This window comes from Kitasatospora sp. NPDC101176 (assembly GCF_044768035.1).
Lineage (GTDB): Bacteria > Actinomycetota > Actinomycetes > Streptomycetales > Streptomycetaceae > Kitasatospora.
In genome coordinates this window covers 137,628-233,100 of sequence record NZ_JBIWPA010000011.1, presented here as the reverse complement: position 1 = coordinate 233,100, position 95,473 = coordinate 137,628, and the positions used below count along the sequence as shown (strand labels likewise).

76 protein-coding genes, 1 tRNA gene, 1 rRNA gene, 1 other RNA gene and 1 riboswitch are annotated in these 95,473 nt (G+C 74.1%); of the genes, 56 read left to right on the top strand and 23 right to left on the bottom strand.

Translation table 11 applies throughout. The features are described from left to right. Both rrf and ACIRS1_RS18445 read left to right on the top strand, forming a co-directional pair. Nucleotides 1-92, top strand: a 5S ribosomal RNA gene (gene rrf, locus ACIRS1_RS18450); the annotation flags it as partial. 197 nt (nucleotides 93-289) lie between these two features. Beyond that, entirely contained in the window at nucleotides 290-601 is a 312-nt protein-coding gene (locus ACIRS1_RS18445; protein ID WP_402840786.1) for a hypothetical protein, read from the top strand. 63 nt (nucleotides 602-664) lie between these two features. On the opposite strand, the gene ACIRS1_RS18440 is transcribed toward ACIRS1_RS18445, so the two are convergent. From ACIRS1_RS18440 to ACIRS1_RS18420, 5 genes are all read right to left on the bottom strand, one after another. After that, complete coding sequence (locus ACIRS1_RS18440) at nucleotides 665-1,975, bottom strand: DUF58 domain-containing protein (protein WP_402840784.1); 1,311 nt, start codon at nucleotides 1,973-1,975, stop codon at nucleotides 665-667. 28 nt (nucleotides 1,976-2,003) lie between these two features. Further along, nucleotides 2,004-2,933, bottom strand: coding sequence for an AAA family ATPase (locus ACIRS1_RS18435; RefSeq protein ID WP_402840798.1), 930 nt, complete (start codon nucleotides 2,931-2,933; stop codon nucleotides 2,004-2,006). A 92-nt stretch (nucleotides 2,934-3,025) separates the two neighbouring features. Beyond that, a complete protein-coding gene (locus tag ACIRS1_RS18430; protein WP_402840781.1) occupies nucleotides 3,026-4,258 on the bottom strand; it encodes a DUF4350 domain-containing protein in 1,233 nt (410 codons plus the stop codon). Beyond that, a complete protein-coding gene (locus tag ACIRS1_RS18425; protein ID WP_402840778.1) occupies nucleotides 4,255-4,926 on the bottom strand; it encodes a DUF4129 domain-containing protein in 672 nt (223 codons plus the stop codon). Before ACIRS1_RS18425 ends, ACIRS1_RS18430 begins: the two co-directional genes overlap by 4 nt. Nucleotides 4,927-4,931: 5 nt before the next feature. Continuing rightward, complete coding sequence (locus ACIRS1_RS18420) at nucleotides 4,932-6,104, bottom strand: hypothetical protein (RefSeq protein WP_387901576.1); 1,173 nt, start codon at nucleotides 6,102-6,104, stop codon at nucleotides 4,932-4,934. A 286-nt stretch (nucleotides 6,105-6,390) separates the two neighbouring features. On the opposite strand from ACIRS1_RS18420, the gene mtrA reads away from it, so the two are divergent. The 3 genes from mtrA (at nucleotide 6,391) to ACIRS1_RS18405 (ending at nucleotide 11,012) form a co-directional block, all read left to right on the top strand. Then, nucleotides 6,391-7,068, top strand: a complete 678-nt coding sequence (gene mtrA, locus ACIRS1_RS18415) for an MtrAB system response regulator MtrA (RefSeq protein WP_030061806.1) — start codon at nucleotides 6,391-6,393, stop codon at nucleotides 7,066-7,068. A gap of 70 nt (nucleotides 7,069-7,138) precedes the next feature. Continuing rightward, nucleotides 7,139-9,166: an MtrAB system histidine kinase MtrB gene (gene mtrB / locus ACIRS1_RS18410; protein WP_396317443.1), complete on the top strand. Its 2,028-nt coding sequence runs from the start codon at nucleotides 7,139-7,141 to the stop codon at nucleotides 9,164-9,166. Next, nucleotides 9,141-11,012 carry an LpqB family beta-propeller domain-containing protein gene (locus ACIRS1_RS18405; RefSeq protein WP_402840774.1) on the top strand — a complete coding sequence of 624 codons (1,872 nt, stop codon included), beginning with the start codon at nucleotides 9,141-9,143 and terminating at the stop codon, nucleotides 11,010-11,012. The genes mtrB and ACIRS1_RS18405 overlap by 26 nt, the downstream gene beginning before the upstream one ends. A 97-nt stretch (nucleotides 11,013-11,109) precedes the next feature. Here the strand turns inward: ACIRS1_RS18405 and ACIRS1_RS18400 are convergent, their stop codons facing one another. Further along, nucleotides 11,110-11,877 (bottom strand): ComF family protein, encoded by a 768-nt coding sequence (locus ACIRS1_RS18400; protein ID WP_402840771.1) that lies wholly within the window; start codon nucleotides 11,875-11,877, stop codon nucleotides 11,110-11,112. A 370-nt stretch (nucleotides 11,878-12,247) separates the two neighbouring features. Here ACIRS1_RS18400 and hpf point away from each other — a divergent pair, with 370 nt between their 5' ends. Continuing rightward, a complete protein-coding gene (gene hpf, locus ACIRS1_RS18395; RefSeq protein ID WP_360218110.1) occupies nucleotides 12,248-12,940 on the top strand; it encodes a ribosome hibernation-promoting factor, HPF/YfiA family in 693 nt (230 codons plus the stop codon). A 204-nt stretch (nucleotides 12,941-13,144) separates the two neighbouring features. Continuing rightward, nucleotides 13,145-13,903, top strand: coding sequence for a response regulator (locus ACIRS1_RS18390; protein ID WP_402840767.1), 759 nt, complete (start codon nucleotides 13,145-13,147; stop codon nucleotides 13,901-13,903). Between the two features lie 19 nt (nucleotides 13,904-13,922). Here ACIRS1_RS18390 and ACIRS1_RS18385 read toward each other — a convergent pair whose 3' ends face one another. Both ACIRS1_RS18385 and ACIRS1_RS18380 read right to left on the bottom strand, forming a co-directional pair. After that, complete coding sequence (locus tag ACIRS1_RS18385) at nucleotides 13,923-15,128, bottom strand: winged helix-turn-helix domain-containing protein (RefSeq protein WP_402840765.1); 1,206 nt, start codon at nucleotides 15,126-15,128, stop codon at nucleotides 13,923-13,925. Between the two features lie 118 nt (nucleotides 15,129-15,246). Continuing rightward, nucleotides 15,247-15,864, bottom strand: a complete 618-nt coding sequence (locus ACIRS1_RS18380) for a GNAT family N-acetyltransferase (RefSeq protein ID WP_402840763.1) — start codon at nucleotides 15,862-15,864, stop codon at nucleotides 15,247-15,249. A gap of 242 nt (nucleotides 15,865-16,106) precedes the next feature. Here ACIRS1_RS18380 and secA point away from each other — a divergent pair, with 242 nt between their 5' ends. Then, on the top strand, nucleotides 16,107-18,869 hold the full coding sequence (gene secA, locus ACIRS1_RS18375) for a preprotein translocase subunit SecA (RefSeq protein ID WP_402840760.1): 2,763 nt from the start codon (nucleotides 16,107-16,109) through the stop codon (nucleotides 18,867-18,869). Nucleotides 18,870-19,003: 134 nt separating this feature from the next. Here secA and ACIRS1_RS18370 read toward each other — a convergent pair whose 3' ends face one another. Then, on the bottom strand, nucleotides 19,004-19,549 hold the full coding sequence (locus ACIRS1_RS18370; protein ID WP_402840757.1) for an Rv3235 family protein: 546 nt from the start codon (nucleotides 19,547-19,549) through the stop codon (nucleotides 19,004-19,006). Between the two features lie 340 nt (nucleotides 19,550-19,889). Between ACIRS1_RS18370 and ACIRS1_RS18365 the strand changes: the two genes are divergently transcribed. The 6 genes from ACIRS1_RS18365 (at nucleotide 19,890) to ACIRS1_RS18340 (ending at nucleotide 30,378) form a co-directional block, all read left to right on the top strand. Further along, the gene (locus tag ACIRS1_RS18365) at nucleotides 19,890-21,017 is read left to right on the top strand and encodes a patatin-like phospholipase family protein (protein ID WP_402840755.1); all 1,128 of its coding nucleotides are present in this window, start codon (nucleotides 19,890-19,892) and stop codon (nucleotides 21,015-21,017) included. 149 nt (nucleotides 21,018-21,166) lie between these two features. Beyond that, a complete protein-coding gene (locus ACIRS1_RS18360) occupies nucleotides 21,167-21,676 on the top strand; it encodes a DUF6912 family protein (protein WP_360218089.1) in 510 nt (169 codons plus the stop codon). Nucleotides 21,677-21,727: 51 nt separating this feature from the next. After that, nucleotides 21,728-22,387 (top strand): HAD family hydrolase, encoded by a 660-nt coding sequence (locus tag ACIRS1_RS18355; protein WP_360218086.1) that lies wholly within the window; start codon nucleotides 21,728-21,730, stop codon nucleotides 22,385-22,387. Nucleotides 22,388-22,554: 167 nt separating this feature from the next. Continuing rightward, nucleotides 22,555-24,180 carry an L-glutamate gamma-semialdehyde dehydrogenase gene (gene pruA, locus ACIRS1_RS18350; protein ID WP_402840795.1) on the top strand — a complete coding sequence of 542 codons (1,626 nt, stop codon included), beginning with the start codon at nucleotides 22,555-22,557 and terminating at the stop codon, nucleotides 24,178-24,180. 283 nt (nucleotides 24,181-24,463) lie between these two features. Further along, nucleotides 24,464-29,410: an NAD-glutamate dehydrogenase gene (locus tag ACIRS1_RS18345; RefSeq protein WP_402840752.1), complete on the top strand. Its 4,947-nt coding sequence runs from the start codon at nucleotides 24,464-24,466 to the stop codon at nucleotides 29,408-29,410. Between the two features lie 146 nt (nucleotides 29,411-29,556). After that, entirely contained in the window at nucleotides 29,557-30,378 is an 822-nt protein-coding gene (locus tag ACIRS1_RS18340) for a hypothetical protein (RefSeq protein ID WP_402840749.1), read from the top strand. A gap of 64 nt (nucleotides 30,379-30,442) precedes the next feature. Here the strand turns inward: ACIRS1_RS18340 and ACIRS1_RS18335 are convergent, their stop codons facing one another. Then, nucleotides 30,443-33,292 carry an FtsK/SpoIIIE domain-containing protein gene (locus ACIRS1_RS18335; RefSeq protein ID WP_402840746.1) on the bottom strand — a complete coding sequence of 950 codons (2,850 nt, stop codon included), beginning with the start codon at nucleotides 33,290-33,292 and terminating at the stop codon, nucleotides 30,443-30,445. 407 nt (nucleotides 33,293-33,699) lie between these two features. On the opposite strand from ACIRS1_RS18335, the gene ACIRS1_RS18330 reads away from it, so the two are divergent. The 3 genes from ACIRS1_RS18330 to prfB all read left to right on the top strand — a co-directional run bounded on the left by ACIRS1_RS18330 (nucleotide 33,700) and on the right by prfB (nucleotide 38,272). Then, nucleotides 33,700-35,592 (top strand): serine/threonine-protein kinase, encoded by a 1,893-nt coding sequence (locus ACIRS1_RS18330; protein ID WP_402840743.1) that lies wholly within the window; start codon nucleotides 33,700-33,702, stop codon nucleotides 35,590-35,592. A 228-nt stretch (nucleotides 35,593-35,820) separates the two neighbouring features. Then, the gene (locus ACIRS1_RS18325) at nucleotides 35,821-37,080 is read left to right on the top strand and encodes a serine/threonine-protein kinase (RefSeq protein ID WP_360218071.1); all 1,260 of its coding nucleotides are present in this window, start codon (nucleotides 35,821-35,823) and stop codon (nucleotides 37,078-37,080) included. Between the two features lie 79 nt (nucleotides 37,081-37,159). Beyond that, a complete protein-coding gene (gene prfB / locus ACIRS1_RS18320) occupies nucleotides 37,160-38,272 on the top strand; it encodes a peptide chain release factor 2 (protein ID WP_360218068.1) in 1,113 nt (370 codons plus the stop codon). Nucleotides 38,273-38,350: 78 nt separating this feature from the next. Here prfB and ACIRS1_RS18315 read toward each other — a convergent pair whose 3' ends face one another. Further along, a complete protein-coding gene (locus tag ACIRS1_RS18315) occupies nucleotides 38,351-38,545 on the bottom strand; it encodes a hypothetical protein (protein WP_030059729.1) in 195 nt (64 codons plus the stop codon). Nucleotides 38,546-38,894: 349 nt separating this feature from the next. Between ACIRS1_RS18315 and ftsE the strand changes: the two genes are divergently transcribed. From ftsE to ACIRS1_RS18275, 8 genes are all read left to right on the top strand, one after another. Then, nucleotides 38,895-39,584: a cell division ATP-binding protein FtsE gene (gene ftsE / locus ACIRS1_RS18310; protein ID WP_063349173.1), complete on the top strand. Its 690-nt coding sequence runs from the start codon at nucleotides 38,895-38,897 to the stop codon at nucleotides 39,582-39,584. A gap of 76 nt (nucleotides 39,585-39,660) precedes the next feature. Further along, complete coding sequence (gene ftsX / locus ACIRS1_RS18305) at nucleotides 39,661-40,572, top strand: permease-like cell division protein FtsX (protein ID WP_360218064.1); 912 nt, start codon at nucleotides 39,661-39,663, stop codon at nucleotides 40,570-40,572. A 112-nt stretch (nucleotides 40,573-40,684) separates the two neighbouring features. Next, nucleotides 40,685-41,830: a S41 family peptidase gene (locus ACIRS1_RS18300; protein ID WP_360218061.1), complete on the top strand. Its 1,146-nt coding sequence runs from the start codon at nucleotides 40,685-40,687 to the stop codon at nucleotides 41,828-41,830. A gap of 63 nt (nucleotides 41,831-41,893) precedes the next feature. Beyond that, nucleotides 41,894-42,370 carry an SsrA-binding protein SmpB gene (gene smpB / locus ACIRS1_RS18295; protein ID WP_045695776.1) on the top strand — a complete coding sequence of 159 codons (477 nt, stop codon included), beginning with the start codon at nucleotides 41,894-41,896 and terminating at the stop codon, nucleotides 42,368-42,370. An 85-nt stretch (nucleotides 42,371-42,455) separates the two neighbouring features. Further along, nucleotides 42,456-42,838: a transfer-messenger RNA gene (gene ssrA, locus ACIRS1_RS18290) on the top strand. 192 nt (nucleotides 42,839-43,030) lie between these two features. Continuing rightward, nucleotides 43,031-45,334: a UvrD-helicase domain-containing protein gene (locus ACIRS1_RS18285; protein WP_360218058.1), complete on the top strand. Its 2,304-nt coding sequence runs from the start codon at nucleotides 43,031-43,033 to the stop codon at nucleotides 45,332-45,334. 348 nt (nucleotides 45,335-45,682) lie between these two features. Next, nucleotides 45,683-47,155: an NAD-dependent malic enzyme gene (locus ACIRS1_RS18280; RefSeq protein ID WP_360218055.1), complete on the top strand. Its 1,473-nt coding sequence runs from the start codon at nucleotides 45,683-45,685 to the stop codon at nucleotides 47,153-47,155. A 509-nt stretch (nucleotides 47,156-47,664) separates the two neighbouring features. After that, nucleotides 47,665-47,946: an HU family DNA-binding protein gene (locus ACIRS1_RS18275; protein ID WP_030059737.1), complete on the top strand. Its 282-nt coding sequence runs from the start codon at nucleotides 47,665-47,667 to the stop codon at nucleotides 47,944-47,946. Between the two features lie 72 nt (nucleotides 47,947-48,018). Here ACIRS1_RS18275 and murA read toward each other — a convergent pair whose 3' ends face one another. Next, complete coding sequence (gene murA, locus ACIRS1_RS18270) at nucleotides 48,019-49,359, bottom strand: UDP-N-acetylglucosamine 1-carboxyvinyltransferase (protein ID WP_360218250.1); 1,341 nt, start codon at nucleotides 49,357-49,359, stop codon at nucleotides 48,019-48,021. A gap of 291 nt (nucleotides 49,360-49,650) precedes the next feature. Here murA and ACIRS1_RS18265 point away from each other — a divergent pair, with 291 nt between their 5' ends. From ACIRS1_RS18265 to ACIRS1_RS18240, 6 genes are all read left to right on the top strand, one after another. Then, the gene (locus ACIRS1_RS18265) at nucleotides 49,651-50,244 is read left to right on the top strand and encodes a YqgE/AlgH family protein (RefSeq protein ID WP_387901541.1); all 594 of its coding nucleotides are present in this window, start codon (nucleotides 49,651-49,653) and stop codon (nucleotides 50,242-50,244) included. A 63-nt stretch (nucleotides 50,245-50,307) separates the two neighbouring features. Continuing rightward, the gene (locus ACIRS1_RS18260) at nucleotides 50,308-50,583 is read left to right on the top strand and encodes a DUF3039 domain-containing protein (protein WP_329929182.1); all 276 of its coding nucleotides are present in this window, start codon (nucleotides 50,308-50,310) and stop codon (nucleotides 50,581-50,583) included. Between the two features lie 201 nt (nucleotides 50,584-50,784). Beyond that, on the top strand, nucleotides 50,785-52,395 hold the full coding sequence (locus ACIRS1_RS18255) for a beta-N-acetylhexosaminidase (protein WP_402840735.1): 1,611 nt from the start codon (nucleotides 50,785-50,787) through the stop codon (nucleotides 52,393-52,395). A 332-nt stretch (nucleotides 52,396-52,727) separates the two neighbouring features. Then, nucleotides 52,728-53,594 (top strand): FAD binding domain-containing protein, encoded by an 867-nt coding sequence (locus ACIRS1_RS18250; RefSeq protein WP_360218259.1) that lies wholly within the window; start codon nucleotides 52,728-52,730, stop codon nucleotides 53,592-53,594. Further along, nucleotides 53,591-54,757 (top strand): 2Fe-2S iron-sulfur cluster-binding protein, encoded by a 1,167-nt coding sequence (locus ACIRS1_RS18245; protein WP_402840734.1) that lies wholly within the window; start codon nucleotides 53,591-53,593, stop codon nucleotides 54,755-54,757. Before ACIRS1_RS18250 ends, ACIRS1_RS18245 begins: the two co-directional genes overlap by 4 nt. Beyond that, nucleotides 54,754-57,081 (top strand): xanthine dehydrogenase family protein molybdopterin-binding subunit, encoded by a 2,328-nt coding sequence (locus ACIRS1_RS18240; RefSeq protein ID WP_360218241.1) that lies wholly within the window; start codon nucleotides 54,754-54,756, stop codon nucleotides 57,079-57,081. Before ACIRS1_RS18245 ends, ACIRS1_RS18240 begins: the two co-directional genes overlap by 4 nt. Before the next feature lie 63 nt (nucleotides 57,082-57,144). Here the strand turns inward: ACIRS1_RS18240 and ACIRS1_RS18235 are convergent. Further along, nucleotides 57,145-57,216: transfer RNA gene (locus tag ACIRS1_RS18235), tRNA-Cys, on the bottom strand. Between the two features lie 97 nt (nucleotides 57,217-57,313). Beyond that, a riboswitch (guanidine-III (ykkC-III) riboswitch) is annotated at nucleotides 57,314-57,379 on the top strand. Between the two features lie 44 nt (nucleotides 57,380-57,423). Here ACIRS1_RS18235 and ACIRS1_RS18230 point away from each other — a divergent pair. Together ACIRS1_RS18230 and ACIRS1_RS18225 are read left to right on the top strand one after the other, a co-directional pair. After that, on the top strand, nucleotides 57,424-57,738 hold the full coding sequence (locus tag ACIRS1_RS18230; protein WP_360218238.1) for an SMR family transporter: 315 nt from the start codon (nucleotides 57,424-57,426) through the stop codon (nucleotides 57,736-57,738). Between the two features lie 109 nt (nucleotides 57,739-57,847). Further along, the gene (locus ACIRS1_RS18225) at nucleotides 57,848-59,284 is read left to right on the top strand and encodes an MFS transporter (RefSeq protein WP_402840730.1); all 1,437 of its coding nucleotides are present in this window, start codon (nucleotides 57,848-57,850) and stop codon (nucleotides 59,282-59,284) included. A gap of 3 nt (nucleotides 59,285-59,287) precedes the next feature. On the opposite strand, the gene ACIRS1_RS18220 is transcribed toward ACIRS1_RS18225, so the two are convergent. Then, nucleotides 59,288-60,622 carry a hypothetical protein gene (locus ACIRS1_RS18220; RefSeq protein WP_402840728.1) on the bottom strand — a complete coding sequence of 445 codons (1,335 nt, stop codon included), beginning with the start codon at nucleotides 60,620-60,622 and terminating at the stop codon, nucleotides 59,288-59,290. Nucleotides 60,623-61,036: 414 nt separating this feature from the next. On the opposite strand from ACIRS1_RS18220, the gene ACIRS1_RS18215 reads away from it, so the two are divergent. From ACIRS1_RS18215 to ACIRS1_RS18205, 3 genes are read left to right on the top strand one after another with little or no spacing between them, the layout of a single operon-like run. Beyond that, on the top strand, nucleotides 61,037-61,681 hold the full coding sequence (locus ACIRS1_RS18215; protein ID WP_402840725.1) for a class F sortase: 645 nt from the start codon (nucleotides 61,037-61,039) through the stop codon (nucleotides 61,679-61,681). Beyond that, nucleotides 61,678-62,994 carry an alpha/beta hydrolase gene (locus ACIRS1_RS18210; RefSeq protein WP_402840722.1) on the top strand — a complete coding sequence of 439 codons (1,317 nt, stop codon included), beginning with the start codon at nucleotides 61,678-61,680 and terminating at the stop codon, nucleotides 62,992-62,994. Before ACIRS1_RS18215 ends, ACIRS1_RS18210 begins: the two co-directional genes overlap by 4 nt. Further along, the gene (locus ACIRS1_RS18205) at nucleotides 62,994-65,531 is read left to right on the top strand and encodes a rhomboid family intramembrane serine protease (RefSeq protein WP_402840719.1); all 2,538 of its coding nucleotides are present in this window, start codon (nucleotides 62,994-62,996) and stop codon (nucleotides 65,529-65,531) included. Before ACIRS1_RS18210 ends, ACIRS1_RS18205 begins: the two co-directional genes overlap by 1 nt. A 56-nt stretch (nucleotides 65,532-65,587) precedes the next feature. Here the strand turns inward: ACIRS1_RS18205 and ACIRS1_RS18200 are convergent, their stop codons facing one another. Continuing rightward, nucleotides 65,588-66,034 carry an SsgA family sporulation/cell division regulator gene (locus ACIRS1_RS18200; RefSeq protein WP_360218220.1) on the bottom strand — a complete coding sequence of 149 codons (447 nt, stop codon included), beginning with the start codon at nucleotides 66,032-66,034 and terminating at the stop codon, nucleotides 65,588-65,590. A 308-nt stretch (nucleotides 66,035-66,342) separates the two neighbouring features. Here ACIRS1_RS18200 and ACIRS1_RS18195 point away from each other — a divergent pair, with 308 nt between their 5' ends. The 3 genes from ACIRS1_RS18195 to ACIRS1_RS18185 all read left to right on the top strand — a co-directional run bounded on the left by ACIRS1_RS18195 (nucleotide 66,343) and on the right by ACIRS1_RS18185 (nucleotide 70,066). Beyond that, on the top strand, nucleotides 66,343-68,175 hold the full coding sequence (locus ACIRS1_RS18195; protein ID WP_360218256.1) for a DEAD/DEAH box helicase: 1,833 nt from the start codon (nucleotides 66,343-66,345) through the stop codon (nucleotides 68,173-68,175). A 406-nt stretch (nucleotides 68,176-68,581) separates the two neighbouring features. Continuing rightward, nucleotides 68,582-69,232 carry a helix-turn-helix domain-containing protein gene (locus tag ACIRS1_RS18190; RefSeq protein WP_360218217.1) on the top strand — a complete coding sequence of 217 codons (651 nt, stop codon included), beginning with the start codon at nucleotides 68,582-68,584 and terminating at the stop codon, nucleotides 69,230-69,232. Between the two features lie 27 nt (nucleotides 69,233-69,259). Continuing rightward, complete coding sequence (locus tag ACIRS1_RS18185) at nucleotides 69,260-70,066, top strand: S16 family serine protease (RefSeq protein ID WP_360218214.1); 807 nt, start codon at nucleotides 69,260-69,262, stop codon at nucleotides 70,064-70,066. A 33-nt stretch (nucleotides 70,067-70,099) separates the two neighbouring features. Here the strand turns inward: ACIRS1_RS18185 and ACIRS1_RS18180 are convergent, their stop codons facing one another. Next, nucleotides 70,100-70,672 (bottom strand): Lrp/AsnC family transcriptional regulator, encoded by a 573-nt coding sequence (locus ACIRS1_RS18180; RefSeq protein ID WP_360218211.1) that lies wholly within the window; start codon nucleotides 70,670-70,672, stop codon nucleotides 70,100-70,102. A 209-nt stretch (nucleotides 70,673-70,881) separates the two neighbouring features. On the opposite strand from ACIRS1_RS18180, the gene ACIRS1_RS18175 reads away from it, so the two are divergent. Next, nucleotides 70,882-71,412, top strand: coding sequence for a VOC family protein (locus ACIRS1_RS18175; RefSeq protein WP_360218208.1), 531 nt, complete (start codon nucleotides 70,882-70,884; stop codon nucleotides 71,410-71,412). A gap of 57 nt (nucleotides 71,413-71,469) precedes the next feature. On the opposite strand, the gene ACIRS1_RS18170 is transcribed toward ACIRS1_RS18175, so the two are convergent. Beyond that, nucleotides 71,470-72,036, bottom strand: a complete 567-nt coding sequence (locus tag ACIRS1_RS18170; RefSeq protein ID WP_402840713.1) for a hypothetical protein — start codon at nucleotides 72,034-72,036, stop codon at nucleotides 71,470-71,472. Between the two features lie 132 nt (nucleotides 72,037-72,168). Between ACIRS1_RS18170 and ACIRS1_RS18165 the strand changes: the two genes are divergently transcribed. From ACIRS1_RS18165 to ACIRS1_RS18150, 4 genes are all read left to right on the top strand, one after another. Then, on the top strand, nucleotides 72,169-72,873 hold the full coding sequence (locus tag ACIRS1_RS18165) for a response regulator transcription factor (protein WP_360218202.1): 705 nt from the start codon (nucleotides 72,169-72,171) through the stop codon (nucleotides 72,871-72,873). A gap of 17 nt (nucleotides 72,874-72,890) precedes the next feature. After that, nucleotides 72,891-74,309: a sensor histidine kinase gene (locus ACIRS1_RS18160; protein ID WP_387901602.1), complete on the top strand. Its 1,419-nt coding sequence runs from the start codon at nucleotides 72,891-72,893 to the stop codon at nucleotides 74,307-74,309. 276 nt (nucleotides 74,310-74,585) lie between these two features. Then, on the top strand, nucleotides 74,586-76,187 hold the full coding sequence (locus ACIRS1_RS18155; RefSeq protein WP_402840710.1) for a cellulose binding domain-containing protein: 1,602 nt from the start codon (nucleotides 74,586-74,588) through the stop codon (nucleotides 76,185-76,187). Nucleotides 76,188-76,397: 210 nt separating this feature from the next. After that, entirely contained in the window at nucleotides 76,398-77,798 is a 1,401-nt protein-coding gene (locus ACIRS1_RS18150; RefSeq protein ID WP_387901519.1) for a glycosyltransferase 87 family protein, read from the top strand. Nucleotides 77,799-77,992: 194 nt separating this feature from the next. On the opposite strand, the gene ACIRS1_RS18145 is transcribed toward ACIRS1_RS18150, so the two are convergent. Then, the gene (locus ACIRS1_RS18145; protein WP_402840706.1) at nucleotides 77,993-78,436 is read right to left on the bottom strand and encodes an SsgA family sporulation/cell division regulator; all 444 of its coding nucleotides are present in this window, start codon (nucleotides 78,434-78,436) and stop codon (nucleotides 77,993-77,995) included. A gap of 563 nt (nucleotides 78,437-78,999) precedes the next feature. Between ACIRS1_RS18145 and ACIRS1_RS18140 the strand changes: the two genes are divergently transcribed. Then, a complete protein-coding gene (locus ACIRS1_RS18140; protein WP_402840703.1) occupies nucleotides 79,000-80,631 on the top strand; it encodes an RDD family protein in 1,632 nt (543 codons plus the stop codon). Nucleotides 80,632-80,730: 99 nt separating this feature from the next. Then, complete coding sequence (locus tag ACIRS1_RS18135; protein WP_396317432.1) at nucleotides 80,731-81,477, top strand: RDD family protein; 747 nt, start codon at nucleotides 80,731-80,733, stop codon at nucleotides 81,475-81,477. A gap of 83 nt (nucleotides 81,478-81,560) precedes the next feature. On the opposite strand, the gene ACIRS1_RS18130 is transcribed toward ACIRS1_RS18135, so the two are convergent. After that, the gene (locus ACIRS1_RS18130; protein ID WP_360218184.1) at nucleotides 81,561-81,812 is read right to left on the bottom strand and encodes a hypothetical protein; all 252 of its coding nucleotides are present in this window, start codon (nucleotides 81,810-81,812) and stop codon (nucleotides 81,561-81,563) included. Nucleotides 81,813-82,016: 204 nt separating this feature from the next. Between ACIRS1_RS18130 and ACIRS1_RS18125 the strand changes: the two genes are divergently transcribed. The 5 genes from ACIRS1_RS18125 (at nucleotide 82,017) to ACIRS1_RS18105 (ending at nucleotide 86,766) form a co-directional block, all read left to right on the top strand. Beyond that, entirely contained in the window at nucleotides 82,017-82,814 is a 798-nt protein-coding gene (locus ACIRS1_RS18125) for an endonuclease V (RefSeq protein WP_402840700.1), read from the top strand. Nucleotides 82,815-82,910: 96 nt separating this feature from the next. After that, the gene (locus tag ACIRS1_RS18120) at nucleotides 82,911-83,357 is read left to right on the top strand and encodes a DUF2563 family protein (protein ID WP_402840698.1); all 447 of its coding nucleotides are present in this window, start codon (nucleotides 82,911-82,913) and stop codon (nucleotides 83,355-83,357) included. Nucleotides 83,358-83,384: 27 nt separating this feature from the next. Then, nucleotides 83,385-84,749 carry a WXG100 family type VII secretion target gene (locus ACIRS1_RS18115; RefSeq protein WP_402840695.1) on the top strand — a complete coding sequence of 455 codons (1,365 nt, stop codon included), beginning with the start codon at nucleotides 83,385-83,387 and terminating at the stop codon, nucleotides 84,747-84,749. A 119-nt stretch (nucleotides 84,750-84,868) separates the two neighbouring features. Next, nucleotides 84,869-86,065, top strand: a complete 1,197-nt coding sequence (gene mycP, locus ACIRS1_RS18110; RefSeq protein ID WP_402840692.1) for a type VII secretion-associated serine protease mycosin — start codon at nucleotides 84,869-84,871, stop codon at nucleotides 86,063-86,065. A gap of 104 nt (nucleotides 86,066-86,169) precedes the next feature. Next, complete coding sequence (locus ACIRS1_RS18105) at nucleotides 86,170-86,766, top strand: DinB family protein (protein ID WP_402840690.1); 597 nt, start codon at nucleotides 86,170-86,172, stop codon at nucleotides 86,764-86,766. Nucleotides 86,767-86,817: 51 nt separating this feature from the next. Here the strand turns inward: ACIRS1_RS18105 and ACIRS1_RS18100 are convergent, their stop codons facing one another. Next, nucleotides 86,818-87,258, bottom strand: a complete 441-nt coding sequence (locus ACIRS1_RS18100) for a hypothetical protein (protein ID WP_360218167.1) — start codon at nucleotides 87,256-87,258, stop codon at nucleotides 86,818-86,820. A 674-nt stretch (nucleotides 87,259-87,932) separates the two neighbouring features. Beyond that, the gene (locus tag ACIRS1_RS18095) at nucleotides 87,933-88,580 is read right to left on the bottom strand and encodes a hypothetical protein (protein WP_402840687.1); all 648 of its coding nucleotides are present in this window, start codon (nucleotides 88,578-88,580) and stop codon (nucleotides 87,933-87,935) included. A 256-nt stretch (nucleotides 88,581-88,836) separates the two neighbouring features. On the opposite strand from ACIRS1_RS18095, the gene ACIRS1_RS18090 reads away from it, so the two are divergent. Continuing rightward, on the top strand, nucleotides 88,837-89,874 hold the full coding sequence (locus tag ACIRS1_RS18090; protein ID WP_402840684.1) for a hypothetical protein: 1,038 nt from the start codon (nucleotides 88,837-88,839) through the stop codon (nucleotides 89,872-89,874). Between the two features lie 117 nt (nucleotides 89,875-89,991). Here the strand turns inward: ACIRS1_RS18090 and ACIRS1_RS18085 are convergent, their stop codons facing one another. Both ACIRS1_RS18085 and ACIRS1_RS18080 read right to left on the bottom strand, forming a co-directional pair. Further along, nucleotides 89,992-90,582 (bottom strand): isochorismatase family protein, encoded by a 591-nt coding sequence (locus ACIRS1_RS18085; protein ID WP_360218158.1) that lies wholly within the window; start codon nucleotides 90,580-90,582, stop codon nucleotides 89,992-89,994. Between the two features lie 189 nt (nucleotides 90,583-90,771). Continuing rightward, complete coding sequence (locus ACIRS1_RS18080; RefSeq protein ID WP_360218155.1) at nucleotides 90,772-92,088, bottom strand: nicotinate phosphoribosyltransferase; 1,317 nt, start codon at nucleotides 92,086-92,088, stop codon at nucleotides 90,772-90,774. 141 nt (nucleotides 92,089-92,229) lie between these two features. On the opposite strand from ACIRS1_RS18080, the gene clpS reads away from it, so the two are divergent. The 4 genes from clpS to ACIRS1_RS18060 all read left to right on the top strand — a co-directional run bounded on the left by clpS (nucleotide 92,230) and on the right by ACIRS1_RS18060 (nucleotide 95,348). Continuing rightward, nucleotides 92,230-92,523 carry an ATP-dependent Clp protease adapter ClpS gene (gene clpS / locus ACIRS1_RS18075; protein WP_360218152.1) on the top strand — a complete coding sequence of 98 codons (294 nt, stop codon included), beginning with the start codon at nucleotides 92,230-92,232 and terminating at the stop codon, nucleotides 92,521-92,523. A gap of 59 nt (nucleotides 92,524-92,582) precedes the next feature. Further along, on the top strand, nucleotides 92,583-93,152 hold the full coding sequence (locus tag ACIRS1_RS18070) for a DUF2017 domain-containing protein (protein ID WP_360218149.1): 570 nt from the start codon (nucleotides 92,583-92,585) through the stop codon (nucleotides 93,150-93,152). Nucleotides 93,153-93,339: 187 nt separating this feature from the next. Beyond that, nucleotides 93,340-94,782 carry an amino acid permease gene (locus ACIRS1_RS18065; protein ID WP_360218146.1) on the top strand — a complete coding sequence of 481 codons (1,443 nt, stop codon included), beginning with the start codon at nucleotides 93,340-93,342 and terminating at the stop codon, nucleotides 94,780-94,782. Between the two features lie 134 nt (nucleotides 94,783-94,916). Beyond that, nucleotides 94,917-95,348 carry a M67 family metallopeptidase gene (locus ACIRS1_RS18060; RefSeq protein ID WP_360218143.1) on the top strand — a complete coding sequence of 144 codons (432 nt, stop codon included), beginning with the start codon at nucleotides 94,917-94,919 and terminating at the stop codon, nucleotides 95,346-95,348. Nucleotides 95,349-95,473: the final 125 nt, after the last annotated feature.

The window sequence follows — 95,473 nt, the reverse complement described above, 5'->3', positions numbered from 1 at the left end:
CGCCCGGTTACATTCCGAACCCGGAAGCTAAGCCTCACAGCGCCGATGGTACTGCAGGGGGGACCCTGTGGGAGAGTAGGACGCCGCCGAACAATCATTCACGAAGAACCCCCGCCGGGATATCCGGCGGGGGTTCTTCGCGTTGGGGGCGGAGCGGCGGAGTCCGTCGGAGCGCCGTACGACCGCGCCGGCCCTCCGGGGCAATTCCGGTGACACCGCGGGCGCCGTACCGGGAGACTGCTGACCGACGGACCTGTACGGGCAGCCGGCGGGCGAAGAGGGGCGAAGAGTGGCACTGGTGAAGAAGGGCTCCCGGCGCATCGTCGTCGACGGCGTCGAGTACCGCTGGCGGGTGAGCCGGAGGCACTGGTGCTGCGACTACGAGGGCAGCACCCTGGGCTACGTCGTGGAGGACACGGCGCGTCCCGGTACGACGCTCGTCGTGGAGACCGGTCGGCCTTCCGCCTCGGTACCGGACACGGCGCGGGGGGAGGTCGTCCTGCCGGGTGAGGTCGCCGCGGGCATCCGGGCGGCGCGGTCGAACGGCTGGACGCCCGGCTCGAGCGGTTCGCCGTTCAAGCTGCACCTCTCCGCCGCCTGACCCCGGGTGTCCGCCCCCGGGGCACTGCCGGAGGCGGGCGCGGGCAGGCGGTCAGACGGGCGGTCAGAGCCGTCCGGCCGCCTTAAGGGCGAGGTAGGTGTCGGCGAGGGCCGGGGCGAGCTGGGCGGGAGGGGCGTCGAGGACGGTCACGCCGAGGCGGGTGAGGCGCTCGGCGGTGGCGCGGCGGTCGGCGCGGGTCTGTTCCGCGGCGGCGGCGCCGTAGACGGCCTCCAGGGTGCCGCGGCCCGCGGCGAGGACTTCCAGCCGGGGGTCGGCGACGGAGGCCAGGACGACCTCGTGGCGCTTGGTGAGCAGCGGCAGCAGCGGGCGAAGGCCGTCCTCGACGGGGGCCGCGTCGAGGCCGGTGAGGAGGACGACGAGCGAGCGGTGGGGGGCCATCCGCAGGGCGGTGGAGACCAGCGCGCGCATGTCGGTGTCGTGGAGGTCTGGTTCCAGGGCGGCCATCGTGTTGGTGAACGCCTGGAGGACCTCGCTGGGCGGGGCGCCGGCCACCGCGGCGCGCTTGCGGGCGTCGTGGGCGAGCAGGTCGACCCGGTCGCCGGCGCGGGTGGCGAGGGCGGTGAGGAGCAGCGCGGCGTCGAGCGCGGCGTCCAGGCGGGGGGCGTCGCCGACGCGGCCGGCGGAGGTGCGGCCGGTGTCGAGGACGACGAGGATGTGCCGGTCGCGTTCGGGGCGCCAGGTGCGGACGGCGACGGTGTTGCGCCGGGCACTGGCCCGCCAGTCGATGGAGCGGACGTCGTCGCCGGGCAGGTACTCGCGCAGGGAGTCGAACTCGGTGCCCTGGCCGCGGGTCAGGACGGAGGTGCGGCCGTCGAGTTCGCGCAGCCTGGCGAGCCGGGAGGGCAGGTGCTTGCGGCTGGCGAACGGGGGCAGGGCGCGGACCGTCCAGGGCAGGTCGTGCGAGCCCTGGCGCCCCGCCAGGCCGAGCGGACCGAGGGAACGGACCGTCACCCGGTGCGCGTGGTGGTCGCCGCGGCGGGTCGGGGCGAGGACGGTGACGGCCCGGCGCCGTTCGCCGCCGGGAACGAGCAGGGTGTGCCGGGACGCCGCCACGGCGGTGCCGGGCTGCCAGGCGGAGGGGCCCCAGGCGTCGCGGATCCGGGCCCTGAGGGGGCGTCCGGACGGGTTGGTGACGGTCAGTTCGACGCGGGCGGACTCGCCGAGCCGGACGGTGGTGTCGCCGCCCCGGCCGAGCCGGAGGCTGCGGACGGGGGCGGCGAGCACCAGGTCGACGAGGGCGGCGAGCAGGACCGTGCCGCTGGCCAGGCCGATCCCGGCCCAGGAGGGCAGCACCAGGCCCACGAGGACCGCGCCGAGGGCGGCGAGCAGGGCGGTTCGCCCGGTGAGGGCCATGCGGTGCGCTCCTTCCGGAACGGGCGGTTCAGCGGGGGACGGGCGTCTGGGCGAGGACGGCCTGGATGACGGAGTCGGCGGTGACGCCCTCCATCTCGGCCTCGGCGCGCAGTGCGACGCGGTGGCGCAGGGTGGGCAGGGCGAGCGCCTTGACGTCGTCCGGGGTGACGTAGTCGCGTCCGGCGAGCCAGGCCCAGGCGCGCGAGGCGCGGAGCAGGGCGGTGGCGCCGCGCGGCGAGACGCCCATGGACAGCGAGGGCGACTGCCGGGTGGCCCGGCAGAGGTCGACGATGTAGGCGAGGACCTCGGGGGAGACGGTCAGTTCGGCGATCTGCCAGCGGGCGGCGGCCAGGTGCTCGGGCCCGGCGACGGCGCGGACGCCGGCCGCGGCGAGGTCGCGGGGGTCGAATCCGGCGGCGTGCCGGGAGAGCACCTGGAACTCCTGGTCGCGGTCGGGCAGCGGCAGGACCAGCTTGAGCAGGAAACGGTCGAGCTGGGCCTCGGGCAGGGGGTAGGTGCCCTCGTACTCGACCGGGTTCTGGGTGGCGGCGACCAGGAACGGGACGGGCAGCGCGCGGGGCTCGCCGTCGACGGTGACCTGGTGCTCCTCCATGGCCTCCAGCAGGGCGGCCTGGGTCTTGGGCGGGGTGCGGTTGATCTCGTCGGCGAGCAGCAGGTTGGTGAAGACCGGGCCGGGCTGGAAGGAGAACTCGGCGGTGCGGGCGTCGTAGACGAGGGAGCCGGTGACGTCGCCGGGCATCAGGTCGGGGGTGAACTGGATGCGCTTGGTGTCCAGGCTGAGCGCGGTGGACAGGGCGCGCACCAGCAGGGTCTTGGCGACGCCGGGGACGCCCTCCAGCAGCACGTGGCCGCCGCACAGCAGGGCGACGACGAGACCGGTGACGGCGGCGTCCTGGCCGACCACGGCCTTGCCGATCTCGGCGCGCAGGGCGGTCAGCGCCTGGCGGGGGTCGGTGGCGGTGCCGGGGGTGCCCGGGGTGGCAGCCGCCGCGCCGGGGGTGCTGGTGGGGGTGGCGGTGGCCTGTTCGGTCACGGGTTCCGTACCTGCCTTTCGAGGGCGTCGAGGTCGTCGGCGAGCCGCAGCAGTGCGGCGTCGTCGGTCGGGGGCGGGCCGTAGAGGAGGGCCCGGACGTCCCCGGCGGGTCGTTCGGGGAGGCGGTCGGCCACCGCGGCGCAGAGCGCCTCGGGGTCGGGTGCGCCGGCCCGCGGCGGCACGCCGAGGGCCGGGGCGATGCGGTGGGCGGCGGCCCGGCGCAGGGCCTCGGCGGCGCGGCCGTGGGCCCTGGCCCGGCGGTAGAGCCGGGCGCGGCCCTCGGTGGTCTCGGCGGCGCGGACCACCACGGGCAGGTTCTCGCTGATCACCGGGCCGAGGCGGCGGCCGCGCCAGAGGGCGGCCAGGACGGCGGCCACGGCGAGCTGGTAGCCGGCCCAGCGCCAGCCGTCCGGGATGTAGTCGCCGAAGGTCCGGTTCCGGGTGCCCTCGGCGAGCGGCGCGGTGTAGTCGGGCAGGTGCCAGGTCAGGTGGGGCCGGGAGCCGAGCAGCCCGAGGGCGAGGGCGGCGTTGCCGTCCTCGGCGAGCTCGCCGTTCTGCAGGAAGTCGCCGGTGCCGAGCACGATGACCTCGCCGCCCGGGGCGGGGGCGCTGACCAGCGGGTAGCCGTGGCCGCGCGGGTAGCAGCCCTGACCGCGGCTGCCGCTGGTGTAGAGCATGCCGCCGATCCCGGCGCTGCCGGCCCGGACGGCCTCGGTGAGCGGGCACCGGGCGGGGGTGCTGCGGACGGTGGCGTAGGGCGGGCCGCCGTCCTCCTCGGAGGGGCGGATGCCGGGGGCCAGGGCGCTGAGGGCGGCCGGTCCGGGGGCGACGAGCACCAGCCGCTCGTGCCGGGCGCCGGCGACGGCCCGCAGTTCGGCCGGGGTGAGCAGGTCGGGTTCGGGCAGGACGAGGGTGTCGGGCCCGGTGGGGCGCAGGGTCGGGTCGGTGCTGATCGTGGTCCGTAGGCCCTGCTGCTCGAGCAGGGCGAGGACGGCGTGGGTGCCGTCGCTGTCGTAGGAGCGCGGGTCGAGCGGCGGGTAGCGGCGGTCCTGGCCGAGCGCGGCCACCGCAGTGGCGCCGATCAGCAGGACGGCGAGGGCGGCCAGGTACCAGCGGGCCCGGCGCCACAGGCCCCGCCCGGTGGGGGCGAGGCTGCTCGGGGCAGTCCCGCCGGGGGCGCGGCGGGCGGTCCCGGCCTCGGCGGGAGGCGCGGGGGCGGTGCTGGTCATGCCGCTCCTTCCGGGGCCGTGTCGAGATCCGGCCGGGCACGTTCCAGGGCCCGGTCGAGGTCGCTCAGCAGCTGGTAGGCGGCCTGGTCGGCGGTGCGCTCGCCGTAGGCGATGTCGTCGAAGGTGCGGGCGGCGCCGGCCAGCGCGGCGGCGTGCCGGGGCAGTGCCCGGCCGGCCTCGGCGGCGGCCTCGTCGGCGGTGCGGCCGGGGCGGGCGTCGAGCAGGGTGCGCTCCTCCAGGCCCCGGACGAGGGCGCGCATCCGGGCGCGGACGGCCTCGGCCCACTGCCCGGCGGCGGCGTGCCGTTCGGCGTCGGCCCGGTACTGGGCGGCGCGGCGCGGGCCCTCGTCGCCGTAGACGTCCAGGACGGTGCGGGCCGCGCGGCGGGGTGCGCCCAGGCGCCACCAGAGTGCGGCGCCGATCAGGACGGCGACGACCAGGAAGAGCACCAGGCCGGTGGTGCCGCTGGTGCCGGTGCCGGAGATGCCGTCCAGCGCTCCGGTGATGTGGTCGTTGAGCCAGCTCATGACCCGTTCCAGGACGCTCGGGTCGTGCTTGTGGTACTCCGCGTCGAGCAGTTCGTCGCGGGCGGCGTCGCGCGCCGGGTCCCGCGGCACGGTGACCGGGGCGCCGCCCGCGACGAGGAGCCCGTCCCCCCAGGTAGGCATCCGCGTCAGCGCCTCGCCGGGCCGGGGCCGGCCCGGTCGCCCCGGCCGGCGCCGTCGGGCTCGGCGAGGCCGGCGGCGCGGGCCAGTTCGATGTCGAGGGCCTCGCGGCGGATCCGCTGGTCGACGTAGATCAGCACGTTCAGGGCGGCCAGGAAGGGGATGGTGAGGGTGGCCGCGATGATGCCGGCGACGGCGGTGGTGACCAGCATGGCGGCCGGCTGGTGGGCGATGCTGTTGAGGTCGACCTGGCGGTCGACGTCGTCGAAGCCGAGGACGAGCCCGAGGAAGCGGAACGGGACGGCGATGACCATCGCCACGATGAAGGACAGCACCTCGCCGAGCAGCGTGACGCCGAAGATCCGCCACCAGGAGCCGCGGACCAGGCGCCGGGAGCGGGACAGCGCGGTGACCACGCCCTGCTTCTCCAGCATCAGGGCGGGGGCGGCCAGGCTGAACCGGATCCACAGCCAGGCGGCGACCGGGAGGGTCAGGAAGCCGACGAGGAACAGCAGTGCCTCGGTGGCGGGCTCGCCGGAGCCGCCGGATCGGTAGAAGTACCAGGGACTGAACCCGAGCAGCACCACGCCGCCGGACATCAGGCCGGTGAGCACGGTCAGTCCGAGCAGCTGCAGCACCCGGGGACGGGCGTCGCGCCAGGCGTCCCCGGCGGTCGCGGACCGGCCGAGGACGGCGCGGCTGACGACCACGGTGAGCAGGGAGACGGCGATCACGCTGCCCAGCACCCGAAGCGGCAGGGTGGCCAGCAGGATCACCACCTGGGTGGCCGGTCCGGTCCTGCCCGTGACCAGCTGGCCGGCGGCGACGACCCCGGCCTGCTGGATCACGGCGATGCCGAGCGCGAGCGGGAGCGCCGTCCGCCAGTGCCTGCGGATGGTGGCGACGGAGCCGTCGAGGAGTTCGCCGACGCCGAGCGGGCGCAGCGGGATGACGCCGGGCTTGGGGCTCTGCGGGGCTCCCCAGCCGTACGGGTGGGGGCCGCCGCCCCCGGCGGGCCGGCCGCCGGTCAGGGCGGGCGGGGCGTTCCACCGGGGTGCGGGGTGGCCCTGCGGGGGTGCCGACGGCCCGGGCACGGCGGCGGGCGCGTCGGCCGGCGGCCGGGCGTCGCCGCGGGGCGGCTCGGACGAGCCGGGCGAGGCCCAGCCCGGAGTGTCGGTCATCACTGCTCCTCGGAGGGCGTCACGGGCGCGGTTCCGGGCGGATCTTTCGCCCGCGCGCAGCGCCCATCGTGCCATGGGGCCAGGACGGGCCCCAGGGGCAGCCGCTCGATGATCGGCAAGCCGGGCCCCGTGGTGGGCGGGTGGTGGGCCGCGGAGGGTGCGGAGGTACTCCGGTGCGGGTCATTCGTCCGGTATGGCCGGAAATGGACGCCCGGCGAGTTGGCCGTTGTGGAGCATTGGCACTGCTGTGCGGCAGGTCACAATCCGGTAATGAGAGGATGGACGCATGAAGGGACGCGTCCTCGTCGTTGATGACGACTCCGCACTGGCCGAGATGCTCGGCATCGTGCTGCGTGGTGAGGGTTTTGAGCCGTTTTTCGTCGCGGATGGGGACAAGGCGCTAGCCGCGTTCCGGGAGACCAAGCCCGACCTGGTCCTGCTGGACCTCATGCTGCCCGGCCGGGACGGCATCGACGTCTGCCGGCAGATCCGGGCGGAGTCCGGGATCCCGATCGTCATGCTGACCGCGAAGACCGACACGGTCGACGTCGTGGTGGGCCTGGAGTCGGGTGCCGACGACTACGTCACCAAGCCGTTCAAGCCCAAGGAGCTGGTGGCCCGGGTGCGCGCCCGGTTGCGCCGCGCCGAGGAGCCCACCCCCGAGCAGCTGACCATCGGCGACCTCGTGATCGACGTGGCCGGCCACTCGGTCAAGCGGGACGGCCGGGGCATCCCGCTGACCCCGCTGGAGTTCGACCTGCTGGTCGCGCTCGCCCGCAAGCCCTGGCAGGTGTTCACCCGCGAGGTGCTGCTGGAGCAGGTCTGGGGCTACCGCCACGCGGCGGACACCCGCCTGGTCAACGTCCACGTGCAGCGCCTGCGGTCGAAGATCGAGAAGGACCCGGAGCGCCCCGAGATCGTGGTGACCGTCCGCGGCGTCGGCTACAAGGCCGGACCCAGCTGACGTGACGCACCAGGCTGACGAAGCCCCGTCGGGTACCGCGACCGACGGGGCCGACTCCGTTCGCGGGTCCGTGCTGAGCTCGACCACCCGCAAGCGCCGCCGCGCGGCCGCGTACGCGTTGCTGACCCGGCAGCTGCGCCGCCCCACGCGCCGGGTGACCGCCCTCTACCGGCGGTCGATCCAGTTGCGCGTGGTCGCGGTCTCCCTGCTGGCCTCCATCGCGGTCGTCCTGGTGCTCGGCGTGGTCGTGGTGGCGCAGGTGCGCACCGGGCTGCTCGACACCAAGATGGCGGCCGCCCGCGAGCAGGCCAGGATCGGCTTCCAGGCCGAGCAGAAGAAGATCGACGAGGCGAAGGACCAGCGGGTGCGGGTCGGCGCCACCGCCGACCCCACCACCGAGGAGACCGGCACCTGGCTGCTGCGCCAGGTCAACGACCTGGCCGCGAGCGGGCAGACCGTCTACTCGGTGATCGCGATGGCCCCCGGCACCGACGCGATCGTCCCGGAGACCGGCTTCGCGCCCCGCTACTCGGGCGACATCCTGCCCAGCAGCGTCCCGGACACCCTGCGCGACAAGGTGTACACCGAGGCCGGCCAGATGTACGACCAGCCGACCCGGATCCAGCGGGCCGACGACCGGACCGAGCCCGGGCTGGCCCTCGGCATGCAGTTCAGCGGCCCGGCCGGCAACAGCTACCAGATGTTCTACGTGTTCTCCTTCGGCCAGGAGACGGACACCCTGAACCTGATCACCGGCACCCTGGCGACCGCCGGCGTGTTCGTGGTGATCCTCATGGGCGGCATCGCCTGGGTCGTGGTGCGCCAGGTGGTCACCCCGGTGCGGATGGCCGCCGGCATCTCCGAGCGGCTCGCCGACGGGCACCTCGAGGAGCGGATGAAGGTCACCGGCACGGACGACATCGCCCGCCTCGGGGAGTCGTTCAACCGGATGGCCAACGCCCTGCAGGCGCAGATCCGCCAGCTGGAGGAGCTGTCCCGGGTGCAGCGGCGCTTCGTCTCCGACGTCTCGCACGAGCTGCGCACCCCGCTGACCACCGTCCGGATGGCCGCCGACCTCATCTACGACAGCCGCGAGGACCTGGACCCGATGGCGGCCCGCTCGGCGGAGCTGCTGCAGGGCCAGCTGGACCGCTTCGAGTCGCTGCTGGCCGACCTGCTGGAGATCAGCCGGTTCGACGCCGGCGCCGCGATCCTGGACGCCGAACCGGTCGACCTGCGCGAGATCGTCGGCCGGGTGGTCGAGGCCGCCGAACCGCTCGCCGAGGCGAAGGGCAGCGCCGTGGTGATCCGCGGCGACGGCGAGCCCGTGCTCGCGGAGGTCGACTCCCGCCGGATCGAGCGCATCCTGCGCAACCTGGTGGTCAACGCGCTGGAGCACGGCGAGGGCCGCGACGTGGTGGTCCGGCTGGGCTCGGCCGACGGCGCGGTCGCGGTCGGCGTGCGCGACTACGGCATCGGCCTCAAGCCCGGCGAGGCGTCCCGGGTGTTCCACCGCTTCTGGCGGGCCGACCCGTCCCGGGTGCGGACCACCGGCGGCACCGGCCTCGGCCTGTCCATCGCGGTCGAGGACGCGCACCTGCACGGCGGCTGGCTGCAGGCCTGGGGCGAGCCCGGCGGCGGATCGCACTTCCGGCTCACCCTGCCCCGCACCCGCGGCGGCGAGATCAGCCGGGCGCCGTTCCGGCTGGAGCCGGAGGACTCCCGCAACAACCGCGGACTGGGCGCCTACGGCACGCCGTACCGGCGGGCGATCAGCCCGTCCGGTGCGACCGCGCTGACCGTCGCCGAGGAGCAGGCGGAGACGCCGGAGGGGCCGGTCAACGGCTTCGGCAGCGGGCTCGGCGGGGTGCTGAACATCGGCCCCGGCCTGGGCCAGAGCCGGCTGCCCGTGGGCCCGCGCGCGGACCCCTCGGACGTGCGGACGGCGGGGGCCGGGTACGGTGCCACCGGCGCCCAGGTGATGGTGGACCCGACGCCGGGACGGCCGTCGGTGGCACAGCGGACGGCGGAGCCGGACGTGACGGGCGGGACGGACCTGGAGGGGTCGCAGCGTGCGAAGGACGAGCAGCGGGACTGAGCCGCGCTTCACGGCGGTGGCCGGCATGGTGCTCGGCGCCCTGCTGGCGAGCGGCTGCGCGGCGATGCCGGACTCCGGCGGCATCTCCAAGGTGGAGCTGTCCCAGGGGGCGGCGGACCGGAACCTGCAGGCCAGGGTCTACCCGGTGGCGCCCGCCAAGGGCGCCAAACCGCGCGCCCTGCTGACCGGCTTCCTGGACGCGGTGACCGCCGACGAGGGCTACGAGACCGCGCGCAAGTACCTCACCGAGGAGGCCGCGGCGACCTGGAACCCGGACGCCGGGATCCAGGTGCTCGCCGCCGCCACCCCGAACCTGCCGTCCGGGCAGGACGTCACCGACACGGACACCATGGTCTCCGCCTCGGTGACCGGCCAGGTGATCGCCAGGATCGACGAGAAGCAGTCCTACGTCCTGGTGGACGGTCAGCGCGACATCTCGTCCGACTTCACCTTCGTCCGGCAGAAGGACGGCGAGTGGCGGATCGACAAGCTGCCGGCCGGCGTGATCATGAACGAGACCAACTTCCGGAACAGCTACCGCCAGGTCGACCGGTTCTTCTACACCTCCCCGGACCCGTCCGCGGTGTCCGCCGGCAAGGCCGACCAGGAGGTGCTGATCGCCGACCCGATCTACCTGCGGCGCCGAATAGACCCGCTGACCATGGCCGCGAAGGCCCTGGTCGCCGGGCCCTCGAACTGGCTCGCGCCGGTCGCCCGGACCGCCTTCCCGAGCGGCGCCCGCGTCGACCGGGTGACCGTCGACGACAGCCGGGTCGCCCACGTCCAGCTCGGCGGGGCCGACACCACCGACGGGGTGGCCTGCCGCCGGATGGCGACCCAGCTCTTCTACACCCTGGCCGACCAGGGCAAGGGGCAGGTCGAGCGGCTGGAGCTGAAGGGGCAGCGCGGCAGCTGCGCCGTCTCCCGCAGCGACGTGCAGGGCACCGGGCCCGGCGCCCTGGCCGGGCCGCCGCCCGCGCAGCAGTACTACCAGCGCGCCGACAACGGCGTCCTGATGGTCACCGAGGAACAGCGCAACGGGGACCCGGTGCGCGGCGTCCTCGGCAAGCCGCAGCCGGCCGGCAAGCCCGCGCTCGGCACCGTCGCGGTCAACCGGGACGGCTCCTGGGCCGCCGCGATCAGCGGCGACGGCCACCAGCTCTACTCGGTGCCGCTCTCCGACAACGCGGTGGCGCTGCCCGAACCGGTGCTCGGTACGCCGGTGCGGACCGCCGACAAGGAGGACGGGCTGGCCTCGCCCAGCTGGGACGGCCGCGGCGACCTCTGGGTGGTGGACCGCAACCCGCAGGCGCCGCGGGTGGTGATGGTCCGCGGCAACAAGGCCTACCCCGTGCCGGTCGAGAAGCTGGACGGGCAGACCGTGCAGGCGATGAAGATCTCCTCGGACGGCGCCCGGGTGGCGCTGGTGGTCAAGACCGCCGGTGTGCCCAGCCGTTCGCTGATGTTCGGCCTGGTGGTGCACGGCGGGACCCCGGAGGCCCCCACCGCGAAGATCGTCGGGCTGCGCCGCGCCGCGCCCTCGCTCACCGACGTCGTCTCGGTCTCCTGGGCGGAGGCGGACCAGCTGCTCGTACTCGGCAAGGAGGCCGACCGGATCCAGCAGCTGCACTACATCAGCACCGACGGCTCGCAGAGCACCGACGGCCCGCTCCCGGGCGCCGACAGCATGCTCACCGTCTCGGCCTCCGAGTCCCGCTGGAGCGCGCTGGCGCAGGCGCCGCCGGTGCTCGCGGTGGCGGTGGGGAAGATCTACCGTCTGATCGGCAATCAGTGGCGGGAGGTCCCGCTCACCGACAAGGCGGGGTCCTTCTTCTACCCGGGCTGACCCGGGCTGACCCGGGCTCACCCGGGTCGATCCCCTCGGCAGTCTCGATCCGCTCCGCCCGGCCCCCGTGGCCGGGCGGCGGCGGTTCCGGGGCCGCTCAGCCGGCCCGGCGCGGGCCGGCCGTTCCCGCTGCTCCTGCCGTTCCCGCCGTTCCCGTTGCTCCCGCCGCGGCGACCGCGGCGCCGGCCCGGGCCGGCAGCCCGGCGTCGGCCAGCGCCCGGGCCGCCTCGGCCAGGCTGGCACCGGTGGTCACCAGGTCGTCCACCAGGACGGGTTGACGGCCCGCCATGGCCCGGCCGGCGCGCGGCAGCACCGTCAGCGCACCGTGCAGGTTGCGGCGGCGCTCGGCCGCGCCCAGCCCCGCCTGGTCGGCGACCGGGCGCGCGTGCCGCAGCAGCGGCTCGGCCCGGACGTCCAGGCCGGCCCGGCGCAGCGAGCGGGCGGCGGCCCCGGCCAGCCGCAGCGTCGGGTCGTGGCCGCGGGCGCGGACGGCGGCCCGGGTCGAGGGCATCGGGACCAGCAGCAGCGGCGCGGCGCCGGCCCGCGGACCCAGCGAGGAGCGCACGGCCCGGCCGAGCGCCTCGCCGAGCGGCCCGGCCAGCCGCAGCGCGCCGCGCTCCTTGTGCGCGAGCAGCAGCTGTCGGACCGGGTCGGCGTACGGGGCGGCGGCGTGCACCCAGGGCAGCGGGGTGGGGCCGGGGAGGGCGGTGGCCAGCGCGAGCCGGCAGACCGGGCAGAGCTGGCTCCGTTCGGCGCCGCAGCCCGCGCAGCGGGCCGGCAGCAGGACGTCCAGCAGCCCGGCCAGTGCGTGGCCGAACGGCCCTTGGGCGGGGCGCGGACGGGTGGGTGCGGGGGTGGTCGGCACGGCTGCTCCTGGCGGCGGCAGGCACGAAGAGTGAGCAAAGGATGCGCCGTACGGGGGGTGTTGTCCAGGTATTCACCCATGCTTCACTCGCAGGAGGGTAGAGAGGGTGGAACAGCTTGACCGCCCTGCCCGCAGTACGGGGTGATACCCGTGTCCTCACCTGGGGAGGCGAAAACCCCGTGTGAGGTGTTCGATAAGCCCACAGGGGGTTTCAACCGTCCCTGGTGGGGAGGAAGTGAGGTGAGGGCCAGTCGTTTCCGTCGCTGGCGGCGGGGGCGGGGGGCCGGCAGTGGATGGGCTGGTCCAGCTGGGTCTCAGCCCGGTCCGGTAGCACCCGGATCGGCGTCAGCACGAGGGATCGGAGTTCTGCGTGGACATCGTCGTCAAGGGCCGCAAGACCGAGGTGCCCAAGAGGTTCCGCGAGCACGTGGCCGAGAAGCTGGAGAAGGTCCAGAAGTTCGACGGCAAGGTGATCAGCCTCGACGTCGAGGTGTCCAAGGAGCACAACCCGCGGCAGGCCGACCGGTCCGAGCGGGTGGAGATCACTCTCCGTACCCGTGGGCCGGTGATCCGGGCCGAAGCCGCCGCCGGGGACCCGTACGCGGCGCTCGACCTGGCCTCGGCGAAGCTCGACGCACAGCTGCGCAAGTCGGCTGACCGGCGTCGGGTGCACAAGGGCGGCAACGGCCGCACCCCCATCAGCGTCGCCGAGGCGACCGCGCCGCTGGCCGCGCTGCCGCTGACGGCCACGCCGGAGAGCGAGACCAACGGCGCCGTCCGCAAGACCATGATGGGATCCCTGGAGGTCGAGGGCGAAGGCCCGCTGGTGGTCCGGGAGAAGACCCACCCGGCCGCCCCCATGGCGCTGGACCAGGCGCTCTACGAGATGGAGCTGGTCGGCCACGACTTCTACCTCTTCGTGGAGAAGGACAGCGGCCTGCCGAGCGTCGTCTACCGCCGCCACGGCTACCACTACGGTGTCATCCACCTGCAGACCGACTCGTCGGCCGGCTCGGGTAGTGGAGCGGGCGGGGCGATCGGGGCGAACGGCGACGAGGACTGACCGTCCGAGCAGTGATGGAGAGGTGACCCCGGTGGCTCCGGCCGCCGGGGTCACCGGCGTTCCGGGCCAGGTCGGCTCGAACCGCGCTCGAGGAGCGGCCCGGGGGGTCACCCGATGCGGAGCGATCGGCGCCGGAGGGTGACCGCGGCGGCTGCGGGGCGTGGAATGATTGGCGCACGACGACCCGCGAAGGGGGAGGAGCGGATGGGGGATCACTTCGGGCTGGGGCCCGCCAGGGGGCCTGCCGCCGGACTGTCACCGGGGCCGGAGGAGGAACCCGCGTACGCGCCGCGCCGGGGTGAGCCGATCCGCGTGCTGGTGGTGGACGACCACGCGCTGTTCCGGCGGGGGCTGGAGATCGTGCTCGCGGAGGAGCCGGACATCAAGGTCGTCGGCGAGGCGGGGGACGGCGCCGAGGCCGTGCTGAAGGCCGCCGATCTGCTGCCCGACATCATCCTGATGGACGTGCGGATGCCGCGGCGCAGCGGGATCGAGGCCTGCACTGCGATCAAGGACGTGGCGCCCAGCACCAAGATCATCATGCTGACGATAAGCGACGAGGAGGCCGACCTCTACGAGGCGATCAAGGCCGGAGCCACCGGCTACCTGCTGAAGGAGATCTCCACCGACGAGGTCGCCACCGCGATCCGGGCGGTCGCCGACGGGCAGTCCCAGATCAGCCCCTCGATGGCCTCCAAGCTGCTCACCGAGTTCAAGTCGATGATCCAGCGCCGCTCCGACGACCGGGACCTGGTGCCCGCACCCCGGCTCACCGACCGGGAGTTGGAGGTGCTGAAGCTGGTGGCGACCGGGATGAACAACCGGGAGATCGCCAAGGAGCTGTTCATCAGCGAGAACACCGTGAAGAACCACGTGCGCAACATCCTGGAGAAGCTCCAACTGCACTCCAGGATGGAGGCCGTGGTGTACGCGATGCGCGAGAAGATCCTCGAAATAGGGTGACCGGGGCGGCGCCCGGGCCTCAGGCCGCCAGGAGCTTCTCCAGGGCCGGGCGCAGCCGCTCGTCGTTCAGGGCCTCGACCCGGACGGCGTCGCATCCCACCCAGGCCGCCGCCTCGCGCAGGGCGGTGGCCAGGGCGTCCAGGTGCCGGGCGGAGTCCAGCGAGAGCTGACGGGCCACCAGGGTCCGGCCCTCGCGGGCCGGGTCCACCCGGCCGACCAGCCGGCCCCCGGCCAGCAGCGGCATGGCGAAGTAGCCGTGCACCCGCTTGTGCTTGGGGGTGTAGGCCTCCAGCCGGTGCGTCATGCCGAAGATCCGCTCGGTGCGCGCGCGGTCCCAGACCAGCGAGTCGAACGGCGAGAGCAGCGTGGTGCGGTGGCGGCCGCGCGGGGCGCCGGCCAGCGCGGCCGGATCGGCCCAGGCCGCCGCCGGCGCACCCCCGGGGCCCCAGCCGGCCACCTCGACCGGGACCAGCCCGCAGTCGCCGAGCACGCCGTCCAACTCCTCGGCGCGCAGTCGGTGGTAGTCCAGCAGGTCGGCCCGGGTGGCCACGCCGAGTGCGGCCCCGGCCTGGGCGACCAGGGTCCGCACGCACTCCGCGTCGTCGGGCTCCTGGCCGAACAGCGCGTCGGGGACGGCCTGTTCGGCCAGCGCGTAGACGCGCTTCCAGCTCCGGCGCTCGGTGCAGGCCACGTCGCCGAAGGCCAGGGCGCGCTCGACCGCGATCTTGGTGTCGGACCAGTCCCACCACTCGGCCGTCCGCTTGGCGCCGCCCAGCTCGGTGGAGGTCAACGGCCCCTCGGCGCGCAGCTTGTCGAGCACGTGCCGGTACGTCTCGGGGGTGACTTGGTGGCCCCAGAGGTGGCCGCGCTCGCGGTAGCGGCGGCGCCGGAAGGCGAACAGCGGCCACTCCTCGACCGGCAGGATGCAGGCGGCGTGCGACCAGTACTCGAAACTCGTGCCGGCACCCCAGTAGGCCGCCTCGACGGCCGGGCGGCCGACCGCGCCGAGCCGGGCGTACGGCACCAGCTCGTGCGAGCGGGCCAGCACCGAGATGGTGTCCAGCTGGACAGCGCCCAGGTGCCGGAGCACGCCGCGCACCCCGCCCCGGCGGTCCGGTGCGCCGAGCAGGCCCTGGGCCCGCAGGGCGATCCGGCGGGCGTCGTCGGCGCTGAGGACGGTGACGGGCGGGCCGGCGGGGGCGCCGGCGGCAGGCAGGGCGGTCATGTCCGCGAGGGTAGTCGCGGGCACCGACAACCGGGTGCCGGCCGGGGGCGGGGTGCGGGGTCCGGGTGCGGCCCGGGGCCCGGGTGGGCGGCCGGCGCCGGGTGCGGTGGTACCGGGCTCAGACCCGGCGGTCGGCCGGCCCCGCGGCGTCGAGGAGGCCCGGGACGTCCGGGAGGTCGGAGGCGAGCAGCGAGGCGACCCAGGCGTCTCGGAAGGTGCCGCGCTGCTCGGCGTACGAGCGCAGGGTGCCCTCGAAGCGGTAGCCGACCCGCTCGGCGACCGCGCGGGACGCCTCGTTGCCGACGTAGGCCTGCCACTCGAGGCGGCGCAGGCCGAGCTCGAGCAGCCCGTGCCGGGCGACGGCGCGGGCGGCCTCGACGGTGTAGCCGCGCCCGCGGAACTCCTTCACCGCCCACCAGCCGACCTCGGCGGAGCCCCGGTCGCCGGGGCGCAGGACCAGCCCCTGGGTGCCGACCAGGGCGCCGGACGCGCGCTCGAACACGCACCAGATCAGGTTCCCGCCGGTGCGCCGGCCCTCGGCGGCGAGGTCGTGGACGAAGTACTCCGCGTCCTCCCGGCGGTACGGGCTGGGCACCACCGTCCAGCGCTGGATCTCCTCGTCCTGGCAGGCGGCGTGGACCGCGTTCACGTCCGAGGCCTGCGGGGGCCGCAGCAGGAGGCGGTCGGTGGTGAGGGAGGCGGGGTCGCCGCCGGGGCCTTCGACGTCTTCTTCCATGCCGGGATTATTCCGACGGAAGGGGAATTCGGTCATCCGAATATGCGGCCAACTCCCGGGTGGGCTGACCGGTTTGCCCCGGTGGGCGGTGCTATCGGTCCAACTGCTCGGGCGGGTGACACGGGAATAGCGTGCTGACGCACCTCCCGGGGCATTGGACTCCTCGCATACGATGGCCCGTGCGGTGGGGTGGACCCGCCGTGCAGTCGTCCAGTGCCAATACAGGCAAGGAGCCCGCTCAAGTGTCCGTCTTCGACAAGATCCTGCGCGCCGGCGAAGGCAAGATCCTTCGCAAGCTGCAGCGGATTGCTGCCCAGGTCAACTCCATCGAAGAGGACTTCGTCAACCTCACCGACGCCGAGCTCCGCGCGCTGACCGACGAGTACAAGCAGCGGCTCGCCGACGGCGAGACCCTGGACGACATCCTCCCCGAGGCCTTCGCCACCGTCCGCGAGGCGGCCAAGCGCGTCCTGGGCCAGCGGCACTACGACGTCCAGCTGATGGGCGGCGCCGCCCTGCACCACGGCTACGTCGCCGAGATGCGCACCGGCGAGGGCAAGACCCTCGTCGGCACCCTGCCCGCGTACCTGAACGCGCTCACGGGCAAGGGCGTCCACCTGATCACGGTCAACGACTACCTCGCCGAGCGCGACTCGGAGTGGATGGGCCGGGTGCACCGCTTCCTGGGCCTCGAAGTCGGCGTGATCCTGGCGAACATGACGCCCGCCGAGCGCAAGCAGCAGTACGCGATGGACATCACGTACGGCACCAACAACGAGTTCGGCTTCGACTACCTGCGCGACAACATGGCCTGGTCGAAGGACGAACTCGTCCAGCGCGGCCACAACTTCGCCGTCGTCGACGAGGTCGACTCGATCCTCATCGACGAGGCCCGCACCCCGCTGATCATCTCCGGCCCGGCGGACCAGGCGACCAAGTGGTACGCCGACTTCGCCAAGCTGGTGCTGCGCCTGAAGGTCGACCGCGACTACGAGGTCGACGAGAAGAAGCGCACCGTCGGCATCCTGGAGGAGGGCGTCAGCCGGGTCGAGGACTACCTGGGCATCGACAACCTCTACGAGTCGGTGAACACCCCGCTGGTCGGCTTCCTGAACAACGCCATCAAGGCGAAGGAGCTGTACAAGGCGGACAAGGACTACGTCGTGATGAACGGCGAAGTCATGATCGTCGACGAGCACACCGGCCGCATCCTGGCCGGCCGCCGCTACAACGAGGGCATGCACCAGGCGATCGAGGCCAAGGAGGGGGTGGAGGTCCAGAACGAGAACCAGACGCTGGCCACCATCACCCTGCAGAACTTCTTCCGCCTGTACGACAAGCTCGCGGGCATGACCGGTACCGGCACCACCGAGGCCGCCGAGTTCCACCAGATCTACAAGCTCGGCGTCGTCCCGATCCCGACCAACAAGAACCCGCTGCGCATCGACCAGCCCGACCTGATCTACAAGTCGGAGCCGGCCAAGTTCGCCGCCGTGGTCGAGGACATCGCCGAGAAGCACGAGAAGGGCCAGCCGGTGCTGGTCGGCACCGTGTCGGTCGAGAAGTCCGAGTACCTGTCGCAGGAGCTGCGCAAGCGCGGCATCCCGCACGAGGTGCTGAACGCCAAGCACCACGAGCGCGAGGCGCAGATCGTCGCCCAGGCCGGTCGCAAGGGCGCCGTCACCGTCGCCACCAACATGGCCGGCCGCGGTACCGACATCATGCTCGGCGGCAACGCCGACCACCTCGCCGCCGCCGAGCTGGCGCAGCGCGGGCTGACCCCGACGGACACCCCGGAGGAGTACGAGGCCGCCTTCCCGGCCGCGCTGGAGAAGGCCAAGGCCTCGGTCAAGGCCGAGCAGGACGAGGTCAAGGAGGCCGGTGGCCTCTACGTCCTCGGCACCGAGCGGCACGAGTCCCGCCGGATCGACAACCAGCTGCGCGGCCGCTCCGGCCGTCAGGGCGACCCGGGCGAGTCCCGCTTCTACCTGTCGCTGGGCGACGACCTGATGCGCCTGTTCAAGGCCGGCATGGTCGAGCGCGTGCTGTCGATGGCCAACGTCCCCGAGGACGTGCCGATCGAGTCGAAGATGGTCACCCGGGCGATCGCCTCCGCGCAGACCCAGGTCGAGCAGCAGAACTTCGAGATCCGCAAGAACGTCCTCAAGTACGACGAGGTGCTGAACCGCCAGCGCGAGGTCATCTACGGCGAGCGCCGCCGCGTGCTGGAGGGCGAGGACCTGCAGGAGCAGGTCGGCCACTTCATGGACGACACCGTCGCGGCCTACGTCAAGGCGGCCACCGGCGAGGGCTTCGAGGACGACTGGGACCTGGAGAAGCTCTGGTCCGCGCTCAAGCAGCTCTACCCCGTCACCCTGGACCTGGAGGAGCTCGAGGAGGAGGCCGGCGGCACCGCCGGGCTGACCCCGGAGTTCCTGACCAGGGCCATCCAGGAGGACGTCCAGGCGCAGTACGGCGCCCGCGAGGACCAGCTCGGCGAGGAGATCATGCGCGAGCTGGAGCGCCGGGTCGTGCTGTCCGTGCTGGACCGCCGCTGGCGCGAGCACCTCTACGAGATGGACTACCTCCAGGAGGGCATCGGCCTGCGGGCCATGGCGCAGCGCGACCCGCTGATCGAGTACCAGCGCGAGGGCTTCGACATGTTCACCGCGATGATGGAGGGCATCAAGGAGGAGTCCGTCGGCTACCTGTTCAACCTGGAGGTCCAGGTCGAGCAGCAGGTCGAGGAGGTCCCGGTCGAGGACGCCGCGGTGATGCTCGACAAGCTGGAGAAGGACGCCGCCCGCCCGGAGATCAAGGCCAAGGGCCTGGAGGCCCCGAAGCCGCAGCGGCTGCACTACACGGCCCCCTCGGACGAGGTCGGCGGCGGGGTCATCGAGGGCGACTTCGAGGACCTGGCGCCGGAGGACGAGGGCGACGGGCTGACCCGCGCCGAGCGCCGCAAGGCCGCCAAGTCGGCCAAGGGCCGCCGCCGCAAGGCCTGATCGACCCGCAGGACGCCGCACAGGGCGCCGCTCCCGGACGGGGGCGGCGCCCTGCGCCGTCCGCCGCCGGGCCGCGCCGGTGTCCGGGCCGGGGCCCGTGTTCTCGCGCGCGGCCGGGGCCACGGAGGCCCGGCTCACCGGGCCTCCACGGCGGTGCACTGCCACTGCCCGGCCTGCCCGCGCTGCTCCAGCCGGAAGGCCACCATGTGGTGCCGCCGGCCGAGGTCGACCCGAACGCAGGCCTCCACGGCGTCCGGCGCGGGGGACCGGTCGTGCACCGGGCCGAGCCGGGGCCGGTCGGCGGCGCCGCCGCGGCGCAGCGCGCCGATCCGGACCAGGGACGCGAGCTGCCCGTAGCCGTCCAGGCTGGTGTGCCGCATCAGCTGGCCGGCGGGCCGGGCGCCGGTGAGCACCTCGACGAGCTGGTGGGCGAACCGGGAGGCGAGCGCGCGGGGGTCGTGGCCGCCGGGGCCGGGGCAGTCCGTGCGGGGGTGGCGGGGCCGGCGTCCGGCGGGGTGGTGGTCGTGGGCGGCCGGGTGGCTCCCGCGCGGGGCTGCGTGCCGGGCCCGGGTGGCGGGGTGCTGGGCGGCGGGGTGCTGCGTGGCCGGGTGCTGGGCGAGCGGGTGGGCGGCGGCGCCGTGCGGTCGGCGGTGCGGGCGGGGGCTCAGCGGTGCGGTCACGGTCGGCTCCTCGGTCGGGTGGTGCGGGTACGGAGGGTTCTAGTGGCCCCGTGCGTGGGGCGGCAAGGGCTTTCGCGGCCATCCGGGGACCAGTCGGAAAGTTCACCTATCCGGGTGAATCGGGCAGTGCGGTGACGGGCCCGCGACCAGGCCCCGGGGCGCCCGGTTGACGTGCGGGAACGGTGCCTGCGGTCCGAAAGGGGACGCTCCGCCGCGCCGGACCGGGTGATGCCGCGCCGCCGCCCCCGTTGCGCCGCCCGGCCGCCCGCGCGCACCATCGGAGCCTGACCGGGAACCGCGGGGAGCGGGCGAGCCGCCCCCACGACGACGGGCGGACGCGATGACGACACGGGTGGCGGTGCCGTCCCCGGCGGCCGCGGGCACCTCCCCGCCTGCCGGGGACGCCCCCCGGCGCGGCCTGGTGCTGGGCGGCGGCGGGATGCTCGGCGCGGCCTGGACGATCGGTGCGCTGTGCGCCGTCGAGGAGGCCACCGGTCGGCGCCCGGGCGACGCCGACCTGCTGCTCGGCACCTCCGCGGGCGCGATCCTCGGCGCGCTGCTGGCCGGCGGGGTCGGCCCCGAGCAGCTGCGCGACCACCAGCGCGGCCTGCCGGTCACCGAGGGCCCGCTGGCCGGGGTGGCCTTCGACTACGAGACCTCCGTCGGCGGTGCGCTGCCGCCGCGACCGCGGCCCGGCATCGGCTCGCCCGGCCTGCTGCGGGACGCCGTCCGGCACCCGCGCGAGTACCCGCTGCTGACCATGGTGTCCGCGATGGCGCCGCACGGCCGCGGTTCGCTGACCCCGGTCGGCGAGCTGGTGCGCGGTCTGCTCGGCCCCGGCGGCTGGCCGCCGCCCGGCGAGGGCGGCGGCGCCAGGGTCCCGGCGCTGAGGGTGGCCGCGGTGGACTACCGCAGCGGCCACCGGGTGGTCTTCGGCGACCCGGACGCCCCGGCGGTCGCGGTCGCCGACGCGGTGATGGCCTCCTGCGCGATCCCCGGCTGGTTCGCGCCGGTGCGGCTGAACGGCTCGGCGTACGTGGACGGCGGCTGCTGGTCCGCCACCAACGCCGACCTGCTGCTCGGCCGGGGCCTGGACGAGGTCTACGTGCTCGCCCCGATGGCCCTGCGGCTGGGCCCGCCCGACGGCGGTCCGGCCGGCGCCGACCCCGCGCACCCGGTCGACGGGGCCGGGCGCGGCACCCTCGCCGCACTGCGCGAGTGGCGCGCCCGGGACCGTCCGCGCGGCGTCCTGGCCCAGCTGGTCAGCCGCTACCGCCGCGCCGTCACCCGGCAGCTGCTGCGCGAGGCCGCGCTGCTGCGGGCCGAGGGCGTGCGGGTGCGACTGCTCGCGCCGACCCTGGCCGACCTCGCCGTGATGGGCCCGAACATGATGGACCCGGCCCGCCGCGACCCCGTCCTGGAGAGCGCCCTGAGGACCAGCCGGGAGGCCCTGCGGGCCACCCGCTGAGCCGGGCCGGGGTGATCACGGGGGGCCGTGCGGCGCTTATTCTTGGGGCGCTGCACGTAGTGCCGCTGGACGAACCCCCGCCGGACGGACCCGGCAGGACGAACCCAGGCAGGACGAACCCCCGCAGGACGAACCGGAGAGTGCCACCGATGCGCGTGTACGTGCCCACCACCCTGACCGGCCTGGCGGCGGCGCACCCCGGTGGTGCCCTGGAGCCGTCCGCGGCCTACGCCGTGACGCCCGCGCTGCGCGAGTGGTACGTCAGCGACGACCTGGAGGAGCTGGAGTACGCGGCGCTGAACCGGGCCGCCCAGTCCTCCCTGCGCCTGCTGGCCGCCGACCCGGACGCCCCGCGCCGCCGGGTCGTGGTGGCGCTGGACGTCGCGGACTCGGCGGTCCGGCCCTTCCCGGGCGACGAGTACCAGGACCAGGCCTCGCTCGGCCGGGTGGTGCTGGCCGGCCCGCTGCCGCTGGCGAAGGCGGCGGCGGTGCACGCGGACGTCGCCGACGACGAGGTGGTCGAGGACGTCGCGGCGGCGGTGGCGGCGGTGTCCGCGGCCGACGCGGGCGACCAGGACGCCCAGTTCACCGTGGACGGCGCGGAGGACCACGACCTGCTCTGGTTCGCGACCCAGGAGATCCCGTCCCTGCTGGCCTGAGGTGAGCCGGGCCCTACCGGTCCGCCGGTGATCGGAGTTACCGTTCCCGGCGTGCGCACACACATCGTTTGGGACTGGAACGGCACGCTCTTCCACGACATGGAGGCGGTGCTCGGCGCGAGCAACGCCGCGTTCGCGACCATCGGCGTGGGGCCGATGACCCTGCAGGAGTACCGCGAGCAGTACGAGATCCCGATCCCCCGCTTCTACCAGCGGCTGCTCGGCCGGCTGCCCTCGGCGGAGGAGTGGCTGCTGCTCGACGACGCCTTCCACGCCCGCTACCACGAGCTGCGCCAGGAGTGCGGGCTGACCGAGGGCGCCCGCGAGCTGCTGGACGGCTGGGGGGAGGCCGGGCACAGCCAGTCGCTGCTGTCCATGTACGAGCACGAGAAGCTGCTGCCGCTGGTCGACACCTTCGGCCTCACCACCCGCTTCCTGCGGGTGGACGGCCGCAGCGGCCCGTCCGGCGGCCAGAAGGCCGAGCAGCTGGCCCGGCACCTGGCCGCGCTGGGCGAGCAGGTGGACCCGGCCCGGACGGTGCTGATCGGCGACGCCGCGGACGACGCCCTGGCGGCGCTGAGCGCTGGCGCGCACGCGGTGCTCTACACCGGCGGCTCGCACACCCGGGAGAAGCTGGAGCCGGTCGGCGTGCCGGTGGTGGACACCCTGGCCGAGGCGGTCGAGCTGGCCGGGCGGCTGGGGCAGGGCTGACGGGCGCGCCCCGGCCCCGCTCGACGGGCGGGGGCCGGCGCCCGTCGCGACGGCGGACGTGGCGGGCGCCACGTCCGCCGTCCGCGTGTCTGAACGGGCGGATCGCGCGGCGGCTGGTCAGGCTGGACTGACACCGGAGCAGTCAGCAGGACGGAGCCGCCATGCCCATCGACGCAGTCACCCAGGTACCGGACCCGGTCAACGAGCCCGTGCTGGGGTACGCGCCGGGCAGCCCGGAGCGGGACCGGCTGGTCCGCCGGCTGGACGAGCTGGCGGCCGAGCCCGTCCCGCTGCCGATGACCATCGGCGGCGAGCAGCGCTTCGGCTCCGGCGAGCGGATCGACGTCGTCCAGCCGCACCACCACGCGGCCCGGCTGGGGGTGCTCGGCAACGCCACCCGGGAGGACGCGCGGGCGGCGGTGGACGCGGCGCTCGCGGCCGGCTGGCAGTGGCGCTCGCTCTCCTTCGACGACCGGGCCGCGGTCTTCCTGCGGGCCGCCGAGCTGCTGGCGGGCCCCTGGCGGGAGACCCTCAACGCGGCCACCATGCTCGGCCAGTCCAAGACCGTGCAGCAGGCCGAGATCGACTCGGCCTGCGAGCTGATCGACTTCTGGCGGTTCAACGTGCACTTCGCGCGGCAGGTCCTGGCCGATCAGCCGGTCTCCTCGCCGGGCGTCTGGAACCGGGTCGACCACCGCCCGCTGGAGGGCTTCGTCTACGCCGTCACCCCGTTCAACTTCACCGCGATCGCAGGCAATCTGCCGACCGCGCCCGCGCTGATGGGCAACACCGTGGTCTGGAAGCCCGCGCCGACCCAGACCCTGGCCGCGCACCACCTGATGCGGCTGCTGGAGGCGGCCGGCCTGCCGCCCGGCGTGATCAACCTGGTCACCGGGGACGGCCTCCAGGTCTCCCCGGTCGCGCTCGCCGACCCGGCGCTCGCCGGGCTGCACTTCACCGGCTCCACGGCGACCTTCCAGTCGCTCTGGCAGACCATCGGCGCCAACATCGGCGGCTACCGGACGTACCCGCGGATCGTCGGCGAGACCGGCGGCAAGGACTTCCTGCTGGCGCACCGCTCGGCCGACCCGGAGATCCTGCGGACCGCGCTGATCCGCGGCGCCTTCGAGTACCAGGGCCAGAAGTGCTCGGCGCTCTCCCGCGCGTACCTGCCGCGCAGCCTCTGGCAGCGGATCAAGGACGAGCTGCTCGCCGAGGTGGACGCGCTCACGGTGGGCGACGTCACCGACCTCTCGAACTTCATGGGCGCCCTGATCGACCGGCGGGCCTTCGAGCGGAACCGGGAGGCCATCGAGCGGGCCAAGGCCGACCCGACGGTCGAGCTGGCGGCCGGCGGCCAGTACGACGACGCGATCGGCTGGTTCGTCCGGCCGACCGTGCTGGTCTCCTCCGACCACCGCAACGAGATGTTCCGGACGGAGTACTTCGGTCCGATCCTGGCCGTCCACGTGTACGAGGACTCCCGCTGGGACGACGTGCTGGGCCGGGTGGACGCCGGGGCCCCGTACGGGCTGACCGGTTCGGTGATCGCCCAGGACCGCTACGCGGTGGCCCAGGCGGTGGAGGCCCTGCGGTTCGCCGCCGGGAACTTCTACATCAACGACAAGCCGACCGGCGCGGTGGTCGGCCAGCAGCCCTTCGGAGGGGGCCGGGCCTCCGGGACGAACGACAAGGCGGGCGCCGTCCAGAACCTCCAGCGGTGGACCTCGGCCCGGGCGATCAAGGAGACCTTCGTCCCGCCCGTCCGGTACGGATACCCCCACATGGGCTGAGAGTGAACAAGGGGTTCCGGTTTGGACATGGTGTCCAGGACGGACCGATCATCCTGCAGGTTTGCGCCTCCCTGTCCCTGTGCACCTTCGATTGATCCGGTTAGGCTGGCTGGCGTCGTCGGGTGGCTTCGCAAGACGAATCGTCCTACCCACTGCGAAGGTGTTTCATGCGCGCCATGGGGCCTTTTCAGTCGGATGGTGCGGCAGGATTGCGGGAGACCCGTCGGTGAACATCCACACCCGACCGAGTCACGCAACGGCGCGCGACAGGAGCCAAGAAGTCATGCAGACCAAGCTGGACGCAGCCAAGGCCGAACTGCTCAAGAAGGCAGCCGCAGCCGCTGAGAACAGCCAGGTGGGGGGAGCGGCGCCGGGGGAGGGTCTGAGCAACGGCGCTCTGACCGCGTACCTGCACCACTACTACCTCCACACCGCGCCCGAGGACCTGGTCGACTCCGACCCGGTCGACGTCTACGGCGCGGCGGCCTCCCACTACCGGCTGGGCCTCAAGCGCCCGCAGGGCACCGCCGAGGTGCGGGTCCACACCCCCTCGGTGGAGGAGAACGGCTGGTCCTGCGGCCACACCGTGGTCGAGGTCGTCACCGACGACATGCCCTTCCTGGTCGACTCCGTCACCAACGAGCTGTCCCGCCAGGACCGCGCGATCCACCTCGTCATCCACCCCCAGCTGGTCGTCCGCCGTGACATCACCGGCAAGCTGCTGGAGATCCTGGACGTCGACGCCTGCTCCCGCAGCCAGGCCGCCGGCGCCGAGTGGCCCGCCGACGCGACCGTCGAGTCGTGGATGCACATCGAGATCGACCGCGAGACGGACCGCGAGGACCTGCGCTCCATCGAGACCAACCTGCGCCGGGTGCTCGGCGACGTCCGCGAGGTCGTCGAGGACTGGAGCAAGATGCGCGAGAGCGCGCTGCGCCTGGCCGACGAGCTCGCCGAGGAGCCCCCGGGCGGCCTGCCCGAGCAGGAGGTCGGCGAGGCCTGGGAGCTGATGCGCTGGCTCGCCGACGACCACTTCACCTTCCTCGGCTACCGCGAGTACGACCTCGTCGAGCACGAGGGCGAGGAGGTCCTGAAGGCCGTCGCCGGCACCGGTCTGGGCATCCTGCGCGCCGACCCGCACAGCCACGACGACCGGCACCACTCGGTCAGCGAGGCCTTCGGCCGGCTGTCCGCGCCGGTCCGCGCCAAGGCCCACGAGAAGAAGCTGCTCGTCCTCACCAAGGCCAACAGCCGCTCCACCGTGCACCGCCCGGCCTACCTGGACTACGTCGGCGTGAAGAAGTTCAACGCCGCCGGCGAGCCGATCGGCGAGCGCCGCTTCCTCGGCCTCTTCTCCTCCGCCGCGTACACCGAGTCCGTCACCCGGATCCCGGTCGTGCGCCGCAAGGTCCAGGAGGTGCTGGACGCCTCCGGCTTCTCCAGCGAGAGCCACGACGGCCGCGACCTGCTGCAGATCATGGAGACCTTCCCGCGGGACGAGATGTTCCAGACCGCGGCCTCCGAACTGCTCTCCATCGCGACCAGCGTGCTCTACCTGCAGGAACGCCGTAAGCTGCGCCTCTTCCTGCGCCAGGACGAGTACGGGCGCTACTTCTCCGCGTTCATCTACCTGCCGCGCGACCGCTACACCACCCGGATCCGGCTGCTGCTCACCGACATCCTCAAGGAGGAGCTGAACGGCGCCACCATCGACTACACGGTGTACGCCACCGAGTCGGTGCTGACCCGCCTGCACTTCGTGGTCCGGGTCGCCCCGGGCACCGAGCTGCCGCAGCTCACCGACACCGACATCGAGCGGATCGAGAACCGCCTGGCCGAGGCGGCCCGGTTCTGGATGGACGGCTTCCACGACCAGCTGCACCTCGAGCTGGGCGAGGAGCGGGCCGCCGAGCTCGGCCACAAGTACGCCAACGCCTTCCCCGACGGCTACCGCGCCGACTTCCCGCCGCGCACCGCCGTCTCCGACATCAAGCAGATCGAGGCGCTGCACGGCGACGGCGACTTCCGCCTCAACCTGTACCAGCCCGTGGGCGCCGGCGACGACGAGCGCCGCTTCAAGATCTACCGGGTCGGCGGCCCGATCTCGCTCACCGAGGTCCTGCCGGTGCTCCAGCGACTGGGCGTCGAGGTGCTTGACGAGCACCCGTACGCGCTGCGCCGCTCCGACGGCACCACCGCGTGGGTGTACGACTTCGGCCTGAAGCTGCGCGAGGCCACCGGGCTCACCGACGAGGCCCGCGAGCGCTTCCAGGAGACCTTCGCGGCCACCTGGACCGGCAAGGCCGAGAACGACGGCTTCAACGAGCTGGTCCTCACCGCCGGGCTGACCTGGCGGCAGGCGATGATGCTGCGCGCGTACGCCAAGTACCTGCGTCAGGCGGGCTCCACGTTCTCCCAGGACTACATGGAGGACGCGCTCCGCAACAACACCCACACCACCCGCCTGCTGGTCAACCTGTTCGAGGCCCGGCTGAGCCCGAGCCACCGTTCGGGCGCCCTGGAGCTGACCGAGGGCATCCTGGAGGAGCTGGCCGGCGCGCTCGACGAGGTCGTGTCGCTGGACGAGGACCGCATCCTGCGCTCCTTCCTGCACCTCATCACGGCCACCCTGCGGACCAACTTCTTCCAGCACGCCGCCTCCGGCGAGTGGCACTCCTACGTGTCGATGAAGTTCGACCCGAAGGCCATCCCGGACCTGCCGGCCCCGCGTCCGGCGTTCGAGATCTGGGTCTACTCGCCGCAGGTCGAGGGCGTGCACCTGCGCTTCGGCAAGGTCGCCCGCGGCGGTCTGCGCTGGTCCGACCGGCGCGAGGACTTCCGCACCGAGATCCTGGGCCTGGTCAAGGCGCAGATGGTCAAGAACACCGTCATCGTGCCGGTCGGCGCCAAGGGCGGCTTCGTCGCCAAGCAGCTGCCGGACCCGTCGGTGGACCGGGACGCCTGGCTGGCCGAGGGCATCTCCTCGTACAAGACGTTCATCTCCGCGCTGCTGGACATCACCGACAACCTGGTCGGCGGCGAGGTCGTCCACCCGGCCGACGTGGTCCGCCACGACGAGGACGACACCTACCTGGTCGTCGCCGCCGACAAGGGCACCGCGACCTTCTCCGACATCGCCAACGGCGTCGCCGAGTCCTACGGCTTCTGGCTGGGCGACGCGTTCGCCTCGGGCGGCTCGGCCGGCTACGACCACAAGGGCATGGGCATCACCGCCCGCGGCGCCTGGGAGTCGGTGAAGCGCAACTTCCGCGAGCTCGGCGTCGACACCCAGACCGAGGACTTCACCGTCATCGGCATCGGCGACATGTCCGGCGACGTCTTCGGCAACGGCATGCTGCTCAGCGAGCACATCCGGCTGGTCGCCGCCTTCGACCACCGCCACATCTTCATCGACCCGAACCCGGACGCGGCCGCCTCCTACGCCGAGCGCCGCCGCCTCTTCGAGCTGCCCCGCAGCTCCTGGGACGACTACGAGAAGTCGCTGATCTCGGCCGGTGGCGGGGTCTTCCCGCGCAGCGCCAAGTCGATCCAGCTCAGCGCGCAGGCCAGGGCCGCCCTCGGCGTCGACGTCACCCGGCTCACCCCGGCCGAGCTGATGAAGGCGATCCTGCAGGCGCCGGTCGACCTGTTCTGGAACGGCGGCATCGGCACCTACGTCAAGGCCTCCACCGAGACCAACGCCGAGGTCGGCGACAAGGCCAACGACGCCATCCGCGTCAACGGCGACCAGGTCCGGGCCCGGGTCATCGGCGAGGGCGGCAACCTCGGCTGCACCCAGCTCGGCCGCATCGAGTACGCCGCGGTGGGCGGCCCGGAGAGCACCGGCGGCTGGATCAACACCGACGCCATCGACAACTCGGCCGGCGTGGACACCTCGGACCACGAGGTCAACATCAAGATCCTGCTCAACCAGGTCGTCGCCGAGGGCGACATGACGGTCAAGCAGCGCAACACCCTCCTCGCCGAGATGACCGACGAGGTCGGCCACCTGGTGCTGCGCAACAACTACGCGCAGAACGTGGTGCTGGCCAACGCCGTCGCCCAGGCGCACAGCATGGTCAACGTCCACTCCCGGATGATCAACCGCCTGGAGTCGGCCGGCCAGCTCGACCGGGGCCTGGAGTTCCTGCCCACCGAGCGCCAGATCAAGGAGCGGCAGCAGAACGGCCGCGGGCTCTCCCAGCCCGAGATGTCCGTCCTGCTCGCGTACACCAAGATCACGCTGGCCGACGAGCTGCTCGCCACCGACCTGCCCGACGACCCGTACTTCCGCACCGCGCTGCACGACTACTTCCCGAGCGCGCTGCGGGCCCGGTTCCCCGAGGCGATCGACAACCACGCGCTGCGCCGCGAGATCATCACCACCCTGATCGTCAACGACACGATCAACCGCGGTGGCTGCACCTTCGCCTTCCGGCTGAAGGAGGAGACCGGCGCGACCTACGAGGAGATCGCCCGCACCCACACCGCCGCCCGGGCCGTCTTCGGCCTGGAGGAGATCTGGGGCGAGATCGAGGGCCTGGACAACAAGGTCCCGGCCCGCGGCCAGACCAAGATGCGGCTGCACTCGCGGCGCCTGGTCGAGCGCGCCACCCGGTGGATGCTCAACAACCGCCGCCAGCCGCTCGACATCGCCGGCACCATCGAGTTCTTCCACGACCGGGTCAACCAGGTCTGGGGCTCGCTGCCCAAGCCGCTGCGCGGCGAGGACCTGGCCTGGTTCGAGTCCGTCTACGAGGAGCTCGCCGCGGCCGGCGTGCCGGAGGAGCTGGCGACCCGGGTCGCCGGGCTGTCCTCGACCTTCCCGACCCTGGACATCACCGAGGTCGCGGACCGTTCCGGCAAGGACGTCGCGGACGTCGCCGAGCTCTACTACGACCTCGCCGACCGCCTGCAGATCACCCACCTGCTGGACCGCATCATCGAGCTGCCCCGGACCGACCGCTGGTCGTCGATGGCCCGGGCCGCGATCCGCGAGGACCTCTTCGCGGCGCACGCGGCGCTGACCGCCGACATCCTGGCCTGCGGCCCGGAGGGCGCCACCCCGGAGGAGCGCTACACCGCCTGGGCGGAACTCAACAGCACGCTGCTGAACCGCGCCAAGAGCACCCTCGACGACATAAGGGGTTCGGACAACTACGAGCTGTCCAGCCTCTCGGTCGCGATGCGCGTCATCCGCACCCTGCTGCGCACCGGTTCGATGCGCTGACGGACGGCTGAACCGGCGGGGCCCGCGTCTTCGGACGCGGGCCCCGCCGGCTTTGTGGCACCGGGCCCCGCAGCTCCCCGCGCCCCGCCCCCCGCCGGTTCGTTCGTACCCGGCTTCGGCTACGGTGGCCCGCGGGAACGAGGGGGATGATCACTGTGGGGAAGTCGCGCACCGCACGCACGGCCGGGGCGGTCCTGGCGGCGGCACTGGTGGCCGGCGGGGCGGCCGCCTGCGAGGACGGCGCCCGGAGCGCCGGCTCCGCGCCCGCCACCGCCGCGAGCACCCCGCCGGAGGCCTTCGGCACCGGCGGCTACCGGGGCCTCAGGCTGGAGATGAGCAAGGACGAGGCGCTGGCCACCGGCGCGCTGGAGCAGGCCCCGGTCTCGCTGCTCAACGGGTGCACCGACTTCGCGTACAAGGGCGGACCGGCCCCGGACCCGGAGCGGATGGCGGCCGAGACGGACGCCCGCGCCAAGTCCGACGCCTACGTCGCCAAGCTGGACGAGGTCCTGGCGAAGCTGAAGACCCACGAGACGCTGCCGCCCGGCTCCTCGCCGCAGCAGATGATGGAGTACTACAAGCGGGAGAAGGTGCGGCTGGACCAGAACGCCGCCGACCAGGCGGAGCTGGACCGGCTCTCCAAGGACGCCAAGGCGCTCGAGACGGCCATCAGGACCCACGACCAGGCCTTCCTCACCACCGGCCGGGTCGGCTTCGGGACGAAGGGCCTGCGCGAACTCGTCGCCCCGGCCGGCGCCCGGACCGCCGACGGCGTCGGCGCGGGCTCGACGGAGGAGGAGCTCAAGCGGGCCTACGACGGCAAGGGCCTCAAGCCGGGCAAGGACGGCAAGTACGAGCTGCCGGCCGAGGGCGTGCGCAGCGGCGAGGGCTGGGTGTACGAGTTCACCATGGACGGCGCCAAGGTCACCGGCCTCGCCCTGGTCAAGCGCGGCACCTACTGCTCCTGACAACCGCACCGGGCCGCACCCGCCCCTGCCGGGCCGCACCCGACCGGGTGCGGCCCGGAACCTCCTAGCGGGCGGCGGCGCGCTGGAGGGCGCTGGCCAGCAGCGCGAGGTCGGTGGGGCCGTTGCCGAGCTCGCGGACCGGGCGGCGGGCCGGCGGGGCACCGAGCTGCAGCGGGTCGATGGCGACGACGGTGGGCCGCAGCGTGGCGGTGCGCGGGATGCGGCCGCTGATCCGGGCGGTCTGGAAGGCGGTGACGCCGCCGTCCGGGAGGCGCAGGTAGCCGCGGCCCGGGGTGTCCTCGGGGAGGCCGGCGGCGTCCCCGAGGTGGATCAGCAGGTCGGAGTCGGCCGGGTCCTCGGTGCGCAGGGCGATCCGGAGCAGGGCCGCCTCGTCGACCTCGGTGCCGGCGCTCTCCTCCGGCCGGCCGGTGGCCACCGCGAGGTGGACGCCGAGCGGGCCGCCGCGGCGGGCGACGGCGGCGAGGGCCCGGGCCAGCGGGCGGCCCGCCGGCGAGGTGGGGGAGAGCAGGGCCTCGTAGTCGTCGACGACGACGACCAGCCGGGCGGGGACGGCACCCGAGGGGGCGGTCGCGGGCCGCGGGCCGTCGGGGCTGCGCGGCTGGACGATGCGCGGCGGGGCCGGGGCGGGGGCGCCCACGGTGGCGGGCACCGGGACGGCGTTCACGCCCGCGGCGAGGTCCGGCCGGCCGTCCAGGATCCGGGCGGCGTGCCAGGAGGCGAAGTCGAGGCCGTCGAACAGCCGCTCGCGCAGGGCGAGTTCGTCCTCCAGGGCCTCCGCGGCGAGCAGCGCGGCCCGCGGGTCGGTGGCGGCGTTGACCCGGCCGGTGACGTGCGGCAGCTCGGTGCAGCCGTCCAGGCCGTCCTCGGTGGCCCGGCCCTCGATGAGGGTGACGGCGAGGCGCTCCGGGCGTTCGGAGACGGCGAGCGAGGCGACCAGGGTGCGCAGCAGCTCGGTCTTGCCGGAGCCGCGGGCGCCGCCGATCAGCAGGTGCGGGCCGCCCGGGTCGGGGGAGGGCAGGGCGAGCTCCGGGTCGGCCAGGTCGAGGGTGCAGAGCTCGTCCCGGGTGGTGCCGAGCAGCGCGGTGGCTGCGCCGATGCCGCCGGCGTGCGCGGCCCAGCGGGCGGAGAGCTTGGCCGGGGTGACGGTGTCGAGCTGGAGCAGGTCGAGCAGTCGCAGCGCGTCGGGCAGCGGGCCGCGGGCGGCCGGGGCGGCCTCCCTCAGCGGGGCGAGCAGGCGGGCGAGCCGCTCGGCCCAGGCGTCGGAGACGGCGTCCAGCGAGACCTCGTGCAGGGTCTCCCGGCCGCGGGCGACCGGACGGTCCAGCGAGAGGTGGGTGCCGACCTCGCCGGTGACGAGGGCGGTGGCGCCGAGGCCGCGGGGGAGCAGTTCGGGCTGTTCCGCGAGGCAGACCGGGAAGATGCCGACGGCCGGGCCCTGGCGCAGCAGCAGGTCGAGCGCCTGCCGGGCGTGCTCGGTGGCCGGGCGGCCGTCGACCACGACGACGGTGGCGGGGTGGCCGCCGAGGCCGATCGGGCCGTTGAGCCGGGCGGTGAGTTCGTCGAGCCGGGCCGTCGCCTGCTCGTCGTCGAGGCCGAGCAGCAGGCGGCAGTCCTGGCCGTCCGCCGGCCGCAGGTGCGGCAGCCACAGGGCCCAGGCCCAGGTGTCGGCGCGTTCCTCGGGGGTGCGCGCCGGGTCGGCGTCGACGACGACGAGGCTGAGGCCGGTGGGCGGGTGCAGGGCGACGAGCTGGGCGACGACGGCGCGGGTGAGCGCGTCGAGGCGCGCGCGAGGGCCGCTGAGCCCGAGGCTGCCGGCGGTCTGCAGGTCGAGGGTGACCGGGACGGCGGGCAGTGTCGCGCCGGGCGCGGTGCCGGGGCCGCCGGTGGGGCCGCCCCCGGCCGGGGGGAGGGGGCGGTCGGCGGTGCCCAGGCGCAGGGTGAGCGCGTCGGGGTGGCCGGGGCCGCGCTCCCAGAGCCGCGGGCCGGGGCCGACGGCGTTGAGCAGCAGGGTGGCGAGGTCCGGCCAGCGCTCGCGCTGGGCGGCGGCCTGGCGGAGCCGGACGGCGGTGTGGTGGCGTTCGGCGCTCTCCTGGCCGGGCGGTTCGGCGGTGCGGCCGAGCCGCAGCGAGAGCAGGCCGCGGCCGCGGCCCGGGGCGGGTTCGGGGGCGGCGGGCGGCTCGGCCGGGGGCGGCGCGGGCCGGGCCGGGCCGGGGGCGGCGAGCTGGAGGTGGCCGTGGCCGTCGGGTACGGCGGCGCGGCCGCTGCCGGGGGCGTCGGTGCGGTCGGGGGTGGTCACCTGCAGGGTCGACTCGCCGATCCGCAGCAGGCCGCCGGGCTCCAGGGGGACGGCCTCCTCGGTGCCGCCGGGCGGCACGATCCGGCCGTCCAGGGTGGTGCCGTTGGTGGAGCCGAGGTCCCGGACGGTGATCCGGCCGTCGTCGGCGAGGTGCAGGGCCAGGTGCAGCCGGGAGACGTCGGGGTCGTCGAGCGGGACGTCGGCCTCGCCGGAGCGGCCGATCCGGATCTCGCGGCCGTGCAGCCGGTGCACGCCGCCGGCGTCCGGGCCGCCGACGACGCGCAGTTCGGCGACGGCGGGGGTGTCGTCGGGCTCGTCGGCGGTGGGGTCGGGCTCGTTGAGGCTGAGGACGGCGCCGTCGAGCAGCGGGGGGTGGCCGAGCAGGGTGTGCTCGTCCACCCGGTGCGCCCCGGCGTACAGGTGCACATGGGTGGCGGCCCGGGGCCCGCGCACGCCGACGGCGCCCGCGAGCGCGCCCGCGAGGGCGCCGAGCGCGGTGCCGACGGGCGCGGTGACCAGCACGTCCACGTAGGGGATGGCGGAGCCGGCGGCGGTCGGGCCGCTGCGCGGTCGGAGGACGGTCAGCCGGATCTGCATCTCGCCCGCGGGTCCCTTCTGCTGGTGTGGAGCCCGTCCGGTGGCGTCGCGGACGCGCGGGGCGGTCGCGGCGACCCTTTGGGCCACACGAGTGGCGAGTGTCCATCCTGCCATCCGTCACGGACAGTCCGCGCACGGTACCGGATTTGACGATCTTGCGATCACCGCCATGGTGGAGGCGACGGAGGGTCAGGTCAACCGGTGCCGGGACGACCCCGTCGACGGGCCCGCCGACCGGCTCCGGACGGTCCCCTAGGGGATGTCCCCCACCACCTCCTGGATGGCCTGCCGGTTGCCTCTGAAACCCGAACGGACACGGTTAGAGTGGCCGCAGACACGGGCCCGGCAGGCTCACCGCACCGGCGGAGGAGCGCCCCGCGCGGGCGGCACGGCGAGGAGTGCGACAGGTGCGGCCAGTCGGCAGCAAGTATCTGCTTGAGGAGACCCTCGGACGGGGTGCCACCGGCACGGTCTGGCGCGGCCGGGTGCGCCCCGACGTCCAGGTGCCGGGCAGCGAGCCGGGGCAGCTGGTGGCCATCAAGGTACTGCGCGAGGAGCTGGCGGCCGACCCGGACGTCGTGATGCGCTTCCTGCGCGAGCGCTCGCTGCTGCTGCGGCTGACCCACCCCAACATCGTCCGGGTCCGCGACCTGGTCGTCGAGGGCGAGCTGCTGGCCCTGGTGATGGACCTCGTCGACGGCCCCGACCTGGCCCGTTACCTGCGCGCCAACGGCCCGTTCAGCCCGATCGCCGGCGCCCTGCTGATGGCCCAGGTCGCGGACGCGCTGGCGGCCAGCCACGCGGACGGGATCGTCCACCGCGACCTCAAGCCGGCCAACGTCCTGCTCTCCTCGCTGCTGGTCGAGGGCACCGAGCAGATGCACCCGATGCTCACCGACTTCGGCATCGCCCGGCTCGCCGACTCCCCGGGCATCACCCGCACCCACGAGTTCGTCGGCACCCCCGCCTACGTCGCCCCGGAGTCCGCCGAGGGCCGGCCGCAGACCTCGGCGGTGGACGTCTACGGCGCCGGGATCATGCTGTACGAGCTGGTCACCGGCCGGCAGCCGTTCCAGGGCGACGGCGCGCTCGCCGTCCTGCAGGCCCACCTGGCGCAGGAGCCGCAGCGGCCCAGCACCATGCCCGAGCCGCTGTGGACGGTCATCGAGCGCTGCCTGCGCAAGGACCCGGCGCAGCGCCCGGGCGCCACCTCGCTGGCCCGCGCGCTGCGCGTGGTGGCGGCCGGGGTCGGGGTGCACGCCTCGCCGGCCGCGGTGGACGAGGCGCTCGCGGTCGGCGCGCTGCTGGTGCCCGACCCGCGGCCGGCCGCCGTCCCCGGCAGCGCCCCGGTCGTCCCGGACCTGGCGCCGCCCTTCCCGGAGGCGCCGCCGGCGGGCCAGGGCGGTTCGCACTACGACCCGGCCGCGGCGACCCGGGTGATGAGCACCCAGCCGCCGGCCGCGCCGCCGTACGGGGCGGCCGACCGCACCCAGGTGATGCCGCCCACGGCCGTGCCGCCGCCCCCGCCCGGCGCGCCGAAGGAGGAGGCGCCGCACCCCTGGCAGACCCAGCTGCAGGCGGCCCGGGACCGCAACCAGCAGACCCAGGTCGGCTACTTCGGCCCCGAGGACTTCGAGGACCCGCAGGTCGCCCCGCCGCCGTTCCAGGCCGGACAGGGCGGCCGGCCGGGCCAGGGCTACCAGCCGCAGCCGCCGGCCGGCTACCGGCAGGACCCGCGGCACCAGGCCCCGCCGCCCGGGTACGCCCAGCGCCCGCCGGTGGCCCCGCCGCCGTACCAGGCCGGCCAGGGGGGCTACGGCGGTCAGGGCGGCCAGGGCGGTTACGGCGGCCAGGCCGGTCCGGGCGGTTACGGAGGCCCGTCGCAGCAGGGCGGCCGCCCGCAGCCTCCCGGCGGCTACCGGCAGGCCCCGGCCGGGTACGGCCAGTCGCAGCCGCAGGGCGGCTACCCGCCGCCGCCCCCGCCGGCCCCGGTGCCGCGCCGGGCCGAGCCGCCGGCGCCGCAGCACCGGGAGCCCCCGCAGCGCCGCGAGGAGCCGCGCGAGCAGCCCCGCCGCGAGCCCGCCCCGCCGCGCGAGCGGCGCCCGCGCAGCCGCAACCGGATGTACATCCCGGGGCTCGGCTGCCTCAAGGGCTGCCTGGTGGTGCTGCTGGTGCTGTTCGTGGCCGGGCTGGCGCTGTGGAACTTCACGCCGCTGCCGCACTACTGGGACAACGTCCAGAACTGGTTCACCACGGTGCGGGACTGGGCGGACGCGCTGTTCGGCAGCTCGAAGAACTGACGCCGGGACGGTTCCGTCCCGCGGGGCCGTCCGGACGCGACACCGTGCCCGGACGGCAGGATTGACGCTTTGTCGACAATTTTCGAGATTTCTCGCCCGGGACTGCCCGTCCGGGGCCCTCAGGCGGCCCGCACGGGGGGTCGGGGCGCGTAGGTTGGTCGCTGTTGTCCCGCCCCACCGAGCGCACCGGGCCCCCCGGAGCGCTCCCGCGCCGCCCACGGAGCAGCATTGGCACGCAAGATCGGCAGCCGGTACACCGTCCACCAGGTCATCGGCCGGGGTTCGGCCGGGACGGTCTGGCTCGGTGAGGGGCCCGACGGCCCGGTCGCGGTCAAGCTGCTGCGCGAGGACCTGGCCGCCGACCAGGTGCTGGTCGGCCGCTTCGTCCAGGAGCGCGCCGCGCTGACCAGCCTCGACCACCCCCGGGTGGTCGGCGTGCGCGACATGGTCGTGGACGGCAGCGACCTCGCCCTGGTGATGGAGCTGGTCCAGGGCACCGACCTGCGCTCCCGGCTCGAGCGAGACGGCGCCCTGCCCCCGCAGACCGCCGCCTCGATCATCGCGGACGTCGCCGACGGCCTGGCCGCCGCGCACGCGGCCGGCATCGTCCACCGCGACGTCAAGCCCGAGAACGTCCTGCTCGACCTCGCCGCCGCCCCCGGTCCGGGCGCCGCCCCGCGCGCCAAGCTCACCGACTTCGGCGTCGCCCGCCTGGTCGACGCCCCCCGCCGCACCCGGGCCACCCGGATCATCGGCACCCCCGACTACCTGGCGCCCGAGATCATCGAGGGCCTGGAACCGCGCGCCGCCGTCGACATCTACGCCCTCGCCACCGTGCTCTACGAGCTGCTGGCCGGATCCACCCCCTTCGGCGGCGGGCACACCGGCGCGGTGCTGCGCCGGCACGTCACCGAACAGGTGCCGCCGATCCCCGGCCTGCCGGACGGCCTGTGGCGGATCATCTCCGAGTGCCTGGCCAAGGCCCCGGCCTCGCGGCTGCGCGCCGCCGAGCTGGCCGCCCGGCTGCGCGAGCAGCTGCCCTCGCTGGCCGGCCTGCCGGTGCTGGCGGTGCCCTCCCAGGGCCGGGCCCCGGCCGAGGAGGCGCTCACGCCGGGCGAGGCCGTCTACGCCGAGGTGGACGCCGGCCCGGGCACCCACAAGCGCCGCCGCGGCCCGGCCGTCCCGCTGGTGCCCGGCACCGCCCCCGACTCGACCCGGGACACCCACACCAGCCTGCGCCGCCCGTCCGCGGACGAACTGGCCGCGTACGCCGCCGAGTCCCGCGCCCAGCGCACCGCCCCGGGCGCCGGGCAGCGCCGGGACCGGCAGGCGCTGCTGCGCCGCCGCCGGATGCTGGCCGTGCTGCTGGCCACCGTGCTGCTGCTGGCGGGCGCCGCGGCGGCCTGGACGGCCTTCGCCGACACCGGCCCGGGCGCCCCCCGCCCGGCCCGTCCGGCGGTGCACAGCACGGCTCCGCGGGCGCCGTAGCGGCTGCCGGGGCCGGTGCGGGAGGGCCGGAGGACCCCGGTGTCGTCATGACCACCCCCGGAACCATTACGCTGGGGGCGTGGCAGCCGTCGATCCTTCCGAAGAGCTCAAGAACCTCGAGACGACCCTGGGGTCGATCGAGGCCGTCCTCGACCTGGACAAGATCCGGGCCGACATCGCGGTCCTGGAGGAGGAGGCGGCGGCCCCCAACCTGTGGGACGACGTCGCGTCCGCGCAGAAGGTGACCAGTCGGCTCTCCTTCCTCCAGGGCGAACTGCGCCGGGTCGAGGGCCTGCGCAGCCGGGTCGACGACCTGGGCGTGCTGTTCGAGCTCGCCGAGGCCGAGGACGACGCGGACACCCGCACCGAGGCCGAGGCCGAGCTCGTCGCGCTCCAGAAGGCCGTCGAGGAGCTGGAGGTCCGCACCCTCCTGTCCGGCGAGTACGACGCCCGCGAGGCGCTGATCAACATCCGTGCCGAGGCCGGTGGCGTGGACGCCGCCGACTTCGCCGAGCAGCTGATGCGCATGTACCTGCGCTGGGCCGAGCGGCACGGGTACCCGACCGAGGTATACGACACCTCGTACGCCGAGGAGGCCGGCATCAAGTCGGCGACCTTCACCGTGAAGGCGCCGTACGCGTACGGCACGCTCTCCGTCGAGCAGGGCACCCACCGCCTGGTCCGCATCTCGCCGTTCGACAACCAGGGCCGCCGGCAGACCTCCTTCGCGGGTGTCGAGGTGCTCCCGGTCGTCGAGCAGTCCGACCACGTCGACATCGACGAGGGCGAGCTGCGGGTGGACGTCTACCGCGCGTCCGGCCCCGGCGGCCAGGGCGTCAACACCACCGACTCGGCGGTGCGCATCACGCACCTGCCGACCGGCATCGTGGTGTCCTGCCAGAACGAGCGCTCGCAGATCCAGAACAAGGCGTCCGCGATGAACGTCCTCCAGGCCAAGCTGCTCGAGCGGCGCCGCCAGGAGGAGAAGGCGGCGATGGACGCGCTCAAGGACAGCGGCAGCTCCTGGGGCAACCAGATGCGCTCCTACGTGCTGCACCCGTACCAGATGGTCAAGGACGTCCGGACGGCGTTCGAGGCCGGCAACCCGCAGGCCGTGCTGGACGGCGACATCGACGGCTTCATCGAGGCCGGCATCCGGTGGCGCAAGCAGCGCGAGACCGCCGCGGAGTAACCGCGCGAGGCAGTGACGAAAGGGCCCCCGACCGAGGTCGGGGGCCCTTTCGTCGTCTCCTCGTCGTCCCGTTCGGGATCAGGCCAGCGCCTGCCGCGCGATCAGCGCCACCGCGAGCAGACCGGCCAGCAGGGCCAGCAGCATCGCGGGGGAGAGCGCGGCGAAGGGCCCCTGCTGCTCCTGCAGCCGGGCCCGGTTGGCGCGGCAGACCGGGCAACGCCCGTCGCTCACGCGGCCGTTGCAGTTGGCGCACACCAGATGGTCGCAGGTCATGCGATCTCCTCCTCGCTGCTACAGCCAACGCACCGGACCGGGCTTTGGTTCCTCTTCTTGCCCTGTGCGGGGGAGCGGCCGGTCGCGGCCGCCACCTCCACTCTGCCAGGTTCTGCCCGTTCCGGCTCCCGGGCTGTGAGATGCCTCGCAATTTTCGGGGCATAACCGGACATTGTCCCCCAGATTCCAGGTGCTGTCCCGTCCAGGCACTGCGAGCCCGCCGCCGCTTCGCGTATGGTCCCAGACCGGGAGCGGCCCTGTCCGCCCCCTCCGCCCGCCCCCGGGCCGGGCGCCCGGGGTGGACCGACCGAGGACTGGCGCCGCCTAGGATGGCCTCCGTGATGCAGCCGTGATCAGATTCGACAACGTCTCCAAGACCTATCCCAAGCAGAACCGTCCCGCCCTGGACAACGTCTCGCTGGAGATCGAGAAGGGCGAGTTCGTCTTCCTGGTCGGCTCGTCCGGCTCGGGCAAGTCCACCTTCCTGCGCCTGTGTCTGCGCGAGGAGCGCCCCTCCACGGGCGAGGTGCACGTGCTGGGCAAGGACCTCGGCAAGCTGTCCAACTGGAAGGTGCCGCACATGCGCCGCCAGCTGGGCACCGTGTTCCAGGACTTCCGCCTGCTGCCGAACAAGACGGTCGCGCAGAACGTCGCCTTCGCGCTGGAGGTGATCGGCAAGCCCAAGAGCGCCATCAACAAGGTGGTGCCCGAGGTGCTGGAGCTGGTCGGCCTCGGCGGCAAGGAGGACCGCATGCCGGGCGAGCTCTCCGGTGGTGAGCAGCAGCGCGTCGCGATCGCCCGCGCCTTCGTGAACCGCCCGATGCTGCTGATCGCGGACGAGCCCACCGGCAACCTCGACCCGCAGAACTCGGTCGGCATCATGAAGCTGCTCGACCGCATCAACCGCACCGGGACCACGGTGCTCATGGCGACCCACGACCAGGCCATCGTCGACCAGATGCGCAAGCGCGTCATCGAGCTCGACAAGGGGCTGCTCGTCCGCGACCAGGCCCGCGGCGTCTACGGGTACCAGCACTGACCGACCGGCGCTGAACCCGTGGGCCCGTCCGCCCGCGTCGCCAGACCAGCAGTACCGACCCTGGAGTGTTTCCCGCATGCGTGCCCAGTTCGTCCTGTCGGAGATCGGTGTGGGTCTCCGCCGCAACCTGACGATGACCATCGCGGTCGTGGTCAGTGTCGCGCTCTCCCTCGCCCTCGCCGGTTCCTCGCTCCTGGTCCGCGACCAGGTGAACTCCATGAAGGGGTACTGGTACGACAAGGTCGAGGTGAGCATCTACTTCTGCACCAAGTCGGACGCCCGCAACTCGCCCCAGTGCGACAAGGGTGCGGCGACCGACCAGCAGGTGCAGGACATCAAGGCCCAGCTGGACAAGATGGACTCGGTCGTCCAGTCCTCGACGTTCGAGAGCTCGGCCGAGGCGTACAAGCACTGGAAGGAGATGAACCCGGACAACCCGCTCATCTCCGTCCTGGGCCCGGACGCCATGCCGCAGTCCTGGCGGGTCAAGCTCAACGACCCGACCAAGTACGACGTCATCCAGAGCGCCTTCGCGGGCAAGCCCGGCGTCAAGTCGGTCGAGGACCAGCGGAAGATCCTGGAGAACCTGTTCGGCCTGCTCAACGGCCTGCAGACGGCGGCCTTCGTGATCATGGTGCTGATGCTGTTCGTCGCCCTGCTGCTGATCGTGAACACCGTCCGGGTCTCGGCGTACAGCAGGCGGCGCGAGACCGGCATCATGCGCCTGGTCGGTGCCTCGAACTTCTACGTCCAGATGCCGTTCATCGCCGAGGCCGCGTTCTCCGCGCTGCTCGGTGCGGTGATGGCCTCCGGACTGCTGGTCGGCGGGCACTTCTTCGTCCAGGGCTGGCTGGCCGACCGGGTGCAGTTCATCCACTTCATCGGCCTCGGCTCGGTGCTCGCGGTGATACCGCTGCTGGTCGTGGTCGGTATGGGCATGGCCGGTGTGGCGGCGTTCTTCACGCTCCGCAAGTACCTCAAGGTCTGACCCCGAGGGCCCCGGCGGCCCCGGACGGCACTGCGCCGTCCGGGGCCGTCGGCCGTTCCGCCGTCGGCCGTTCCGGCCCGGCGCGGCCGACGCGTGTCTACACTCCGGTGCCATGCTGGAAACTCCGCGCAGGGCACGTCAGGTGGCCACCCTCAGCCTGGTGTTCGGCGTCGTGCTGCTGGCCGGGGCCGCCTCCGGCGCCTGGGGCGACCCCGCCGACCCGGTGCGCCGCTCGTCCGCCGACACCGCCCCGGTGGCGGCCGCCGCCGCGGGCCCGCCCGCGGACCCGGCCGGGTCCGCACTGTCCGAGCAGCAGGCCGAGCACCTGCTCGGGGCCAACGGCGACCGCTGGGGCGCCTACTACAGCGCCCAGGAGTACGCCGAGTTCACCCAGGGCCTGGACGGCCGCTACCTCGGCGTCGGCCTCTCCGTGGGCCGCGGTGAGGACGGCGTCACCGCCGTCTCCCAGGTCGCCCCCGGGGGGCCCGCCGCAACCGCCGGGATCGCCGCCGGGGACCGGCTGCTGCGGATCGACCAGGACCAGGCCGACCGGCTGCCGGTCACCGAGGTGGTGGCCCGGCTGCGCGGCCGGGACGGCGAGCGCAAGGCCGGCACCGAGGTCACCCTCGCCGTGCAGCGCGGCACCGGCGAGATCCGCGAACTGCAGCTGCGCAGGGCCCTGCTGGACAGCCGGCAGGTCACCGCCGAGCACCTGGACAAGGGCGTGCTGCGGATCGCCGTCCGGGCCTTCACCAGCGGAGTGACGGACCAGGTGCGCGCCGCCCTGCGCGTCCCGCACACCGGCGTGGTGCTCGATCTGCGCGGCAACTCGGGCGGGTTGGTCGAGGAGGCCGCCGGCACCGCCGGGATCTTCCTGGACGGCGGTCCGGTCGGCTCGTACCAGGAGCGCGGCGGGACGAGGGAGTTGACCGCCCCGCCCGGCGGCGACCAGCGCACCCCGCTGGTGGTGCTGGTCGACGGCGGCACGATGAGCGCCGCCGAGCTGCTCACCGGCGCCCTCCAGGACCGCAGCCGCGCCGTGGTGGTGGGCTCCCGGACCTTCGGCAAGGGCACCGTCCAGCAGCCCAGCCGGCTCGCCGACGGCGCCGTCCTGGAGCTGACCGTGGGCCGCTACTACACCCCGGCCGGCCGCTCCCCGGAGGGCACCGGCCTCGCCCCGGACGTCCCGGCGACCGCCGGCGAAGACGCCGACGCGCTCGCCTTGCGGGTGCTGGCCGGGCTCGGAACCCGCGCCTGAGGGCCGGGACCCGCGGCTAAAGGGGCTGCCCCGCCCGGCCCGAAGTGCGAGAATGGCCGCGCTATGGCAAAGGAAACCGGACAGAAGCTGATCGCGCAGAACAAGAAGGCGCGACACGAGTACACGATCCTCGACACCTACGAGTGCGGCCTCGTGCTCACCGGCACCGAGGTGAAGTCACTGCGCGAGGGGAGGGCCAACCTGGTCGACGGCTACGCGTACATCCAGAACCACGAGGCCTGGATCGACAACGTCTTCATCCCCGAGTACACCCAGGGGACGTGGACCAACCACGCGGCCCGGCGCAAGCGCAAGCTGCTGCTGCACAAGCTGGAGATCCGCAAGATCGAGACCAAGGTCCGCGACGCGGGCCACACGCTGGTCCCGCTCTCGCTGTACTTCAAGGACGGCCGGGTGAAGCTCGAACTCGCGCTCGCGGTCGGCAAGAAGCTGTACGACAAGCGGCAGACGCTGCGCGAGAAGCAGGACACCCGCGAGACGGCGCGTGCCGTGGCGGCCGCCCGGCGCCGCCAGGGTTAATCCGCTGGACCCTCGCCCGTCGCCTCGCGTACTATGGCGCCAGCAACACGGACGGTCACCGTCCGGCTGTTTCTCAACAAAACATGGGGATGATCGGTTTCGACAGGGGATGTTGAAACAGGGGAAGCGAGCCGAGGAACGCGGCAATGATCTCGTTAACCACGTGTCGCAAAAAAATAATCGCCAACTCTAAGCGCGATTCCCAGCAGTTCGCTCTCGCTGCCTAATTAAGCAACGATAGCGCTTGGGTGTCAGACCGGGGGGTTCCCGACCCGGACCCTGGCATAATCTAGGGAACTCAACCGTCCGCCCGGGCTGCGAGGGTGGATGGGAAATCAAACAGCAGCTGGGCCTGTTGGCGGCTCGTCCGTGTGACCGCCAGGGCCGAGAAAAGCACAGCGGACTGCGCTCGGAGAAGCCCTGAATTAACTCCACTGGACCCGGGTTCGATTCCCGGCATCTCCACCACCCCATGTTCACAGTGAAGGCCGTCCACCGCTCAGCGGGGGGCGGCCTTCGCGCTGTCCGCGCACCGGCCGCCGTGTCCGAACCGATGCGCCTCCGACGCCGTCCCGGTGCGGCGCGCCGCACCGGCCGGGGCGTAGGATCATCCGTCCGCTCGTTTTCCGGAGCCGGATATCCGCCGCAACCACCGAGGCCATGCAGAGCAACACGGACACCACCCCCGCCGCCGACCACGAGACCGTGCGCGAACGCGAGATCGCCGGCGAGCAGCAGCACCTGGACACCGTCTACCACCGGCTGGAGGAGAAGCTCGCCGAGGCCGAGTACATCCTGGAGGACGCCGCCAAGCGGGTGCAGGTCGGCACCCCCGGTGCGCTGGCCGAGCGCGACGCCCAGGTCTACCGGGCCGGTGCCCACCTCCAACGGCTCAACAACGAGTTCGAGGACTTCCTGTTCGGCCGGATCGACCTCCAGCGGGCGGACGCCCCGGAGGAGCACGGCATCCCGTCGAACACCCCGCTCGACCCGGCCGACCCGGCCGTCGCCGAGACCCTCCACATCGGCCGCCTCGGCGTCCTCGACGCCGAGTACGGCCCGCTGGTGATCGACTGGCGGGCGCCCGCCGCCGCGCCCTTCTACCGGGCCACCCCGGTCGAGCCCGGCCGGGTGATCCGCCGCCGGGTGATCCGCTCCAAGGGCCGCCGGGTGATCGGCGTCGAGGACGACCTGCTGCGCCCCGACCTCACGCCCACGCTGGACGGCGAGGAGCTGGCCGTGGTCGGCGACGGCGCCCTGATGGCCTCGCTCGGCCGCGCCCGCAGCCACTCGATGCGCGACATCGTCTCCTCCATCCAGAAGGAGCAGGACGAGGTGATCCGCGCCGCCGCGGCCGGCGCCACCCTCGTCACCGGCGGCCCCGGCACCGGCAAGACCGCGGTGGCCCTGCACCGGGCCGCCTACCTGCTGTACCAGGACCGCCGCCGCTACGCCGGGGGCATCCTGGTGGTCTCGCCGACCCCGCTGCTGGTCTCCTACACCGAGGGCGTGCTGCCCTCGCTCGGCGAGGAGGGCCAGGTCGCCATCCGGGCGGTCGGCTCGCTGGTGGACGGCATCGAGGCGGGCACCTACGACAGCCCCGAGGCGGCCCGGGTCAAGGGCTCGGCCCGGATGGTGCAGCTGCTGCGCCGGGCCGCCAGGGCGGCGCTGGAGCTGGGCGCGCCGCAGGAGCTGAAGGTGGTCGCCCGGGGCGAGGTGCTCAGGCTGGACGCGGGCCGCCTCAAGGCCGTGCGGGGCAACGTGATCGGCTCCGGCGGCACCCCGCTGAACCTGCTGCGCCCGCGCGCCCGCCGGCTGCTGCTGGACGCTCTGTGGCAGGAGGCCACCCGGCACCTGCCCAGGCCCGCCGACCACTACGCCCGCGAGCAGCGCCAGGAGGAGAAGGAGTCCTTCGACGAGTACGTCTCGGACGAGGCGTCCTTCCTGGACTTCCTGGACGCCTGGTGGCCGGCCCTGAGCCCGCGCCGGGTGCTCGGCACGCTCAAGCACCACCGGCACACCAACCGGATCGCCCGTCGGGCCGTCACGCCGGACGAGGCGCGGCTGCTGGCCGGTTCCTGGCGCCACCTGTCGCCGAAGGGCGAGGGCGCGCTGTCCGCCCACGACGTCGCGCTGGTCGACGAGCTGCAGGTGCTGCTCGGCGAGCCGGCCCGGCCGAAGGTGCGCGAGGTGGACGCGGTCGACCTGCTGAGCGGTCTGGACGAGGTCACCACCTTCGCGGACCGCAGCTCCCGCCAGCGGGCGAAGGGGCCGGTGGAGCGGACCGAGTACGCGCACGTGATCGTGGACGAGGCGCAGGACCTCACCCCGATGCAGTGGCGGATGATCGGCCGCCGGTCCCGGATGGCGACCTGGACGATCGTCGGGGACCCGGCGCAGTCCTCCTGGCCGTTCCCGCAGGAGGCCCAGGCCGCGATGGACGAGGTGCTGTCCGGGAAGCCGCGCCGGCGTTTCACGCTGACCGTCAACTACCGCAACCCGGCCGAGATCGCCGAGGTCGCGGCCAAGGTGCTGGCGCTGGCCGCGCCGGGCACCCCGTCGCCGAGCGCGGTGCGCCGGGTCGGCGTGGAGCCGCGCTTCGCGGCCGTCACCGCCCCCGGGGCGGAGGCCTTCGGGGCGGGGGCCCGGGCCGAGCTGGAGCGGCTGCTGACCGAGGTGGACGGCACCGTGGCGATCGTGGTGCCGATGGACCGGCGGGCCGAGGCGGCCGGCTGGGCCGAGGGCCTGGGCGAGCGGGTGGTGGCGCTGGGCAGCCTGGAGGCGAAGGGCCTGGAGTACGACGCCACGGTGGTGGCCGACCCGACCGGCATCGCCGGCGAGTCGGAGGCCGGCCTGCGGGTGCTGTACGTGGCGCTGACCAGGGCGACCCAGCGGCTGACCGTGCTGTCCGGCCCGGACGACCTGCCGGACGCGGCCGGCGTGCCGGCGCTGCTGCACGACTGACGGCCGGCCAGGTCCGGGCGCGTCCGGGCACGCAGAAGGCCCCTCACCCGCGGGTGAGGGGCCTTCAGACGCTAGTGACACCGACCCGCCATGCTCGCCTCGCGGCAAGTGGTCCCTCGAAGGGACGAAGGTTGGGCCCGGGGGCTTGGATCGAGCCGGTGTCCCGTCCAATGTAACGCATCGGCCCGGAGAGGCAAGGAGTCGTCGCCCCCTTGTCGGATCCGCACACTCAATGAACGTTATTTCTGGCTACCCCTTGGAAGGTGCGACGATCGAGGTCTAGCATGCGGCAGGCGATGCCTTCAACAAAATGTTGAACCTGCCGACGGACGGAAGAAGGAAGCGTCGATGGCGACGGTGCCCAGTGTCTCGAACTCGATCACGGTGCGGCTGGAGGTCCCGGCGCGGGGCAACGCCGTGAGCGCGATCACCACCGCCGTGGAGTCCTCCGGCGGTTCGGTGACCGGCCTCGACGTGACGGCCTCCGGCCTGGAGGCGCTGCGGATCGACGTCACCGTGGCGGCCTCGTCCGTCGCGCACGGCGAGGAGATCGTCGAGAAGCTCCGGGCCATCGACGGCGTGTCGATTGGCAAGGTCTCGGACCGGACCTTCCTGATGCACCTCGGCGGCAAGATCGAGATGTCGTCCAAGCTGCCCATCCGCAACCGTGACGACCTCAGCATGATCTACACCCCGGGCGTGGCCCGGGTCTGCATGGCGATCGCCGAGAACCCCGAGGACGCCCGCCGCCTCACCATCAAGCGCAACAGCGTCGCCGTGGTCACCGACGGCTCCGCGGTGCTGGGCCTGGGCAACATCGGCCCGGCCGCCGCGCTGCCGGTCATGGAGGGCAAGGCGGCCCTGTTCAAGCGCTTCGCCGGCATCGACGCCTGGCCGATCTGCCTGGACACCCAGGACACCGACGAGATCGTCGCCATCGTCAAGGCGATCGCCCCGGGCTTCGCGGGCATCAACCTGGAGGACATCTCCGCGCCGCGCTGCTTCGAGATCGAGGCCCGGCTGCGCGAGGCCCTCGACATCCCGGTCTTCCACGACGACCAGCACGGCACCGCGATCGTGGTGCTCGCGGCCCTCACCAACGCCCTGAAGGTGGTCGGCAAGGACATCGCCGACATCCGGGTGGTGATGTCGGGCGCCGGCGCCGCTGGGACGGCGATCCTCAAGCTGCTGCTGGCCGCCGGCGTCGAGCACGCCACCGTGGCGGACGTCCGCGGCGTGGTCCACCAGGGCCGGGAGGACCTCAACGAGAGCCTGCGCTGGATCGCCGAGCACACCAACCGCTCGGGCCGCACCGGCAGCCTCAAGGAGGCCGTGGCGGGCGCGGACGTCTTCATCGGCGTCTCGGCCCCGAACGTCCTGGACGGCGACGACCTGGCCACCATGGCCGAGGACGCGATCGTCTTCGCGCTGGCCAACCCCGACCCGGAGGTCGACCCGGCGATCGCCCGGCAGACCGCCGCCGTGGTCGCCACCGGCCGCAGCGACTTCCCGAACCAGATCAACAACGTGCTGGTCTTCCCGGGTGTCTTCCGCGGCCTGCTGGACGCCCAGAGCCGCACCGTCAACACCGAGATGATGATCGCCGCCGCCCGGGCGCTGGCCACCACCGTGGCCGACGACGAGCTGAACGCCAACTACATCATCCCCAGCGTGTTCCACAAGGACGTCGCCAAGACGGTGGCCTCGGCGGTGCGCGAGGCGGCGCTGGCGGGCGCCCAGGAGCGCCCGGAGGAGTCCCGTCCGACCCCCGGCATCGTCGGCACCCTCGACACCTCGTCCTTCCCCACCGTCAAGCTCTGACCGGCGAGTCCGCCGACGTGTCGCGGATCGGTCAAATGCCCGAATCGCGGCCATACCCGCCCAAGCCCGCCCCGAACCCTTGCGACACAAGGGCGAGGGGCGTGTTTGGGCTTGTCAGTCCCAGGGCGTACGGTAGCCCTGCACGGGGCAGGCGTGTCCGACAAGTACGGAACGTCCCCCTGGTCTTCCGGCGTGTCGTCCCGACCGCCGCCCGCGCCCGGTCCGCCGGAGCCGACGGAGCGTCACACCTCCAACGGGCGGGCGTTGTTCGGGTGGCTCGGCCGGGGCCCGATTGGCTTTCTCGGGGCCGGTCGGGGCAGGATTCGTATCCAGGCAGGCGGACGGGCCTTCTACGGCACCGACGCGCGGCATCGGGTACGGACCCGGCCTGCGACCACGCATTGCCTGCATGAGCACAGTGTGCGGACCTGCGGCCCATCCGGGTGCCCCCCGGTGGGAGCACCGATGGGCCCCCGCACACCGCAAGCGAACAGACCACAGGAGTACACATGAACCGCAGTGAGCTGGTGGCCGCGCTGTCCGAGCGCGCCGAGGTGACCCGCAAGGACGCCGACGCCGTTCTGGCCGCCTTCGCCGAGATCGTCGGCGAGGTCGTCGCCAAGGGCGACGAGAAGGTCACCATCCCCGGTTTCCTGACCTTCGAGCGCACCCACCGCGCTGCCCGCACCGCCCGCAACCCGCAGACCGGCGAGCCGATCCAGATCGCGGCCGGCTACAGCGCCAAGGTGAGCGCCGGCTCCAAGCTGAAGGAAGCCGCCAAGGGCGCCTGAACCACCCCTTGAACGCCCGAGAGGCCGGGCTCCCCGCGGGGAGCCCGGCCTCTCGCCGTTCCACCGGGCCGGTCAGGCGTCGACCAGCTGCTCGGCCGGCAGCTCGACGTGGGCGCCCAGGTCCCGCAGCTTGTCCATGAAGTTCTCGTAGCCGCGGTTGATCAGGTCGATGCCGTGCACGGTCGAGGTGCCCTCGGCCGCCAGCGCCGCGATCAGGTACGAGAAGCCGCCGCGCAGGTCGGGGATGACCAGCTCGGAGCCCATCAGCTTGGACGGGCCGGAGACGACCGCCGAGTGCAGGAAGTTGCGCGCACCGAAGCGGCACGGGGTGCCGCCCAGGCACTCGCGGTACAGCTGGATGTGCGCGCCCATCTGGTTCAGCGCGCCGGTGAAGCCCAGCCGGGACTCGTAGACCGTCTCGTGGACGATGGACAGGCCGGTGGCCTGGGTCAGCGCGACCACCAGAGGCTGCTGCCAGTCGGTCTGGAAGCCCGGGTGCACGTCGGTCTCCAGGGCGATCGCCTTGAGCTCGCCGCCCGGGTGCCAGAAGCGGATGCCCTCGTCGTCCACCTCGAAGGCGCCGCCGACCTTCCGGAAGGTGTTGAGGAAGGTCATCATCTCCAGCTGGCGGGCGCCGCGGACGTAGATGTCGCCCTTGGTGGCGAGCGCCGCGCAGGCCCAGGAGGCGGCCTCCAGGCGGTCCGGCAGCGCGCGGTGGTTGTAGCCGTTCAGCTCGTCCACACCGGTGATCAGGATCGTCCGGTCGGTGCCCAGCGTGATGATCGAGCCCATCTTCTGCAGGACGCAGATCAGGTCGACGATCTCCGGCTCGATGGCCGCGTTGCGCAGCTCGGTGACGCCCTCGGCGAGGACGGCGGTGAGCAGCACCTGCTCGGTCGCGCCGACCGAGGGGTAGGGCAGCTCGATCTTGGTGCCGCGCAGCCGCTGCGGGGCGACCAGGTAGGTGCCCTGCGGGTGCTTCTCGATGGTGGCGCCGAACTGGCGCAGCACCTCGAAGTGGAAGTCGACCGGGCGGCCGCCGATGTCGCAGCCGCCGAGGCCCGGGATGAAGGCGTGGCCGAGGCGGTGCAGGAGCGGGCCGCAGAACAGGATCGGGATCCGCGAGGAGCCGGCGTGCGCGTCGATGTCGGCGACGTTCGCACTCTCGACGTGGGAGGGGTCGAGGATCAGCTCGCCGTCCTCGTCGCCGGTCCGCACGGTGACCCCGTGCAGCTGGAGCAGGCCGCGGACCACCTTGACGTCGCGGATGTCCGGGACGTTCCGCAGTCTGCTGGGGCCCTGGCCGAGCAGGGCGGCGACCATGGCCTTGGGGACCAGGTTCTTCGCGCCGCGGACGCGGATCTCGCCTTCGAGCGGGTTTCCGCCGTGGACCAGCAGGACGTCGTCGGTCATCGTTCTCGCAATCCGGGGTGCCAGAGGAGTGGGGAAGGCTCCGGTGGGAGCCGTCGGTGGACCGGATGGTACGGGCGCGCTCGGGCCCCCGGCGAAACCGAGTCGGCACCGTGTAAGGGCGTCCACCATCCGTAGATGGTAGTGGGCGTCCCGATGGTTCCCGTGAGCCTCTCCCGTGATGGTGCTCTCTCCGGGTGCCGGGCCGCCCGCCGGTGCGTCCGTACGGGTGTTCGTCCGGCGTGTCGGGGTTTCGAGCGTTGCGGTGCCCCGACGGCGCCGTTCTGCGGGATCATGTGTGGCATGACGGCGGCCCATTCGCACGCAGGCCGGTCCCACACCGGCCGTCTGCTCGTCGCGACGCCCGTGCTCACCGACCCGAACTTCGCCCGGGCGGTGGTGCTGCTCCTCGACCACGACGCCGAGGGGGCGCTCGGCGTGGTCCTCAACCGGCCGACGCCGGTCGAGGTCGGCAGCGTGCTGGACGGCTGGGGGCGGCTGGTCGGCCGGCCCGCCGTGGTCTTCCAGGGCGGCCCGGTGGCGCTGGACTCGGCGCTCGGCCTCGCGGTGGCGCCGGGGGACCCGGGCACCGGCGAGCCGCTCGGCTGGCGGCGGGTGCACGGGGCGATCGGCCTGGTGGACCTGGAGGCGCCGCCCGAGGTGCTGGCCGGGGAGCTGGGCAGCCTGCGGATCTTCGCCGGGTACGCCGGCTGGTCGCCCGGCCAGCTGGAGGCGGAGCTGGAGAGCGGCGCCTGGTACCTGGTGGACTGCGAGCCGGGGGACGTCTCCAGCCCCGAGCCGGAGCGGCTCTGGCGCTCGGTGCTGCGCCGCCAGCGCGGGCCGCTCGCACTGCTCGCGACGTACCCGGACGACCCGACGCTGAACTGAACCGGGGGCCCCGGCGGCACGACACTGGCCCGGTTTCCCGGGCCGCCCATAGACTTGGCACCTATGAGCACTCTTGAGCCCGAGCGCGGCCTCGGCACCGGAACCCTGGTCGAGCCCGTCCCGCAGGTGTCCAACGGGGACGGCGACCACGAGCGCTTCGCCCACTACGTCCAGAAGGACAAGATCATGGAGAGCGCGCTCTCCGGGTCGCCCGTGGTGGCGCTGTGCGGCAAGGTGTGGGTGCCCGGGCGCGACCCGAAGAAGTACCCGGTCTGCCCGATGTGCAAGGAGATCTACGACGGCATCGGCAAGCCGCAGGGCGGCGACGACGACAAGTAGGACCGGCCGGTCCGCGCGGCGTCGCCCCGGGTGACGCCGCGGCGTGCGGACCGTCCGCGGGGGTGCCGCGCGCGGTACCCGGTCCGCGCCGTCGTGCGCGGCCGTTCCGCACGGCGTCGTTCTGCACGGTGCCGTTTTGCATGGTGCCGCGTTTCCGGATTGGTCTATGCCAGTCGTCCGGGGCGGGGGCAGGATGTCGGGATGGACCTCATCCCCGCACCCTCGAGTGCCGTCCGCCGCCCGGACGGGGACTTCCCCCTCGACGACGCCACCACGCTGACCGCGCCGCCCCTCCTGGCCGACGCCGAGCGCTGGCTGCGCGGCGCGCTGGGCGCCGCCACCGGGCTGCCGCTCGGCCCCGGCCGGCCGGGTGCGGGGATCGAGCTGGTCCAGGACGACGCGCTGGGCCCGGAGGCGTACCGGATCGCGGTGCGCCCCGGCCACGCCCTGGTCGCCGCGGGCGGGCCGGCCGGCGCGCTGTGGGGCGCGCAGACGCTGCGCCAGCTGCTCGGCCCGGACGCGTACCGCCGCTCCCCGCTGCGCCGCAGCGGCTGGGTGCTGCCCGGCGCGGACATCGCGGACGCCCCGCGGTTCGGCTGGCGCGGCGCGCTGCTCGACGTCGCCCGGCACTTCCTCCCCAAGGCGGACGTGCTGCGCTTCGTCGACCTGCTGGCCGCGCACAAGCTCAACGTGCTGCACCTGCACCTGACCGACGACCAGGGCTGGCGGGTCGAGATCAAGCGCTACCCGGCGCTGACCGCGCGCGGAGCCTGGCGGGAGCGCTCGATGGTCGGCTACCGCTCCGCCGGTCGGCGCGACGACCGCCCGCACGGCGGCTACTACACCCAGGACGACCTGCGCGAGATCGTCGCCTACGCGGCCGCGCGCGGGGTCACCGTCGTCCCGGAGATCGACCTGCCCGGCCACACCCAGGCCGCCGTCGCCGCCTACCCCGAGCTGGGCAACACCGACGTCGTGGACACCGCCGCGCTCGGCGTCTGGACGGACTGGGGCGTCAGCCACAACGTGCTCAACGCCTCCGAGGCGACCCTGCGCTTCTTCGAGGGGGTGCTGGAGGAGGTCCTGGAGCTCTTCCCGTCCGAGTTCGTCCACCTCGGCGGCGACGAGTGCCCCAAGGAGCAGTGGAAGGACAGCGCCGCCGCCCAGGCCCGGATCCGCGAGCTCGGACTGGCCAACGAGGACGAGCTGCAGAGCCACGTGATCCGGCACTTCGACCGCTGGCTGGCGGAGCGCGGGCGCCGGCTGATCGGCTGGGACGAGATCCTGGAGGGCGGTCTGGCGCCGGGCGCCGCCGTCTCCTCCTGGCGCGGTTTCGGCGGGGGGATCGCCGCCGCGCGGGCCGGGCACGACGTGGTGATGTGCCCCGAGCAGCACGTCTACCTCGACCACCGGCAGGCGGACGGGCCGGACGAGCCGATCCCGGTGGGCTTCGTGCGGACGCTGGAGGACGTCTACCGCTTCGAGCCGGTGCCGGAGCAGCTGGACGAGACCGCCGCCCGGCGGGTGATCGGCACCCAGGCCAACCTGTGGAGCGAGTTCGCGGACAGTGCCCGGGACGTCGACTACCGGGCCTTCCCCCGGCTGGTGGCCTTCGCCGAGGTCGCCTGGTCGGACCTGCCGGCGGTGCCCGCGGAGCGCGACTACGCGGGCTTCGAGCGGCGCCTGCGGGGGCACCTGCGGGTGCTGGACGCGCTCGGCGTGGAGTACCGCCCGGTCGAGGGACCGCACCCCTGGCAACGCCGGCCCGGGGTGGCCGGCCGCCCGATCGAGGGCCCGCCGCCGGTGCGGTGATCCCCGCCGACGTCGGGGTCCGGGGATCCCGCGGTGCCGCTTCGGGAACTTCTGAGTGGTCGTCTGACGTCAAGAAAAGATGAACATCTGCCCTGGCTCGATCCGGGCCGGGGCAGATACCGCCCGGTATCCGTCCCAATCGGGCAGTCCCGTTCACCCGTCCCGAAATGATCATCGAGCATTGTGTGCCAGAGTTGCCCAACCCGGCCCGATCGCCCGTACCCTACGGGCCAGGCCGGGCTGCTGACGCGGACACCACGGCCGAAGGCCGCGGGCGGCAGGCGATCGATGAGCAAGTGGAGCACGGTGGGACCCAGGTGAACCGGACGATCATGCTGCCGGCCTCCCTCGACGAGGCCGTCGACGCGCTGGCCGCCGCCCCGGCCGCGGTACCGGTGGCCGGAGCCACCGACCTGATGGAGGCCGTCAACGCCGGACGGCTGCGCCCCGCCGCCCTGGTCGGGCTCGGCCGGATCACCGAACTGCGCGGCTGGCGCTACGAGGACGGCGGCACCGCGGTTCTCGGCGCCGGACTCACCCACGCCCGGATGGACCGCCCGGACTTCGCCGCGCTCATCCCCGCGCTCGCCGACGCCGCCCGCACCGCCGGCCCGCCGCAGGTCCGCAACGTCGGCACCCTCGGCGGCAACATCGTCACCGCCGCCCCGGCCGGCGACACCCTCCCGGTGCTCGCCGCCCTGGAGGCCAGCGTCACCCTGGCCCGGGCCGGCGGCAGCCGCGAGGTGCCGGTCAGCCACCTGCTCACCGGGCTCGACCCGGTGCGGCCCGGCGAACTGCTCACCTGGGTGCGGGTCCCGCTGCTGCACGCGCCGCAGGTCTTCCTCAAGGCCACCGGCCGCAGCGGCCCGGCCCGCGCCACCGCCTCCGTCGCCCTCGTCCTCGACCCGGCCCGGCGCGCCGTGCGCTGCGCGGTCGGCGCCGTCGCCCCGGTGCCGCTGCGCCCGCTGGAGGCCGAGGCCTGGGTCGCCGGCTGCATCGACTGGGACGGCAGCCGGGAGATCGACCCGGCCGCCACCGCCGCCTTCGGCGAGTACGTGGCCGCCGCCTGCGTCCCCGACACCTACGGCGCCGAGGGCGCCTGGGAGGCCGTGACCGAGGGGCCGAGCGCGGCCGCCGTTCGGCTACGGCGTACCGTATCGGTGCTGGCCCGACGGGCACTGGGAAGGGCGCTGAAGTGAGCACAGACCCCATCGAGACCCTCGACGCCGACCCGCTCGGCCTCACCCCGCAGGTCAGCCGCGAGCTGCGCCCGTGCGCCTCCTACACGCTGCGGGTCAACGGTTTCGAACGGCCCGTCACCGACGCCTGGATCGGTGAGAGCCTGCTCTACGTGCTGCGCGAGCGGCTCGGCCTGGCCGGCGCCAAGGACGGCTGCGAACAGGGAGAGTGCGGGGCCTGCTCGGTGCAGGTGGACGGCCAGCTGGTGGCCGGCTGCCTGGTGCCCGCCGCACTGGCCGCGGACAGCGAGATCAACACCGTCGAGGGCCTGTCGGCCGCCGGCGGCGCCAGCGACGTCCAGCAGGCGCTGGCCGAGTCCGGCGCGGTGCAGTGCGGCTACTGCACCCCGGGCATGGCGATGGCGGTCCACGACCTGCTCCAGCGCAACCACCGGCCCACCGAGGTCGAGGCCCGGCAGGCGCTCTGCGGCAACCTCTGCCGCTGCACCGGCTACCGGGGCGTGCTGGCCGCCGTCCAGAGCATCGCCGACGCGCGCGCCCTGGAGGCCGAGGAGGCGGAGGAGGCGGCGCTCGCCGACCAGCCCGCCGACGGGACGGCCGCCCCGGCGCCGGCCGCCGAACCCGAGCCGGTCGCCGACCCGCCCGTCTACACCGACGCCGACGCGTGGATCGAGCACGTCCCGCAGCCGCCCGTCGAGGAGGCCCCGACCGGGGGCGGGCCGTACGGCGACGGCCAGGGCGGCTACGACACCGGCGTGTACGACACCGCCGTCCTGACGCCGGTCCAGGGCATCCCGGCCCAGGCTGCCGACGACCAGGTGTACTACCCGCAGCAGGGCTACCCCGAGCAGCCGTACCAGACCACCCCCGCGCACGGGACGCCCGTCCACGGCGTCTACCCGGACGGCGGCTACCCCGCGGACGGCTACCCGCAGCAGAACGGCTACGACACCGGGTACGACGCCCCGGTCTACCAGCCCACCCCCGCGCACGGCACGCCGCTGCCCGGCGCCGCCTTCGACGGCACGCCCCCGCACGGCACCCCGTACGTCCCCGCGCCCCCGCACGGCGCCCCGGCCGACGACGGCGCCCAGGCCGGCGTCCCGTACGGCGCCACCCCCGCCCACGGCATCCGGCTCCCCGAGGACGACCACGCATCATGACGTCGCCTACCGACATCGGCGCAGCACTCCAGCAGGACGGCGGCGAGGGCGGCGCACCGGAGCCGTTCGGCCTGGGCAGCTCACCGCTGCGCAGCGACGCGCTGCCCAAGGCACTCGGCATCTTCCCGTACGCGGCCGACCTCTGGGCCGAGGGGCTGCTCTGGGGCGCCGTGCTGCGCTCGCCGCACCCGCACGCCAGGATCCGCGGCATCGACACCTCGGCCGCGCTGGCGCTGCCCGGCGTGCACGCCGTGGTCACCGCCGCCGACCTGCCGCCCGGCCCGGACGGCACCCCGGACGGCGCCCCGGCCGGCCCGATCCTCGCCGACCGGCCGGTGCTGGCCGCGGGCGTGGTGCGCCACCACGGCGAGCCGATCGCCGCGGTGGCGGCCGACCACCCGGACACCGCCCGGCTCGCGGTCGGTCTGATCACGGTCGACTACGAGCCGCTGGAGGCCGTCACCGACCCCGAGCAGGCCTTCACCGCCCCGCCGCTGCACCCGGACGGCAACCTGTTCCGCCACCTGCCGCTGCGCACCGGGGACCCGGAGGCGGCCGGCGAGGTCATCGTCGAGGGCCTCTACCAGGTCGGCCGGCAGGACCCGGCGCCGCTCGGCGCCGAGGCCGGGCTCGCCGTGCCGCGCCCGGACGGCGGCGTCGAGCTGCACCTGTCCTCCACCGACCCGCACGGCGACCGCGACCGCACCGCGGCCTGCCTGGGCCTGGAGCCCGACCGGGTCCGGCTGGTGGTCACCGGGGTACCCGGCGCCACCACCGACCGCGAGGACCTCTCGTTCCAGGTCACCCTGGCGCTGCTGGCGCTGCGCACCGGCCGCCCGGTGAAGATGACCCTCACCCGCGAGGAGTCCTTCCACACCCACACCTCGCGCCACCCCGCGCTGCTGCGCTACCGCCACCACGCCGACGCCGAGGGCCGGCTGGTCAAGGTCGAGGCGCAGATCCTGCTGGACGGCGGCGCGTACGCGGACGTCTCCGCCGAGGCGCTGGCGGCCGCCACGGCCTTCTCGGTCGGCCCGTACGTCTGCCCGAACGTCTTCGTGGACGCCTGGGCGGTGCGCACCAACAACCCGCCGGCCGGGCGGATGCGCGGCGAGGGCGCGCTGCAGGCCTGCTTCGCCCACGAGTCGCAGCTGGACCAGCTGGCCGCCCGGATCGGCGTGGACCCGGTGGAGATCCGCCGCCGCAACGCGATGTCCACCGGGGACCCGATGCCCACCGGGCAGGCCGTCACCTGCCCCGCGCCGGTGGGCGCGCTGCTGGAGGCCGTCGCGGCCGAGCCGCTGCCGGCCCTGCCGGTGGACGACCCGGACGCCGAGTGGCTGCTGCCGGGCGGGCCCGGCGGCGCCGGCGACCCGGCCGCGGTGCGGCGCGGGATCGGCTACGCGGTCGGCATGGTGCACATGCTCGGGGCCGAGGGCGAGGACGAGGTCTCCACCGCCACGGTGCGGGTCAGCGGTGACCACGCCACGGTGATCTGCGCGGCCGTCGACTCCGGGCAGGGCTTCGCCACCCTGGCGCGGCAGATCGTGCAGAGCGTGCTGGGCGTCAGCGAGGTCTACATCGCGCCGGCCGACAGCGACCAGTCGATCGCCGGGCCGTCCGCCCGGGGCCGGCACACCTGGGTCTCCGGCGGCGCTGTGGAGCGCGCCGCGCTGATGGTCCGCCACCAGCTGCTACAGCCGATCGCCGCCAACTTCGGGATGTCCGCGGAGCTGCTGCAGATCGCCGACGGCAAGATCACCTCGTACGACGGGGTGCTCGGCATGCCGGTCGCCGAGGCGCTGGAGGGCAAGGAGCTGTGGGCCACCGCGCAGTGCCGCCCGCACCCGACCGAGCCGCTGGACGAGAACGGGCAGGGCGACGCCTTCGTCTCCATCGCCTTCTGCGCGATGCGCGCGGTGGTGGACGTGGACATCGAGCTGGGCGCCGTCCGGGTGGTCGAGATGACGGTCGCGCAGGACGTCGGCCGGGCGCTGAACCCGCGGCAGATCGAGGACCGGATCGAGGCCGGGGTGGCACAGGGCGTCGGCCTGGCGCTGCTGGAGGACCTGCGCACCGAGGGCGGGGTGCTGCAGAACCCCTCGCTCACCGGCTACCGGCTGCCCACCGCCCTGGACACCCCGGAGGTGCGGATCGCCGCCCTGCTGGAGGAGCGGGACGTGGTGGCGACCTTCGGCGCGAAGGCGGTCAGCGCGGTGCCCGCGGTGGTGGCCCCGGCGGCCGTCGCGGCGGCCGTCCGCGCCGCCACCGGCCTGCCGGTCGGCCGGCTGCCGATCCGCCCCGAGGACGCGATCGCGGGCTGACCGGGAATTCCCGGAAACGGGAATTGCCGGTCGGCGCGAAAGCCGACCGGCAATTCCTTTTCGAGGCCATGGCGGGAATCGAACCCGCGTGTACCGCTTTGCAGACGGTTCCCTAAGCCACTCGGGCACACGGCCAGTGAATTCATGGTGGCGGATTCCGCGACGGACCGTCAACGGCCGAATGTAAATTCTGCATGGCAACTCCGGCGGCGGCCCGTGCTACGGTCGGAGACAGGTGGTCGGGCTCCGGCCACCCCGGACGAGCGCGTCGTACCCGGTGACGACAAGACGGCGCAGTTCAGCGGCAATCCGGCCGCTGTGGACTGCGGAGGTACGGCCGTCATGGCTTGGCTCGTTCTGATCGTCTCGGGTGTCCTGGAGACCGTGTGGGCGGTCGCCCTGGAATCGTCCAAGGGCTTCTCCCGGCTCGTCCCCAGCCTCGTCTTCGGCGTCGCCCTGCTGCTGAGCATGGGCGGGCTGGCGTACGCGATGCGCACCATCCCGATCGGCACCGGGTACGCGGTGTGGGTCGGCATCGGCGCGGTCGGCACCGCGCTCTACGGCATGGCCGTCCTGGGGGACGCGGTGACCGCGGCCCGGATCGGCTGCCTGCTGCTGATCGTCTCCGGCGTGGTGGGCCTCAAGGCGCTGCACTGACGCGGTGGTCCCGGGCCGTGCCGGGCGACGGGTCCTAGGTCCTGCGGCGGATCCGGTCAGCGACCGGAGTCAGGGGTCACCCAGGCGGACGGCCCTTACGATGTTACGTATGACCACTGCCTCCCCCACCTCGGTCGACCCCGCGCCCGTACCCCTCGACGACGACCCCGGCGGCGGGGTCCTCAGCGGCCGCTACCGGGCGCTGACGCTGGGGATCGTCTCGGTGGTCCTGCTGCTCGCCTTCGAGGCGACGGCCGTCAACACCGCGATGCCGGTGGCGGCCCGCCAGCTCGACGGCCTCGGGCTCTACGCCTTCGCCTTCTCCGGCTACTTCACCACCACGCTGTTCGCCCTGGTCGTCTCGGGCCAGTGGTGCGACCGGCGCGGCCCGCTGCAGCCGCTGTTCACCGGCATCGCGGTGTTCGGCGCCGGCCTGGTGGTGGCCGGCGCGGCGCCGGGGATGTGGCTGTTCGTGGCCGGGCGGGCGGTCCAGGGGCTGGGCGGCGGCCTGGTGATCGTCGCCCTGTACGTGGTGGTCGGCAGGGCCTACCCGGAGCGGCTGCGGCCGTCCGTGTTCGCGGCCTTCTCCTCGGCCTGGGTGCTGCCCTCGATCGTCGGCCCGGTGGTCTCCGGAGCGGTCACCCAGCACCTGGGCTGGCGCTGGGTGTTCCTGGCGGTGCCCGTGCTGATCCTGCTGCCGCTGGCCGTGATGGGCCCGGCGCTGGCCCGCTCCGAGCGGGAGCACCCGGTGGCGAAGGGCGCGGACTTCGACCGCCGGCGCACCGTACTGGCCGCGATGGCGGCGGTGGGGGCGGGCCTGCTGCAGTACGCCGGCCAGCGGCTCGACCCGCTCGGGCTGCTCCCGGCGGCGGCCGGTGCGGCGCTGCTGCTGCCCGCCGTGCTGGGCCTGCTGCCCACCGGGACGCTGCGGGCCGGGCGCGGCCTGCCGACGGTGATCCTGCTGCGCGGCGTGGCCGCGGGGGCGTTCTTCGCGGCCGAGGCGTTCATCCCGCTGATGATGGTCACCCAGCGCGGGCTGTCCCCGACGCTGGCCGGGCTCACGCTGACCAGCGGCGGGCTCTCCTGGGCGCTGGGCTCGTGGCTGCAGGGGCGGCCGGGGGCGGAGCGCTACCGCGAGGCGATGATCCGGGGCGGGTTCGTGCTGACCGCGGTGGCGATCGCGGGCGCGGCGCTGGTGCTGGTCCCGGCGGTGCCGGCCTGGGTGGCGGCGGTCGCCTGGGGCGTCGGCGGGATCGGGATGGGCCTGACGGTCGCCAGCGTGAGCGTGCTGATGATGAAGCTGTCCGCGCCGGAGGACGCGGGGGCCAACTCGGCCTCGCTGCAGATGAGCGACGCGCTGGGCAACGTGCTGCTGGTGGGTCTGGCCGGGGTGCTGTTCGCGGCCCTGGGCGGCGGCTCGCTGGCCGCCGCCCACGAGGGGGCCGGGTCCACCGGCTCGGCCGGCGCCTTCACGGTGATCTTCCTGACCATGGCCGGGGTGGCCCTGCTGGGTGCGCTGGTCTCCGGCCGGGTGCGCCGGGCCTGACGGTCAGCCGGCGGTGGCGGTGGCGGTGGCGGTGGCGGTGGCGCTGTCGGTGGCGGTCGCCGAGGAGCTCGCCGGCGGCGCCGCCGGGGTGCCCAGGAAGGCCTCCCAGCCGCCGGTCGGCGACTGGCCGGGGGCGAGGCCCTGCAGCTTGCGCAGCACCGCCGGGTCCTGGGCCTCCAGCCAGTCCACCAGTTGGCGGAACGACACCAGCCGGACCTCCGGCTTGCCCGCGATGACCTTGAGGGCGTCCTCGACGGCGTTCATGTAGATGCCGCCGTTCCACTCCTCGAAGTGGTTGCCGATGATGTACGGCGCGCGGTTGCTGCGGTAGGTGCGGTCGAAGCCCATCAGGTAGGCGTCGCGGGCCTGGGCCTGGAAGCCCGGGTAGAGCGCCGGGTCGGCCTTGGTGTTGGGGCCGCACTGGTTGTACATGATGTTGTAGTCCATCGAGAGCACCTGGAAGGTGTGCCCGGGGAAGGGGATGGACTGCAGCGGGAGGTCCCACAGGGCCCCGCCCTGGATCCGCTGCGGCCAGACCTGGGTGCCGTTGCCGCTGCTGTCGTAGCGCCAGCCGCGCTTGACGGCGGTGGGCAGCAGGTTGCGCTGGCCCTCCAGGCAGGGGGTGCGGCTGCCGATCAGCTCCTTGCGGTAGTCGAAGGGCAGCGCCGGGAGGTCGGTGAAGCCGGTGTTGGTGCGCCAGTTGGTGACGAAGTCCATCGCCTGCTGGATCTCGCTGTCCCACTCCTCGGGGGACCACTTGCCGACGCCGGTGGAGCCGCAGAAGTGGCCGTTGAAGTGGGTGCCGATCTCGTGGCCCTCCAGCCAGGCCGCGTGCAGGTTCTCCAGGGTGTCGTGGATGTGCTGGTCGCTGAGGTAGCCGATGTCGGAGGCGCCGACCTTGTGCTGCGGCGGGCGGTAGAGGTCCTTCTTGGACTCGGGCAGCAGGTAGAGGCCGCTGAGGAAGAAGGTCATCGACGCGTTGTGCTCCTGCGCCAGCCGGCGGAAGCGGGCGAACAGCCCGTTGTCGAGTTCGCCGGCGCCGTCCCAGGAGAAGACCACGAACTGCGGCGGGCGCTCGCCGGCCCGGAGCCGCTCGGGCACCGGCTGGCGGGGCTGGGCGCCGGTGTCGGAGGTGGATCCGTCGCCGATCAGGGCGGCCTGCGGCTTGGGGGCCGGGGCGGGGGTGGCGGTCTGCTCGACGGCCTCGCCGGTGGCGGGTACGGCCGGTCCCGTCGCCCGCTCGCCGCCGCCCGCGCCGTTGCTGCCGCAGCCGGCGGCCAGGGCCGCGGCGGTGGCCGCACCGGCGGCCAGCAGGGTGCGGCGGGAGAGGGCTTCCATGGTCACTCCGTTCATGAGGCGTTCGGCGGGCGTTCAGGCGCGCGAAAGTCCGGTCGGACAAGTGGGGTGATACAACCCGTGACCGGGTCAGCATGGCATGTGGGCGTGATCGGTCGGAGAGGCACCACGGACGGTCTCAATCGATCGCTCGATTGACGCAACCAGTCCGGTCCCGTCCACGTCGAAGCTCTTGCCGGGCGCGTTGACGCGCGAGCGGCGGGGTGCCCGGCGCGGGACGCCGCTGTCGCGCTCCGTGATCCGGCGTCCACTCGGCGCAGGCGCCGGGCCGCTGTCCCTGCCGATCGGCGGGTGTCGGTACGACCATCGTATGGACGTGCATTAGGGTCCGATCCGCTTCAATTGTTCCCAGGAAACTCCCAGGAATCGGGATTCCGTCGGCAGAGGGGAGCGCCCGTGGGCGTCCAGCAGAGCAGGAGCCCGTGGCCGGGCACCCTGGCGGCCGGTGCCGCGCTGGTGCTCGGTGCCTGGCTGCTGCACGACGGCGGACCGGGCGCCCTGCCGCCCGCACCCGGCGTCGGACAGGCCCTCTCCGGCTTCGCCCCGGTCTCCGTCGTACCGCCGCTCGGCCCGTCCGCCCCGACCCGGATCCGCATCCCGTCCGTCCGGCTGGACGCCCCCGTCACCGCGCTGGGCGTCGGCCCCGACGGGCACCTCGAAGCCCCGTCCGAGGCCGACCGCAACCTGGCGGGCTGGTACCGCGGCGGCGCCAGCCCCGGGCAGCGCGGCACCGCCATCCTGGCCGGGCACGTCGACACCAAGGCCGGCCCGGCCGTCTTCTACCGCCTGGGGGCGCTCCACCGCGGCGACCGGATCGAGATCGCCCGCGCCGACGGCGCCACCGCCGTCTACCAGCTCTACGCCATCGAAGTGCACGACCGAAAGGACTTCCCGGACGACCGGGTGTACCGCCAGGCCGCCGACGCACAGCTGCGGGTGATCACCTGCGGCGGCGCGTACAGCGAGGAGCACGGCTACGAGGGCAACGTCGTCGCCTACGGCTTCCTGGCCGACACCACCCGGCCGGGCAAAGCCGCATGACCACGCTGACCCTCGCCACCCGCTGGAACCCGATCGACTGGCCGCTCACCCACGGCCCCGTCCCGTACGCCGTGCTCTCCGCCGGCTGGGGCGCGCTGGTCCTGCTCGCGTTCTCCCGCCACGAGCGCTGGCGGGCCCCGCGCCTGCTGGGCGCCCTGCTGCTGGCCGCCGCGCTCACCGCCCTGGTGAAGATCGCCGTCGACGGCTGGTGGCACCCCTTCCCGGAGGGCACTCCGGACTTCGTGATGCGCTGGATAGCCGTCGCGCTGTTCGCGGTGTGCCTGCTCCTGCTCCGCGCCCCGCTGCTCGCCACCCGCCGGCGGCTGCTGGCGGCCAGCGGTGCCGTGCTGGTCCTGCTGATGGCCGCCTCCCAGGTCAACCGGGGCTTCGACCAGTACCCCACCGCCCGGGCCATGCTGGCGCCCGAGATCGAGGCGCTCACCACCGGCAGGACGGCCAGCACCGTCGCCGCCTCGCCCGGCCGGCCCGTCGAGGAGCAGTGGCACGCGCCCGCCGGCCTGCCCGCCAAGGGCACCCTCTCCGGGGTGACCATCCCCGGCGCCAAGTCCGGCTTCAAGGCCCGCGGCGGCTACGTCTACCTGCCGCCCGCCTACCAGGCCACCCCCCGCCCGCTGCTGCCCGTCGTGGTGCTGCTGCCCGGCCAGCCCGGTGCCCCGGAGGACTGGGTCAACTCCGGCGCCATCCGGGACACCCTGGACGCCTTCGCCGCCGCGCACCAGGGCCTCGCCCCGATCGTGGTGGTCGCCGACCCCACCGGCAGCCCCATCACCAACACGCTCTGCATGGACTCCCGGATCGCCAAGGCGCACACCTACCTGGCCGAGGACGTCCCGGACTGGATCCACCGGAACCTGCAGACCGCCACCGGCCGCACCGCCTTCGCCATCGGCGGGCTCTCGCTCGGCGGCACCTGCTCGCTCCAGCTCGCCGTCAACGCCCCCGACGTCTACGGCAGCTTCCTGGACATCTCCGGGCAGGACGAGCCGACCCTGGGCAGCCACGGCGAGACCGTCGACAAGGCCTTCGGCGGCGACGAGGCCGCCTTCGACGCCGTCGACCCGCTGCACCTGATGGCGCGGAAGAAGTTCCCCGACACCGCCGGCCGGTTCGTGGTCGGCGCCAACGACCCGGACTTCCGCCCGATGCAGGAGAAGGCCTTCGCGGCCGCCCAGGCCGCCGGCATGGACGTCGCCTACCAGACCATCCCCGGCTGGCACAGCTGGGTGGTCTTCCGGCAGGCCTTCGAGCAGAACCTGACCTGGCTCTCCCAGCAGACCGGGCTGATCCGGTGATGCGGCTCCTGGCGGCCCCGGCGCCGGCCGAGGAGCGCGAGTGGCCGCGGGACCGCGCGCCCGTCGCCGGCACGCCCGACCCGCGCCCTCAGCGGTTGCGCAGGGCTGCGGCGGCCTTCGGCGGCCGGTTGCGCTCGGCGCCGCTGACCCTGGCCCTGCTGGCCGGGCTCTGGGCGGTCGGCGCGGCCACCGACAGCCTGGCGCACGGGCCGTCCGAGCGGCTGCTCGCCCGGGTCGGGGTGGGGTTGCCCACCCTCGCCGAGGGCCACTGGTGGACCCCCTTCAGCTCGCTGTTCTGGTGCTCCGGCGCCGGCTCGTACGTGTTCACCAGCCTGCTGCTGCTCCTGGTCGGCCCGGCGGCCGAGCACCGGCTCGGCCGGGCCCGGACGCTCGCGGTGCTGGTCGCCGGGCAGCTGGCGGGCACCCTGCTGGGCGCCGGGCTGGTCGCGGTCGGCTCCCGGGCCGGTGAGCAGTGGACCGCCTCGGTGGCCGACCAGACCGCCGTCGGCCCCGGCGTCGGGCTGTTCGCGCTCGCCGCGGTGCTCGGCTACCGGCTCACCGTGCTCTGGCGCCGCCGGCTGCACCTGCTGGTGCTGCTCGTCCCGTTGGTCATGACGCTGTACGTGGGCCACCTGCAGAGCGTCCAGCGGTGCGCCGCCGCGCTCGTCGGACTCGGCGCCGGCGCCCTGCTGAACCGGGGCCGGCAGCACCTGCGCACGCACCGCTCCTCGCACTCCGAGACCCGGGTGCTGATCGCGCTCTGCCTGGTCGCCGCCGCCTTCGGGCCGCTGATCGCCTCGCTGTACGACAACGCCACCGGGCCGTTCAACACCTTCTCCGAGCTGTACCTGTCGCACCGCCTCAGCCCCGAGGAGGTCGCCGACTTCTGCGCGGTGTCAGCGCACGACTGCGCCCGCGCGCACGCCGTCGAGCGGATCTTCGACACCCCCGGCCGGCTGATGGCAGCCCTGTTCCCGGCCCTGCTGCTGGTGCTCGCCGAGGGGTTGCGCCGCGGGCTGCGGCTGGCCTGGCGGATCACCGTCGCCACCGAGCTGCTCTGGGCCGGGCTGCTGGGCTGGCTGTACCTGGACTCCGGGCCGGACAGCGGCGACGTGATCCAGTACTTCGTCGAGGCGCTGCTGCTGCCGCTGCTCACCCTCGGACTGCTGCTGGCCACCCGCCAGCGCTTCCGGATGCGGCTGGCCGGCCGGGCGGTGCGCCGGCTCGGGTCGGTGATCGGCGGCGCCGCGCTGGCCGCCTGCGCCGCCTACGCGGGCGTGGGGGTGCTGGTGGCCGACCAGTTCGAGCCGGGGGCGAACCTGCGCCGCCTGCTGCACGGGCTGCCGGCGCTGTTCCTGCCGCCCGCGTACAACGACCTCACGCCGGACTACCCGATAGCGGTCGGCCGGGTGGCCCTCCTGCTGGAGACGTACTCCGGGCTGGCGTTCTGGGTGGTCACGCTGAGCGCGCTGCTGGTGGCCTTCCGCCGGCCGGTCCTGCACACCGACGCGGACGCGTCCGCCCGGGCCCGGGCGCTGCTCACCGCGTACGGCGGCGGGACGCTCTCCTTCATCACCACCTGGGACGGCAACCACTACTGGTTCGACGAGGACGGCCGGGCGGCGGTCGCCTACCGGGTGCGCGGCACCGTGGCGCTGACCACCGGCGACCCGTTCGGCGAACCGGAGGCCCGGGAGCGGGCGGTGGCGGGCTTCGCCCGGTTCTGCGACGCCCGCGGCTGGACCCCGTGCTTCTACAGCGTCTCCCCGCAGACCCGGTCGGCCGCCGCACAGCTCGGCTGGCGCTCGGTGCAGGTCGCCGAGGACACCGTGGTCGCGCTGCCCGAGCTGGCCTTCACCGGCCGCAAGTGGCAGGACATCCGGACCGCGCTGAACAAGGCCGGCAAGCAGGGCATCACCGCCGAGTGGTGGGCCTACCACGAGGCGCCGAGGGCGCTGCGGGACCAGATCCGCGAGATCTCCGAGGAGTGGGTCTCCGAGAAGGGCCTGCCCGAGATGGGCTTCACGCTGGGCGGGCTGGAGGAGCTGGACGACCCGGACGTGCGGGTGCTGATCGCGGTGGACGAGCAGCGCGTCGTGCACGGGCTGACCAGCTGGATGCCGGTGTACGAGAACGGCGTGCCGGTCGGCTGGACGCTGGACTTCATGCGCCGCCGCTCGGACGGCTTCCGCGGCGTCAACGAGTTCCTGATCGCCTCGGCCGCGCTGGGCTTCAAGGAGGAGGGCGCGCGGTTCCTCTCGCTGTCCGGCGCGCCGCTGGCCCGCTCCGGGCAGGGTGAGGGACCCACCGGTCTGCAGCGGATGCTGGACTGGATGGGCCGGGTGCTGGAGCCGGTGTACGGCTTCCGCTCGCTGCTCGCGTTCAAGTCGAAGTTCCAGCCGGAGTACCGGCCGATGTACATGGCGTACCCCGACCCCGCCGCGCTGCCGGGCATCACCCGGGCGATCGGCAAGGCGTACCTGCCGCACCTGACGCCGGCGCAGGGGGTGCGGCTGATGCGGCGGCTGTCGGGCTGAGCCGGCGGCCGGGCCGGGCCCGCGGAGCCGGCCGTCGGCTCCGCGCGGGCCCGGGCTCAGCCGAGCAGCTCGGCGAGGGCGCGGTCGGCGTCCAGGTGCAGGTGCTCCTCGCCCTCGGGGACGAGCAGTCGGCTGTGCCACAGGAAGCGCCGCAGGTCGGCGGTGTCGAAGCGGATCAGCGCGGTGCCCTCCGGCGCCCGCAGCTCGACCATGGTGCGCCGGCCGGACGCGGGGCGGACGTGGACGTCGCCGACGCCCGCCGGCAGCTCCAGGCCGGCCGAGAGCAGCTGCCGGGCGAAGACCCAGACGACGTCCTCCCCGCCGGGTTCTCCCGGGCCGGCGCCGTCGGCCGCCGGGTCGTCCAGGGAGAACTCGGCGGGGAAGGCCATCCGGACCGCGAACGGGTCCGCCGGCAGGTAGGTCAGGACCACCCGCAGCCGCACCGAGCGGTGGGCGGAGAGGATCAGACGGGCTTGGACGGTCTCTTCGGCGGCGGTGTGCACGGCAGGTCCCTTCGGGTCGGTGCGAGGCCGGTCGGCACGGGGAGGGTTGGGGCGGTCTCGCACTGGTGGGAGTCCCGGGACGGGCGGTGATTACCCGGTTCGGGCGCCGCGGCGGTGTGATCCGCGTCACGTCGATTTCCGGCCGCCAGGGCCCGGCGCGAGGCCCCGGCTGAACGCTCGAACAGCGTCCAACCGGTACGCTGGACCGGTTGTCCGATCGCCGCCCGACCGCGGGACGGGGCCGTAGAACCGCCTCTGACCTGCGATGATCCCCCTCGGAGACCGTGAGTACTGCCGCCGCCTCCTCGATGCCGCTGTTCTCCGACGCCCCGGAGCCGCAGGCCCCCGCCCGGACCGGCGGCCACGCCGCCACCGCCGCCTCGCACCACCTCTCCCCGGCCTTCCCCGGCCGCGCCCCCTGGGGCACCGCGGGCAAGCTGCGGGCCTGGCAGCAGGGCGCGCTGGACCGCTACATCGAGACGCAGCCGCGCGACTTCCTCGCGGTCGCCACCCCGGGCGCCGGTAAGACCACCTTCGCGCTCACCCTCGCCTCGTACCTCCTGCACAACCACCTGGTGCAGCAGGTGACGGTCGTCGCGCCGACGGAGCACCTCAAGAAGCAGTGGGCCGAGGCCGCCGCACGGATAGGCATCCGGCTCGACCCGGCCTACTCCTCCGGCCCGCTCTCCCGGGACTACCAGGGCATCGTGGTGACGTACGCGGGCGTCGGCGTGAACCCGATGCTGCACCGCAACCGGACCGAGGCGCGCAAGACCCTCGTGATCATGGACGAGATCCACCACGCCGGTGACTCCAAGTCCTGGGGCGAGGCCTGCTTCGAGGCCTTCGAGCCGGCCACCCGCCGGCTGGCGCTGACCGGGACGCCGTTCCGCTCGGACACCAACCCGATCCCCTTCGTCCAGTACGAGGCGGGCGCCGACGGCCTGCGCAAGTCCGTCGCCGACTACACCTACGGCTACGGGCACGCGCTCGCCGACCACGTCGTCCGGCCGGTGATCTTCCTCAGTTACAGCGGCAACATGCGCTGGCGCACCAAGTCGGGCGACGAGCTGGAGGCCCGGCTCGGCGAGCCGATGACCAAGGACCTGATCGCCCAGGCCTGGCGCACCGCGCTGGCCCCGCAGGGCGAGTGGATCCCGAGCGTGCTGCAGGCCGCCGACCGCCGCCTCACCGAGGTCCGCAAGGCGATCCCGGACGCCGGCGGCCTGGTGATCGCCACCGACCAGACCGTGGCCAGGGCGTACGCCAAGCTGCTGCGCGAGATCAGCGGCGAGAAGGTCACCCTGGTCCTGTCCGACGAGGCCGAGGCGTCCAAGCGGATCTCCGACTACTCGGCCGGGACGTCCCGCTGGATGGTCGCGGTCCGCATGGTGTCCGAGGGCGTCGACGTGCCGCGGCTGTGCGTCGGGGTGTACGCCACCTCGATCTCCACCCCGCTGTTCTTCGCCCAGGCCGTCGGCCGCTTCGTGCGCGCCCGCAAGCGCGGCGAGACGGCCTCGGTGTTCCTGCCGACGATCCCGATGCTGCTGGGCTTCGCCAACGAGATGGAGCTGCAGCGCGACCACGTCCTGGACCGGCCGAAGAAGGAGGGCGACGGCCTCTTCGACGAGGAGGACCGGCTGCTCGCCGAGGCCGAGCGGGCCAACGACGGGCCGGACGGCGCGGGCGGCGAGGAGTTCTCCTACGAGGCGATCGGCTCCGACGCGGTCTTCGACCGGGTGCTGTACAACGCCATGGAGTTCGGCATGCAGGCCCACCCGGGGAGCGAGGAGGAGGACGACTACCTCGGCATCCCGGGCCTGCTGGAGCCGGACCAGGTGCAGATGCTGCTGCAGAAGCGCCAGCACCGCCAGATCCAGCGCAGCAAGGGCAAGCCGGCCGAGGAGGCCGACCTGCTGGAGCTGCCGGCCGAGCAGCGGCCGGTGGTCACCCACCAGGAGCTGCGGGAGCTGCGCAAGGAGCTGAACGCGCTGGTCGCCGCCTGGCACCACCGCACCAGCCAGCCGCACGGCACCGTCCACAACGAGCTGCGGCGCCAGTGCGGCGGGCCGCTCACCGCCCAGGCCACCGCCAACCAGCTGAAGGCGCGGATCGCCAAGATCCGTGAGTGGGCGAAGTAGCCGGCCGGGCGGCCGTCGCGCAGCATGTGCCGCGGCGGCCGTCCGGGGGCGGGCCGCCGCGGCGGGCCCGCGGTCCCCTCTGTCCCGAACTGTCCGGACTTCGGACCGGGGTCGAACACATGCCCTGACGGGGGCTGCGAAATGGTGGGTTCTGTCCTGATTTGGCGGCGCCGTTGATGTCGATCACGCCCGAATTTTGGACAACCACTTCCGCCGCGACATTTCCTTCACTACCTTTCCCCCACGCTCTACCGCCGGGCAACCCCCACGGGACGGGCGCCGCAGGACCGTACGCACGTCAAGGGCGACGACGTACGGTCCCAGCGCGGCCACCCCCACCTGCGCGCGACACCGAACCCGTACCGGCGTCGCCCGCCCCGCGAGCGTCGCGGAAAGGATGCCCGTCGTGACTGCCGAGACCTCCCAGACCCTGGACCGTGGCGTCCGGGTCCTCAAACTGCTCGCCGACTCCGAGCGCGGCCTCACCGTCACCGAGCTGGCGGCGCGGCTGGCCGTCAACCGCACCGTCGTCTACCGGCTGCTGGCCACCCTGGAACAGCACGGCCTGGTCCGCCGGGACATCGGCGGCCGCGCCCGGGTCGGCCTCGGGGTGCTGCGGCTGGCCCACCGGGTGCACCCGCTGCTGCGCGAGGCCGCGCTGCCGGCCCTGCGCAGCCTGGCCGAGGACCTCGGCGCCACCGCCCACCTGACCCTGGTGGACGGCAGTGAGGCGCTGGCCGTGGCCGTGGTCGAGCCGAGCTGGACGGACTTCCACGTCGCCTACCGCACCGGGCTGCGCCACCCGCTCGGCGAGAGCGCCGCCGGCCGGGCGATCCTGGAAGCGCGCACCTTCCCCAGCCAGCGACGGCCGGAACAGGGCTTCGTCATCACCCGCGCGGAGGAGCAGTCGGGGGCGTGCGGCGCGGCCGCCGCGCTGCTCGGGCTGAGCGGGATCGAGGGCAGCGTCGGCGTGGTGATGCTCAACGGGCTGGTGCCCGAACGGGTCGGCCCCCGGGTCGTCGAGGCCGCGACCGAGGTGGCCGACGCACTGAGGTAGCGGCCGAGGTGTGTTTGGATTCCCCTTGTGTCCGACACCAAGCTCCCCGAGGCCCTGACCTCCCCGCGCACCCGCGCGCTCGCGCTCTGCGGCCTGCTGGTCACCGCGCTGTTCGGCGTGGCGGCGTTCGTCCCGCTGCCGTACACGCTCACCTGGCCCGGGCTGACCGCGGACACCCTCGGCACCTACCAGGGCAAGCCCGTGATCACCATCACCGGGGCGCCGCTGCGCACCACCGAGGGCGAGCTGCGGATGGTCACCATCTCGGCCACCAACCCGGGCGAGGAGACGACGTTCCGGCGCGCCCTGCAGGCCTGGTTCGACCGGGACGAGGCGGTGCGCCCGACCGACACCGTCTACCCGCAGGGCGACCCGGCCAAGGCCGAGCAGGTGACCGCCCAGCAGATGGCCGAGTCGCAGGACAGCGCCACCACCGCGGCGCTGGACTACCTGCACCTCTCGCCGGACCAGGTGAAGGTCAAGATCGACCTGGGTGACGTGGGCGGCCCGAGCGCCGGCCAGATGCTGGCCCTGGGCATCGTCGACAAGCTCGCCGGCGACGGCAAGGGCGGCGACCTCACCGGCGGGCTCAAGATCGCGGGCACCGGGACCATCGACGACCAGGGCGTCGTCGGCGCGGTCGGCGGCGTCCCGCTGAAGACGCAGGCGGCCGCCCGGGACGGCGCGACCGTGTTCCTGCTGCCCAAGGACGAGTGCGCGGACGCCAAGGTGAACACCCCGGCAGGGCTGCGGCTGGTGCCGGTCGGCACGCTCGGCGAGGCGGTCTCGGCGCTGGAGGCGCTGAAGAGCGGGGGGAGCGTCCCCGGCTGCTGACGCGGCGGGGCTCCGGAGGCGCCCCGGGCCGGCCTACTCGGCCGCGGCCTGGTCCACCAGCGGCAGGATGCGGTACGGCACCGGGTTCTCCAGGGCGATCGCGGTGGACGAGCGGACGATCCCGTCGAAGCCCACCACGCGGTCGATCACCCGCTGCAGGTCGGCGTTGGAGCGGGCCACGATCCGCACCATCATGTCCCCGGCCCCGGTGATCGTGTGCAGCTCCAGCACCTCCGGCACGCTCGCCAGGTGGGCGCGCACGTCGGCGCCCTGGCCCTGCGAGATCTCCAGGGTCGCGAAGGCCGTCACCGGGTAGCCGAGGGCGGCCGGGTCCACCTCCGGGCCGAAGCCGCCGATCACCCCCTTGGCCTGCAGCCGGTCGAGCCTGGCCTGCACGGTGCCGCGGGCGACCTGGAGCCGGCGCGAGCACTCCAGCACCCCGATCCGGGGCTCCTCCGCCAGCAGCCGGATCAGCCGGCCGTCCAGCGCGTCGATCGCGTCGTTCCCGCCACCCGGCCCCGCTCCGGGGCCGGCGCCGGCCGAAGCGCCTTGCGGGGCGGGGGAGTTGGGCGAGCCTGAGGAGCTCGGGGAGTGGGCGGGGGGCATCGCGGCTCCGTCCTCCGATGGGCATTCTGTACAGCGGCGCCGCCGATTCTCCCGCCCCGGCGCACAGCTTGACCAGGAGGAAACGGAACAGTTGCGCGCAGGTCGGCTCGGCGCCACCCTCCAGCCACGACCCCGTGCGCCGGGCCCCACCCCGGCGCGCGGGCCCCACGTGGTCCACGTGGTCCCGTACGCCTACCGGGAGGGCCGACATGACCGAGACCGCCGCCGAACCCGTCCTGCTCACCGCCGGCCCGGGGGAGACCGACCCCCTTCCGACGGGCCGCGCCGACGCGGTGGTCTTCGCGGTCGGCGACGCCGAGCGGGCCGCCCACCGCTACGCCGCCGCACTCGGACTGCGATGTACCGCCTACGCCGGGCCGGAGACCGGGGAGCCGGAGACGGTCTCCTACGTGCTGAGCGCACCCGGGACGCGGATCGTGCTCACCTCGCTGGTCCAGGTGATCGGCCCGCGCGGGCGGGAGCTGGCCGGGTACCTGGCCCGGCACGGGGACGGCGTGCTGGACCTCTCGGTGAGCGTGCCCGACGTGTACTACGCCTACGACTACGCGGTGGACCGGGGCGCGCTGTCGCTCGCCGAGCCGTACGAGGCGCGGGACCGCTTCGGCACGGTGGTGCTGGCGACCATCGGGGTGCCCGGCGGGACGAGGCACACGCTGGTCGACCGGTCCCGCTACGGCGGGCCGTACCTGCCCGGCTACCTGCCGTTCGAGGCCTGGTGAGGGCCCGGTGAGCCCGGACGGGGCCCGGCGGGTCCGGCGGGGCCCGGTGCGGCGGGTTCAGCGGACCGCCGTCTCCACCACGGGCGGGTGCCCGTTCCAGTAGACGAAGACCGAGTTGGCCTGCTCGCCCTTGGTGAAGTCGATCCGCATCCACTGGTCGCCGTTCCAGACCTGCATCTGCCAGCCCGGATCCGGGGTGGCGGAGACCAGCGAGGCCTTGTCCGGGCGGATGTCCAGGGCGACCTTGCCGCCCGGCACCGGGTAGCTCTTCACCGACGACGTGGGGGTCGTGGCGGGCGTGGGCCGCCGGGTGGCCGACGGGGCCCCGGCGGGGGTGGCCGCCGTGGTGGCGACGGGGGCCGGGCCGTGCGTCGGGCCGGTGCCGGCGGCGGTCGGGGAGGCCGGCGGGGCGGGCGTCCCGGTCGGGGTGCCCGGGCGGCCCGGGTCCGGGGTGACGGTCGCGGTGAACGGCGTGCCGTCGGCCGTCGGCGAGGGCAGCGGCAGCGCCGTCGGCTGCTCGAACGCGGCGCCGGTCAGCACCGCGTGCACGCCGAACCAGGACAGCGCCACCGCCGCCCCGGTGGCCGCCGCCCAGGCGCCGAGCTGTACCAGTCCGTTCCGCATCGTCCGCTCATCCTGCCGTACTCCGGGCCGGTGCGGGCGGGCACCCCTGGTGTCCCCCGGGGGAGTTGCCCGGTGTCCGGGGCCACCCCGAGGTACAGACCACTGACCGCCGATGGCGTACCGTGCAGGGCCATGGCAACAGTGCTCGTGGTCGAGGACGACCCCTTCGTACGTTCCGCCCTCATCCGGCACCTGACCGACACCGGTCATGCGGTCCGCAGCGTGGGCACGGCACTCGAGGCGCTGCGGGAGGTCGCCCAGGTCGGCTGCGACCTGGTGATCCTCGATCTGGGCCTGCCGGATCTGGACGGCAGCGAGGCGCTCAAGATGATCCGGGGCCTGACCAACGTGCCGGTGATCATCTGCACCGCCCGGGACGACGAGGCGGAGATCGTCCGGCTGCTCAACGACGGCGCCGACGACTACCTGGTGAAACCTTTCTCCGGAGAACACCTCAGCGCCCGGATGGCCGCCGTGCTGCGCCGGCTCGGCGGCGGCGCCGCCCCCGCCGCCCAGGTGCTGCGGGTCGGCGGACTCGCCATCGACCTGCAGCGGCGGGAGGCCGCGCTGGACGGGCGGGCGCTCGACCTGACCCGCCGTGAGTTCGACCTGCTGGCCTTCCTCGCCGGGCGGCCCGGCGTGGTCGTGCCGCGCAAGGAGATCCTCGCCGAGGTCTGGCAGCAGACCTACGGCGGCGACCAGACCATCGACGTCCACCTCTCCTGGCTGCGCCGCAAACTCGGCGAGACCGCCTCCAACCCCCGCTACCTGCACACCGTCCGGGGCGTCGGCGTCCGGCTGGAGCCCTCCGGGGGCCCCGCGGAGCACCGGACATGAGGCGGTTCGGACGCTCGCTGCGCTGGGCCCTGATCAAGGCCGCCGTCGCCGGGACCACCATGGTCGCGCTGGCCTTCCTCATCCCGCTCGGCCTGATGGTCCAGCAGACCGCCCGGGACCGGGCGTTCACCGCCGCCGAGCGGCAGGCCGCCGCACTCGGCCCGGCCCTCGCCATCACCACCGACCAGGACGCCATCAACCGCGCCCTGGCCAGCACCGACGCCGGCGGACAGGGCCGGATGGCCGTCCACCTGCCCGCCCCGACGGCCGCCGCCGCACCGCCCGGGGTGGGCGGCCCCGGCGGCCCCACCATCGGCGAGGCCCGGGCCGCCGCCGGCGACGTGTCCACCGCCGGCGGGCAGGGCCGCTCCTTCACCGTCGAGGTGCCCGGCGGGTACGCGCTGCTCCAGCCGGTCGCGGTGGACACCGGGCGCACCGCCGTGGTCGAGGTGTTCGTCGCCGACGGCGACCTCACCCGGGGCGTCTCCACCGCCTGGCTGGTGCTCTCCGGGGTCGCGCTCGCCCTCGTCGCCATCGCCGTCCTGGTCGCCGACCGGATGGGCACCCGGATCGTCGCCTCCGCCCGCCGGCTGGCCGGCGCCGCCCGCTCGCTCGGCGCGGGCAACCTCGCCGTCCGCGTCCCGGTGGACGGCCGGCAGGCGGCCGGCAGCCCCGAGGAACTGCGCGAGGCCGCCCACGCGTTCAACACGATGGCCGACCGGGTCGTCCAACTCCTCGCCGCCGAAAGGGAACTGGCCGCCGACCTGTCCCACCGGCTGCGCACCCCGCTGACCGTGCTGCGGCTCAACGCCGCCTCCCTCGGCGAGGGCGACGCCGCCGACGCCACCCGGCACGCGGTCTCCCAACTGGAGCGCGAGGTCGACCAGATCATCCGCTCGGCCCGCCGCGCCCCCGAGGACGCGCCCGCCGTGGCCGTCGGCTGCGACGTCGCCGAGGTGATCCGCGAGCGGGTCGGGTTCTGGTCCGCACTGGCCGAGGACGAGGGACGCCGCTGGCAACTCGCCGGCGCCGACCGGGCGGCACCCGTCCCGATCCAGCGCGCCGACCTCGCCGCCGCCGTCGACGCGCTGCTCGGCAACGTCTTCCGGCACACCGCCGTCGGCACCGCCTTCTCCGTCGACGTGCTCGCCACCGACAGCTCGGTCATCGTGCTGGTCGGCGACGCCGGCCCCGGGTTCAGCGACCCGGCCGCCGCCCTCGAGCGCGGCGCGGGCCACGGCGGCGACGGCTCCACCGGCCTCGGCCTGGACATCGTCCGCAAGCTCACCGAGTCCACCGGCGGCGACCTGGCGCTCGGCCGCTCGGCCGTGCTCGGGGGCGCGGAGATCCGGCTGCGGCTGCTGAGCCGCCCGGACCACACGGCGCAGGCGCGGCCCGTCCGGCGGCGCAACCGGGGGGCGCTGTTCCAGCGGTGACGGTGCGGCAGCCGGGGAGCTGCCGTGGGGATGCTGCGCGCCCGCCGCGGGGGCGGTGTGCAGACCGGCCCCCGCGGGCGGCCCGCGGACGGATCTTCCTTAAGCCCGCCCTAAGGGAGCACTACCCCTCGCTCAGCCCGCCGGTTCGGGCCCCGGCCCGCCGCTAGCGTCGGTCCCGCCGGTCGCCCGACCGAGCCGGGCCGGCCGCCCGGAAGTCCGTACGCACCCGTGTCCGGACGGCGGCCGACCGCAAGGCACCCGCGGAGGTAACGCGCCATGACGACCCAGCCCGACAGCCGCCGAGGCCGCCGCTGGCGCAGCCGCAAGGGCACGATCATCGGGGCCTCGGCGGTCGCCGCCGCACTCGTCGCCGGCGGCGTGGTGGTCCTCGCCTCCTCGGCCAGCGCCGCCTCGCTCGGCGCCGTCTACAGCCGCACCAGCAGCTGGGACGCCGGCTACACCGGCCAGTACCTGGTCACCAACCCGGACAGCCACCCGATCGAGGACTGGACGCTCAGCTTCGACCTCCCGGCCGGCGCGAAGATCGACTCGCTCTGGAACGCCACCTTCACCGCCGCCGGCCAGCACGTCACCGTCAGGCCGGAGGCGTGGAGCAAGCGGCTGGAGCCCGGCAGGAGCGTGGTGGTCGGCTTCGTCGCCCAGGGCGCCGGCGCCGCACAGACCGAGCCGGCGAACTGCCTCATCAACAACACCTCCTGCAAGGGCGGGGACGGCCCGGCACCCACGCCCTCCGGCCGTCCCACCGCGACCTCGACGCCCACCCCCGCGCCGACCGCGACCGCCACCGCCACCCGCACGGCCACCGCCACCCCCACGGCGACGGCCGGCCCGACCGGAAAGCCCAGCCCGACCGCCACGGCGAAGCCGACCACCCCGGCGCCGACCCCCACCCCGACCGCCACCCCCACGGCGACCGGTGTGCCCGTACCCCCGGCCGCCGGGGCCGGCTTCGCCCCGTACGTCGACACCTCGCTCTACCCGCCGTACGACCTGGTCGCCACCGCCAAGGCGACCGGCGTCAGGAACGTCAACCTGGCCTTCGTGGTCTCCGGCGGCGGCTGCGTGCCCAAGTGGGGCGGGGTCAGCGACCTGTCCGCCGACGCGGTGGCCGCCCAGATCGGCGCGCTGCGGGCGATCGGCGGCGACGTCCGGGTCTCCTTCGGCGGCGCCAACGGCAGCGAGCTGGCGCTCGCCTGCGGCTCCACCGCCGACCTGACCGCCGCCTACCAGAAGACCGTCGACGCCTACGGGCTGACCAAGGTCGACTTCGACGTCGAGGGCGGCGCGATCGCCGACACCGCCGCCAACACCCGCCGGGCCCAGGCCGTCGCCCAGCTGCAGAAGAACGCGGCCGCCAAGGGCAAGGCCCTCGACGTCTCCTTCACCCTGCCCGCGCTGCCCTCCGGCCTGACCCAGGAGGGCGTCAACCTGATCGCCGACGCCAAGAAGAACGGTGTCGCGGTCGGCGCGGTCAACATCATGGCCATGGACTTCGGCGACGGCGTCGCCCCGAACCCGCAGGGCCAGATGGGCACGTACGCGATCGCCGCGGCCACCGCCACCCAGGCCCAGGTCAAGAGCGTGCTCGGGCTGGACGACGCGGCCGCCTGGCGCAAGGTCGCGGTGACCCCGATGATCGGCGTCAACGACGTCGCCAGCGAGGTCTTCACCGTCGCCGACGCCAAGCAGCTCGCCGAGTTCGCCGGCAGCAAGCACCTCGCCTGGCTGGCCATGTGGTCCGGCACCCGGGACAAGGCCTGCGAGGGCGGCGCCAAGGCCTACGCCGACGCCACCTGCAGCAGCATCGTCCAGCAGCCGCTGGACTTCACCCGGGCCCTGGGCGCCTACACGGGCTGACCGCACCCCCGGCGCCGTCCGGGGCCCCGCCCGGGCCCCGGACCGGCGTGACCGACCTCCCCTCCCGGACCCGGCCGTCCGTGCTCCGCCCGCAACGGAGCGCGGCCGGCCGGGTCGCTTCGTCACGCTGAGTCACCGATCCTGCCCAGGCCGGGCCGCCCCGCATCCGGTATCGTCGGCGGTTGGTCGGACGGTGGACGGAGTGGACAGGTGACAGCGGTACAAGACGAGCGCAGCCCGGTGCGGACCGCACCCGACTCCGCGCCCGCCCCCCTGTCGGACCGTCTGCGGGACGCGCTCGGCACCCCCGTCCGCGCCCTGCGCGAGGCCCCCCGCCGACCGCTGCTGGCCGCCTCGGGCCTGGCCCTGTTGTCCCTGGTCGTGTACGCAGTGGTCCGTCACTTCGTCCACACCTCGATGGTGGACATGATCGTCTACCGGGCCGAGGGCGCCGCCGTCGCCAACGGCACCGACCTGTACGCGCTGCGCGTCACCGAGTGGAACCTCCCCGCGACCTACCCGCCGTTCGCGGCGATGCTGTTCGTGCCGACCACCTGGTTCCCGGTCCCGTTCCTCCGGGTCGCGATCACTCTCGGCAACCTCGGGCTGTTGGCGCTGCTGACCCACCTGTCCTTCAAGCTGGTCGGCTGGCCGCGCCGCGAACTGCGGCCGATCGGCGTGATCCTGGTGACCGGCTGCGGAGTCTGGCTCGAACCCGTCTTCACCACGCTCCGGTACGGCCAGATCAACCTCGCGCTCGCCTGCCTGATCCTCTGGGACCTCACCCGCCCGGACGGCCGCCGCAGCAAGGGCGTGGCGATCGGCATCGCCGCCGGCATCAAGCTCACTCCCGGACTGTTCGCCGTCTACCTGCTGGTCACCGGCCGGATCCGGGCGGCCTTCGTGGCCGGCTTCACCTTCCTCGGCACCTTCCTGATCGGCGCCCTCGTCCTCCCCGACGCCACCTGGGGCTTCTGGACCGAGTACCTCTACGACTCGTCCCGCGTCGGCAAGACGTACATCGTCGACAACCAGTCCCTGCGCGGCGCCCTGGCCCGACTGCTGCACGCCGCCGAGCCCGGCACCCTGGCCACCCTGGCCGGCGGGCTCGTCGCGGTGGCCGGCCTCGCCGTCGCCGCCTGGGCCGCCCGCAGCGCCCGCTGGCTGCCCCGGTCCGAGGCCTGGGGCGTCTGCTGCGCCGCCGTCACCGCCGTGCTGATCTCGCCGATCAGCTGGACCCACCACTGGGTCTGGTGCGTGCCGGTGCTCGTCCTGCTGGCCGCCGAGGCGTCCGTCGAGCACGCCCGCCCGGCCGCCGTCCGCCGACTGCGCTGGCGCGCCGCCTTCTGGGCGACGCTGGTCGCCTTCCTCTCCTTCGCCATGTGGGCGGCCAAGCCGTTCGGGGTGGCCGTGCTGCACATGGGGCCGCTGCGCCAGCTGCCCACCTCGGTCTACCCGTGGGTCGGGCTCTGCTTCCTGCTCGCCGCCGCCATCCGGATAAGGGCACGGCGGCGCTCCGCCGGTGCCCCGCTGGTCCGGCTGCCCGGGCAGCGCGGCGGTGGCGGACCGGACGCCGCCCGCGGCCGTCAGCAGGCCCCCGCGGCCCGCTGAGCCGGCGGGGGCGCCGCTCCCGTCGTGGTCCGGGCGGCCGTCGTGGTCCGGGCCGCCGGGGCGGCCGGGGCCGTCGTCGTCCGGGGTGCCGTCGTCCGGATCGCGCGGCCCGGTTGTGGCCGTCCGTGCTGCGCCGGTCCGTGCTGCAGCCGTCCTGACTGCGTCCGGCGCGGGTGCGGTCGGTGCGCGCACGCTCAGGCGAGCAGGTCGGCGAGCGAGCCGTCCATGTCCAGCGCGGCCATCTCGCTGCCCGGCGGGACCAGCCGGTGCGCCCGCTCCAGCCAGGCCGCGACGACCGGCAGCGGCGCCTCCAGCAGCGCGTCCCCGGCGGGGGAGCTCAGCGCCAGGCAGAGCACGCTGCGCCGGCCCTTGGCGGCGCCCCCGGCCGAGGGCTGGGGGGTGGTGGGCCAGATCCGCACGTCGCCCTGGCCGCAGGGCCGGAAGGTGCCCTCGACCAGCAGCTCGCGGGCGAACACCCAGGTCACCGGCGAGCCGGTGTCCAGGTGGAAGGTGATGTGCACCGCGTACGGGTCGTGGCTGCCGTAGGACAGCCGGGCCGGCACGGGGACGCTGTGCTCGGGGGAGAGCACCAGGTTGAGCTCCAGCTCGTGCTCGACGACGCCGGTGGGGCGCTCCATGATCGTCTTCCTCTCTGTCGTCGGCTGCCCGGTTCCGGGCCCGCCGATGGGGAGAGGCCGCTCCGCCGCGGTTCTTACACGGGTTACCGGGTTTTCCCCGGAAAGTTCAGCGCGAGGTGGTGAACGGCCGACCGCGCGGCGCACGGCCACCCTCGCGCGCCGGGACCGTACGGCCGCTCTTACCCCGGACGGCCCACCGCTGTCCGGGTATTCGCCAACTTCCCGTCGCCGCCCCGACGAGGCACTACCCTTTGTGACTGCCCGGCGACTGTCCGCCTATCGGTGGTGCCCGCGCGCGCCGGGAGGCTCCCGGGCGCACCGGGCGGGCGTACCGTCCCGGCCCCGCGGAAGGCCGGCCGGCCGGGCCGGAGGGCACCGGGAGCCGCCCGGAGCCGCCCGGAGCCGCCCGGGCCCAGCACGAACCGCCAGGAACCACCGGAAGAGCGCCAGGAAGCCCGCCAGACGACCCGCGAGGAAACCCGCAAGGAACCCACCAGGGCCGAGCCGCCGTCCGCCAGGACCCGCCGGCGCCGGCCAGGACCCGCCAGGAAAGAAGACCCGCCATGACGGACCGCCCCTTCGCCGCCGCCGGCGACCCGGCCGTCGGACCCGAGCCCGGTTACTACCCCGACCCCTCCATCCCCGGTTTCGTCCGCTACTGGGGCGGTGCCGCGTGGGTGCCGGGCACCAGCCGGCCCGCCCCGGCGCCGGGCGAGGTGCTGGAACCGCCCCGGTACGCGGCCCGGCGGGCCGCACCCGCGGGGGCCCGGGTGGTGCCACCTCCGGTGGTCCCGGCGGCGGTCGCGCCGGAGCCGCCCGGCGGAGGGCCCGCCCGGGCCCGGGGCGAGGACACCGGGCCGGTCTACCTGGACCAGACCACGGGCGGGGCGTCGTTCGTCCTCGGGCCGAGGGTGGCGGAGGTGATCGGCGGGCCGGTGTTCCGGACGGTCGGTCCGGCGGGGGGCGGTGCCGGGCCCGGCGAGCAGCCGGTCGCGGCCGGGCCGCCGGCCGGACCGGTGCCGGGGGGCGTGCCGTCGGTGGGAGGTCCCTCGGCGGGAGGTCTCTCGGCGGGAGGTCTCTCGGCGGGCGTGCCGTCGGCAGGTGTGCCGCCGGTCGGAGCGTTCCCGGCAGAGCTGCGGGCGGCGGGGGCGTTGGCGGAGGCGGAGCCGGCGGTGCCCGGCTGGCAGGTCGACCCGCGGGCGCAGCCCGGGCTGATGGAGACCGGCGGGTCGGCGCGCTGGGTCTCCTGGGGGGTGCTTCCGGGGGCGTCCGAGGGGGAGGAGGGGCGCGCGGAGGGTGAGCGTGCTCCGGTTGCTGCCGTCCCGGGGGGCGGCCGCCCCCCGGCCGTGGAGGTGTCGGCGCCACCGGCCGTCGCCGGGTCCGTCGTTCCGCCCGTACCCGCGGCCCGCGACGCGGAGCGCGCCACCCGGGGCGAGCCTGCGCCCGAGCCCGTGGCCGTCACCGTCGCCGAACCCGTGACCGCCCCGAAGTCCGTCACCGCCGCGAAGTCCGTCGCTGCCGCGAAGTCCGTCGCTGCGCCGAAGTCCGTCGCTGCGCCGGAGTCGGCAGCCGCCGCGCATTCCGCGGCCGCCGCGAAGTCCGTCGCCGTACCGAAGGCCGCGGTCGCGCCGACCCCCGCCGCCTCGCGGTCCGCCGCGCGCCCGGCCAGGACGGCCGCCGCCCGCCGCCGCCAGGCCCCGGCCGGCCCGGCCGGGCTCGGGCGCCGGCTGGCCGCGCGGGCGGTGGACACCGCTGTCCTGCTGGTGGTCGCCGTCGCCGCCGGCATCCCGCTCGGCGGTTCGGTCTCCGAGCACATCCGGCAGAAGCTCGACCAGGCCCGGATGGCCAGTGCCCTCACCCATCGCCAGGTCCAGGTCTGGCTGGTGGACGACGTGGTGGTGGGCAAGATCGCCGTCCTGCTCGGCATCCTGCTCTTCGTCGGCCTGCTCTACGAGGTGCTGCCGACCGCGCGGACCGGCCAGACCTTCGGCAAGCGACTGACCGGGATCCGGGTGGTGGACGCCGCCGCCACCGGTGGCCGGACCGGTCTCGGCCTCGGCCGCTCGCTGCTGCGGTGGGCCGTCCGGCTGCTCGGACTCGTGCTGCTGCTCGGGCTGGTCTGGCCGGTGTTCGACCGTGCGGCCCGGCGCGGCTGGCAGGACCTCGCGGCCCGTACCCGGGTGGTCCGCGGCTGAGCGCCGCCGGCGGCGGGCCGGGTGGCCCATTCCGGCCGCTGCCGACAAAACGGACAGAATGTGCCAAAGCGCAAGAATTCATGATGTTCTACTCGGGGGATGAGCACCCACGACCCCTCAGGCCCCCAGCCGGAGGGGGGCGGTCAGCCCTCCTCCGACAAGCAGCCCCCGCAGCCGGGCGGCGGCACGCCGGAAGGCCGCCCGTCGGACCCCGACCCGTCGTCGGCCCCACCCCCCGCCGGCGGCCCGTCCGGTGGGGGCCCGGCCGACGGCCCCGGCGCGTACGGCGGCACCTACGGCGGCCCGACGTACGGTCAGACCCCTTACGGCCAGAACCCCTACGGGCAGTCCCCCTACGACCAGCCCCCGCCCGGCTACGGCCCCGCCGGCTACGGGACCCCCGGCGCCGGACCCGTCCCCGGCATGCCGCCGCTCGGCACCTGGCCCAAGCGGATCCTCGCCCGGTTCATCGACTACCTGCTGGTCCAGGCCGTCGCCGTGATCATCGTCGCGCCCTTCGCCAGCCTCGGCGACCGCTCGGGCTCGGCGGGCTCCTTCTGGCTGGCCTGCGCCATCTGGCTGGTCTACGACGCCCTGATGGTCGGCCGGGACGGCCAGAGCCTCGGGAAGAAGGCGATGCACATCCGCGTCGCCATGCTGATCGACGGGAACGTCCCCACCCAGTCAGCCGCCTGGACCCGCTCCGCGGTCTTCATCCTCCCCGCCGTGCTCTGCTGCGCCGCCCTCTGGTGGGTCATCGACGGCCTGTTCGGCGTCTTCGACAAGCCCTACCGGCAGTGCATCCACGACAAGGCCGCGAAGACCGTGGTCGTCACCACCCTCTGACCGGCCCGGGCCGGCCCGGGCCGGCCCTGACCGGTCCGACCGGCCCGGCCCTACCGGCCCGGCCCGCGACGCCCGGCGGCGGATCAGCGCTGCCGGGCGTACTCGCGCCCGGCAGCAGCCGGGGGCGCCGCGTGCGCCGCCCCCGCAGACCGGTCGGAGCGTCCGGACACGGCCACCGCCAACACCGTCACCACGGTGCCGAGCGCCAGCGCGAAACCCACCAGCACCGCGACCTCCAGGGCGCCGGTGGCGCCCGAGACGGCCAGCAGCGCCACCGTGGCGGCGACGACGGTGAACGAACCAAGGCAGTACTGGGCGGCGGACGGACGCGGCATGACGGGGGCTCCTTCGCACGTCGGGGGGAACGGGCGGAACACTGCCGGCTCCAGGAGTCCTACCCGGCAAGGGAGTTCGGTAAGTCCAGGCTAACCCGCCGACCCGGGGGGCACAGGGGGGCGCACAGGCTCACCCGAGGGTCGTGCGCCCCTCGGTACGGTGAAGCCGACCACGCCCGCACGACCGATCCGGGGGAACCGCCCGTGCCCATCCCCGCCGACTGGCCCACCACCGAGGCCGAGGCGCTCGCCGAACAGGAACGACTGCGGCCCCTCGTCCAGGCCCACGACGACCCCTCCCGGGACGAGCCCTCCCGGGACGAGCCCTCCCGGGGCGATCTCTCCCGGGGCGATCTCTCCCGGGACGGCACCTCCCAGGACGACCCGACCGACCCCGCCGCCGGTCACCTCGTCGCCGGCGTCGACGTCGCCTACGACGACGACCACGACCTCGTCGTCGCCGCGGCCGTCCTCCTCGACCGCGACACCCTCACCGTCGTCGAACAGGCCACCGCCGTCGGCCGGATCGCCTTCCCCTACGTCCCCGGACTGCTCGCCTTCCGCGAACTCCCCGCCGTCCTCGACGCCCTCGCCGCCCTCACCCGCACGCCCGACACCGTCGTCTGCGACGGCTACGGCCTCGCCCACCCCCGCCGCCTCGGCCTCGCCAGCCACCTCGGCGTCCTCACCGGCCTGCGCACCCTCGGCGTCGCCAAGACCCCCTTCACCTTCGACCACCGCCAACCCGACGCCCCCCGCGGCTCCACGACCCCCCTCACCGACCCGGCCACCGGTGAGGAGGTGGGCCGTGCCCTGCGCACCCGGCCCGGCGTCAAACCCGTCTACGTCTCCGTCGGCCACCGCATCGGCCTCGACACCGCCGTCCGCACCACCCTCGACCTCGCCCGCCAGTACCGGCTCCCCGAGACCACCCGGCACGCCGACTCCCTCTGCCGCCGAGCCCTCGCCGAGGCCCTCCGGACCCGGACACCGACGAACTGACCATGTCCCAGGCCGAATTAGGGCCCCGGTGTGTTAGACATGACACACCGGGACCCGGGCCCGGCAGCGACCGACGGACGCACGGGGAGCGCCGCAGTGGCCACAGGAACCGGCACCACCGGCGGAGCCGGCCGGGGATACCGCGTCGAGATCGCACAACTCCGCGCCTTCGCCGCCCAGGTCCGCCTCCTCCTCGCCGAGTTCCAGCACCACGCCGACGGCACCGACACCCACGGCCGCAGCGGCCTCGGCAAGGGCGCCTTCGGCACCTTCGCCGAGGCCACCGAACTCCACGGCCGCTACGACACCATGCGCGACGGCCTGCGCGACATCCTCAACCAACTCCGACAAGCCGTCGACGACGCCCAGAAGAACGCCGAACTCACCGCCACCGGATACGAGGAACGCGACCGGAGCACCGCCCGGAAGCTCAGGCTCGGCGACGACGGCTGGTCCGTCGCCAACCCCTCCGCCACCAGCCGGGCCGCCTACGCACAGACCATCGCCCCGCCCACCCGCGACGGCGGCAAGTCCGCCCGCTAGCGCCCACCGGACGGAGACGAACCGGCCATGGCCTACACCGACTTCACCAAGTACAGCCACGCCCAGCTCCGCACCATGGCCGAAGCCCTCGACCCCGGCGCCGTCATGGCCGCCGGAGACCCGTGGCGCCGCGCCGCCGACACTCTCAAGGCCATCCGCGCCACCCTCACCCGTGCCAGCACCGAAGCCGCCGTCACCTGGGAGGGCGCCACCAGCGACGCGTTCCACACCCGCATGCTCCACCTCGCCGACGGCATCAACAACGCGGCCTCCTACGGCAACGACGCCGCCAACACCCTCCACGCCATGTCCGAGGCCATCGCCAAGGCCAAACGCGACATGCCCGAGGAACCCAGCACCTGGGAACAGGCCAAGAACACCCTCGGCGACGGCATCTCCTCCGTCTTCGGCGGCGACGACGAACACCTCCCCCTCGCCGACCGCCGCAAGACCGAAGCCGCCACCGTCATGCAGACCCTCGCCATGCACTACCGCATCGCCACCCCGGCCCTGAAGCCGCCGCAGCCGGTGAGGGGACCGAACGATCCGGTCCGGTACGAGGACCGTGACGCGCCACCCGGCGGAGACCCCGGAGGCCAGGCCGCGGCTGCGGCGATGATGGTCGGAGCGATTGCGACCGGTGAGCGCACGGTCGCGTCGGCGGCACCGGTGAACGCGGTCCGGCCACGCACCGCCGTCGCCCAGTGCGTGGCGCCGCACCCCGGAACACCCCGGACGATCGCGCCGTCCGACCCGGGGATCAAGGGCGGGAGCCCGCAAGCCGAGCCGAAGCGCTTGGCCTTCACAGGGCCGGTCGGGTCGGGAGGCGGGTTCGGAACGCACTCCGGAGCCGGTCCGGGTACTGGTACCGGAATCGATGCCGTGCGGGCGGGAACGGCTTCGCACAGCGGCAGCGCGACGTTCCACCACGTGGTCCCGGGTGCGCCCGAGGCAGGCTCGGGCGCACCGTCCGGACAGGGCCTTGGAGCGCCAGGGCGAGCCAGCGGGAGCGGGTGGGCGACGCCTGCCAAGGCGGTGATGGGAGGGGAGGACGACCGGGCGGTTCCCGGGCGCCGAGGCGGCCGTGCCCCTGGATCGGGCGGAGTGGTCGAAGGGAGGCCCGGTGGGGTGGTCGGGGGCGGCCGGGAAGGCGCTCGGGACGGCGGGCGCCAGGCCTTCACCGAAGGAGGGTCCGGGCTCGCGGCCCGCGCCAGGACACGGGGCGAGGCCGTGTCGGGGGCACCCGGTGCACTGGGGCCGGTGATGGGCGGCGTGGCCGGTCCGCGTGGCAGGAGCGACAAGGAGAACGGCGGAAAGCGGCCCGACTACCTCGTCGAGGATCCCGAGACCTGGGCGGCGGCGAAGCCGGCGAATCCGAATGTGGTGGAATGAGTGACCTCTGCCGACGTGCGGAGCGACAGGACCCGTTGTCCCGCCAGGACGTCGAGCCTAGGGGCGCATCACTGACTGGGGTGGACGTGTCTAGTGGCCGACTGGTACGCGGCGCGGGCGTGCTGACCGCCGGGGCATTGCTGTGGGGAATGGCCGCCGCGCCCTCGGTGGCGGACCAGATCAGGGATTCGCAGTGGGTGCTGCGCACCTTCGAGGTCGAGAAGAAAGTCTGGCCGCAGAGCCAGGGCGAGGGCGTCGTCGTCGCGGTCGTCGACAGCGGTGTGACGCCGGATCACCCGGACCTCACCGGGCAGGTGTTGCCGGGTGCCGACTTCTCCGGGGCGAACACCGATGGCCGGACCGATTCCCTGGGGCACGGGACCGGAATCGCCAGCCTGATCGCCGGCCACGGACACGGGGAAGGAGCCGGGGTGGTGGGCCTCGCGCCGAAGGCCAGGATCCTGCCGGTTCGCATCAGGACGAACGGTGAGTCTCCGGATCTCGCGCAGTCCGACATCGCGCTGGCGGTGCGGTACGCCACCGACAGCGGCGCGAAGGTCATCAACATGTCGATCGGCGGATATTCGCGGTTCGATTCACAGGCGCGCGCCGCGATCGACTACGCGGTCTCCAAGGACGTCGTCATCGTCGCGGCGACCGGAAACGGTGGAGGCGACTCCGTCGAGTACCCGGCAGCCTTTCCGGGCGTCGTCGCCGTGACGGCGGTCGACGAGCAGGGCAGGCTGTGGGGGAAGGCCACCCCCGGGCCGGAGACCACTCTGGCGGCTCCCGGTGTCGAGATCTACCACGCGTCCGTGAAGTCCGCTTCGGCTTACGGCATCAGTCAAGGGACGTCCGATGGCGTCGCCTACGTCTCCGCCACCGCCGCGTTGATCCGGGCGAGGTTCCCGGGCCTGTCCGCCGGGCAGGTGATCAATCGGATGATCAAGTCCGCCTCGCCGCCGGCGGACGGGTCGGCGGTGCCGAACGACCGGTACGGGTACGGCGTGGTGTCGCCGGCGAGGGCGTTGGCGGTGGATCCGGCGGTCGACGGGGGCGCGCGGGAGAATCCGCTGGTGGGGCGGCGGGAGTCGCAGGGTGCTGCGCCGGAGGCGGCTGCGGGGCCGCCGGGTGACGAGGCGGTGGTTCCGGCCGCGGAGGCCGGTGGCGGGGGTGGCGGCTGGTTCGGGGTGGGTGTGGCGGTCGGGGTGGCGTTGTGGGGGGCATTGCTCGGCGGGGTGGTGTCGGTGGTGCTGCTGGTGGTGCGGGCGCGGCGGCGGAGGCGGTCGGCGGGGGGTTCGTCCGGGGTGCGGTGAGGGCCGGGTGGCGGGGCTGACGAGGCGGGGGCTGGCAGCATCTTGGTGGTGGGTGGCGTCATTGCCGCTGGTGGGGCGGGTGGCGGGGCGGCGATGCTGGGGGCATGAGCACTTCTGAGCGCGCTGCGGGCGGGGCGGACGGGATCGTGTCGGGCGGGGTCGTGCCGGGCGGTATCGTCCCGGACGGCAAGGACTGGACGTGGGTGTTGGAACGCCCTTGTCCGGACTGCGGGTTGGACACTCCGGCGGTGGTGCGGGAGGACGTCGCGGGGATGGTCCGGGCGAACGCGGCGGCCTGGCGGGCGGTGCTGTCGGGGGATGCGGGTGAGGTGGCGCGGCGGCCGGCTCCGGGGGTGTGGTCGGCGCTGGAGTACGCGTGCCACGTCCGGGACGTGTTCCGGCTGTTCCGCGTGCGGCTGGGGCTGATGCTGGCCGAGGACGGCCCGTCGTTCGCGAACTGGGACCAGGACGGCACGGCGGTCGCGGAGCGCTACGGGGAGCAGCGGCCGGAGGTGGTGGCCGGCGAGCTGGCGGAGGCCGCGGAGGTGCTGGCGGTGGCGTTCGAGGGGGTGACGGGCGGGCAGTGGCTGCGGACCGGGGACCGCAGTGACGGCGCGCGGTTCACCGTGGAGTCGTTCGCCCGCTATCTGATCCACGACCCGGTGCACCACCTGTTCGACGTAACGGGTGTGCGGGTCTGAGCCCTGCGTGCGGCCTCGGCCGCCGGCGGCGGTGCGGGCGAGGGTGCGGGCTCACCAGCCGGAGGCCTCGCGCAGCATGGTGCGCCGGAGGCGGCCGGCCACGCTGGCGGTGTCGGTGCCGATGACGTCGGCGATCTCGGGGGCGGCGAGGCCGACGACGTAGTGCAGGATGGCGAGGTCGTCGTCGGCGGGGTGCCGGTCCGGGGTGGCGGGCACGTGCCGGGTGTGTTCGGCGACGGTGCTGCGCAGGATCTGCCAGGCGTGTGCGGTCGGGTTGGAGCTGCCCAGCAGTTCGCGCCAGTGGACGGCGATTTCGGCGAAGGCCTGTTGGACGGCGGTGGCCGCGGTGCTGTGTTCGGTGAGCCAGACCCGGGCGTAGCTGAGGTACCGGGGGCGGTGGAGTTCGCAGAAGGCGGCGAACTCCAGTGGTACGTCCTCCGGTTCGCCGGGCCTCGGGGGCGGCTCGGCTGCGCTCGCGTGACGATTGGTCATCTCGTCTTCTCGGCAAGGGAGATGGATTTCTGACGGTCGATCATCTGTGCTCACTCTACGGTAGGCCCTAGGTGCGCTGGGTGACCAATCTGATGGAATGCCCGGAACCCGTCGCCGCTCGGCCGGTTCCGGTGGCGACCGGTGCGGAGCGGTGGTGGGGCGGCCGGGCGGTGGATCGGCGGGGGAGTGGTGCGCAGTCCTGCGGGGGGCGTAGGTGCGAGCATGTCGCGGCTGGTCAGAGGGGGTGGGGCGGCGGTGGCCGCGCGGCGGTTGATGTGCCACCGTAGGGCTTTCGGCGGCCGACGTCCACGCCCACGGCGCGAAGCCGCGCCCGCACAACCGCCTGCGCAACCGCGCCCGCCACCGTGGCCGCCCCCCTCGGGTCCCGTGGGTGGGTCGTTCCGGTGCGGCCGCCCCGCGGCGCCGCCTGGCGCATCCTCGGTGCCCGTGCTCGTGCGGCGCTCCGGGTCGGGTGGACGGCGCCCGGCGGGAGTGCGCGCGGAGGGGCGTGTCCGGGCGGGTCGCGCCCGGGGTGCCGGCGGCGCGCGCCGCGCGGGGTGGGCGGCGTGCGCGGGGTGGGCGCGCTGCGGATGCGGTGGAGCTGGCACACGCTGCGCGCCGGACGGACGTGGTGGCGGGTGGCGCGTCCGCTGGGCCGGCGGCGCACCCGGTGGTCAGGAGGTGGGTCGGGCCTCCGTCGGGGCGATCCGGTCGTCGACGGCGCTGGTCCGTTCGACCTGGGTGGGGAAGGCCTCGACGGCCCGGCGCCGGGCGAGTTGGGCGGCTGCGGCAGCCGCGGCCGCAGCCGCCGCGGCTGCCCCGGCGGCGGCCTCCTCGCGCTCGCACCGGTGCGCCGCCACCCCGGCGGAGGGGTGCCCGGCGGCGTGTCCGGCCGTGGCGTGTCCGGTGCCGTGCCCGGTGCCGTGTCCGGCGGCGGTGTGCCCGCCGGTGGGGTGGGCGGCCGGCTGGTGCCCGTCCGTCGAGCGTCGTCGTCGGCCGAGTTCCGCGCGGGCGGCGTGTTCCTCGGCCGCCTGTCTCGCGGCCAGGTAGGCCTGGACGGCGGCCATGCCGTAGACCGGCTGGATGAGCTGGTGGCCCTTGAAGAACGGTCTGGCCGGGGCGAACCCGGCGGCGACCACCAGGTCGCGGATCTCGGCTATCTCGGCCTCGCTGCGGGCGGTGAAGCGGACCTCCCAGCCCTTCTTGTACGTATGGCCCTGTTCGCCGCTGCGGCGCGCCGGGTCCGGGCGGCGGACGTATCCGGGCAGACGGCCGAGGCGGAGCTGGGCCGCGCGGAGGCCGGCGGTCTCGTCACGTGACATGACGTAAGCCTAGGCAATCCCCGGGGCGGGATTGACGTCTGGAGGGTCTCTTGGAGTATGCCTTTGGTCACTGTCGGTCAGGCGACCAGGTCGGCGATCACTTTCGATCGCATCTGACAACCTCGCGACCAGCAATTACTCCGAATGAGTGAGGGTATGGGGACTTTAGTGCGGGTGGATCCCGGTTTCGCGACGGTTGCGTAACAGTGCGTCAGGCGGCCGGTGCCGGGTCGGACCGGTTGGGGATGGTGTTCGTATGAGCTACCGGATTCCCACGCCGCCGCCGTCCCTCGAGGAGTTGGCGAAGCGTCAGCAGAACGTCGTCACCGCGAGCCAGCTGCGCGCCCGGAGCGTGCCGGCCCGCCTCATCACCGAGCACTGCCGGCGCGGCGGGCCCTGGCAGCGCCTGCTGCCCAGGGTCTACCTGCTGCAGTCGGATGGCCCGACGCCGGAGCAGCGGATGTGGGCCGCGCTGCTGTACGCCGCGCAGAACGGCCGCGAGGAGGGCCGCCGCGAGGGGGCGGTGATCACGGGCGCGGCCGCGCTCGCGCTGTACGGCTTCGCCGCGGTGCCCCGGCTGCCGGCGGTGACCGGGGTGGACGTCCTGGTGCCCCGCCAGCGTCGGCTGAAGGACGCCGGAGACGTGCGGATCCGGCGCACCGAAAGGGAGTTGGTGGCCCGCTCGGTGCACGGCCTGGCCTGTGCGCCGGTCGCCCGGGCGGTCGCGGACGCACTGTGCGAGTGGACGGCGGCGGGCGCCGGCGCCCCGGTGCCGGTGCGCGAGGTGCTGCGGGAGGCCGTCTCCCGGCCGGACAGCCGGTGCACCGTCCGGGAGTTGGCGGCCGAGCTGACCGAGTCGGGGCTGACCGCCGAGCCGCGGGTGCGTGCCGCGCTGGACGAACTGCTCTCCGCCGAGCGGGACTTCGTGCTGGAGCGGGTCGGCGAGCTGGTGGACGAGGGGCTGCTGCCGGTCCCGCTGGTCGGCCCCGAGCTGCGGATGCGCGGCGGCACCTTCATCGCCGTCCCGGACCTCTACTGGCCGGAGCGCGGCGTCGCGGTCGAGGTGGACTCGGACCTGCGCTGCGTGAGCGAGGGCGAGGCCGCCTGGGTGCGGGGCGGCCAGCACCGGATGGAGTACCTGGGGATCCGGGTGGTCTACGTCTGCGGCGCCCGGCTCGCGGCGGACCGGGACGCGGTGGGTGCCGAAGTGCGGGAGGCGTTCCGGGCGGGCGGCACCGACGTGGTCGAGCTCATGGTCGTCCCGGAGCCGGTCCCGGAGCCGGGGCAGGAGTAGCGGCCGGAGCCGGGGCGGGAGCGGCGGCCGGCTCCCGGCCGGGGCCCCGGCCCGAGTCCCCGGCCGGAAGCCGGCCCCGGAACGCGGAGACCGGGGGCCGGGGCGGCCGGGCGGAACCTAGCCCTGCACCACCGGGGTGCCGACCAACTCGACGCCCGCGGCGCGCAGTTCGGCGAGCGCGGCGGTGGTGGTCTCCGGTGCGACCCCGGCGGTGAGGTCGAGCAGGACGCGGGTGGTGAAGCCGGCCCGGGCGGCGTCCAGGGCGGTGGCCCGGACGCAGTGGTCGGTGGCGATGCCGACCACGTCGATCTCGTCGACCTGCCGTTCGCGCAGCCACTCCAGCGGGCCGCGGTCGTTCTCGTCCAGCCCCTCGAAGCCGCTGTACGCCGCCGCGTAGGCGCCCTTGTCGAAGACCGCCTCGACCGCGCCGGAGATCACGGCGGGGGCGAAGTTGGGGTGGAAGCCGACGCCCTCGGTACCGGCCACGCAGTGCACCGGCCAGCTGTCGACGTAGTCGGGCTCGGCGGAGAAGTGGGGGCCCGGGTCGATGTGGTGGTCGCGGGTGGCGAGGATGTGCTGGTAGCCGGCGGCGGATTCGGCGATCAGGTCGGTGATGGCGGCGGCCACCTCGGCGCCGCCGGCGACGGCCAGGCTGCCGCCCTCGCAGAAGTCGTTCTGCACGTCGACGACGATCAGGGCCCGGTGCATGGTTCGCGTCCTCGGGTGTGGGGGGGCGTCCGCGGGGTGGCGGCGTCCCGGTGGGGGAGCCCGCGGGAGCGCTCGGCCCGGTGGCGGGCTCGGGGTCTCGGGGGGCTCCGGGGGAACTCTACGGCTGACTCTAGGGAGTGGCGCGCGGGGGCGGAAGGCCTCCGCCCCCGCGCGGGCGGTGGGTGCCGGTCAGACGATCAGTTCGGTCGGCAGGACCGGGTCGCCCTTGGAGAGCTGGGTGGCCGACAGCGGCAGCGCGGCCCGGGCCCGGACGTGCCGTTCGCGGGCGGCCGTGAGCGGCTCGCGGCCGACGGTCTCGCCGCCCCGCACCAGGGGCACCTGCACCAGGTGCGGCTCCAGTTCGGCCGGGACGGGCCCGGTGCCGACCACCTCGGCCTCGGCCACGCCGTCCGCGTCGGGCCGCCGGGCGGCCCACTTGCGGCCGCCGACGCTGGTCTTGCCGCCGGCGGCGCGCTTGGCCACCGGGATCAGCGGTCCGCCCTCGGTCTCGGCGCGGGCGACCAGCTTGTAGACCATGGCGCAGGTCGGGTGGCCGCTGCCGGTGACCAGGCTGGTGCCGACGCCGTAGCCGTCGACGGGGGCGGCGGCGAGCGCGGCGATCGCGTACTCGTCGAGGTCGGAGGTGACGATGATGCGGGTCTTCTCGGCGCCGAGCTCGTCCAGCTGGCGGCGGACCCGGTGGGCCAGCAGGGTGAGGTCGCCGGAGTCGATGCGCACGGCGCCCAGCTCGGGGCCGGCCACCTCGACCGCGGTGCGGACGGCCTCGCGCAGGTCGAAGGTGTCGACCAGCAGCGTGGTGCCCCGCCCCATGCTGGCGATCTGCGCGCGGAAGGCGTCCCGCTCGCTGTCGTGGACGAGGGTGAAGGCGTGGGCGGCGGTGCCGGTGGTGGGGATGCCGTGGGCGAAGCCGGCCTCCAGGTCGGAGGTGGCGGCGAAGCCGGCCACGTAGGCGGCGCGGGCGGCGGAGACGGCGGCCCGCTCGTGGGCGCGGCGGGCGCCCATCTCGATGACGGGGCGGCCGCCGGCGGCGGCGGTCATCCGGGAGGCGGCGGCCGCGATCGCGGAGTCGTGGTTGAGGATCGAGAGGATCACCGTCTCCAGGATCACCGCCTCGGCGAAGGTGCCCTCGACGGTCAGCAGCGGCGATCCGGGGAAGTAGACCTCGCCCTCGGGGTAGCCGTGGATGTCGCCGCTGAAGCGGTAGTCGGCGAGGTAGCGCAGGGTGTCCTCGTCGACCACGCCCTGGCCGGCGAGCCAGTCGAGCTGTGCGGTGGTGAAGCGGAAGTCCTCGACCGCGTCGAGCACCCGGCCGGTGCCGGCCATGACGCCGTAGCGGCGGCCGCCGGGCAGGCGGCGGGTGAACACCTCGAAGACGGAGTGGCGGTGCGCGGCCCCGCTGCGCAGGGCGGCCTGCAGCATGGTGAGCTCGTAGCGGTCGGTGAGAAGCGCGGTCGAGCCGGCCGCGCGCACGGAAGTGGCGTCCATGCGGATGATGCTACTACCACTTAGCGTCAAAGTGACGATTTCTCGCGACGCGACCCGGGTCGGAATCGCCCGGGGGTCCCCCGGATGGCAGCATGGGGCTGAAGAGGCGTGGACGGACTGCGCAGCGAGGAGGACCCGCAGGTGAGTGTCGCGCCCGTGGAGATCGAGCGCCCGGAGGTCGAGGGACTGCCGGTGACGGAACCGGACACCCCCTGGGTGACGATCGTCCACAACGACCCCGTCAATCTGATGAGCTACGTCCAGTACGTCTTCCAGGCCTACTTCGGGTACCCGAAGGACAAGGCCAGGAAGCTGATGATGGAGGTCCACACCAAGGGCCGGGCCGTGGTCTCCAGCGGCTCCCGCGAGGAGATGGAGCGCGACGTGCAGGCGATGCACGGCTACGGGCTCTGGGCGACGCTCCAGCACGACTGACCGGGGCCCGCGGCCCCAGTACCCCACCCGAGACGACGAAGACGGGCTGACCGATACAGATGGCTGGGTTGTTCGAGAGTGCCGGCGGCGGCGGTGCGGCGATCGCGCTGGAGGAGTTGGAGGTCTCCATCCTCCGCTCCCTGGAGGTGGGGATCCTGCAGCTGATCGGGCCCGGCCCGGGCGGGGACGGGGGCGATCCGCTGGCCGCGCTGTTCGCCGAGGGGCCGAGCGAGACGCCGGCCAACCCGGTGCTCGCCCGGCTGTTCCCGGACGCCTACGGGGATCCGGCCGAGCCGGCCGACGAGGAGAGCCGGGCCGCCGCCGGCGAGTTCCGCCGCTACACCGAGCTGGACCTGCGGGCCCGCAAGCGCGAGGACGCGCTGCACGTGGTGCGGACCCTGGACCGCCTGGGCGGCGGCGGGGTGCTCAAGCTGGACCCGGCCGACTGCCAGCGCTGGCTGGGTGCCCTCAACGACCTGCGGCTGACGCTCGGTGTCCAGCTGGAGGTCGGCGAGGACGACGACGAGCTCTACGAGCTGCCGGACGAGGACGACCGCAAGCCGCTGGTGATGGCGTACCTGTGGCTGGGCGCGCTCCAGGAGACGTTGCTGGAGGCGATCGTGGACTGATCGTGCCCGGATCCGGGCAGGCCCCGACCGCTTCGTCCAGTATGTGGACGATTGGTCGGGGCATTTCCGTCTGAACCGGGCGAAAACCTCCCAGGGCATGCTCAAATAACGCTCAGATGGAGCCCGCTTACCGAACCCTGCGTGGTACGACTTCTCCACCCCACGAGACCCACCAGGACGGTGCACCATGGCCGAGAAGCCGAACGACGACGCGGTCGTCGCGAAACCGGACGAGGAGGGCTACGAGCGGGGGCTCGGCAGTCGCCAGATCCAGATGATCGCGATCGGCGGTGCGATCGGCACCGGCCTGTTCCTCGGCGCCGGCACCGCGATCTCCAAGTCCGGCCCCAGTCTGATCCTCTCCTACGCCGTCGCCGGCCTGGTGATCTTCGTGATCATGCGCGCCCTGGGCGAACTCCTCACCTACCGCCCGGTCTCCGGCAGCTTCGCCGAGTACGCGCGGGAGTTCCTCGGCCCCTTCGCCGGCTACGTGACCGGCTGGACGTACTGGCTGTTCTGGGTGGTCACCGGCATGGCGGAGACCACCGCCGCCGCCGTGTACGTGAAGTTCTGGGCGCCCGGCTTCCCGCAGTGGCTCAGCGCGCTGACCTTCCTGGTGATCCTCTACGCCGCCAACCTGATCTCGGTGAAGCTGTTCGGCGAGATCGAGTTCTGGTTCTCCATGGTCAAGGTCACCGCCATCATCGGCATGATCCTGATCGGCGTCGGGGTGCTCACCCTCGGCTTCAGCAAGGCCGGTGACACCGCGTCGGTCACCCACCTGTGGCAGAACGGCGGGTTCTTCCCCAAGGGCATCGGCGCCACCGTGATGACCCTGCAGATCGTCATGTTCGCCTACCTGGGCGTCGAACTGGTCGGCGTGACCGCCGGGGAGAGCGAGAACCCCGAGAAGACCCTGCCGCGCGCCATCAACACGCTGCCCTGGCGCATCGCGCTGTTCTACATCGGCGCCCTGGTGGTCATCCTCTCGCTGGTGCCGTGGACCGAGTTCCAGCCCGGTGTCAGCCCGTTCGTCGCGGCCTTCGGCAAGATCGGCATCCCGGCCGCGGCCGGGATCATCAACTTCGTGGTGCTCACCGCCGCGCTCTCCTCCTGCAACTCCGGCATGTACTCCACCGGCCGGATGCTGCGCGACCTCGCGCTGCGCGGTCAGGCGCCCGGGCGGCTGACCAAGCTCAACAGCCGCCGCACCCCGGCCTTCGCGATCACCGTCTCGTCCCTGCTGATGGGCGCCGGCGTGGTGCTCAACTACCTCGTTCCGGCGCGGGCGTTCGAGTACATCACCTCGGTCGCCACCGTCTGCGGCCTGTGGACCTGGGCGATGATCCTCATCGCCCAGATCCGCTACCGCAAGGCCTGGCAGGGCGGACGCCTTCCGGCGCCCACCTTCAAGGCGCCCGGCGGCGCCTGGATCAGCTGGGCCGCGCTCGGCTTCCTCGCCCTGGTCGTGGTGCTGATCGGCCTCGACGAGGACAACCGGATCTCGCTGTACGTCTTCCCCGCCTGGGCCCTGGTCCTGGTGGTCGGCTACCAGCTCCTCAAGCGCCGCGACCCGCAGGCCGCGCAGGGCGCCACCGAGGACCGGGAGCTCGCGCGCGACGCCGGCTGACACCCCTCCCGGGCCCGGTCGCGGGGCCCGGTCGCGGGGCGCCTCCGGGGCCCCGCGACCGGGTGGCGGACACCCGGTGCCCGCGCTCCGGACATCCCGGCGGACACCCGCCGGGGCGTGGCTATCCTGACCGCATGCTGACCATCACCCGAGAAATCCGCGACCGGATCGTGGCCCACGCCCGCGCCGACCACCCGGACGAGGCCTGCGGCGTGGTCGCCGGGCCGGCCGGCACCGGGCGCCCCGAGCGCTTCATCCCGATGCTCAACGCCGCCCGCTCGCCCACCTTCTACGAGTTCGACTCGGGCGACCTGCTCAAGCTCTACCGCGAGATGGACGACCTCGACGAGGAGCCGGTGATCGTCTACCACTCGCACACCGCCACCGAGGCCTACCCGTCGCGCACCGACGTGAGCTACGCCTCCGAACCGTTCGCCCACTACGTCCTGGTCTCCACCGCCGAGGGCAACGGCGAGGACGACCCCTACCAGTTCCGCTCGTTCCGCATCGTGGACGGCGAGATCACGGAGGAAGACGTCCAGGTCGTCGAGGCCCACCCGGCCTGACCGGCACCCCCCATGGGCCCGGCCCGCCCCCCCGCCCCCGCCGGGGGGCGGGGCCCGCTCGGCTCCCCCCCCGGGGCGGGCACAAACCGGTCCCCCGACCGCGATGTCGGCGCGGGCCCGGGCCA

Bases quoted from the DNA above. Each gene is read 5' to 3' on its own strand.
- ACIRS1_RS18440 (WP_402840784.1), bottom strand. From the start codon at position 1,975: ATGGCCCTCACCGGGCGAACCGCCCTGCTCGCCGCCCTCGGCGCGGTC.
- ACIRS1_RS18430 (WP_402840781.1), bottom strand. From the start codon at position 4,258: ATGACCAGCACCGCCCCCGCGCCTCCCGCCGAGGCCGGGACCGCCCGC.
- ACIRS1_RS18425 (WP_402840778.1), bottom strand. From the start codon at position 4,926: ATGCCTACCTGGGGGGACGGGCTCCTCGTCGCGGGCGGCGCCCCGGTC.
- ACIRS1_RS18420 (WP_387901576.1), bottom strand. From the start codon at position 6,104: ATGACCGACACTCCGGGCTGGGCCTCGCCCGGCTCGTCCGAGCCGCCC.
- mtrA (WP_030061806.1), top strand. From the start codon at position 6,391: ATGAAGGGACGCGTCCTCGTCGTTGATGACGACTCCGCACTGGCCGAG.
- ACIRS1_RS18390 (WP_402840767.1), top strand. From the start codon at position 13,145: ATGGGGGATCACTTCGGGCTGGGGCCCGCCAGGGGGCCTGCCGCCGGA.
- ACIRS1_RS18385 (WP_402840765.1), bottom strand. From the start codon at position 15,128: ATGACCGCCCTGCCTGCCGCCGGCGCCCCCGCCGGCCCGCCCGTCACC.
- ACIRS1_RS18380 (WP_402840763.1), bottom strand. From the start codon at position 15,864: ATGGAAGAAGACGTCGAAGGCCCCGGCGGCGACCCCGCCTCCCTCACC.
- ACIRS1_RS18365 (WP_402840755.1), top strand. From the start codon at position 19,890: ATGACGACACGGGTGGCGGTGCCGTCCCCGGCGGCCGCGGGCACCTCC.
- ACIRS1_RS18360 (WP_360218089.1), top strand. From the start codon at position 21,167: ATGCGCGTGTACGTGCCCACCACCCTGACCGGCCTGGCGGCGGCGCAC.
- ACIRS1_RS18345 (WP_402840752.1), top strand. From the start codon at position 24,464: ATGCAGACCAAGCTGGACGCAGCCAAGGCCGAACTGCTCAAGAAGGCA.
- ACIRS1_RS18340 (WP_402840749.1), top strand. From the start codon at position 29,557: ATGATCACTGTGGGGAAGTCGCGCACCGCACGCACGGCCGGGGCGGTC.
- ACIRS1_RS18335 (WP_402840746.1), bottom strand. From the start codon at position 33,292: ATGCAGATCCGGCTGACCGTCCTCCGACCGCGCAGCGGCCCGACCGCC.
- ACIRS1_RS18315 (WP_030059729.1), bottom strand. From the start codon at position 38,545: ATGACCTGCGACCATCTGGTGTGCGCCAACTGCAACGGCCGCGTGAGC.
- ftsX (WP_360218064.1), top strand. From the start codon at position 39,661: ATGCGTGCCCAGTTCGTCCTGTCGGAGATCGGTGTGGGTCTCCGCCGC.
- ACIRS1_RS18300 (WP_360218061.1), top strand. From the start codon at position 40,685: ATGCTGGAAACTCCGCGCAGGGCACGTCAGGTGGCCACCCTCAGCCTG.
- smpB (WP_045695776.1), top strand. From the start codon at position 41,894: ATGGCAAAGGAAACCGGACAGAAGCTGATCGCGCAGAACAAGAAGGCG.
- ACIRS1_RS18285 (WP_360218058.1), top strand. From the start codon at position 43,031: ATGCAGAGCAACACGGACACCACCCCCGCCGCCGACCACGAGACCGTG.
- ACIRS1_RS18280 (WP_360218055.1), top strand. From the start codon at position 45,683: ATGGCGACGGTGCCCAGTGTCTCGAACTCGATCACGGTGCGGCTGGAG.
- ACIRS1_RS18275 (WP_030059737.1), top strand. From the start codon at position 47,665: ATGAACCGCAGTGAGCTGGTGGCCGCGCTGTCCGAGCGCGCCGAGGTG.
- murA (WP_360218250.1), bottom strand. From the start codon at position 49,359: ATGACCGACGACGTCCTGCTGGTCCACGGCGGAAACCCGCTCGAAGGC.
- ACIRS1_RS18265 (WP_387901541.1), top strand. From the start codon at position 49,651: ATGTGTGGCATGACGGCGGCCCATTCGCACGCAGGCCGGTCCCACACC.
- ACIRS1_RS18260 (WP_329929182.1), top strand. From the start codon at position 50,308: ATGAGCACTCTTGAGCCCGAGCGCGGCCTCGGCACCGGAACCCTGGTC.
- ACIRS1_RS18255 (WP_402840735.1), top strand. From the start codon at position 50,785: ATGGACCTCATCCCCGCACCCTCGAGTGCCGTCCGCCGCCCGGACGGG.
- ACIRS1_RS18250 (WP_360218259.1), top strand. From the start codon at position 52,728: ATGCTGCCGGCCTCCCTCGACGAGGCCGTCGACGCGCTGGCCGCCGCC.
- ACIRS1_RS18240 (WP_360218241.1), top strand. From the start codon at position 54,754: ATGACGTCGCCTACCGACATCGGCGCAGCACTCCAGCAGGACGGCGGC.
- ACIRS1_RS18230 (WP_360218238.1), top strand. From the start codon at position 57,424: ATGGCTTGGCTCGTTCTGATCGTCTCGGGTGTCCTGGAGACCGTGTGG.
- ACIRS1_RS18225 (WP_402840730.1), top strand. From the start codon at position 57,848: ATGACCACTGCCTCCCCCACCTCGGTCGACCCCGCGCCCGTACCCCTC.
- ACIRS1_RS18220 (WP_402840728.1), bottom strand. From the start codon at position 60,622: ATGGAAGCCCTCTCCCGCCGCACCCTGCTGGCCGCCGGTGCGGCCACC.
- ACIRS1_RS18210 (WP_402840722.1), top strand. From the start codon at position 61,678: ATGACCACGCTGACCCTCGCCACCCGCTGGAACCCGATCGACTGGCCG.
- ACIRS1_RS18205 (WP_402840719.1), top strand. From the start codon at position 62,994: ATGCGGCTCCTGGCGGCCCCGGCGCCGGCCGAGGAGCGCGAGTGGCCG.
- ACIRS1_RS18195 (WP_360218256.1), top strand. From the start codon at position 66,343: ATGCCGCTGTTCTCCGACGCCCCGGAGCCGCAGGCCCCCGCCCGGACC.
- ACIRS1_RS18180 (WP_360218211.1), bottom strand. From the start codon at position 70,672: ATGCCCCCCGCCCACTCCCCGAGCTCCTCAGGCTCGCCCAACTCCCCC.
- ACIRS1_RS18175 (WP_360218208.1), top strand. From the start codon at position 70,882: ATGACCGAGACCGCCGCCGAACCCGTCCTGCTCACCGCCGGCCCGGGG.
- ACIRS1_RS18170 (WP_402840713.1), bottom strand. From the start codon at position 72,036: ATGCGGAACGGACTGGTACAGCTCGGCGCCTGGGCGGCGGCCACCGGG.
- ACIRS1_RS18165 (WP_360218202.1), top strand. From the start codon at position 72,169: ATGGCAACAGTGCTCGTGGTCGAGGACGACCCCTTCGTACGTTCCGCC.
- ACIRS1_RS18155 (WP_402840710.1), top strand. From the start codon at position 74,586: ATGACGACCCAGCCCGACAGCCGCCGAGGCCGCCGCTGGCGCAGCCGC.
- ACIRS1_RS18145 (WP_402840706.1), bottom strand. From the start codon at position 78,436: ATGGAGCGCCCCACCGGCGTCGTCGAGCACGAGCTGGAGCTCAACCTG.
- ACIRS1_RS18140 (WP_402840703.1), top strand. From the start codon at position 79,000: ATGACGGACCGCCCCTTCGCCGCCGCCGGCGACCCGGCCGTCGGACCC.
- ACIRS1_RS18135 (WP_396317432.1), top strand. From the start codon at position 80,731: ATGAGCACCCACGACCCCTCAGGCCCCCAGCCGGAGGGGGGCGGTCAG.
- ACIRS1_RS18130 (WP_360218184.1), bottom strand. From the start codon at position 81,812: ATGCCGCGTCCGTCCGCCGCCCAGTACTGCCTTGGTTCGTTCACCGTC.
- ACIRS1_RS18115 (WP_402840695.1), top strand. From the start codon at position 83,385: ATGGCCTACACCGACTTCACCAAGTACAGCCACGCCCAGCTCCGCACC.
- ACIRS1_RS18105 (WP_402840690.1), top strand. From the start codon at position 86,170: ATGAGCACTTCTGAGCGCGCTGCGGGCGGGGCGGACGGGATCGTGTCG.
- ACIRS1_RS18100 (WP_360218167.1), bottom strand. From the start codon at position 87,258: ATGACCAATCGTCACGCGAGCGCAGCCGAGCCGCCCCCGAGGCCCGGC.
- ACIRS1_RS18095 (WP_402840687.1), bottom strand. From the start codon at position 88,580: ATGTCACGTGACGAGACCGCCGGCCTCCGCGCGGCCCAGCTCCGCCTC.
- ACIRS1_RS18090 (WP_402840684.1), top strand. From the start codon at position 88,837: ATGAGCTACCGGATTCCCACGCCGCCGCCGTCCCTCGAGGAGTTGGCG.
- ACIRS1_RS18085 (WP_360218158.1), bottom strand. From the start codon at position 90,582: ATGCACCGGGCCCTGATCGTCGTCGACGTGCAGAACGACTTCTGCGAG.
- ACIRS1_RS18080 (WP_360218155.1), bottom strand. From the start codon at position 92,088: ATGGACGCCACTTCCGTGCGCGCGGCCGGCTCGACCGCGCTTCTCACC.
- ACIRS1_RS18070 (WP_360218149.1), top strand. From the start codon at position 92,583: ATGGCTGGGTTGTTCGAGAGTGCCGGCGGCGGCGGTGCGGCGATCGCG.
- ACIRS1_RS18065 (WP_360218146.1), top strand. From the start codon at position 93,340: ATGGCCGAGAAGCCGAACGACGACGCGGTCGTCGCGAAACCGGACGAG.
- ACIRS1_RS18060 (WP_360218143.1), top strand. From the start codon at position 94,917: ATGCTGACCATCACCCGAGAAATCCGCGACCGGATCGTGGCCCACGCC.